The organism is Arthrobacter rhamnosi, assembly GCF_054510975.1.
The window spans coordinates 1-112,898 of record NZ_JBTNDN010000003.1 but is presented as its reverse complement, the minus strand read 5'-3'; the positions used below and the strand labels follow the sequence as shown (position 1 = coordinate 112,898).

At 68.5% G+C, this 112,898-nt stretch carries 107 protein-coding genes and 1 tRNA gene (1 of these 108 running past the window's edge); 67 read left to right on the top strand and 41 right to left on the bottom strand.

All coding sequences use genetic code 11. The features are described 5' to 3' along the window. Positions 1-531, bottom strand: partial view of a transketolase gene (gene tkt / locus ACX80J_RS08940; RefSeq protein ID WP_459344485.1) — the 5' portion only. The gene continues 1,656 nt to the left of window position 1, outside the view; 531 of the gene's 2,187 nt are visible here — the first part of the coding sequence; it begins with the start codon at positions 529-531; the stop codon falls past the left edge of the window. Positions 532-968: 437 nt separating this feature from the next. Between tkt and ACX80J_RS08935 the strand changes: the two genes are divergently transcribed. Both ACX80J_RS08935 and ACX80J_RS08930 read left to right on the top strand, forming a co-directional pair. Beyond that, positions 969-1,913, top strand: coding sequence for a heme o synthase (locus ACX80J_RS08935; RefSeq protein ID WP_459344484.1), 945 nt, complete (start codon positions 969-971; stop codon positions 1,911-1,913). A gap of 67 nt (positions 1,914-1,980) precedes the next feature. Then, on the top strand, positions 1,981-2,883 hold the full coding sequence (locus ACX80J_RS08930; RefSeq protein WP_459344483.1) for a dihydrodipicolinate synthase family protein: 903 nt from the start codon (positions 1,981-1,983) through the stop codon (positions 2,881-2,883). Positions 2,884-2,934: 51 nt separating this feature from the next. Here the strand turns inward: ACX80J_RS08930 and ACX80J_RS08925 are convergent, their stop codons facing one another. Together ACX80J_RS08925 and ACX80J_RS08920 are read right to left on the bottom strand one after the other, a co-directional pair. Continuing rightward, positions 2,935-3,621 carry an LmeA family phospholipid-binding protein gene (locus tag ACX80J_RS08925; protein WP_459347514.1) on the bottom strand — a complete coding sequence of 229 codons (687 nt, stop codon included), beginning with the start codon at positions 3,619-3,621 and terminating at the stop codon, positions 2,935-2,937. Positions 3,622-3,734: 113 nt separating this feature from the next. After that, the gene (locus tag ACX80J_RS08920; protein ID WP_459347513.1) at positions 3,735-5,189 is read right to left on the bottom strand and encodes a hypothetical protein; all 1,455 of its coding nucleotides are present in this window, start codon (positions 5,187-5,189) and stop codon (positions 3,735-3,737) included. Positions 5,190-5,806: 617 nt separating this feature from the next. Here ACX80J_RS08920 and ACX80J_RS08915 point away from each other — a divergent pair. Beyond that, a complete protein-coding gene (locus tag ACX80J_RS08915) occupies positions 5,807-6,742 on the top strand; it encodes a metallophosphoesterase family protein (protein WP_459347512.1) in 936 nt (311 codons plus the stop codon). 37 nt (positions 6,743-6,779) lie between these two features. Here the strand turns inward: ACX80J_RS08915 and ACX80J_RS08910 are convergent, their stop codons facing one another. After that, entirely contained in the window at positions 6,780-7,220 is a 441-nt protein-coding gene (locus ACX80J_RS08910) for a VOC family protein (RefSeq protein ID WP_459344478.1), read from the bottom strand. Positions 7,221-7,304: 84 nt separating this feature from the next. Between ACX80J_RS08910 and ACX80J_RS08905 the strand changes: the two genes are divergently transcribed. Together ACX80J_RS08905 and ACX80J_RS08900 are read left to right on the top strand one after the other, a co-directional pair. Further along, the gene (locus ACX80J_RS08905) at positions 7,305-7,742 is read left to right on the top strand and encodes a VOC family protein (RefSeq protein WP_459344477.1); all 438 of its coding nucleotides are present in this window, start codon (positions 7,305-7,307) and stop codon (positions 7,740-7,742) included. A gap of 109 nt (positions 7,743-7,851) precedes the next feature. After that, on the top strand, positions 7,852-8,871 hold the full coding sequence (locus ACX80J_RS08900; RefSeq protein ID WP_459347511.1) for a DUF808 domain-containing protein: 1,020 nt from the start codon (positions 7,852-7,854) through the stop codon (positions 8,869-8,871). 46 nt (positions 8,872-8,917) lie between these two features. On the opposite strand, the gene ACX80J_RS08895 is transcribed toward ACX80J_RS08900, so the two are convergent. The 3 genes from ACX80J_RS08895 to ACX80J_RS08885 are packed head-to-tail and all read right to left on the bottom strand — an operon-like array spanning position 8,918 to position 11,638. Continuing rightward, a complete protein-coding gene (locus ACX80J_RS08895; RefSeq protein ID WP_459347510.1) occupies positions 8,918-9,889 on the bottom strand; it encodes a COX15/CtaA family protein in 972 nt (323 codons plus the stop codon). 4 nt (positions 9,890-9,893) lie between these two features. Beyond that, on the bottom strand, positions 9,894-10,691 hold the full coding sequence (locus tag ACX80J_RS08890; RefSeq protein ID WP_459347509.1) for an ABC transporter permease: 798 nt from the start codon (positions 10,689-10,691) through the stop codon (positions 9,894-9,896). Beyond that, complete coding sequence (locus tag ACX80J_RS08885; RefSeq protein ID WP_459347508.1) at positions 10,688-11,638, bottom strand: ABC transporter ATP-binding protein; 951 nt, start codon at positions 11,636-11,638, stop codon at positions 10,688-10,690. Before ACX80J_RS08885 ends, ACX80J_RS08890 begins: the two co-directional genes overlap by 4 nt. A gap of 207 nt (positions 11,639-11,845) precedes the next feature. On the opposite strand from ACX80J_RS08885, the gene ACX80J_RS08880 reads away from it, so the two are divergent. From ACX80J_RS08880 to ACX80J_RS08855, 6 genes are all read left to right on the top strand, one after another. Continuing rightward, on the top strand, positions 11,846-12,667 hold the full coding sequence (locus ACX80J_RS08880; protein ID WP_459347727.1) for a helix-turn-helix transcriptional regulator: 822 nt from the start codon (positions 11,846-11,848) through the stop codon (positions 12,665-12,667). Continuing rightward, on the top strand, positions 12,667-14,139 hold the full coding sequence (sufB, locus tag ACX80J_RS08875; protein WP_087073216.1) for a Fe-S cluster assembly protein SufB: 1,473 nt from the start codon (positions 12,667-12,669) through the stop codon (positions 14,137-14,139). Before ACX80J_RS08880 ends, sufB begins: the two co-directional genes overlap by 1 nt. 2 nt (positions 14,140-14,141) lie before the next feature. After that, positions 14,142-15,476 (top strand): Fe-S cluster assembly protein SufD, encoded by a 1,335-nt coding sequence (sufD, locus tag ACX80J_RS08870; RefSeq protein ID WP_459344472.1) that lies wholly within the window; start codon positions 14,142-14,144, stop codon positions 15,474-15,476. After that, the gene (locus ACX80J_RS08865) at positions 15,476-15,835 is read left to right on the top strand and encodes a non-heme iron oxygenase ferredoxin subunit (RefSeq protein ID WP_459344471.1); all 360 of its coding nucleotides are present in this window, start codon (positions 15,476-15,478) and stop codon (positions 15,833-15,835) included. Before sufD ends, ACX80J_RS08865 begins: the two co-directional genes overlap by 1 nt. Before the next feature lie 54 nt (positions 15,836-15,889). Then, positions 15,890-16,657: a Fe-S cluster assembly ATPase SufC gene (sufC, locus tag ACX80J_RS08860; protein ID WP_301227818.1), complete on the top strand. Its 768-nt coding sequence runs from the start codon at positions 15,890-15,892 to the stop codon at positions 16,655-16,657. 67 nt (positions 16,658-16,724) lie between these two features. After that, positions 16,725-17,054, top strand: a complete 330-nt coding sequence (locus tag ACX80J_RS08855; protein WP_087073208.1) for a metal-sulfur cluster assembly factor — start codon at positions 16,725-16,727, stop codon at positions 17,052-17,054. A 73-nt stretch (positions 17,055-17,127) separates the two neighbouring features. Here ACX80J_RS08855 and ACX80J_RS08850 read toward each other — a convergent pair whose 3' ends face one another. From ACX80J_RS08850 to ACX80J_RS08840, 3 genes are read right to left on the bottom strand one after another with little or no spacing between them, the layout of a single operon-like run. Then, a complete protein-coding gene (locus ACX80J_RS08850; RefSeq protein WP_459344469.1) occupies positions 17,128-17,814 on the bottom strand; it encodes an energy-coupling factor transporter transmembrane component T family protein in 687 nt (228 codons plus the stop codon). Then, positions 17,811-18,515 carry an energy-coupling factor ABC transporter ATP-binding protein gene (locus ACX80J_RS08845; protein ID WP_459344468.1) on the bottom strand — a complete coding sequence of 235 codons (705 nt, stop codon included), beginning with the start codon at positions 18,513-18,515 and terminating at the stop codon, positions 17,811-17,813. The genes ACX80J_RS08850 and ACX80J_RS08845 overlap by 4 nt, the downstream gene beginning before the upstream one ends. Then, positions 18,508-19,149: a biotin transporter BioY gene (locus ACX80J_RS08840; protein WP_459344467.1), complete on the bottom strand. Its 642-nt coding sequence runs from the start codon at positions 19,147-19,149 to the stop codon at positions 18,508-18,510. Before ACX80J_RS08840 ends, ACX80J_RS08845 begins: the two co-directional genes overlap by 8 nt. A 168-nt stretch (positions 19,150-19,317) precedes the next feature. Between ACX80J_RS08840 and ACX80J_RS08835 the strand changes: the two genes are divergently transcribed. Beyond that, positions 19,318-20,916 (top strand): ABC-F family ATP-binding cassette domain-containing protein, encoded by a 1,599-nt coding sequence (locus ACX80J_RS08835; RefSeq protein ID WP_459344466.1) that lies wholly within the window; start codon positions 19,318-19,320, stop codon positions 20,914-20,916. A 438-nt stretch (positions 20,917-21,354) separates the two neighbouring features. Further along, positions 21,355-21,804, top strand: a complete 450-nt coding sequence (locus ACX80J_RS08830; protein WP_459347507.1) for a DoxX family protein — start codon at positions 21,355-21,357, stop codon at positions 21,802-21,804. Positions 21,805-21,947: 143 nt separating this feature from the next. On the opposite strand, the gene ACX80J_RS08825 is transcribed toward ACX80J_RS08830, so the two are convergent. Next, a complete protein-coding gene (locus tag ACX80J_RS08825; RefSeq protein WP_459347506.1) occupies positions 21,948-23,534 on the bottom strand; it encodes a hypothetical protein in 1,587 nt (528 codons plus the stop codon). A gap of 368 nt (positions 23,535-23,902) precedes the next feature. On the opposite strand from ACX80J_RS08825, the gene ACX80J_RS08820 reads away from it, so the two are divergent. After that, the gene (locus ACX80J_RS08820) at positions 23,903-24,265 is read left to right on the top strand and encodes a hypothetical protein (protein WP_459347505.1); all 363 of its coding nucleotides are present in this window, start codon (positions 23,903-23,905) and stop codon (positions 24,263-24,265) included. Between the two features lie 248 nt (positions 24,266-24,513). Next, on the top strand, positions 24,514-25,083 hold the full coding sequence (locus tag ACX80J_RS08815; RefSeq protein WP_459347504.1) for a hypothetical protein: 570 nt from the start codon (positions 24,514-24,516) through the stop codon (positions 25,081-25,083). A 73-nt stretch (positions 25,084-25,156) separates the two neighbouring features. Here the strand turns inward: ACX80J_RS08815 and ACX80J_RS08810 are convergent, their stop codons facing one another. Genes ACX80J_RS08810 through ACX80J_RS08800 form a run of 3 tightly spaced genes read right to left on the bottom strand, consistent with a single transcriptional unit; the run spans position 25,157 to position 26,690 of the window. Further along, a complete protein-coding gene (locus ACX80J_RS08810; protein WP_459347503.1) occupies positions 25,157-25,981 on the bottom strand; it encodes an SURF1 family cytochrome oxidase biogenesis protein in 825 nt (274 codons plus the stop codon). After that, positions 25,982-26,275, bottom strand: coding sequence for a hypothetical protein (locus ACX80J_RS08805; protein WP_459344460.1), 294 nt, complete (start codon positions 26,273-26,275; stop codon positions 25,982-25,984). Continuing rightward, the gene (locus ACX80J_RS08800; RefSeq protein WP_459344459.1) at positions 26,268-26,690 is read right to left on the bottom strand and encodes a DUF3099 domain-containing protein; all 423 of its coding nucleotides are present in this window, start codon (positions 26,688-26,690) and stop codon (positions 26,268-26,270) included. The genes ACX80J_RS08805 and ACX80J_RS08800 overlap by 8 nt, the downstream gene beginning before the upstream one ends. A 223-nt stretch (positions 26,691-26,913) precedes the next feature. Here ACX80J_RS08800 and fabG point away from each other — a divergent pair, with 223 nt between their 5' ends. After that, positions 26,914-27,651 carry a 3-oxoacyl-ACP reductase FabG gene (fabG, locus tag ACX80J_RS08795; RefSeq protein ID WP_459344458.1) on the top strand — a complete coding sequence of 246 codons (738 nt, stop codon included), beginning with the start codon at positions 26,914-26,916 and terminating at the stop codon, positions 27,649-27,651. 70 nt (positions 27,652-27,721) lie between these two features. Next, positions 27,722-28,471 (top strand): SDR family oxidoreductase, encoded by a 750-nt coding sequence (locus tag ACX80J_RS08790; RefSeq protein WP_459344457.1) that lies wholly within the window; start codon positions 27,722-27,724, stop codon positions 28,469-28,471. Between the two features lie 93 nt (positions 28,472-28,564). On the opposite strand, the gene serB is transcribed toward ACX80J_RS08790, so the two are convergent. Then, positions 28,565-29,461, bottom strand: a complete 897-nt coding sequence (gene serB / locus ACX80J_RS08785) for a phosphoserine phosphatase SerB (RefSeq protein WP_459347726.1) — start codon at positions 29,459-29,461, stop codon at positions 28,565-28,567. A gap of 240 nt (positions 29,462-29,701) precedes the next feature. On the opposite strand from serB, the gene ACX80J_RS08780 reads away from it, so the two are divergent. The 4 genes from ACX80J_RS08780 (at position 29,702) to ACX80J_RS08765 (ending at position 32,956) form a co-directional block, all read left to right on the top strand. Further along, positions 29,702-30,487: an ABC transporter ATP-binding protein gene (locus tag ACX80J_RS08780; protein ID WP_301227793.1), complete on the top strand. Its 786-nt coding sequence runs from the start codon at positions 29,702-29,704 to the stop codon at positions 30,485-30,487. 37 nt (positions 30,488-30,524) lie between these two features. Further along, positions 30,525-31,352: a TrmH family RNA methyltransferase gene (locus ACX80J_RS08775; protein WP_459347725.1), complete on the top strand. Its 828-nt coding sequence runs from the start codon at positions 30,525-30,527 to the stop codon at positions 31,350-31,352. A 101-nt stretch (positions 31,353-31,453) separates the two neighbouring features. Further along, positions 31,454-31,711 carry a type B 50S ribosomal protein L31 gene (locus tag ACX80J_RS08770; protein WP_087073176.1) on the top strand — a complete coding sequence of 86 codons (258 nt, stop codon included), beginning with the start codon at positions 31,454-31,456 and terminating at the stop codon, positions 31,709-31,711. Positions 31,712-31,879: 168 nt separating this feature from the next. Continuing rightward, a complete protein-coding gene (locus ACX80J_RS08765) occupies positions 31,880-32,956 on the top strand; it encodes a lipoate--protein ligase family protein (RefSeq protein ID WP_459347502.1) in 1,077 nt (358 codons plus the stop codon). Here ACX80J_RS08765 and pepN read toward each other — a convergent pair. Next, positions 32,941-35,550: an aminopeptidase N gene (gene pepN / locus ACX80J_RS08760; RefSeq protein WP_459347501.1), complete on the bottom strand. Its 2,610-nt coding sequence runs from the start codon at positions 35,548-35,550 to the stop codon at positions 32,941-32,943. The genes ACX80J_RS08765 and pepN overlap by 16 nt on opposite strands. A gap of 99 nt (positions 35,551-35,649) precedes the next feature. Here pepN and ACX80J_RS08755 point away from each other — a divergent pair, with 99 nt between their 5' ends. From ACX80J_RS08755 to ACX80J_RS08745, 3 genes are read left to right on the top strand one after another with little or no spacing between them, the layout of a single operon-like run. Beyond that, the gene (locus tag ACX80J_RS08755) at positions 35,650-37,212 is read left to right on the top strand and encodes a circularly permuted type 2 ATP-grasp protein (RefSeq protein WP_459344454.1); all 1,563 of its coding nucleotides are present in this window, start codon (positions 35,650-35,652) and stop codon (positions 37,210-37,212) included. A 48-nt stretch (positions 37,213-37,260) separates the two neighbouring features. Beyond that, positions 37,261-38,187, top strand: coding sequence for an alpha-E domain-containing protein (locus ACX80J_RS08750; RefSeq protein WP_459344453.1), 927 nt, complete (start codon positions 37,261-37,263; stop codon positions 38,185-38,187). Continuing rightward, positions 38,184-39,035 carry a transglutaminase family protein gene (locus ACX80J_RS08745; RefSeq protein ID WP_459347500.1) on the top strand — a complete coding sequence of 284 codons (852 nt, stop codon included), beginning with the start codon at positions 38,184-38,186 and terminating at the stop codon, positions 39,033-39,035. The genes ACX80J_RS08750 and ACX80J_RS08745 overlap by 4 nt, the downstream gene beginning before the upstream one ends. Positions 39,036-39,098: 63 nt before the next feature. Here the strand turns inward: ACX80J_RS08745 and glgC are convergent, their stop codons facing one another. Beyond that, complete coding sequence (gene glgC, locus ACX80J_RS08740) at positions 39,099-40,358, bottom strand: glucose-1-phosphate adenylyltransferase (RefSeq protein WP_459347724.1); 1,260 nt, start codon at positions 40,356-40,358, stop codon at positions 39,099-39,101. Positions 40,359-40,487: 129 nt separating this feature from the next. On the opposite strand from glgC, the gene glgA reads away from it, so the two are divergent. Then, complete coding sequence (glgA, locus tag ACX80J_RS08735; RefSeq protein WP_459347499.1) at positions 40,488-41,681, top strand: glycogen synthase; 1,194 nt, start codon at positions 40,488-40,490, stop codon at positions 41,679-41,681. Between the two features lie 136 nt (positions 41,682-41,817). On the opposite strand, the gene ACX80J_RS08730 is transcribed toward glgA, so the two are convergent. Both ACX80J_RS08730 and ACX80J_RS08725 read right to left on the bottom strand, forming a co-directional pair. Beyond that, the gene (locus ACX80J_RS08730; RefSeq protein WP_459347498.1) at positions 41,818-43,938 is read right to left on the bottom strand and encodes an acyl-CoA dehydrogenase family protein; all 2,121 of its coding nucleotides are present in this window, start codon (positions 43,936-43,938) and stop codon (positions 41,818-41,820) included. Beyond that, entirely contained in the window at positions 43,935-44,753 is an 819-nt protein-coding gene (locus tag ACX80J_RS08725; RefSeq protein ID WP_459347497.1) for a TetR/AcrR family transcriptional regulator, read from the bottom strand. Before ACX80J_RS08725 ends, ACX80J_RS08730 begins: the two co-directional genes overlap by 4 nt. Before the next feature lie 62 nt (positions 44,754-44,815). Here ACX80J_RS08725 and ACX80J_RS08720 point away from each other — a divergent pair, with 62 nt between their 5' ends. The 5 genes from ACX80J_RS08720 to ACX80J_RS08700 all read left to right on the top strand — a co-directional run bounded on the left by ACX80J_RS08720 (position 44,816) and on the right by ACX80J_RS08700 (position 50,489). After that, on the top strand, positions 44,816-46,132 hold the full coding sequence (locus ACX80J_RS08720) for an acetyl-CoA C-acetyltransferase (protein WP_459347496.1): 1,317 nt from the start codon (positions 44,816-44,818) through the stop codon (positions 46,130-46,132). After that, positions 46,132-47,508 carry a 3-oxoacyl-ACP reductase gene (locus ACX80J_RS08715; RefSeq protein WP_459347495.1) on the top strand — a complete coding sequence of 459 codons (1,377 nt, stop codon included), beginning with the start codon at positions 46,132-46,134 and terminating at the stop codon, positions 47,506-47,508. The genes ACX80J_RS08720 and ACX80J_RS08715 overlap by 1 nt, the downstream gene beginning before the upstream one ends. 5 nt (positions 47,509-47,513) lie before the next feature. Continuing rightward, positions 47,514-48,407, top strand: a complete 894-nt coding sequence (locus ACX80J_RS08710) for a MaoC/PaaZ C-terminal domain-containing protein (protein ID WP_459347723.1) — start codon at positions 47,514-47,516, stop codon at positions 48,405-48,407. A gap of 79 nt (positions 48,408-48,486) precedes the next feature. Next, positions 48,487-49,737 carry a kynureninase gene (locus ACX80J_RS08705; protein WP_459347494.1) on the top strand — a complete coding sequence of 417 codons (1,251 nt, stop codon included), beginning with the start codon at positions 48,487-48,489 and terminating at the stop codon, positions 49,735-49,737. After that, positions 49,737-50,489 (top strand): M50 family metallopeptidase, encoded by a 753-nt coding sequence (locus tag ACX80J_RS08700; protein ID WP_459344444.1) that lies wholly within the window; start codon positions 49,737-49,739, stop codon positions 50,487-50,489. Before ACX80J_RS08705 ends, ACX80J_RS08700 begins: the two co-directional genes overlap by 1 nt. 14 nt (positions 50,490-50,503) lie before the next feature. Here ACX80J_RS08700 and ACX80J_RS08695 read toward each other — a convergent pair whose 3' ends face one another. Next, positions 50,504-50,779 (bottom strand): hypothetical protein, encoded by a 276-nt coding sequence (locus ACX80J_RS08695; protein ID WP_459344443.1) that lies wholly within the window; start codon positions 50,777-50,779, stop codon positions 50,504-50,506. Positions 50,780-51,027: 248 nt separating this feature from the next. Here ACX80J_RS08695 and ACX80J_RS08690 point away from each other — a divergent pair. After that, positions 51,028-51,111: transfer RNA gene (locus ACX80J_RS08690), tRNA-Leu, on the top strand. Positions 51,112-51,326: 215 nt separating this feature from the next. Here ACX80J_RS08690 and ACX80J_RS08685 read toward each other — a convergent pair. The 4 genes from ACX80J_RS08685 to ACX80J_RS08670 form a co-directional block, all read right to left on the bottom strand. After that, positions 51,327-51,524 carry a hypothetical protein gene (locus ACX80J_RS08685; RefSeq protein WP_459347493.1) on the bottom strand — a complete coding sequence of 66 codons (198 nt, stop codon included), beginning with the start codon at positions 51,522-51,524 and terminating at the stop codon, positions 51,327-51,329. A gap of 170 nt (positions 51,525-51,694) precedes the next feature. After that, a complete protein-coding gene (locus ACX80J_RS08680; RefSeq protein WP_459347492.1) occupies positions 51,695-52,630 on the bottom strand; it encodes an NADPH:quinone reductase in 936 nt (311 codons plus the stop codon). A gap of 196 nt (positions 52,631-52,826) precedes the next feature. Further along, positions 52,827-53,714, bottom strand: a complete 888-nt coding sequence (locus ACX80J_RS08675; protein ID WP_459344440.1) for a GAF domain-containing protein — start codon at positions 53,712-53,714, stop codon at positions 52,827-52,829. A 124-nt stretch (positions 53,715-53,838) separates the two neighbouring features. Continuing rightward, positions 53,839-54,165, bottom strand: a complete 327-nt coding sequence (locus ACX80J_RS08670) for an ANTAR domain-containing protein (RefSeq protein ID WP_459344439.1) — start codon at positions 54,163-54,165, stop codon at positions 53,839-53,841. A gap of 311 nt (positions 54,166-54,476) precedes the next feature. On the opposite strand from ACX80J_RS08670, the gene ACX80J_RS08665 reads away from it, so the two are divergent. Continuing rightward, positions 54,477-54,770: a hypothetical protein gene (locus ACX80J_RS08665; RefSeq protein ID WP_459347491.1), complete on the top strand. Its 294-nt coding sequence runs from the start codon at positions 54,477-54,479 to the stop codon at positions 54,768-54,770. Positions 54,771-55,065: 295 nt separating this feature from the next. Here ACX80J_RS08665 and ACX80J_RS08660 read toward each other — a convergent pair whose 3' ends face one another. Further along, on the bottom strand, positions 55,066-55,389 hold the full coding sequence (locus tag ACX80J_RS08660; RefSeq protein WP_459347490.1) for a PAS domain-containing protein: 324 nt from the start codon (positions 55,387-55,389) through the stop codon (positions 55,066-55,068). Positions 55,390-55,789: 400 nt separating this feature from the next. On the opposite strand from ACX80J_RS08660, the gene arr reads away from it, so the two are divergent. Then, positions 55,790-56,200 carry an NAD(+)--rifampin ADP-ribosyltransferase gene (gene arr / locus ACX80J_RS08655; RefSeq protein ID WP_459347489.1) on the top strand — a complete coding sequence of 137 codons (411 nt, stop codon included), beginning with the start codon at positions 55,790-55,792 and terminating at the stop codon, positions 56,198-56,200. A gap of 238 nt (positions 56,201-56,438) precedes the next feature. Next, a complete protein-coding gene (locus ACX80J_RS08650; RefSeq protein ID WP_459347488.1) occupies positions 56,439-56,939 on the top strand; it encodes a GNAT family N-acetyltransferase in 501 nt (166 codons plus the stop codon). Positions 56,940-57,057: 118 nt separating this feature from the next. Here ACX80J_RS08650 and ACX80J_RS08645 read toward each other — a convergent pair whose 3' ends face one another. Beyond that, entirely contained in the window at positions 57,058-57,510 is a 453-nt protein-coding gene (locus ACX80J_RS08645; RefSeq protein WP_459347487.1) for a pyridoxamine 5'-phosphate oxidase family protein, read from the bottom strand. A 138-nt stretch (positions 57,511-57,648) separates the two neighbouring features. Between ACX80J_RS08645 and ACX80J_RS08640 the strand changes: the two genes are divergently transcribed. Then, a complete protein-coding gene (locus ACX80J_RS08640; RefSeq protein WP_459347486.1) occupies positions 57,649-59,331 on the top strand; it encodes a GAF domain-containing sensor histidine kinase in 1,683 nt (560 codons plus the stop codon). Here ACX80J_RS08640 and ACX80J_RS08635 read toward each other — a convergent pair. Then, positions 59,297-59,968: a response regulator gene (locus ACX80J_RS08635; protein ID WP_459347485.1), complete on the bottom strand. Its 672-nt coding sequence runs from the start codon at positions 59,966-59,968 to the stop codon at positions 59,297-59,299. The genes ACX80J_RS08640 and ACX80J_RS08635 overlap by 35 nt on opposite strands. Positions 59,969-60,229: 261 nt before the next feature. On the opposite strand from ACX80J_RS08635, the gene ACX80J_RS08630 reads away from it, so the two are divergent. Further along, positions 60,230-60,949 (top strand): VIT1/CCC1 transporter family protein, encoded by a 720-nt coding sequence (locus tag ACX80J_RS08630; RefSeq protein ID WP_459347484.1) that lies wholly within the window; start codon positions 60,230-60,232, stop codon positions 60,947-60,949. A gap of 26 nt (positions 60,950-60,975) precedes the next feature. On the opposite strand, the gene ACX80J_RS08625 is transcribed toward ACX80J_RS08630, so the two are convergent. From ACX80J_RS08625 to ACX80J_RS08615, 3 genes are all read right to left on the bottom strand, one after another. Next, entirely contained in the window at positions 60,976-61,887 is a 912-nt protein-coding gene (locus ACX80J_RS08625) for a vacuolar protein sorting-associated family 26 protein (RefSeq protein ID WP_459347483.1), read from the bottom strand. Positions 61,888-62,038: 151 nt separating this feature from the next. Continuing rightward, a complete protein-coding gene (locus ACX80J_RS08620) occupies positions 62,039-62,488 on the bottom strand; it encodes a universal stress protein (protein ID WP_459347482.1) in 450 nt (149 codons plus the stop codon). A gap of 211 nt (positions 62,489-62,699) precedes the next feature. Continuing rightward, on the bottom strand, positions 62,700-64,904 hold the full coding sequence (locus tag ACX80J_RS08615; RefSeq protein WP_459347481.1) for an alpha-galactosidase: 2,205 nt from the start codon (positions 64,902-64,904) through the stop codon (positions 62,700-62,702). A gap of 149 nt (positions 64,905-65,053) precedes the next feature. On the opposite strand from ACX80J_RS08615, the gene ACX80J_RS08610 reads away from it, so the two are divergent. Next, on the top strand, positions 65,054-66,355 hold the full coding sequence (locus tag ACX80J_RS08610) for a M20/M25/M40 family metallo-hydrolase (protein ID WP_459347480.1): 1,302 nt from the start codon (positions 65,054-65,056) through the stop codon (positions 66,353-66,355). A 73-nt stretch (positions 66,356-66,428) separates the two neighbouring features. Next, positions 66,429-67,592, top strand: a complete 1,164-nt coding sequence (locus tag ACX80J_RS08605; protein ID WP_459344739.1) for an acyl-CoA dehydrogenase family protein — start codon at positions 66,429-66,431, stop codon at positions 67,590-67,592. Positions 67,593-67,662: 70 nt separating this feature from the next. Here ACX80J_RS08605 and ACX80J_RS08600 read toward each other — a convergent pair whose 3' ends face one another. Further along, positions 67,663-67,896 carry a DUF5703 family protein gene (locus ACX80J_RS08600; protein WP_301227710.1) on the bottom strand — a complete coding sequence of 78 codons (234 nt, stop codon included), beginning with the start codon at positions 67,894-67,896 and terminating at the stop codon, positions 67,663-67,665. A gap of 41 nt (positions 67,897-67,937) precedes the next feature. Here ACX80J_RS08600 and ACX80J_RS08595 point away from each other — a divergent pair, with 41 nt between their 5' ends. After that, positions 67,938-68,219, top strand: a complete 282-nt coding sequence (locus ACX80J_RS08595; protein ID WP_459347479.1) for a hypothetical protein — start codon at positions 67,938-67,940, stop codon at positions 68,217-68,219. A gap of 57 nt (positions 68,220-68,276) precedes the next feature. Here the strand turns inward: ACX80J_RS08595 and ACX80J_RS08590 are convergent, their stop codons facing one another. Continuing rightward, positions 68,277-69,212, bottom strand: a complete 936-nt coding sequence (locus ACX80J_RS08590; protein ID WP_459344421.1) for an aldo/keto reductase — start codon at positions 69,210-69,212, stop codon at positions 68,277-68,279. A gap of 49 nt (positions 69,213-69,261) precedes the next feature. On the opposite strand from ACX80J_RS08590, the gene ACX80J_RS08585 reads away from it, so the two are divergent. Beyond that, on the top strand, positions 69,262-70,086 hold the full coding sequence (locus ACX80J_RS08585; RefSeq protein WP_459344420.1) for an undecaprenyl-diphosphate phosphatase: 825 nt from the start codon (positions 69,262-69,264) through the stop codon (positions 70,084-70,086). A 23-nt stretch (positions 70,087-70,109) separates the two neighbouring features. Continuing rightward, complete coding sequence (gene mshC, locus ACX80J_RS08580; protein WP_459347478.1) at positions 70,110-71,384, top strand: cysteine--1-D-myo-inosityl 2-amino-2-deoxy-alpha-D-glucopyranoside ligase; 1,275 nt, start codon at positions 70,110-70,112, stop codon at positions 71,382-71,384. Positions 71,385-71,509: 125 nt separating this feature from the next. On the opposite strand, the gene ACX80J_RS08575 is transcribed toward mshC, so the two are convergent. Then, on the bottom strand, positions 71,510-72,400 hold the full coding sequence (locus ACX80J_RS08575; RefSeq protein ID WP_459344418.1) for a PAC2 family protein: 891 nt from the start codon (positions 72,398-72,400) through the stop codon (positions 71,510-71,512). Positions 72,401-72,506: 106 nt separating this feature from the next. On the opposite strand from ACX80J_RS08575, the gene ACX80J_RS08570 reads away from it, so the two are divergent. From ACX80J_RS08570 to ACX80J_RS08485, 18 genes are all read left to right on the top strand, one after another. Continuing rightward, positions 72,507-73,274 (top strand): HAD family hydrolase, encoded by a 768-nt coding sequence (locus ACX80J_RS08570; RefSeq protein WP_459344417.1) that lies wholly within the window; start codon positions 72,507-72,509, stop codon positions 73,272-73,274. Beyond that, positions 73,267-74,421: a site-2 protease family protein gene (locus tag ACX80J_RS08565; protein WP_459344416.1), complete on the top strand. Its 1,155-nt coding sequence runs from the start codon at positions 73,267-73,269 to the stop codon at positions 74,419-74,421. The genes ACX80J_RS08570 and ACX80J_RS08565 overlap by 8 nt, the downstream gene beginning before the upstream one ends. A gap of 118 nt (positions 74,422-74,539) precedes the next feature. Continuing rightward, a complete protein-coding gene (locus tag ACX80J_RS08560) occupies positions 74,540-75,613 on the top strand; it encodes a tRNA (adenine-N1)-methyltransferase (RefSeq protein WP_459344415.1) in 1,074 nt (357 codons plus the stop codon). 123 nt (positions 75,614-75,736) lie between these two features. Continuing rightward, complete coding sequence (gene arc, locus ACX80J_RS08555; RefSeq protein ID WP_459344414.1) at positions 75,737-77,491, top strand: proteasome ATPase; 1,755 nt, start codon at positions 75,737-75,739, stop codon at positions 77,489-77,491. Between the two features lie 77 nt (positions 77,492-77,568). After that, complete coding sequence (gene dop, locus ACX80J_RS08550) at positions 77,569-79,134, top strand: depupylase/deamidase Dop (RefSeq protein ID WP_459344413.1); 1,566 nt, start codon at positions 77,569-77,571, stop codon at positions 79,132-79,134. Between the two features lie 45 nt (positions 79,135-79,179). Next, positions 79,180-79,383: a ubiquitin-like protein Pup gene (locus ACX80J_RS08545; RefSeq protein WP_459347722.1), complete on the top strand. Its 204-nt coding sequence runs from the start codon at positions 79,180-79,182 to the stop codon at positions 79,381-79,383. A gap of 3 nt (positions 79,384-79,386) precedes the next feature. Continuing rightward, positions 79,387-80,214 carry a proteasome subunit beta gene (gene prcB / locus ACX80J_RS08540; RefSeq protein ID WP_459344411.1) on the top strand — a complete coding sequence of 276 codons (828 nt, stop codon included), beginning with the start codon at positions 79,387-79,389 and terminating at the stop codon, positions 80,212-80,214. Between the two features lie 3 nt (positions 80,215-80,217). After that, positions 80,218-80,958 carry a proteasome subunit alpha gene (gene prcA, locus ACX80J_RS08535; protein WP_459347477.1) on the top strand — a complete coding sequence of 247 codons (741 nt, stop codon included), beginning with the start codon at positions 80,218-80,220 and terminating at the stop codon, positions 80,956-80,958. Beyond that, on the top strand, positions 80,958-82,319 hold the full coding sequence (gene pafA / locus ACX80J_RS08530) for a Pup--protein ligase (RefSeq protein WP_459347476.1): 1,362 nt from the start codon (positions 80,958-80,960) through the stop codon (positions 82,317-82,319). Before prcA ends, pafA begins: the two co-directional genes overlap by 1 nt. Before the next feature lie 143 nt (positions 82,320-82,462). Then, a complete protein-coding gene (locus tag ACX80J_RS08525; RefSeq protein WP_459347475.1) occupies positions 82,463-83,398 on the top strand; it encodes an FKBP-type peptidyl-prolyl cis-trans isomerase in 936 nt (311 codons plus the stop codon). 44 nt (positions 83,399-83,442) lie between these two features. Next, entirely contained in the window at positions 83,443-83,838 is a 396-nt protein-coding gene (locus tag ACX80J_RS08520) for an FKBP-type peptidyl-prolyl cis-trans isomerase (protein ID WP_459347474.1), read from the top strand. 126 nt (positions 83,839-83,964) lie between these two features. After that, on the top strand, positions 83,965-85,950 hold the full coding sequence (locus ACX80J_RS08515; RefSeq protein ID WP_459347473.1) for a helix-turn-helix transcriptional regulator: 1,986 nt from the start codon (positions 83,965-83,967) through the stop codon (positions 85,948-85,950). 9 nt (positions 85,951-85,959) lie between these two features. After that, positions 85,960-86,310 carry a hypothetical protein gene (locus tag ACX80J_RS08510; protein ID WP_459347472.1) on the top strand — a complete coding sequence of 117 codons (351 nt, stop codon included), beginning with the start codon at positions 85,960-85,962 and terminating at the stop codon, positions 86,308-86,310. A 36-nt stretch (positions 86,311-86,346) separates the two neighbouring features. Further along, complete coding sequence (gene tatA / locus ACX80J_RS08505) at positions 86,347-86,733, top strand: Sec-independent protein translocase subunit TatA (protein ID WP_459347471.1); 387 nt, start codon at positions 86,347-86,349, stop codon at positions 86,731-86,733. 65 nt (positions 86,734-86,798) lie between these two features. Next, complete coding sequence (tatC, locus tag ACX80J_RS08500) at positions 86,799-87,584, top strand: twin-arginine translocase subunit TatC (protein ID WP_459344404.1); 786 nt, start codon at positions 86,799-86,801, stop codon at positions 87,582-87,584. A gap of 165 nt (positions 87,585-87,749) precedes the next feature. After that, a complete protein-coding gene (locus ACX80J_RS08495; protein ID WP_459344403.1) occupies positions 87,750-90,575 on the top strand; it encodes a DEAD/DEAH box helicase in 2,826 nt (941 codons plus the stop codon). 46 nt (positions 90,576-90,621) lie between these two features. Then, the gene (locus ACX80J_RS08490; RefSeq protein WP_459344402.1) at positions 90,622-92,262 is read left to right on the top strand and encodes an amidohydrolase; all 1,641 of its coding nucleotides are present in this window, start codon (positions 90,622-90,624) and stop codon (positions 92,260-92,262) included. A gap of 525 nt (positions 92,263-92,787) precedes the next feature. After that, the gene (locus ACX80J_RS08485; protein ID WP_459344401.1) at positions 92,788-93,513 is read left to right on the top strand and encodes a polyprenol monophosphomannose synthase; all 726 of its coding nucleotides are present in this window, start codon (positions 92,788-92,790) and stop codon (positions 93,511-93,513) included. 77 nt (positions 93,514-93,590) lie between these two features. Here ACX80J_RS08485 and ACX80J_RS08480 read toward each other — a convergent pair whose 3' ends face one another. The 4 genes from ACX80J_RS08480 to ACX80J_RS08465 all read right to left on the bottom strand — a co-directional run bounded on the left by ACX80J_RS08480 (position 93,591) and on the right by ACX80J_RS08465 (position 96,732). Then, positions 93,591-93,938, bottom strand: a complete 348-nt coding sequence (locus tag ACX80J_RS08480) for an RNA polymerase-binding protein RbpA (protein ID WP_104051092.1) — start codon at positions 93,936-93,938, stop codon at positions 93,591-93,593. Positions 93,939-94,257: 319 nt separating this feature from the next. Then, positions 94,258-95,190 (bottom strand): SPFH domain-containing protein, encoded by a 933-nt coding sequence (locus ACX80J_RS08475; protein WP_459344400.1) that lies wholly within the window; start codon positions 95,188-95,190, stop codon positions 94,258-94,260. Between the two features lie 74 nt (positions 95,191-95,264). Next, positions 95,265-95,738 (bottom strand): NfeD family protein, encoded by a 474-nt coding sequence (locus ACX80J_RS08470; protein WP_459347470.1) that lies wholly within the window; start codon positions 95,736-95,738, stop codon positions 95,265-95,267. Positions 95,739-95,841: 103 nt separating this feature from the next. Continuing rightward, the gene (locus ACX80J_RS08465; RefSeq protein WP_459344398.1) at positions 95,842-96,732 is read right to left on the bottom strand and encodes a putative RNA methyltransferase; all 891 of its coding nucleotides are present in this window, start codon (positions 96,730-96,732) and stop codon (positions 95,842-95,844) included. A gap of 69 nt (positions 96,733-96,801) precedes the next feature. On the opposite strand from ACX80J_RS08465, the gene ACX80J_RS08460 reads away from it, so the two are divergent. Continuing rightward, positions 96,802-98,844 carry a S9 family peptidase gene (locus tag ACX80J_RS08460; protein ID WP_459347469.1) on the top strand — a complete coding sequence of 681 codons (2,043 nt, stop codon included), beginning with the start codon at positions 96,802-96,804 and terminating at the stop codon, positions 98,842-98,844. Between the two features lie 19 nt (positions 98,845-98,863). On the opposite strand, the gene ACX80J_RS08455 is transcribed toward ACX80J_RS08460, so the two are convergent. After that, positions 98,864-99,520: a peptide deformylase gene (locus ACX80J_RS08455; protein WP_459347468.1), complete on the bottom strand. Its 657-nt coding sequence runs from the start codon at positions 99,518-99,520 to the stop codon at positions 98,864-98,866. 156 nt (positions 99,521-99,676) lie between these two features. On the opposite strand from ACX80J_RS08455, the gene ACX80J_RS08450 reads away from it, so the two are divergent. From ACX80J_RS08450 to ACX80J_RS08435, 4 genes are all read left to right on the top strand, one after another. Next, entirely contained in the window at positions 99,677-102,073 is a 2,397-nt protein-coding gene (locus tag ACX80J_RS08450) for an ATP-binding cassette domain-containing protein (protein WP_459347467.1), read from the top strand. 107 nt (positions 102,074-102,180) lie between these two features. Continuing rightward, positions 102,181-103,011: an oxidoreductase gene (locus ACX80J_RS08445; protein WP_459347466.1), complete on the top strand. Its 831-nt coding sequence runs from the start codon at positions 102,181-102,183 to the stop codon at positions 103,009-103,011. A gap of 118 nt (positions 103,012-103,129) precedes the next feature. Beyond that, positions 103,130-104,014 (top strand): NAD-dependent epimerase/dehydratase family protein, encoded by an 885-nt coding sequence (locus ACX80J_RS08440; protein WP_459344393.1) that lies wholly within the window; start codon positions 103,130-103,132, stop codon positions 104,012-104,014. Between the two features lie 107 nt (positions 104,015-104,121). Further along, complete coding sequence (locus tag ACX80J_RS08435) at positions 104,122-104,352, top strand: hypothetical protein (protein ID WP_459347465.1); 231 nt, start codon at positions 104,122-104,124, stop codon at positions 104,350-104,352. A gap of 12 nt (positions 104,353-104,364) precedes the next feature. Here ACX80J_RS08435 and ACX80J_RS08430 read toward each other — a convergent pair whose 3' ends face one another. From ACX80J_RS08430 to ACX80J_RS08420, 3 genes are all read right to left on the bottom strand, one after another. After that, the gene (locus ACX80J_RS08430) at positions 104,365-105,837 is read right to left on the bottom strand and encodes a sensor histidine kinase (protein ID WP_459347464.1); all 1,473 of its coding nucleotides are present in this window, start codon (positions 105,835-105,837) and stop codon (positions 104,365-104,367) included. Positions 105,838-105,852: 15 nt separating this feature from the next. Then, positions 105,853-107,220 carry a BTAD domain-containing putative transcriptional regulator gene (locus ACX80J_RS08425; RefSeq protein ID WP_459347463.1) on the bottom strand — a complete coding sequence of 456 codons (1,368 nt, stop codon included), beginning with the start codon at positions 107,218-107,220 and terminating at the stop codon, positions 105,853-105,855. Between the two features lie 217 nt (positions 107,221-107,437). Then, the gene (locus ACX80J_RS08420) at positions 107,438-109,384 is read right to left on the bottom strand and encodes a fibronectin type III domain-containing protein (protein WP_459347462.1); all 1,947 of its coding nucleotides are present in this window, start codon (positions 109,382-109,384) and stop codon (positions 107,438-107,440) included. Between the two features lie 688 nt (positions 109,385-110,072). Between ACX80J_RS08420 and ACX80J_RS08415 the strand changes: the two genes are divergently transcribed. The 3 genes from ACX80J_RS08415 (at position 110,073) to lepB (ending at position 112,589) form a co-directional block, all read left to right on the top strand. After that, a complete protein-coding gene (locus ACX80J_RS08415; RefSeq protein ID WP_459347461.1) occupies positions 110,073-110,300 on the top strand; it encodes a hypothetical protein in 228 nt (75 codons plus the stop codon). 250 nt (positions 110,301-110,550) lie between these two features. Further along, on the top strand, positions 110,551-112,038 hold the full coding sequence (locus tag ACX80J_RS08410) for a multicopper oxidase family protein (RefSeq protein ID WP_459347460.1): 1,488 nt from the start codon (positions 110,551-110,553) through the stop codon (positions 112,036-112,038). A gap of 95 nt (positions 112,039-112,133) precedes the next feature. Then, positions 112,134-112,589, top strand: coding sequence for a signal peptidase I (gene lepB / locus ACX80J_RS08405; RefSeq protein ID WP_459347459.1), 456 nt, complete (start codon positions 112,134-112,136; stop codon positions 112,587-112,589). The last annotated feature ends 309 nt before the right edge of the window (positions 112,590-112,898 follow it).

Genomic DNA, 112,898 nt, shown 5'->3' with positions numbered 1-112,898 from the left:
CGTCACGCCTTCCTGGAGGTCACCGTCGGAGGCGATGACCCAGATGGTGTGGTCGAAGGGGCTGGTCCCGGCGGGAGCGTCGGCGTCGAACATGCCGCGCTGGCGGCGCTGGCCGTACGCGAAGCCGACCGACGACGCCAGGCCCTGGCCCAGCGGGCCCGTGGTGATCTCGACGCCCTTGGTGTGCCGGTACTCGGGGTGGCCCGGGGTGAGCGAACCCCAGGTGCGCAGCGCCTGCAGGTCATCGAGCTCCAGGCCGTAGCCGGCCAGGTAGAGCTGGATGTAGAGGGTGAGCGAGGTGTGCCCGGGGGAGAGGACGAAACGGTCCCGGCCCGTCCACTCCGGATCCGACGGATCGTGCCGCATCAGCTTCTGGAACAGCAGGTACGCCGCCGGCGCCAGACTCATCGCCGTTCCAGGGTGGCCGTTGCCCACCTTCTCCACCGCGTCCGCGGCCAGGATGCGGACCGTGTCGACCGCCTTCTGGTCGAGTTCCGTCCAGGTCAATTCCTGCTGTTGCGTCTGTGGCACGTTTCCGGGCCCCTCTCTGTGCGGAACGGCGGCTGACGGGTGCGTGCGTCGAGGCATGCGGTCAGGCCGGCCGTTCACCATTGAATCCTGCAAAGTTCGGCGCCGAGCGAGACAGCAATCAGCCCGGACACTTCGTTCCGGGCATGCTTCCGCAGCGGGCTTTCAAAGCCACACTATCCCTTCCGGCTTCTGTTCGGCCGTGGGAGTCGAAGAATGTCATAACTCACATTTCCGTGTTGCGCGCGGCCGATCAGGACCGGCCCGTGGCGTACGCCGACGGGCCCCCGGCCCCGGCGGCTCCGCCGGGCGCCGCCGTCGTGCCGGGGAGGAACGGCGGAGCGGGGATCCTGCAGCAGATTCCTCTCCGATTTCTACACGGTGTAAAAGGGTATGATGGGCATTGTCTTTTCCTCCGGAAGAATCGAAAGTGTTGCCTTGTGAAGACCCAGCAGGTTCCTGCTCCGGCACGTTCCCCGCAGGCCCGTCAGGGCGTCGGCCGCAAAGCGAAGGCCTACCTCGCTCTGACGAAGCCTCGCGTGATCGAACTTCTCCTGGTGACCACCCTTCCCACGATGATCTTCGCGCAGGGCGGGTTCCCGCCCCTCGGGCTGATCCTGGCGACCATGGTCGGGGGAGCACTGGCCGCCGGTAGCGCGGGTGCCTTCAACTGCTACATAGACCGCGACATCGACAAGCTGATGCACCGGACGGAGAACCGTCCACTCGTCACGGGTGAGGTGACTCCGCGGGAGGCCCTCGTCTTCTCCTGGATCCTCGGCATCGTCGCCATCGCCGTCCTGTGGTTCGGGGCGAATCCGTTGACGGGGATGCTCGGCGTCGCGGCGATCTTCCTCTACGTCGTGGTCTACACCCTCGTGCTGAAGCGCCGTACGTCGCAGAACATCGTGTGGGGAGGCGCCGCGGGCTGCATGCCCGTCCTCATCGCCTGGGCCGCTGTCACGAACTCGGTCGAGTGGCCCGCCGTCGTCCTGTTCCTGATCATCTTCCTGTGGACGCCCCCGCACTACTGGCCGCTGTCCATGAAGTACAGCGACGACTACAACGCCGCCAGCGTTCCCATGCTCGGCGCGATCGCCGGCGCCCGCGTGGTGTCCATCCAGGTCGTCCTCTACGCCTGGGCGATGGTGGCCTGCTCCCTCCTGCTGGTCCCGGCCGGTGCGGGTTGGGTGTACACGGTGGCAGCGCTCCTCGGCGGCGCCTGGTTCCTCCGCGAGTCGCATCGGCTGTACTCGCTGGCCCAGCAGGGCGAGCTGAACAACAGGGCCGCGATGAAGGTCTTCCACGGCTCCATCAGCTACCTGACCGTGCTCTTCCTCGCCCTCGCGATCGATCCTTTCGTGGGATCGGCCATCCTGCCCTGATCGCGTTCTGACCGCACCCTGGTCCTCGGCGCACGGGTCGCGTCCGGGAACGCCTAGGCTGGCTGTCATGGATTTCACCGGTCTCATCGCCTATCCCGTCACACCGTTCGACGCCGAGGGCAGGGTCAGCCACGAGGACCTGCGGGGATTCGTCGCCACTCTTGCGTCCTCGGGCGTGGATGCGATCACCGTGCTGGGCTCATCGGGCAGCTTCGCGTACCTCGACCGGGCGGAGCGCTCCAGCGTCGCGCGGACCGCCATCGAGGCGGTGGACGGGCGGCTCCCGGTCGCCGTGGGCATCAGCTCGGTGGGTACGCGCGAAGTGCTCGACGCCGCGGTGGACGCACAGGCGGCCGGCGCGGCCGGGCTCGTCCTCTCTCCGGTGTCCTACGTTCCCCTTACCGATGACGAGGTCCTGGCCCAGGTCCGGGCGGTGTGCGCGGCCACGGATCTCCCCGTCTGCCTCTACAACAACCCGGGCACCACGCAGTTCGACTACTCGCTGCGGGTCGTCGCCGAACTGTCCGCGCTGCCGGAGGTGGTGGCGTTCAAGGACACGGCCCCCGATGCCGCCACCTTCAATGCGCGCCATGCCGAACTGGCGGCCCTCGTTGCGGGGAGTGCCTTCAGCCACGGGGTGAGCGGGGACGTCCTGATGATGTCGGGGGAGATCGCGGCGGATGCGTGGCACAGCGGCCCCGCGGCACTGCTGCCAGCCTATTACGGCCGGCTGAGGGCCGCCGTGGTGGCCGGCGACCGGGCCGAGATCGACCGCGTCCGGCACGTCCTCGCCCCCCTCGTGGATCACGTCGCAGGGCTCCGGAAGATCAGCGGGCTGCATCTGCTGGCCCGCGCCTGCGGCATCGCGGCCGGGGATCCGCGCCCGCCGCTGTTGCCGAGTCCCGGGTCCGAACTGCGCGAACTGGGACGGCTGCTCGACGTCCTCGAGGCGGAGTTCGGCGACCGCTGACGGTCCGCCGGGCCGGCCCTGGCCGGGCTCGGGCGGACAGGTCCGGGAGCGCTACGGGACGAGCGTGACGTCCTCACCGAGGAGCGTGGCACGGAACCCGTCGCTCTGGACGGTGACGTCCTGGAGCACGAGCCCCTCGGGCAGGCCCTCGACGTCGTGCTCGATGGTCACGACCCTGCGCACGGCCGCAGCGGCGGCATCCGAGAGGAAGTCCGGTCCGCCGACATCGATCGACCGGGGCTCGACCACGATCCTGCCGGCCCGGACCTCGACCGTGCCGGTGGCGACCACGCGCAGTTCGCGACCCAGGGCCTCCACGGTGCGGACCACCGTGGCCTGGCCATTGTCGGCGGCACGGACCACGGTACCCTCACCGAGATCGTCGGCAACGACCGCGAACGGCACGGTCGCGTCCACAGCCAGCCGTGCAGCAACCAGCCCGTCAGGCCCAGTGACCACGTCCTGCCCGACGGCCCGGACGTTCCGGAGCGTCGAGTCTCCGGTGACCACCGTCCCGGCATCCAGTGCAAGGTCGGTGAGCCACACCTCGTCCTCGCGCAGGTCGGTGGGAGGTCCGCTGCCCGGCGGGGGGTCCGTCGTCGGCGACGCCTCGGGCGCTGCCTGGCCTTCGCCGACGGGGTCGCTCGCCTCCCACCAGAGGATTCCGAGCGCGATCACCAGGACGAGGACCATCCCGAGAGCACCTATCAGCCAGTCCTTCGCGCGCGTCCACTCCATGAGGACAGTCTGACGGCTCGCCGCTCATGACGCGGAATGCGAGCCCGTCACGCTCGACGGACCGGTACCGCTCGAGCCTCTGGCCTCCGACAGACCTGGTACGCCACCCGGCGTCACCGCCACGCCGGTTGCGCCGGCGCGGGCGCCGTCGGATCCGTCGTGTCGCCACCGCTGCTCGGGTCGAAGTAATTCCAGTACCGGCTGGTGGCGTTCACATCGGCGAGCATCAGCAGACCACTTCCGGCAGTGCCCTGCGCCGCGCTGTTGAGGTTCTGCTTCGTCGACGTGACGTTGTGGACGTACTGGTCGGCGTCGATGATGCGAGGAACTCTCGTGGCGGTGCTGAAATCGATATCGTCCAGCGGTGTGGATTTCTCGTAGATCGCACCCCCCGTGGTGGAGCAGACGCCGGCGTTCGCCGTGCCGCTGGGCTTCGGGTAGGTCGCGAAGGTCCGCAGCATCTGGGTGCTCTCGTCGATCATGACGACCATCCGATTCGGGCACTCCGCCACGGTCGCGATCGTGTGCGCGGACCAGGTGGTACCGTTCAGTGCCAGCAGCTGGATCTGCGGCTGGGACCCGGACGTGTAAGACGTCTTGATGGCGGCGAAGACCCTGCCGCCCGAGGAGCCCAGCCGCTTCAGGTTGATGTGGTCATCACCGCTGTTCTGCCCCAGCACCGCCGCCACGGGATCGGTCCAGTCGGTGTCCGGCGCACCATCGACGTGGTAGCTCCAGTACCTGCCGTCGGTGGCATCGCCGACCTGCCGGCTCCACATCACACCCATCTTGTCCCCGTCGAAGGCGATCACGGCCGACGTGTCGTCCACGGACACCTTACTCAAGGACGCGGGGAGCGCGAACGGCGTCCCCCAATACCTGCCATCCGTGCCGGTGACGTTCAGGTAGATCCGGCTGCCCTGCTGCCACGTGGCCCACACCCGACCGGTGGAGTCCTTGTCGATGGTCAGCGCCTCGACGCGCTCGTTGTTGATCCGGGTGGAACTGAGCAGCGTGTACGTCTTCGTGCTCCAGTTGTAGCTGTAGCGGCGCATCGTCGTCGGGAAGCCCGGTTCGGCCGGCAGGCCGTCGTTGACGAACCGGTAGCTGGCCACGTTCAGCGTGGTCCCGTCCCACAGGACGTCATGGTGTGTGCTGGCCCGCGGGTCAGTCGCCACACCGGTATCGACCCACGAGCTCGTCGCGGTGTCGAACCGGAAGATATGAAAATCGGAGCTGGCGGTGTCCCACAGGTTCCCCCACCAGGACCCGTCGTTGAACCACAACGCACTCGTGGCCCGTTTTGTACCGATCGGTGACGGCGTCCCGGCATGCGACGCGCTCTCGACTCCGGCATCGCCCGACTCCGGCGCGCTCGTCGCCGGTGGCGAGGCTGAGCCGGCCGATGGAGTCGAGGGGTCGGTTGCTGATGTCGTCGGTGCCGTCGGTGTGATCCGGGTGTCGAAGCCGGTGCTGGCGTTGTCCAGGGTCGAACAACCCGTGAGGAGCAAGACAGCGACCGCCACAGACACCAGGCGTCTGCGGCGGTCGCTGAATGAGCTGATCATGAGGTCTTCTCGTGGTCCGATCAGTATGTGCTGTCAGGTTCTCCCAGAACGAGGCCGCTCCGAGAGCGAGGATGCCGGTGGTGGAGCGGTGTCGCGGTGTCATCGGGTGCCATCATCGGTTCTGCTCCTGGCCTGAGCGAACGAATCATCGTCGATCCCCTTCCCGGCCAGACACTACGGGCCAACCGACACCACCAGCATGAGTGATACCTACCCGACTTCACTGTGATGCTACGCGGTCCACTACCTAGTCCGCCTGGTTGAACACTTACTGGTGGTATCCGCGCTGGAAGGGGAAGCGACGTCCTGACACCGGTATCCGGTACCTGTGACAACCACCCGTTCGTTCCTCCTCTGCTACTCGAACCTTTCAGAACCGCTCCGATGGTGTTGCCGCATCCTGGTCAGCGACCCTACGGTTGAGGATCATCGCAGCGGATGCACGGAGCACCGCGGGACCTGCTTCACCGATCCTTCGGCCGTGGCCCATCAGCGCAACCGCCGCTGAGCCGGTTCCGCACCACCAGAGGTCACCGCTCCTTCACGGCGAGCGGTGACCCTGTCTCCAGGGGGTATGGATGCAGCCAGCACGTCCTCGTCCCGGATCCTTCCGGACAGTGGCCGCAACCGTCGCGGCGCTCCTGGCGGTCTCCGTCGGCGGTTGCGTCTTCCCTCCGGGCGATGTTCGGATTGCTGCTGTCGGTGACATGAACGGCGCCAGGACCGATGATCCTGACAGCCCGTCGGGCCGGAACGGTGCGGCGATCACCCGGCTCGTGGAGAACGACGAGATCGACGCCTTCCTGGGGCTCGGGGACTTCCAGTACGACACGGCGTACTGCGCCGACTACGTAGACTACTGGAAGCGGCTGTGGGGCGGCACGATGCCCAAGTTGTACTGGGTGTCCGCCCCCAACCACGACTGGCAGCCCGGCCGCAACGAGGACCTCGACAACTTCATGAACGGCCAATGCCCGGGGTCCACGGCGAAGGCCGCCATCAACGAGCAGCGTGGGTTCATCGGCAACGGGAAACCGTATTCGAAGGACTTCGGGAACTGGCACTTCGCGTTCCTGTCATCCGCGCACTGGGAGTACGATTCTTCGAAAGCCCGGGAGTCGACCGAGTGGCTGGACAACGACCTCGCTGCTGCTCGGGCGGCAGGAAAGCACCTGGCAGTCGTCTACCACGAACCGTACTTCACCTCGAACACCGACCAGCATGAGCGGGCCGCTGACCACAAGCCGTGGATCGACGTGATGTGGAAGCACAGGGTCCGCCTGACCCTGTCAGGGTCGCAGCACAACTACGAACGCTCATGTCCGGTGGACAATGCCGACCGGTGCGTCAGTGACGGGATGACAGCCTTCCAGGTCTCCACGGGAGGTATCAACCTCCGCTCCTTCACCAGCCGTCCGTCGTACATCGAGGAACGGTTCAGCGACACCCACGGGTACCTTCGACTGACGCTTCGGGGCGACGGGTCCTTCGACTGGGAGTTCGTCCCGACATCGGGGTCGAGCACGGACTCAGGGACGCGCTCGGCCCCGTGACGGAAGCCAGGACCGGCATTCCGGGGCAGGTGGCTGGTCAGGCCGCCGCCCGGCGGCTGTCGGAGGGCTCATGATCCGGCTGGTCCGGCTCGTATCCGATGAGCCAGTGCAGGCCGTGGCGATCGATCACCTGGCCATCGGATGCACCCCACGGTTTCGGGGCCAGAGGGTCGACCACGGTTCCCTGGGCGGCCAGCCTGTCGAACCACTGGTGCAGCACCGACGGTTCGGCAGTACCGAGCAGTGAGAGCATCAGTCCCTCACACCGGACCGTCTCCTCTCCCGGTGGTGCGTCTGCTCCGGCGAGGGCGACGGCGCCGTCGAGCACGCCATGGGCCACCGCCCCCGGGGGTCCGTCCGTCCTGGCGAAGTCCTGGTAGGTGAACAGGGACACCTCCCCGCCGAAGACTTCCGCGTAGAACTCCAGCGCTTCACGCGCTGTCCCTGGGAAGCTGATGTAGATCTGTGGTGACGCCATCCTGCACCGCTCCTCCTGCCACGTGGTGGCCTCGCCCCGACCCTGCGATCGCCTGCTGTGCCGCTCCTTGGTAGCGTGTGCCGCATGCCCATCACACTCGAGAATATAGGCATCGCCGTCCGCGACCTCGAAGCGGCGATCGCCTTCTTCACCGACCTCGGGCTCACCGTCCTCGGTCGCGACACCGTCAGCGGAGAATGGGCGGACACCGCCGTCGGCCTCGATGGCAACCATGCCCGCATAGCCCTGCTCCAGACACCGGACGGCAAGGGTCGACTCGAGCTCTTCGAGTACCTCCACCCCGCAGCGATCGAGACGGAACCCACCCGGCCCAACGAGATCGGCATGCACCGCGTCGCCTTCTCCGTCGATGATATCGACGAGGCCCTCGTGATCGCGGCGAGACACGGCTGTCACCCGCTGCGCGGCGTGGCGACCTACGGGGACGTCTACAAGCTCACCTATGTCCGCGGTCCGAGCGGCATCATCGTCATGCTCGCCGAGGAGCTGACCAGGACCTGACCGCACCGTGGACGGGCTCCCTGCCCCCGTATAATCCGAACATGCCGATCATGCTCCCTCACCGCGGTCCCCGTCCCCAGCAGTGCGCCCTCGGGCAGGGGGGCGGACTGTGAGCGGCGGTCTCGTCGCCCTGCTCGACGACGTCGCGGCCCTGGCCCGCATAGCGGCCGCCTCCATGGACGACGTCGCTGCCGGGGCCGCGAAAGCGGGGACCAAGGCCGCCGGCGTGGTGATCGACGACGCCGCTGTGACACCGCAGTACGTGTCCGGTGCGGACCCGTCCCGCGAACTGCCGATGATCAAGCGCATCTTCTGGGGATCGCTCCGGAACAAGCTGATCTTCATCCTGCCGGCGCTGCTGCTCATCAGCGCTTTCATCCCGGGGGTCATCCCGTTCATCCTCATGCTGGGCGGGACGTACCTCTGCTACGAGGGGGCGGAGAAGGTCTGGCACAAGCTCCGCGGTCACTCGGAGGCCGAGAAGGCGCCGGCAGTCGAGCGGGGCCCGGAGGCGGAGGCCAAGGTCACCAAGGGCGCCATCACCACCGACTTCATCCTGTCCTGCGAGATCATGGTCATCTCGATGACCGAGGTTGCCGACGAGTCCCTGTGGGCCCGAGCGCTCATCCTGATCGTCGTGGCGTTCGCGATCACGGTGATCGTCTACGGCGCCGTGGCACTCATCGTCAAGATGGACGACATCGGCCTGCACCTGACCACCAAGGACTCCGCGGGCTCCAAGCGACTCGGCGGGCTGCTCGTGAAGGGGATGCCCGCCGTGCTGACGGTGATCACTCTCGTCGGGACCGTTGCCATGCTGTGGGTCGGTGGTCACATCATGCTGCAGGGGGCCTACGACCTGGGGTGGCACGCGCCCTATGACCTGGTTCATGTCCTGGAGCACCCCTTCGCGGGAATCCCCGTGGCGGGCGGCTTCCTGGCCTGGCTCGTCAACACCCTGTGCTCGGCCGTCCTCGGACTCGCCTGGGGCCTTCTCGTTCTGGCCGTCGTGCACCCGCTGATGACAGCGCTGCCGTTCGGGAAGAAGGGTGGGCATGAGGAGGGCGACCTCCGTGCCGCAGCTGCCGGCCACCATGCATCGGGACGCAAGGACGGCCCCGCCGCCTGACCGGCCCGCCCTTCGCTCACCGGTGGCCCTTCAGGCACCCGGAATACTAGGAGACGGCCTGCGGCACCCTAGATCCCGTCGTCGTGCCCGGCAGCGGCTTCCGCGTGGTCCCGGTGTAGAGGGCGTGGATCGCGGCAGCCATCAGCAGGGACGCCCCGAGCATGTGCAGCGCCACGAGGGCGACGGGCAGGTGCAGGAAGTGCTGCGTGTACCCGATGGCGCCCTGCGCCAGAACGACGGCGGCGAGGATGACGAGCGCCCTGCGCAGCTTCTCGTGGACCTGCGAACGGTACGCGAGGAGGACGGCGAGAGCCACCGTGGCGACGAGCAGGTACACCGGCAGGGCGTGCAGGCGCGTCACGATGTAGGAATCGAGCCCGTTCCGGGCAGCCCCGTGGTCGCCGGCGTGGGGACCGGAACCGGTGACGACGACGCCCAGGACGACGGCGATCGAGGTCAGCACCGTCGCCGTGACGAGCAGCTGGCGCAGGAGGGGCGGTGCTGCCGGATCCCTCCGGCCGCGGTACTGGTCCAAGGTGAGGCGCGCGCGATTGACCAGCACGGTCGCCAGGGCGACGAGGACCATGGACACGAGGAAGTGGAGGCCGACGACCCACGGGTTCAGGCCGGTCCAGACGGTGATGCCGCCGATGACGGCCTGCGCCGGGATGCCGAGGAAGAGCCCGATGGAGAGCCGGAACAGATCCCTGCGCTCCCGCCGCATCCCGAGCACGGAGACGATCATGGCGACGGCGATGAGAACCAGCACGAAGGTCAGGAGTCTGTTCCCGAACTCGATCACGCCGTGGAGACCCATTTCCGGCGTGGTGACGATCGAGTCCGGCGTGCAGCGCGGCCACTCCGGGCAGCCGAGGCCCGACGCGGTGAGGCGGACCGCGCCTCCGGTCACGACGATGGCGATCTGCGAGACGAGCGAGGCGATCGCCAGGCGCCGTACGAGGGGCGTCGTGGTCCGCGGAAGGGCGTCCGTGAGGCGGGAGATCGAGGGGAGGGTCATGGCGTCAGCTCCATTTGAACCAGCGGATGGCCGCCAGGCTAGCGAGCGCGGCCCAGGCGAGGAGGACGAGGCACGCGACGGGGTCGAGGGTGCCGTCCACCAGGGCGCTGCGCAGTCCGTCGCCGAGGGCGGCGGACGGCAGCACGGAGACGAACGGCTCGGCGGCAACGGGCAGGCTCGTTGCCGGGATGATCACGCCGCCGGCAGCGGCCAGCAGGATCCACACGAGGTTGGTGACGGCCAGGGTGGCTTCCGGACGGAGCGTGCCCGCCACGAGGAGCCCCAGGGCCGTGAAGGCAGCTGAGCCGACCAGCAGGAGGACGGCGGCGGAAAGGATGCCCTCGGCCCTCGGGGACCAGCCCAGGAGCGCGGCGGCACCGCCGATCACGACGAGCTGGACGGCGAGCACGACGGCGACCGCGACCGCCTTGCCGAGGATCAGCCCGGAACGGCCGAGCGGCGTGGTCGAGAGGAAGCGGAGCACCCCGTACCGGCGGTCGAAGCCGGTGGCGATGCCCTGTCCCGTGAAGGCGGTGGACATGGTGCAGAGGGCGAGGACCCCCGGCGCGGCGATGTCGATGCGGCTGGAACCGTAGGCATCGAGCAGCGGAGTGATCACGAGGGCCGTGAGTGCCAGCAGGGGCAGGACGATCGCCAGGACGAGCTGCTCTCCGTTGCGGAGCATCGCCAGGGCCTCGTACCCGCCATGGCGCAGGACGCGGGCCGGCAGGGAGGCGGCTGTGCCCCGGGCCGAGGCGGTGCCCGGCAGGCCCTGTGGCGGAGTTGCTGTGCCCGGTGTCATCGGATGCTCCGTCCGGAGATGTCGAGGAAGACGTCCTCCAGCGAGCGGGGGGCCATCGTGATGGCGGTGGGCATCACGCCGGCGGCGTGCCACCACTCGGCCAGGCGCGCGACGTCGCCCGCCGTCAGCGGCCCGCGGAGGACATAGTGCCCCGGGTCGGGCTCGCGCTGGTGCAGGTGGGGGAGGAGGTCGGACGGAAGCGTCAGGCCCGGAACGGTCTCGAAGTGCAGCTCGCGCATCCCTTCGGCATCCTTGTCGGCCGTGAGGTCCGCGACGGTGCCTTCGGCGACGGTGCTGCCGCCCTCGATGATGTACACGTAGTCGGCGAGCTTCTGCGCGTCGTCGAGCAGGTGGGTGGTGAGGATGACCGCGAGGCCGTCCGCGCGGAGTTCCCGGATGAGGTCGAACACGATCGAGCGGGACTGCGGGTCCAGGCCCGCGCTCGGCTCGTCGAGGAAGACGACCTCGGGCCGTCCGACCAGCGCGCAGGCCAGCGCCAGGCGCTGCTTCTGGCCTCCCGACAGCCGGCGGATGGAGACGGCACCGAACTCGTCGAGGCCGAGGCGCTCGGCCAGCGCGTCCACGGGCAGGGGAGCACTGTACATGGAGGCGACATGGCGCAGCAGCGCCAGCGGCCGGACCGACGGCGGGAGCCCGCCGTCCTGCAGCATCACGCCGACCCGGGCACGCAGCTGAGGTGTGGCCCGGTAGGGGTCCTGGCCGAGGAGGCGGACCACACCGCCATTGGCGCGCTGCAGCCCCTGGGCGCACTCGAGCGTCGTCGTCTTGCCTGCTCCATTGGCGCCGAGCAGCACGGTCACCGCGCCGTGGGCTGCACTCAGGCTGACGCCGTCGAGCACGCGCACCATCCGGCCGTCGAGGGAGCCGACAGGACCGAAATCCTTGATCAGGCCCTCGATCTCGAGGGCGGGGGAAGTTGTCGGCACCCCAATATTCTACGTCAGGTAGTAGGAGGCTGGAGGGCCGCAGGTGGGTAGCCTCGCCTAAGTGGTGGTGCGGAATACATTAGGTCATGCTTGTGTTGTGTATTTTGTCGCCGACGGGAGGAATGGACTGTGACCGCATCGCCCCGCGCCGCCGTTCCGGCGGACGACAGCCTCGCCCCCGATGTCCCTGCCGGCCGTGCCGACCGGATGGCCCAGATCGTCTCCCCGGACCCTGATGAGCGCACCCGCGACCGGGTGCTGTCGGCCGTGCTCGAGCGCGGACCGGTGAGCGCCGCGGAACTCGGGAACAGTCTCGGCTTCACGCCTGCCGCCATGCGCCGGCATCTCGACGCCCTCTCCTCCGACGGCCTCATCGAGGTCAAGCGCGTCCGCAGTTCCGCCACGGGTGCCGGCCGCCCCGCCCGCCGCTACGTCCTGAGCCGGCGCGGCCAGAGCAAGATGGGCAACGATTACCTCGACATTGCCACCGCCGCACTGACGCAGCTCGGTGAGGCCGCGGGTCCCCAAGCCATCGAGGACTTCGCACGCACCCGCTTCTCCGGCATGGAAGAGCGCTACCGCCCCATCGTCGAGGCCGCCGGCCCCGACCTCGAGGCGCGTGCCCAGGCCCTGGCGGGTGCCCTGACGGCTGACGGATTCGTCGGATCGACCAAGACCGTCGGGATGCCGCAGGCACGCGGCGTCCGTACCTCCTCGACCCCGTCGAACCGCCCGGCGATGCTCAGCGTCCAGCTCTGCCAGGGGCACTGCCCCATCCAGGGCCTGGCCTCGGCCTTCCCGGCGTTCTGCGACCAGGAGACCGGCGTCTTCGCCCGCCTGCTCGGCGTCGACGTGCGCCGGCTCTCGACGCTGGCCGGCGGCGGCCACGTCTGCACCACCCACATACCCCTGGGAAGGGCGACGGCGGCTCCGGCAGCGTCCGGAGCCACCGCCGTCCCCGCGGCCGCGGAATCCGCGTCCCCCAGCAATCCAGCAACGTTATCCATCCATCAGCAAGGAAGGCCATGATGACGGATCAAGTAGACCGCAAGCCAGCTGCGTCGGCAGTCCCGGAGTCGGTGATCAGCGACATCCTGGAGAAGAACCCGGAACTCGAGGGCATCGGCACCTACCAGTACGGCTGGGCCGACAAGAACGAGGCGAGCGACAACGCGCGCCGCGGCCTGAGCGAGGAAGTCGTCCGCGACATCTCCGCGAAGAAGAACGAGCCCGAGTGGATGCTCGATCTCCGCCTGAAGGGCCTCAAGTACTTCGACCGCAAGCCTATGCCCGCCTGGGGTGCAGACCTCTCCGGCATCGACTTCGACAACATCAAGTACTTCGTGCGCTCCACGGAGAAGCAGGCGAACACGTGGGAGGACCTCCCCGAGGACATCCGCAACACGTACGAGAAGCTCGGCATCCCGGAGGCGGAGCGTGCGCGCCTCGTGTCCGGCGTCGCCGCCCAGTACGAGTCCGAGGTGGTCTACCACCAGCTCCGCGAGGACCTCGAGCGCCAGGGCGTCATCTTCCTCGACACGGACACCGCCCTGCGTGAGCACCCGGAGATCTTCAAGGAGTACTTCGGCACGATCATCCCCGTCGGCGACAACAAGTTCGCGTCGCTCAACACGGCCGTCTGGTCGGGCGGATCGTTCGTCTACGTGCCCAAGGGCGTCCACGTCGAGATCCCCCTGCAGGCCTACTTCCGCATCAACACGGAGAACATGGGCCAGTTCGAGCGCACGCTGATCATCGCGGACGAGGACTCCTACGTGCACTACATCGAGGGCTGCACCGCCCCGATCTACACGTCGGACTCCCTGCACTCCGCCGTCGTCGAGATCGTGGTGAAGAAGGGCGCGCGCGTCCGCTACACCACCATCCAGAACTGGTCGAACAACGTGTACAACCTCGTCACCAAGCGCGCCATCGCGCACGAGGGCGCCACCATGGAGTGGATCGACGGCAACATCGGCTCGAAGGTCACCATGAAGTACCCGGCCGTGTACCTGGTCGGCGAACACGCGAAGGGCGAGACGCTCTCCATCGCCTTCGCGGGCGAGGGCCAGCACCAGGACACCGGCTCGAAGATGGTGCACATCGCGCCGAACACGAAGTCCTCGATCATCTCCAAGTCCGTGGCGCGCGGCGGCGGGCGTGCGGCCTACCGCGGGCTCGTCCAGGTCCGTGAGGGGGCGAAGCACTCGGCGAACACCGTGCGCTGCGACGCGCTGCTGGTCGACACCATCTCGCGCTCGGACACGTATCCGTACGTCGACATCCGCGAGGACGACGTCACCATGGGCCACGAGGCCACCGTGTCGCGCGTCAGCGAGGAGCAGCTCTTCTACCTGATGTCCCGCGGGCTCCCCGAGGACGAGGCCATGGCCATGATCGTGCGCGGCTTCATCGAGCCGATCGCCCGTGAGCTGCCCATGGAGTACGCGCTCGAGCTGAACCGGCTGATCGAACTGCAGATGGAAGGGGCCGTAGGCTAGCAATGGCTGAGACCACCCACACGGAAATTTCGCCCAACACCGCGCCCGAGGGAGAGGTCACCGACCTCGGCGACCTCGACGAGAAGGCCCGCCTGGGCGCCCCCTCGGGCGCCTCGGCCGCCATCGACGGTTTCACGGAGGAGGGCGAGCGGCTTTCGGCGCGCAACGCGGGCACCGAGCAGCTCGGGCTCAAGAAGCACAGCCACGGCAACGCCCCCGTCGTCCCCGAGGCGTCCCGCGGGGAGCGCCGGAGGTCCTTCGACGTCGCCGACTTCCCGGCCCTGACGGGCCTCGAGGAGGACTGGCGCTTCACGCCGCTCAAGCGCCTGCGCGGACTGCACACCGACGCACCGACGGGCGCGGCTCCGGCCGTCGAGGTGACCGGTGCCGGCAACGTCACCGTCGAGACGGTCGGGCGCGGCGACGCGCGCCTGGGCACCGCGGCGACGCCGGAGGACCGTGTGTCCGCGGCAGCCTGGAACGCCTTCACCGAAGCGACCGTCATCACCATCCCGAAGGAGACGGTGGCCGACGGTGAGGTCATGGTCAGCGTCACCGGCTCGGCGTCCGCGGCAGCCGCTCAGCACCTCCTGATCCGCGCGGAGGCCTTCTCGAAGGCCGTCGTCGTGCTGGACCACTCCGGCTCTGTCACGCTCGCACAGAACGTCGAGATCGTCGTCGGTGACGGCGCGGAACTCACGGTCGTCAGCGTCCAGGAATGGGACGACGACGCCGTGCACGTCTCCTCGCAGCAGGCGAAGGTAGGACGCGACGCGCGCTACAAGCACGTCGTCGTCAGCCTCGGCGGCGACCTCGTGCGCCTCACGCCGTCCTCGATCTTCACCGCCCCCGGCGCAGAGGTCGAGATGTACGGCCTGTACTTCGCCGACGCCGGCCAGCACCTCGAGCAGCGACTGCTGGTCGACCACGCCGTGCCCAACTGCAAGTCCCGCGTCACCTACAAGGGTGCCCTGCAGGGCAAGGACGCGCACACCGTGTGGGTCGGTGACGTGCTGATCCGCAAGGCGGCCGAGGGGACGGACACCTACGAGACCAACCGCAACCTCATCCTCACGGACGGCGCGCGGTCCGACTCGGTCCCCAACCTCGAGATCGAGACGGGCCTCATCGAGGGCGCGGGCCACGCCAGCGCCACCGGCCGGTTCGACGACGAGCACCTCTTCTACCTGATGGCCCGCGGCATCCCCGAGAAGGATGCGCGCCGCCTCGTGGTCCGCGGCTTCCTCACCGAGGTCATCCAGCAGATCAAGGTACCCGCGCTCGAGGAGCGGCTCTCCGAGTCGGTCGAGCGTGAACTCGCGGCAGGCAACCTCTGATGGCCGATGGCCCCAGCGGCGAGCTGATCTGCAGCGTCGACGACATCCAGGTGAAGCAGGCGCTGCGCGTGCTCATCGACGACTATCCCGTCGTCATCGTCCGTGACTCGGACGGTGAGATCCACGCCCTCGGCGACACCTGCTCCCACGCGGACGTCTCCCTGTCCGAGGGCGATGTCGAGGGCTGCACCATCGAGTGCTGGGGCCACGGCTCCCAGTTCGACCTGCGCAGCGGTGCCCCGCTGCAGCTCCCCGCCTACGAACCGGTCCCGGTGTTCGCTCTCGAGATCCACGACGGCGACGTCTACGTCGATATCACGACGGTCACCAACGGAGCCCCCGCCCCGCAGTTCGGCTAGCGCGGCCGTCCACGCACACACTTCCTGCACAGCAGGCGAAGGAGAAAGAATACGATGTCCACACTTGAAATCAAGGACCTGCACGTCAGCATCGACACCGAGCAGGGCAACATCCCCATCCTCAAGGGCGTCACGCTGACGATCAACACCGGCGAGACCCACGCGATCATGGGCCCCAACGGTTCCGGCAAGTCGACCCTGGCGTCGACGATCGCCGGGCACCCCCGCTACAAGGTCGACAGCGGCTCCATCACGCTCGACGGCGAGGACGTCCTGTCCATGAGCGTCGACGAGCGTGCCCGCGCCGGCCTCTTCCTGGCCATGCAGTACCCCGTCGAGGTACCCGGCGTCACGATGACCAACTTCCTGCGCACGGCCAAGACCGCCCTCGACGGCGAAGCCCCGAGCCTGCGGCACTGGACCAAGGACGTCAAGGCTGCCATGTCGCAGCTGCGCATCGACGCGGACTTCGCCCAGCGCAACGTCAACGAGGGCTTCTCCGGCGGCGAGAAGAAGCGCGTCGAGATCCTCCAGCTCGAGCTCTTCCGCCCGAAGTTCGCGATCCTCGACGAGACCGACTCCGGACTCGACGTCGACGCCCTGAAGGTCGTCTCCGAGGGAGTCAACCGCGAGCACTCGAAGGGCGAGATGGGCACGCTGCTCATCACCCACTACACGCGGATCCTGCGCTACATCAAGCCGGACTTCGTGCACGTGTTCGTGGCCGGCCGCATCGCCGAAGAGGGCGGTCCGGAACTCGCCGACCGCCTCGAGGAAGAGGGCTACGATCGATTCACGGCCCAGTCCGCGGTCGAGGCCTAGGACCACCAGGATCCCCGGCACGTCCGCGTGCCGGACCACCTGACTACTGTTCGGAAGGAAGAGTGCGATGAGTGATGTGCAGCAGGCGCAGACCGCGCTGGATGACATCGAGGAAGCGCTGCGGGACGTCATCGACCCGGAGCTCGGCGTGAACGTCGTCGACCTCGGGCTCCTCTACGGCCTGAAGTACGCCGAGGACGGCGCCCTCCTGATCGACATGACGCTCACCACGGCCGCGTGCCCGCTGACCGATGTGCTCGAGGAGCAGGTCGGCCAGGCGCTGGACGGCGTCGTCGATGAGTGGCGGTTGAACTGGGTGTGGATGCCGCCGTGGGGTCCCGAGAAGATCACCGAGGACGGCCGCGACCAGATGCGGGCTCTCGGCTTCAACATCTGAGTTTCCCCGGCGATCAGCCGGAGGGCGGCACCAGCATGCGCTGGGGCCGCCCTCTTCGTCGTTCCGGGGGAACTCAGCCGTCCGTCGGGTTCCGACGACGGCCGGCTGCCCCGGGGTCTCCGTCCTCGTCGTCCCCGTCCTCGTGGTCGCCGAGGCCCCTCGCTGCAAGCGCCTCGCCCGTCCGGTGGGCATACGCCACCGCGCCGACGACCAGCGGCGTCACGGCGACGCGCGGGCTCCGGTCCAGTCCCCGCGCACGGGCTGCCTCGCGGACGTCGACGAACAGGCCCGCGAGGTATGGGATGCTCCGCAGCATGATCGAGAGGGCGAGGGCGAAGCGTTCCGGATCGGCGCCGAGCCGGCGGAAGGGCCGCACCAGCCGCACCACCCCGTCGAGGAGCTCCTGCGTCGGCGTCGTGAGGGTCACCGCCCGCGCCGCCTGCAGGCAGGCCACGATGCCGCCCACGACCACGAACGCGCGCAGCCACCCCTGGGCCACGCCCTGGTAGAGCGCGAGGATTCCGAGGACGGGCGCCGCCGGCAGGAGCATGCGCAGCACGCGCGCGGGGGAGAGTCGTGCTCCGGCCAGGAGCGCACCGGCCGTCACGGCCAGTGCTGCGGCCGTGGTCACCGGCGATCGCCATGCCACGACGGCGACGGCGCATACGAGGGAGGCCGCCGCCTTGAGCGGGAGCGGCAGCCGGTACAGGAAGCCCCGGCCGTGCTCGTACAGGCCGAGGGTACTGCCGAAGCCCCTCACGGCCGGCCGTCCGGCACCGCTGCCGCCAGCCCGCGGTAGAGCGCCACGGCGTCCGCAGGCGCACCGTCGAAGACGACCCTGCCGTCGTCGACCACGAGTGTCCGGTCGCTCTCGAGGGCGAAGTCGAGGTTGTGGGTGGTGAAGACGACCTGCTGGTCGAGGCCCGCGATGAGCGCGCGGACCCGGGCGTCGTTGCGGAGGTCGAGCAGCGTGGTCGGCTCGTCCGCCACGAGGATCCGTGGCTCCACCGCGAGGACGACGGCGAGGGCGAGGATCTGGCGCTCACCGCCGGACAGGTCGTAGATGCTGCGGTCCGCGAGGTGCGCCACGCCGAACCGCCGCAGGACGTCCTCACCCCGCCGGCGGCGCTCTGCGGCAGGAAGCTTCTGGGCCCGGAGAGACAGCTCGACGTCCTCGCGCCCCGTCGGCATGACGAGCTGCGACAGGGGATCGGTGAAGACGAACCCGACGGCGCGGCGCACGGCCCGCCCCGCGGTCCGGGTGTCCTGTCCGAAGACCGCCACCGATCCCTCGGACGGGGCCAGCAGGCCGTTGATCAGGCGCAGCAGGGTCGACTTCCCGGAGCCGTTGGCCCCGATCACCGACACCCGCCGTTCCGCCAGGGTGAGCGTGAGGGGGTGGATGAGCGTTCGGGCCTCGCCGTCGTCCGTCCGGACGGCGGCGCCCCTGAACTCAATCACGGGGTGCGCGCCTCCGGGTGGAGAGCAGTCGGGGGAAGGCGCGGTGGACCGACACGGCGATGAGGGCGGCCAGGACGTTCTTGACCACGTCGCCGGGGAGGTACGCGGCGTCAATGAGGACCGCCTCGCGCAGGGGGAGGCCGGCGTTCACCATGAGTCCCGCCACGCCCAGCGGGTGGATGGTCAGGAGACTGGCCGCCAGGCAGGCGAGGAAGAGGAGGCCCGCGCGGAACCGGCGCGCCCTGCGCAGCACGACGACGGCCAGCAGGCCCGCGACGAGTGCTGCGAGGGGGAACGCGAGGAGGTATCCGGCCGACGGTCCGCCGAGGACGCCGAAGCCGCCGTTGAAGCCGCTGAAGACCGGCAGGCCGATCAGCCCGGCGACCAGGTAGAGCAGGACGGCGGCCGCTCCGCGTCCCGGTCCGAGCACGATGCCGGCGAGCATGACACCGAGGGTCTGCAGCGTGATGGGCACGCCGAGCGGGCCGACCGGTATACCGGGTAAGATTGCAAGGGCGGCGATGAGGGCGGCAAAGACCGCAACCAGCGAGAGATCGGTGGTATCCCACCGCTTCCGGGACGACCGCCGGCTCCCGCCGGCCGGTCCGGTGACGGTTTGCTCCGCTGGCTGCATGGCGCACGCTCCTTCAGCAGGCCGGAGTCGCACCGGCTCTTCCGGTGATTTGTCGAATTCCTCCAGCCGTAACTGCTTCTGTACCGAGACTAGCGCCGGTCATTCGGGGATCCCTTGTGGGATTCCTACAAGAAAACGCCGTCTCCGGCACCATCGAAAGGCCTCACCGTGATCAACGTATCGAACTTGGAGCTCCGGGCTGGTGCCCGCCTGCTCATGGACGAGGTGTCCTTCCGTGTGGACAAGGGCGACAAGATCGGGCTCGTCGGGCGCAACGGCGCCGGCAAGACCACCCTCACCAAGGTGCTCGCCGGGGAATCCCTCCCCGCAGGTGGCACGGTGACCCGTTCCGGTGAGATCGGCTACCTGCCGCAGGACCCCCGCACGCCGAACATGGAGCAGCTGGCCCGTGACCGGATCCTCTCGGCGCGCAACCTCGATGCCGTCGTCGGCGAACTCCGCCAGGCCCATGAGGACATGGCCAGCGAGAAGACGTCGGTGCGCAACAAGGCGATGGCCCGCTACGACCGCATCGAAGCCGCATTCCTCGCCGGTGGCGGGTACGCCGCTGAGGCCGAAGCGGCGTCCATCTCCTCGAACCTCGCCCTGCCCGAGCGCATCCTCAACCAGCCGCTGAAGACCCTGTCCGGCGGCCAGCGCCGGCGCGTCGAGCTCGCCCGCATCCTGTTCTCGAGTGCGGAGACGATGCTCCTCGACGAGCCCACGAACCACCTCGACGCCGACTCCATCGCCTGGCTGCGTGACTTCCTGAAGAACCACCAGGGCGGGCTCATCGTGATCAGCCACGACGTCGAGCTCCTCGAGGCGACCGTCAACAAGGTGTTCCAGCTGGACGCCAACCGCGCGACCATCGACGTCTACAACATGGGCTGGAAGCGTTACCAGCTCCAGCGCGAGACGGACGAGCGGGCCCGGAAGCGCGAGCGCGCCAACGCCGAGAAGAAGGCCCAGGTCCTCATGGACCAGGCGAACAAGATGCGGGCGAAGGCCTCGAAGGCCGTGGCCGCGCAGAACATGGCCAAGCGCGCCGAACGCCTCCTCGGTGGCCTCGACGCGGTGCGGGCCTCGGACCGCGTCGCGGCCCTCCGCTTCCCCGAGCCGTCCCCCTGTGGCAAGACGCCCATGACGGCCGAGGGGCTCAGCAAGTCCTACGGTTCGCTCGAGATCTTCACCGACGTGGACCTCGCGATCGACCGCGGGTCGAAGGTGGTCATCCTCGGACTCAACGGTGCCGGGAAGACCACCCTGCTGCGCATGCTCGCGGGTGTGGACAAGCCCGATACGGGGCAGGTCATCGCGGGCCACGGGCTCAAGGTCGGGTACTACGCCCAGGAGCACGAGACGCTGGACACCCAGCGGACGGTCCTCGAGAACATGAAGTCCTCGGCCCCGGACATGCAGGACGCGGAAGTGCGCGGCATCCTCGGTTCGTTCCTCTTCTCGGGCGACGACGTCGACAAGCCCGCCGGGGTGCTCTCCGGCGGCGAGAAGACACGCCTGGCCCTGGCGACCATCGTCGCGTCCTCGGCGAACGTGCTGCTCCTCGACGAGCCGACCAACAACCTGGACCCCGCGAGCCGCGCAGAGATCCTTGGGGCCCTCAAGAACTACAGCGGGGCCGTGGTCATGGTCAGCCACGACGAGGGTGCAGTCGACGCACTCGATCCCGAGCGGGTCGTCCTGCTGCCGGACGGCGTCGAGGACCTGTGGAACTCCGACTACCTGGAGCTCGTCACCCTCGCCTAGGTCCGCCTCACGGACACAATAGGGAAAGCCCCTCGCGAGGGGCTTTCGGGGGATTGGACAGTCGATGATCGGTAGTGGTCAGCGGTGACGTGCTCCTCCTCCCAGCGCCGGTGGCGCTCCTCGACGGCTTGATCGCAACGAGGCTAGTTGCTGCCCGGAGGACGATGCAACATCAATAAGTGGTTGCGTTCCGGCCTGAAATCTTTTTCAATTCTCCCCTCCTCCTACTTCCGGGCCTGCCGACGCCAGGAAGTAGCAGGAGGGTCCAGGTGGGGCGTCTATGGGTAGGCGACCGGCGCGGTCCCGGGCAGGCGATCTCGACCACCAAAGCTTGATTCTTCAAGTAATCATCCGTAGGCTTTAGTTGAAGCTACAACTAATTCGTACGGCGCTTTCCTCGCGCCCTCGCCCACTCCGCTGATCGAAAGGCACGATCGAATGTCCTCCAAGACCTCCGCCTCCACGACGTCCACCCTTGCCCGCACAGTCCTGCGCGTCGCCCTGGGCGTCATCTTCCTCGCCCACGGCTGGCAGAAGATCTTCGACTACACCATCCCCGGTACACAGGCAGCCTTCGCCCAGATGGGGGTTCCGGCAGCCGAGTTGATCGGACCGGCCGTCGGCTTCCTCGAACTCGTCGGCGGGGCTGCCCTCATTCTCGGCGTACTGGTCCGACCAGTCGCCGCCCTCCTGGCCCTAGACATGCTCGGTGCCCTCTTCCTGGTCCACGCCCCCGCCGGCATCTTCGCCGACAAGGGCGGATACGAACTCGTGCTCGTCCTCGCGGCCGGTGCAGCCGCTCTCGCCCTGGTCGGCGCCGGTCGCTTCTCCGTCGACGCCCTGACCTTCGGGCGCAGCCAGAACCGCGCGATCGCAGCCCTGGCCTGAGGGCGTCTGTCCTGCTGGCCGTCCGCCAGGACGCTCAGCACGGGCGTGGCGGCAGGCGCCGCTGGGATCCTGCCGGCTTCCTCCGGCTACTCGGCGGCCCGCCGAGTGGCCCACGGGAGTGGCAGAGGGTCCTGGTGAGGCGACTACTGGTAGGTGACCAGCCAGGGCTTCGGATCGACGAGTGTGTAGGTCTGCTCCGGTGTCAGCATCGGCTGGTCCTCGTCGTAGAAGTTCTTCCAGGAGGGCCAGATCCCCTGGGGAGGGACGGACTGCAGAGCGAACCAGGTATCCAGTTTCTGGGCAGGAGTCCCATGACCGTCTGCGTGCAGGGTCACCGCCAGCTCCGTCCTCGACACGTCCAGGCCCTCGCGATCGGTGATCATGTCGATGCGGAACTGGTGGATCATCAGGAGTTTCTGCGGCAGGGCGCGGTCCCGGGTCAGATCGGCGAGCCAGGTGGTGGCCGCGTTGATTTCGGCGGTGTCCACGGTGCCGATCTGCTGAAGCGGCTGTTGGCCCGGGAGAAGCCTCCACTCCGGGTCCAGGGCGAGGCCGACGGACGGCCGGGCAAGAAGCTCTTCGTAGAGCTTGGCCTGGGACAGGAAGTCGGAGCGCCCCGACTGCAGGTCCAGCACCACGTACACACCCTGTTCCTCGGCGGCGTCGATCCAGGGTGTGAGCTCTTCGATCGAGGTTTCGCTGGAGTAGTCGCCGTCGGTACCGGGGTCGGCGCTGGCGACGGTGGCGATCAGATCGAGAGCTGGGACGACGGGCTCGTCGCTGAACGGCTGGTACTGGGCGGCGAGATCCTTCACCCGAGCGAGTGTCGCCTCGATGCCCTGTTCGCCCAGCGCTCCCAGGAAGGGGCCGCTGGGGTGCCCGTAGAGGGCCACCATGCGGCGGCCGGGAAAGACGGTCTGGCCGCCGCCGGGCAGCTGTGCAGCCGTCGTCGCGACCTGGACCCGCTCGGCGAAGATCTCCTGGGATCCGAACGCGTCACCCACGGCGAGGATCGCCCGATCGGCGGAGGACCGTACGACATCCACCGTTCGACTGGTGGCTCGCGGGTCCGGCTCCGTCACCAGTTCGACCTCGGCTCCGGCGGCCCGTGCTGTCGCCAGAGGTGCCAGCGCGGAGGAGCGCGTGGCCAGCACCAGTGCCCGGACGGGCTGGGCCGCCGGCGTGAAGTCAGGTACCTTCCCTGCAGTAGCGAGGGCTGCGAGCCCATTACCCGTGGACTGGGCTCCGGTTGCCGAGGCACCAGGCGATGGCTCAGGTGCCGGCGGTGTCGCGGCCGGTACCAGCGTGAGCAGGCGGGGGTCGGGTCCGCCCAGTTCACGCACCGAGGCGACGACGTCGTCCTCCACGGGGACGGGAGTAACAGCCAGCCCCAGAACGTTTTCGAACTCTGCCGCCGACGTAGGACCAGCCACGAGGGCGCGCTGCGCGGCGAGAGCTTCCCAGTCGGCCGCCGGATCTCCGTACCCGATGACGGTCTCGACCTCCAGCCGTTCGAGCTCGGCCGTGACTTCCGCCGCAGCGGATCCACCCGGGCTCACCACCAGGAGGGGGACATGGAGGCCCGCCGCAGCACTCGATGCTGCGGTGAGATCGGCGTCGAGGGGGGCCGATCCCCCCTCGATCCGGCGGGCGACGACCACCGCCGCCGGGCTGCGGTCGAACACCATGCTGCTCATGTGGATCGACGTCTGGGTATCGGTGCCTGCCACCACCTGGCGCTTCTCGGCACCAGGATGTGCGAGAACGACGGACGCCGCAGGCGCCGCAGACTCAGCGGCATCCGGCGGCTCGCTCGAGACGCAACCGGTCACCAGAAGTAGTGCGGTGAGGGTGAGAAGGGCGCGGGAACGGGGGGCACGACGGGAAGTGATAGGGGTCAACTTTCGGTGAAGGGGCTCTGACGACTCTATGCCCGTGATTGCTCCGGAGTCGACGGGCAGCCATATCGCGACCGGTCCATGCCACCCACCCGAGGCGCGCATCGGGCGCGAGAATTCCCGGATCCCGAGGGGCGGAGCCCGGGGATGAAAAGGCCGAGCGGAGTAGAATAGTACTCCCAGCATGAAACAGGTGTGTGATGAGAATTCACCGGAACCCGACAAAGCAGCATCAGCACCTCTTCGATCGGCGCCTCTTCGGTCGTCCCACCTCCGAACCCGCAGGGGTCGGGGATACGCCGCACCCCGCCGAGCAGCCCACAGCACCACTGGTCGTGACGAAGAGGAAGACCCATCCGTCGTTCTTCCAAGGGCTCGATACGGCCGCCGCCGTGTTCCTCGGGCCGGCAGATCGAACCGATGGCGACACTCCCGTGGTCCACGCCCATGATGCGGCGGAGGACACCTCGGATGAGACACTCCGTTCCGTGGACATCTACACGGACTCATTCGGGCACCACTACGCGCAGCGCAAGCCGCGAGTGGAACGACGGGCCCAGTAAGGGCCACCGGCAGTACGCAGCTACGACCGCAGGTGAGGTCGCGAGCGCCCGGAGGTCAACGGGCGCCCCATATACGAGGTGCTCAGCCTCGAACAAGGCAGGAATAAGGTATCCGACCCACAGGAGTAGTCGTGAAACGCTTGCTGAGTGGACTCGCTGTTGCGGGATTAGTGGGGCTAGGGGCTGCACCGGCGGAAGCCGCTCCCAGCATCTACCATACGATCCGGTCGAGCCATGCCGATGCGGACGTGGTGACCACTGTCGGCTGCGAGCAGACTGAAATATTCGTGTCCTCGAGCGTCGCCATGTATGCGAATCAGCCCGGCCCCGTCAACAAGCAGGGCCTCACCGCCGTGTTCGTGCTCGTCACCGACACCTGTGCCGCGGCGTCCGGCCCGGTCAGCGCTGCCGCGGGAGGGGGCGGGGGCGCAGTACTGTTCCAGGCGGAGGGCCGGAACATGGCGCCCCTGGTGGTTGATCCCCGGCTGACCACCGCCTCCATCGACACCCAGCTGGCGGGCTCCGACGGCAACGGAGACCCGGTTACCATCGCACTCTCGGCGTCCTGGACGGCCACCGGCCCCCTCCAGCACGACACGGCCCATAACCACGAACACTTCCCCGGCGAGGGCAACGTGAACGCGACGGACAATAATCTGATGCGCCCAGCCACCGCGGAAGTGTCCGTGACGGTCGGGGACTTCACGGCCACGGGCACGGATACCACTGCGGTCCTGGAACAGGTTAAGTCACGCTGCATCGAAATTGCCCGACCCGGTGTGGAGGAGTTCTACCCCTGCTTCGGATTCCCCGGGTGACAGGGCCGACGGTAGCGCGACCCTTGCGGCCCGGCCCCATCCGGGGGCCGCGGCCAGCGGGTGGCCTTCGGACCTAGCGGATGCCCTGCGCGTCGAGGATGGCGTCCTCCTCCTCTTCGGAGGAAGGACGGCGCCGGCGTGCCGGGCGCTCGGGAGCCGTCCCGTCCTGCTCCTCGTCGCTGCGGCGCTGCTGGCGCGCGGCGTAGCCGAGGCCCACGAAGGCCAGGACTCCGAAGGCGAACCACTGCATCGAGTACGACAGGTGCGGGCCCTCGTCGATGGATGGCTTCGGTGCGGCAACCGGTGTCTGCGCCGCGGCCGGCCGTTCGACGGCCAGGAGGCCGTACGCCGCCTCCTGCAGCGGATAGTCGAGCCTGTCCGCGAGCGCGGAGAGGTCGATCGATGCGACCTGGCCTTCGGGGGCCCCACGGTTGACCGCCGGCTCTCCGGGCTTCGTCCTGGCCGTGACCTCGACCTCGCCGGCAGGGGGAGCGGGGATCTCGTCGGGACGCCCCGCCTCGACGTTGCCGATGGGCAGCCACCCGCGATCGATGATGACGGCCGTTCCGTCGTCGAGCTTCAGGGGCGTGAGCACCTCGTAGCCCGGTTGTCCGTTCAGCGGCCGGTTGCGGACGACGACCTGGTTCGCGACGTCGTAGATCCCGGTGAACGTGACGGGAGCCCACTCGCGGTCCGGGTCGTAGCTGTCGAAGCCGTTCTCGCCCGGCAGGTAGCGCTCAGGGGCGGCGTCGTAGTTCGCCTCGATGCGCTGGATGTTCTCCACGACCGCTTCACGACGGTCGAGTTGCCAGCGTCCGAGGCCCACGCATCCGGCGGCCAGCACCGTGACCATGGCGAGCCAGCCGAGCCAGCGGGCGGAGAAGAGGAAGCGGTACACCTAGCGGGTCTCCATCGGTTGATCGGCTGTCAGGGGGAGCGTCTCCTTCCAGAGTCCGCGATCCCGGAGGTATTCCTCGAACCACTCGACGTGGCCCGGGCAGGATGCCCACGCCTTGCGGCGATCGGGCGTATGGATGCGCGGGTTGTTCCAGAGCAGCTGCCACTCGGCGGCATTCCTGCAGCCCTTGCGCGAGCAGACGGGTCCGCCGCTGTCCGCGGCCCGCGGTGCCCCGAACAGGCCAAGGCCCGCGGTCGAGGCAACCGCGGGTCGGCCCGCAGGGATCTCAGGCATCTGCACCGGTGGTGCCGTTGCGCGCGGCAGAGGAGCCATGCGCGCGCTGGTGCGTGTCATCGATGATCTCGCCGCTGAGGACCTCGTCCTCGTCCGCCGGACCCGCGTCGACCACCCGAGCCTCGATCTCACGGACCGGGGCGCGATCGATCAGCGCATCGCTGTGCCGGATGTTGCTGGTATCGCTTCCGCCGTTCGCGATGATCACTGCGAAGTACGGCAGGAAGACGGCACCGGCGATCATCACCCACTGCAGCCACACATAGGGGACGACGAAGACCAGGACGAAGCAGATGAGGCGGAGCCCCATCGACACCGAGTACCTGATCATTCGTGACCGCATCTCGTCGCTGTGTGATTCACGGGCATCGGAGATGGTGTGGACGTCTGGGTTGTGCTTCGTTTGTTTACTCATCACACTCCAAGGAGAATCCCTCAATTATCTCACTCCGGGTCCCGTTCCCGAAGTCGAGGGATGCCCCGCTAGGATCGTCGGGATAGTTTGGCCGCACGGCAGGCCTGAAAGGGTCGGCACGCTGCGGCGGGTCCCTGGCGGGACCGTCGGCAGCGAACAACACGGCGAACAACACAGTGAACAACGTGGACCCCTTCCGGCCCGCAGATAGAGGAGTTTCCCCTTGGCATCTGATGCAGACAGCAAGACGACGGCCTCCGGACGCAGCGTCCTCATCACCGGAGGAAACCGGGGGATCGGCCTTGCCATCGCCAAGGTATTCGTAGCCAACGGCGACAAGGTTGCCATCACCTACCGAAGTGGCGAGGTGCCCGAGGGAATGCTCGGCGTCAAGGCCGACGTCACGAGCGAGGAGCAGATCGATGCGGCCTTCACGCAGGTGGAGGCCGAGCACGGTCCGGTCGAGGTGCTCGTCGCCAATGCGGGCATCACCCGGGACACGTTGCTCCTGCGCATGACCGAGAGCGATTTCACCGACGTCATCGACACGAACCTCACGGGAGCGTTCCGGGTCGTCAAGCGCGCGTCGCGCGGCATGATCCGGCTGCGGCGCGGACGCGTCATCCTGATCTCCAGCGTCACAGGTCTCTACGGGGCGCCCGGCCAGATCAACTACTCGGCGTCGAAGGCAGGACTCATCGGCATCGCGCGCTCGCTGACGAGGGAGCTGGGGTCCCGCGGGATCACGGCGAACGTCGTCGCACCCGGGTTCATCGACACCGACATGACGGCGGAGCTCCCCGAGGACACCCGCAAGAGCTACCTGGCCACCATCCCGGCCGGGCGCTTCGCATCCCCCGACGAGGTGGCCGGCGTCGTGTCCTGGCTCGCCGGCGACGCGGCCGGTTACATCTCCGGCGCCGTCATCCCCGTCGACGGCGGCCTCGGCATGGGCCACTGACCCCCACTGATTCCCGCGGAGCCTCCGCTCCGTGCCCGCACCATCCCCGGATTCCAGCAGAAGGAGCACCATGGCCACCCTCGAGGGCACCACAGCAATCGTCACCGGATCGTCCCGCGGCATCGGAGCCGACGTCGCGCAGCAACTCGCCGCGCAGGGCGCGGCCGTCGTCGTCAACTACCGCCAGAAGGCGCCGCGCGCCAACAAGGTCGTCGCGGGGATCGAGGCGGCGGGCGGCAAGGCCGTCGCCGTCGGAGCGGACCTGACCACGCCGGAGGGACCGGCCGCGCTGGTCGATGCCGCAGTGTCGACCTTCGGCGGGCTCAACCTGCTCGTGCTCAACGCCTCCGGCGGCATGGAGACGGGCATGGGGGAGGACTACGCGCTCAAGCTCAACCGCGATGCGCAGGTCAACATGCTCACCGCGGCTGCCGAGGTGATGCCCGCGGGATCGCGCGTGGTCTTCATCACGAGCCACCAGGCGCACTTCATCGAGAAGGTGGAGACGATGGACGCCTACGAGCCCGTCGCCCGCAGCAAGCGGGCCGGCGAGGACGCACTGCGCGCACTCATCCCGCAGCTGGACGAGAAGGGCATCTCCCTCGTGGTCGTGTCCGGTGACATGATCGAGGGCACGGTCACTGCGACCCTCCTCGACCGGGCGACGCCGGGCGCCATCGAGGCACGGCGCCAGGAGGCAGGCCGCCTGTATTCGGTGTCGGAGTTCGCCACCGAGATCGTCCGGATGGTCACGGCCGACGTGCCCACCGGCCACACGGAATACGTGGGCGGCGCCGAGGACTTCCTCGCCAAGAGCTGACCCCGGCAGGTCGGCCGGGGCGCGCCGCGTTCCGGCCGCACGGCCGCCCCGCAGGGACGAGGCGCTGCCCGGGAGAACCTGAAGGGCTGGAGCCTAGAGGCCGGCCAGGTGGCGGACGACGTCGAGGTCGGGCAGGTCCAGGGCCGCGTCGGCTGCCGCGCGGACCGCGGGTTTGGCATTGAACGCGATGCCGAGGCCCGCAGCCGCCAGCATGTCGAGGTCGTTCGCACCGTCGCCCACGGCCACGGTCGCCGCCAGGGGGACTCCGGCACGGGCCGCCTCGGTGCGCAGCATGCGCGCCTTCTCCCGGCGGTCGACGACGGCGCCGCGAACGTGCCCTGTCAGCACACCGCCGGCGATGTCGAGGTCGTTCGCCTTGGCGAAGGAGAGGCCGAGGCGCTCGGCGAGGGGTGCCAGGACCTGCGAGAAGCCTCCCGAGACGACACCGACGCGGTGGCCGGCCCCGAGATACGCAGCCACGAGCTCCTCGGCGCCATCGCTCAGTTCGATCCTGCCGGCCACCTCGTCGATCACGGACGCGGGCAGGCCTTCCAGCGCGCGCACGCGGTGGTGGAGGGACTGTTCGAAGTCGAGCTCTCCGCGCATCGCCGCCTCGGTCACGGCGGCCACCTCCGCCTCACGTCCGGCGTGCGCGGCGAGCAGTTCGATGACCTCCTGCTTGATCAGCGTCGAGTCGACGTCCATGATCAGCAGCTTCGGGCCGGGTGCGTAGACCGGCGCCGGGACGAGGGCCGCTCCGATGCCGGTCCTGCCGGTCCACTCCGACAGTCCGGTGCGGAGTGCGCTGAGCCGCGCGGACCGGTCCGCAGGCAGGACGACGTCGACCGTCAGGACGGCGTACGTCGCGGCCCCGGCCACGGATACTTCCGTGACCTGGGCGCCGAGGTCACGCAGGACGGATACCAGGTCCTCGTGCTGCCTGTCCTCGAGCCGGCGTGCATAAGCGACGACCCTCGCGCTGTCCGCCATGCTCTCAGCCGTGCTGTCCGGGATACTGACCGGGATGTTCTCCGGCATGCTGTCCGCTCCTGTCCGTGCCGCTGGCGGCGTCGTCGTGTACGTCCCGTCCTGCCCGGGGACGCCGGGCAGGACGGGGTCCCTACCCGGCACCGCCGGGAGGACCCCGACGGCGTCTGCCGGAAGGTGCATGATCCTCGGGAGGCTCCCGGTTTCGCCACGGAGCCGCTCCTTAGCCTAGTGTCTAGGACCATGAGCGACGTTCTGGAACTGGCGGGAGTGAGCCTCGTCAGGGGCGGCAAGACCCTTCTCGATGACATCGACTGGCAGGTCAGCGAGGGTGAGCGCTGGGTGGTCATGGGCCCCAACGGAGCGGGCAAGACCACGCTGCTGCAGCTCGCGGGGGCACGCCTGCATCCGACGCGCGGCGTGGTGGGCATCCTCGACGAGGTGATGGGCGCGGTCGACGTGTTCGAGCTCCGCCCGCGCATCGGACTGGCGTCCGCGGCCCTCGCCTCACAGGTCCCGGACGACGAGACGGTCCTGAACGTCGTCGTGACGGCCTCCTACGGTGTCACCGGCCGGTGGCGGGAGCAGTACGAGCGCCTCGACGAACGGCGCGCCTTCCGCCTCCTCGACACGTGGGGCATGTCCCGCTTCATGAACCGTCGCTTCGGCTCCCTCAGCGAGGGCGAGCGGAAGCGCGTGCAGATCGCCCGGGCCCTCATGGCCGATCCGGAGCTGCTCCTCCTCGACGAACCCGCTGCGGGTCTCGACCTCGCCGGCCGCGAGGACCTCGTGCAGCGCCTGACGGAGCTTGCGCGGGACGAGGAAGCGCCCGCCATGGTGCTGGTGACGCACCACCTCGAGGAAGTCCCGCCGGGCTTCACCCACGCGCTGCTGCTCCGCGACGGGAGGGTCGTCGCCGCCGGCCCGCTCTCCGGCGTCCTGACCGAGGAGAACCTGAGCGAAGCGTTCGACGTCGCCCTCAAGGTCACCGAGGAGAACGGCCGCTACAGTGCGGTCGCCCGGGCGTGACGGCGCCGGCCGCTCCGGTGACGGGTACGGGAACCTGATGGCGCTCGTCGAGCTCCACGACGTCGACGATCCGCGCCTCTCGGACTACCGGAACCTCACCGACGTCCAGCTCCGCCTCGCGAAGGAACCGGCAGAGGGTCTCTACATCGCGGAGAGCTCCAAGGTGCTGCGGCGAGCGATCGACGCGGGCCATGTGCCCCGATCCTTCCTGTTGGCCCCCAAGTGGCTGCCCGACCTGGCGGACGTGCTCTCGCGGTTCCCGTCCGTCCCCGCCTTCGTGGCACCGGAAGCCACACTGGAGGCGATCACGGGCTTCCACCTCCACCGCGGCGCCCTGGCCGCCATGCACCGTCCCGAGCCACTCCCGCTCGCCGAGGTCCTCGCGTCCGCGCACCGCGTCGCCATCATCGAGGACATGGTGGACCACACCAACCTCGGCGCCGTGTTCCGCTCCGCGGCGGCCCTCGGCATCGATGCCGTCCTGGTGAGCCCCCGCAGTGCCGACCCGCTCTACCGGCGGGCGGTACGCGTGAGCATGGGCAGCGTCTTCCAGGTGCCCTGGGTCCGGCTCGAGGTATGGCCGGATGCCCTGGCCGCCGTCCGGGATGCGGGCTTCACGGTCGCAGCCCTCGCCCTGGTGCCCGGGGCCGTACCGCTCGGGGAGTTCGCCGCCGGGACGCACGAGCGCCTCGCCCTCCTGCTGGGTACCGAGGGCGACGGACTGAGCGACGGTGCACTCGCCGAGGCCGACGTCGCCCTGACCATCCCGATGCACGGGGGAGTGGATTCGCTCAACGTGGCCGCGGCGGCCGCCGTCGCCTTCTGGGAATGCCGGTACGACGCCCGCGGTGCGCACGCGCTTTAGCGTCGGGGCGACTCCTGCGCTAGTATGAATAGCTGGCCCTGTTGCCAACCTTTCATTTTCCCGTGCCTGGCAAAATCCAGGCAACCAGAGAAGGTAGTCCCGTGAAGTCTGAAATCCACCCCCAGTACCAGTCGGTCGTCTTCCGCGACCTGGCCTCCGACAAGGCGTTCCTGACCAAGTCCACGGTCGGTTCGTCCAAGACCATCGAGTGGGAAGACGGCAACACCTACCCCCTCATCGAGGTCGAGATCTCCTCGGAGTCGCACCCGTTCTACACGGGCAAGCAGCGCATCATGGACTCCGCCGGTCGTGTCGAGCGCTTCAACGCCCGCTTCAAGGGCTTCGGCGGCAAGAAGTAGCCTTCCGCAGTACACCGGACCGAGGCCACGCGCCTACGTCCACGAGGAAAAGCCATGCCGCTACGGCGTGGCTTTTCCTCGCTTAACGCCGCGTTCACCCGAGCACAGTCACCCATTCCGCAGCACCAGCACCGCGCCCGCAGCGGGCCGGCACCCAGGAGGTCCACCATGGCACCAGCATCGGACGACGGCCGCCTGCACGGCGAGTACAAGACGCCGGGCGGCAAGCTCACCGCCGTGGACCTCTTGGTCCGGGACGGGCACCTCACCGGCGTCTCCGTCAACGGTGACTTCTTCCTCGAGCCGGACGAGGCCCTCCTCGACATCAACGCCGCGCTCGAGGGCCTCCCTGCGGACACGTCGCCCGGGGAACTCGCGAGCGCCGTCACGGCACGCCTCGATCCTTCCGCCGTCCTGTTCGGGTTCTCGCCCTCCGCCATCGCCACGGCCGTCCGGCGCGCCCTCGGCCGGGCCACCGGCTTCGCCGACCACCAGTGGGAGATCATCCCGCCCACCCCGCTGTCCACGGCGATGCACGTCGCCATGGACGAGGTCCTGACGCACGATGTCGGTTCCGGCGCCCGCAACCCGACCCTGCGCTTCTGGGAGTGGCAGTCGCCGTCCGTGGTGATCGGCAGTTTCCAGTCCATGCGCAACGAGGTGGACCCCGAGGGCGCCGCCCGGCACGGTGTGAGCGTGGTGCGCAGGATCAGCGGCGGTGGCGCCATGTTCATGGAGCACGGCAACGCGATCACGTACTCCCTCTACGTGCCGCAGTCGCTCGTGGACGGCCTCAGCTTCGCGGACTCGTACCCCTTCCTCGACGCGTGGGTCATGGAGGCCCTCGAGAAGCTCGGCATCCGGGCCTGGTACCAGCCCCTGAACGACATCGCCACGGAGATCGGCAAGATCGGCGGTGCGGCGCAGAAACGACTCGCCAACGGCGGCATGCTGCACCACGTGACCATGAGCTACGACATCGACGCCGACAAGATGCTCGAGGTGCTCCGCATCGGCAAGGAGAAGATGTCCGACAAGGGCACGAAGAGCGCCAAGAAGCGGGTGGATCCGCTGCGCCGCCAGACGGGCGTGACCCGCGAGGAGATCATCGACGTGATGATCTCCACCTTCCGGCAGCGCTACGGCGCCGTGGACGCGACGCTGTCCGAGGACGAGCTGCAGCGCGCCGGAGAGCTCGTGGAGCGCAAGTTCGGCACCGAGGAGTGGCTCTACCGCGTGCCCTGAGCCTGCGCGCCGAGGGAGCGCAGCAGGTGGTCCCGCTCCTCGAGGACGATGCGGCGCAGTGCCGCCGGAGCGTCGGCATTGTCGTCCAGCCAGGCATCCGTCCGCACGACCACGGGGTGCTCCTCCGGCGCCCCGTCGAGGTCCTGACGGCCCGGGTACAGGCCACGAACGATCCTGCTCGCCATCTCGATGCCACGCGAGGCCCAGACCTCGCGGAGCGCCCCGAAGTAGGGTTCCTCGTAGCGGCCGAGCAGTTCGCGCGGGCCCAGCACGAACCCCTCGATCGCCGCGCTGAGCAGCTCGTTGGACAAGCGGTCTCCGTGCACGGCCTCCTCCCACGTCGCCTTCTTGATCCCCGCGTCCGGGATCGCGGCGGAGGCCAGGGTGAACCCGACCCTTCCCGACGCTGTCTCGTCCGAGGCCCGCTCGGCCTCCAGCTCGCCGGGGAGCACGCGCTGCTGTGCCGCCAGTCCCTGCAGGAAGAGCCAGCGCAGCTCGGGGTCGAGGGGCAGCCCTGCGATCCTCTCGTCGCCGTCGAGCACGGCGCGGACGACGTCGGCCGCCCGGGTAGTGGTCCTGGCGGCGGAGGCCAGTGCCCGCGCCCAGGCGAGCTGCAGGTCGGATCCCGGGGCGGCCGTCCGCAGCCCCTCCTCCAGGAAGCCGCTCACGCGGTCGCGGAGGCCGGCACGCCGGTCTGTCGGAGCAAAACGCTCGACCGCGGTTCCGGTATTGGCCAGCAGGACCTGCAGCACGCCCACGCCGGTCTCGGCCGGCGCGGCGAGCAGAACGGCGTCGAGGTAGGAGTCCACCGGCAGGCGGGCGTCGCTCGTGCTGGACCAGAGGGCCGTCAGGCACGTGGCCCGGGCCAGTGGGTCGCGCAGGCGGTGGATCGAGGACAGCAGGGTCGAGAGCGAATGCCCGTCGAAGGAGAGCTTGGCGTAGGTCAGGTCGTCGTCATTGACCAGCAGGAGGTCGGGCTGCGCGGTCCCGGCGAGCGCAGGGACCGGCGTCCGGCCGCCCTCGACGGTCACCGCCTCGGCGCCCGTCCGCACGAGCCAGCCCTCGGCGTCGAAGGAGTACAGGCCCACCCGAATCCGGTGGGGACGGGGCTCCTCCACGCCCGTGACCGGGTCGACCGCGTCCTGCACGATCGTGACCTGTCGGAGCACGCCGCCGTCGGCGGCGACCTCCGCTCCAAGGGACGGCACGCCGGACGTCTGCAGCCAGGACCGCGACCAGGCGCCGAGGTCCCGTCCCGTGGCGGTGGCGAGCACGTCGAGGAGATCGGCGAGCGTCGTGTTCCCGTACTCGTGTTTCCGGAAGTACCGGCGCGCAGCATCGGTGAAGGCCTCCCGCCCGACGAAGGCCACGAGCTGCTTCAGCACCGAGGCGCCCTTGGCGTAGGTGATGCCGTCGAAGTTCTGCTTCGCGGCCTCGAGGTCGGGGATGTCGGCGACGATCGGGTGCGTCGTCGGGAGCTGGTCCTGCACGTAGGCCCACGACTTGCGGCGGTTCGCGAAACTCACCCAGGACGTGGTCCACCGCGTGGCCTCCGCCACCGCCAGCGCTCCCATGTAGTCGGCGAAGGACTCCTTGAGCCACAGGTCGTCCCACCAGGACATGGTCACGAGATCCCCGAACCACATGTGCGCCATCTCGTGCAGGATCGTGTTGGCCCGCGCCTCGCGCTGCGCCTCGGTGGCCGCCGACCGGAACACGTAGTTCTCCGTGAAGGTCACCAGCCCGGGATTCTCCATGGCACCGAGGTTGTACTCGGGCACGAACGCCTGGTCGTACTTGCCGAAGGGGTACGGGTAGTCGAACAGGTCGTGGAAGAAGTCGAGCCCGCGCCGGGTGGTATCGAAAATCTCCGGTGCGTCGAAGGACGGCGCGAGGGAGCGGCGGCAGAACAGTGCAAGCGGCACCTCGAGGCCTTCCCCGGCCGTCCCGGGGGCACCGGTCCACGAGTCGGTCTCGCAGTGGTACGGGCCGGCAAGGATGGTGGTGATGTAGGTCGAGATCCGCCGGGTCGGCTCGAAGGTCCACCGCACGGCCGAGCCGGCTACGTCGTCGAGCGGTTCGACCGCTGCCTCCGCACCGTTCGAGGCCACGGTCCAGCCGGCGGGTGCGATCACGCGGAAGGAGAAGGAGGCCTTGAGGTCCGGCTGCTCGAAGTTCGCGAAGACGCGGCGCGCGTCGGCCGGCTCGTACTGGGTGTAGAGGTAGGTCTCCCCGTCGGCGGGATCCACGAACCGGTGGAGTCCCTCGCCGCTCGCGCTGTAGGCCGCGCGTCCTTCCACCGTCACCGTGTTCGAGGCCGCGAGGTCGTCGAGGAGGACCCTGGCGCCATCGCTCACGGCCGTCGGGTCCAGCACCCGTCCGTTCAGTTCCACGGCGGTGACCTCGCCGATGAAGTCGATGAACGTCGAGCTGCCGGGCTCGCGGCACGAGAACACCGCGGTGGTGGTGCTCCGGTACGTCCCCTCCCCGGTATTCCGGGCGTCCGAGAGATCGAGCTCGACGGCGTAGCTCCCGGTCTCCAGCAGGGCCGACCGCGCGGCCGCCTCGTCGCGGCGCAGGTTCTCGTTCTCCATCCGGCCATTCAATCACGCAGCCTCTCCGCTTCGTTTCGGGCATGTTAACGGCGCGTGTGGCGGTGCGTATCGGCGCTTCATCCATGGCACTGTTGGGTTATGTCCGAGCTCTTTGCTGACTATCCAGCCGCCGCCCGCAAGACGACCGCCTTCGATGAGATGTTCGATGCCGGGTACCGTCCGCGCACCGAATACGGCCAGGTCGCGGCCGCCCTGGACGCTCTCAACCTCGCCGATGTCACAGCCCGCGCCGACTCGATGGCGCGCACCTTCCTCGACCGCGGCGTCACCTTCGACTTCGCGGGTGAGGAGCGTCCCTTCCCGCTCGATATCGTGCCGCGCGTGATCGCGGGCAGCGACTGGGAGGTCCTCGAACGCGGCGTCGCGCAGCGCGTGAAGGCGCTCGAGGCGTTCCTCAGCGACGTCTACGACAAGATGACGGTGGTATCCGACGGGGTGATACCGCGGCGGCTGATCACCTCCAGCGCCCATTTCCACCGGGAGGTCGCCGGGTTCGCTCCGGCGGGCGGCGTGCGCGTCCACATCTCGGGGATCGACGTCGTGCGGGACCAGCAGGGCACCTTCCGTGTCCTCGAGGACAACGTCCGCGTGCCCAGCGGTGTCAGCTACGTGCTGGAGAACCGGCGGGCCATGGCCAAAGGGCTCCCGGAGGCCTTCGGGCAGCAGCACATCCGGCCGGTCGAGGAATACCCGCGCCGCCTCCTCGCCGCCCTGCGCAAGACGGCGCCTCCCGGCGTCGAGGAACCGACCGTCGTGGTGCTGACGCCCGGCGTCTTCAACTCCGCTTATTTCGAGCACACCCTGCTCGCCGGGCTCATGGGCGTCGAGCTCGTGGAGGGACGCGACCTGATCTGTCGTGGCAACCGCGTGTACATGCGGACGACGGCGGGGGAGCAGCGCGTGGACGTCATCTACAAGCGCATCGACGACGAGTTCCTCGACCCCCTGCAGTTCCGCGCGGACTCGGTGCTCGGGTGTCCCGGCATCGTCAATGCTGCCCGCGCCGGCATGGTGACCATCGCGAACGCCGTCGGCAACGGCGTGGCCGACGACAAGCTCGTGTACACCTATGTCCCCGACCTCATCCGGTACTACCTGGGCGAGGAGCCCATCATCGCCAACGTGGACACGTACCGGCTCGAGGATGCCCCGGCACGTGAGGAAGTGCTCGACCGGCTCGATGAACTCGTCGTGAAGCCCGTGGACGGCTCCGGCGGCAAGGGACTCGTCATCGGCCCGGACGCCACGAAGGCCGAACTCGACACCCTCCGCGCCAAGGTCCTCGAGGACCCGCGCGGCTGGATCGCCCAGCCGGTCCTCCAGCTCTCCACCGTGCCGACCATGTCAGGGGGCCAGTTCAGCCCCCGCCACGTGGACCTGCGGCCCTTCGCCGTCAACGACGGCGAGGAGGTCTGGGTGCTTCCCGGCGGACTGACGCGTGTGGCCATGAAGGAGGGTTCCCTGATCGTGAACTCGAGCCAGGGCGGAGGCTCCAAGGACACCTGGGTGGTGGACGGCGGGGTGCGCAGTCCGGCGGACGTGCCGCAGGAACGCCCGGCGGTGACCGTCCGCGAACGCACCAGCGTCTGGCCGATCGAAACCAACTGGCAGGACAAGCAATCGGAGCAGCAGCAGCAATGATCGTCGCGACTTCCCCGACTTCCCCGACTTCCATGGAAGGCAGGCCCCATGCTCAGCCGCATCGCTGAATCCCTCTTCTGGATCGGCCGCTACGTCGAACGCGCCGACGGGACGGCGCGCATCCTCGACGTCCACCTCGAACGGCTCAACCAGATGCCGCTCGCCCAGCAGCGGGAGACCTCCCGGCACCTGCTCGGCGTCATGGGCAGCCGCCCCGAGAAGGACGACATCGACCTCTCGGACCTGCTCCAGGCCCTCGCCTACAACCGGACGAGCGCGACCTCCATCGCCGGCGCCCTGGGAGCCGCACGTGAGAATGCGCGGCGGGCCCGCGAGACCGTCTCGAGCAGCGTCTGGGAGAGCCTGAACACCACCTGGTACGGCCTGACCCAGCACCGCAAGGACGTCGTCGGGACCTACCGCTTCTGCCACTGGGTGGTGGAGCGGACGGCGATGATACGGGGACTGTCGGACACCACCATGAGCCACGACGAGTCCTGGCAGTTCCTGGTCCTCGGGCGCAGCCTCGAACGCGCCGACATGACGGCCCGGATGCTCTCCACGCACGACGTCCACGCTGCGGGTCTGTCCTGGGTCAACATGCTGCGGTGCGCAGGCGCGTACGAATCCTTCCTCCGGACCCGGCGGGCCTCCTTCGGCGACCAGCAGGCCGCCGAGTTCCTGCTCCTGGACCGCCTGTTCCCGCGGTCCATCGTGTACGCGCTGAGCGACGCCGAGAAGTGCCTCACCCAGCTGAATCCCGCGTACCAGCGCGTCGGATTCATCAACGACGCCACCCGGATCGTCGGGCAGGCCAGGACCTTCCTCGAGTTCCACCAGACACGGGACCTCATGTCCGAACTGCCCGAGCACATGGACCGTATCCAGAAGGCCTGCGCGCGGGCCTCCGACGCCGTGTCCCGCACGTACTTTTCCCAGGCGGACGAGCTGTCCTGGGTTGGAGAGGTCTCATGACACGCCTGCTGATCGAGCACCGCACCGGCTACGACTACCGCGGCCGGGTCTCGCTGTCCTACAACGAGGCCCGCATGACCCCCCTCACCGACCCGCAGCAGGTGGTCCTCGAATCCACCCTGAAGGTCAGTCCGTCGAGCGCCACCGTGTCCACCTACCGGGACTACTGGGGCACCCGCGTGACGTCGTTCGACGTCCATGTGCCGCACGAGCACCTCGAGGTCACAGCCCTCTCCACCGTCGAGGTCAGCCGCGTCGAGCGGGTGCCCGGCGAGGCGGAGATCCTGTCCTGGGAGGACCTCGCCGCCCCGTCCCTCACCGACGAGTTCGCCGACTGGCTGGCCCAGACGAATCTCAGCGAGCCGGGTGAGGAGGTGCGCGCGCTGGTCGCCCCCCTCGCACACGACCGCAACCCCCATGAGACGGCCCGGGCCGTCTTCGACTGGCTGCGGCAGCAGATGGACTACGTCCAGGGCGCCACCGGCGTGCAGACCAGCGCCCGCGATGCCTGGGCGGAACGCGCGGGCGTCTGCCAGGACCTCGCGCACGTCGCGATCGGAGCCCTGCGCGGCCTCGGCATCCCCGCGCGGTACATCTCCGGCTACCTGCACCCCCGCCGCAGCGCGGGTATCGGCGAGACGGTCGCCGGACAGTCGCACGCCTGGGTGGAGTGGTACGACGGCGAGTGGCGCGGCTGGGATCCGACCAACAGCGGCCCGGTGAGCGACTTCCACGTCTCCGTGGCCCGCGGCCGCGACTACCGGGACGTCTCCCCGCTCAAGGGGATCCTGTCCGGCGGTGGGGGATCGACGCTCAACGTGACGGTCGCCATCACCAGGGTCGCCTGACCCCGCCCGGACCCGAACGCACAGAGGCCCCCGGCGCGTGCCGGGGGCCTCTGTGCGTTCGGCTCAGACCACCGGGTAGGCCGGCTCGACGACCTGGTTCTTGCTGACGATCGTCAGTCCTGAGTCCGTGACGGCGAAGCCGCGGCTTCGGTCCAGTTCGAAGTCGACGCCGATCTGTGCACCAGGGGGGATGCGGACGTTCTTGTCGATGATGGCCCGCCGGACCACCGCACCCGCACCGACGGTGACCTTGTCCAGGAGGACGCAGCCCGTCACTTCGGCGGCCTCGTCGATGAACACGTCGGTCGCCAGGATGGAGGTGTTCACGGCACCACCGGAGACGACGACGCCGGCCGAGACGATCGAGTCGTGCGCCTCGCCGGACCGGCCCGATGCGCTCCGGACGAACTTCGCCGGTGGCGAGACGCTCTGCCGCGTGTAGATCGGCCACTGCAGGTTGTAGAGGTTGAAGAGCGGCAGGGGCGAGATGAGGTCCATATTGGCCTCGTAGTACGAGTCCATGGTGCCGACATCGCGCCAGTACTGGCGGTCCCGGTCGGTGGCGCCCGGGATGTCGTTGGTGGTGAAGTCGTACACCGCGGCGTCGTTGCGCTCCACGAAGTAGGGGATGATGTCCCCGCCCATGTCGTGGTTGGTGTCGAGCCGTGCGGCGTCGTCCTCGAGGGCCTTGACGAGCGCATCGGTGGTGAAGACGTAGTTGCCCATGGAGGCGAGGAAGCTGTTGGGGTCGTCCGGCAGGCCCGGCGTCGTCTTCGGCTTCTCGACGAACGCCGCGATGCGCCCGGGGTCGTTCTGGTCGACCTCGATGACGCCGAACTGGTCGACGAGGTTCATCGGCTGCCGGACGGCCGCGACGCTCACGGAGGCACCGCTCTTGACATGGGCGTCGACCATCTGCTGGAAGTCCATGCGGTACACATGGTCTGCGCCGATGACGACGACGATGTCGGGCTGAGCGTCGTGGATGAGGTTCAGGGACTGGTAGATGGCATTCGCGCTGCCGAGGAACCAGCTCTTGCCGCGGCGCTGCTGCGCCGGGACGGATGCGATGTAGTTCTGCAGCTGCGTGGACATCCGCCAGGTCTCGGAGATGTGCCGGTCCAGGCTGTGGGACTTGTACTGCGTGAGCACCACGATCTGGAGGTATCCCGAATTGACGAGGTTCGACAGGGCGAAGTCGATGAGCCGGTAACTGCCCGCGAACGGCACGGCCGGCTTGGCCCTGTCCGCGGTCAGCGGCATCAGCCGCTTGCCTTCTCCGCCTGCCAACACCACGGCAAGTACTTTCTTCGGTGCCACTATCGACCCCCCGCTCTTCCTTGAGTGTTCTGCGTTCTCGACCGGTGGCCGATGAGGCGTAGGTCACACACCCGGAACCCTTCCGGTCACTTCACACTAGAGGACTCCGGCGCACTGCACTACGTTGGGGGAGTGCGAGTAGACATTGTGACCAAGGAATTCCCCCCCGAGATCTATGGTGGCGCGGGGGTGCACGTCGCCGAACTGAGCAGGGTCCTTGCGCCACAGGTCGACCTCCGGGTCCACGCGTTCGGTGCAGCCCGGCCGGAGGACTACCACGGCGCCTCGGTGCGTTCGTACGGCGTCCCGGAGGGGCTCGCCGGAGCGAACGCCGCCGTGCAGACCCTCGGTACCGACCTCCAGATGCTGGACGCCATCAAAGGCGCCGACCTCGTGCACTCGCACACCTGGTATGCCAATATGGCCGGCCACCTCGCGTCCCTGCTGCATGGCATCCCGCACGTCCTGAGCGCGCACAGCCTCGAGCCTCTGCGCCCCTGGAAGGCCGAGCAGCTCGGTGGCGGCTACGCCCTCTCGTCCTGGGTGGAGAAGACCTCCTACGAGGCGGCCGCGGCCGTCATCGCCGTCTCCGCCGGCATGCGGGCCGACATCCTCCGCAGCTACCCCGACGTCGACCCCGGCAAGGTGCACGTGGTCCACAACGGCATCGACGTGGCGCAGTGGTCGCGCGACGAGGACGACGACGCCCTCCGCGCCCACGGCATCGACCCGGACCGCCCGAGCGTGGTCTTCGTGGGCCGCAACACGCGGCAGAAGGGCGTGCCGTACCTCCTCCGAGCCGCCGCCCACCTGCCCGCCGACGTGCAGCTCGTCCTCTGCCTCGGCGCCGCCGACACACCGGAGCTGGCGGCCGAGACCGAGGTGCTCATCTCGGACCTGCGCGAGCGGCGCGGCTCCGTGGTGCTGATCGAGAAGATGCTGCCGCGGCGCGAGGTCATCCACATCCTCAGCCACGCCACCGTGTTCGCCTGCCCGTCCATCTACGAACCCCTCGGCATCGTCAACCTCGAAGCGATGGCCTGCGGCGCCGCCGTGGTCGCCTCGGCCACGGGAGGCATCCCGGAGGTGATCGACGACGGCGTGACCGGCACCCTGGTGCCCCTCGAACAGGTCCAGGACGGCACGGGGACGCCCCTGGACCCGGAGAAGTTCGTGGCAGACTTCGCCGCGGCGCTCAACGCTCTCGTCGAGGACCCCGCGAAAGCCACCGCCATGGGCGCGGCGGGGCGCGAGCGGGCGGAGCGGCACTTCGACTGGGGCTCGATCGCCGAGACGACGCTCGGGGTGTACCGCAGCGTCCTCTGACGCCGGAAGCTTCGACGACCGCTCCGGGCGCCCGTGTCCGGGCGGCACCGACGGCGCCCGCTCCCGACAGGAGCTCCGCACGGAGAAAGGCCCGGGAACGGATTCCCGGGCCTTTCGCGTGTGCTTCGTCCCGGCGTCAGCGCCTCGCGCGTGCCCGTCCGGCCTTGCGGACCTTCTTCTCCCTGGCTTCACGGGCCAGGAGTGTCTTCTCGTCGATCGGGGCGTCCCCGCTCGCGCGGCGGCGGCGAGCGTACTCGGCGGCTTCCTCCTGGCGCTGCTGCTCTGCGCCGCCGGCGATGGCGGAGCGCACGTGCTCCGGCCCGTATCCGAAGGCTTCGACGAGGTCGAGGGCATGCGGACGGATCTTCGCCAGCAGGCGGTTGATGTAGCCGTCGAGTGTCCGCGCGCGCTGGGAGGACAGCCGTCCGTTCATGAGGAACCAGGCCAGGTCTTTCTCGATCAGGCACAGGCCGAACAGGTCGCGCAGGCGCGTGAGGATCTCCCGCGTGCCCGGGTCCTTGATCTGCTGGAGGCCCCGCGTGAACGCCTCCCACTGCAGCAGCTCGGCGTGGGCGTGGGCCACCTCGATGAGCTCGTTCTGGTGCTCGTTGAACAGGGCCGCCGACTCCTCCTGCGATCTGCCCTTCGCGCCGCGCAGTGCGGCGGCGAGTTCCGCCACGCGGGACTGCACCCGGTCCGTCAGGAGTTCGTGCTGCGTGTCCTCGTCACGCAGTGCGATGGCCGACTTCTTCCCGGACCCGGAATCCGCGACGGTCTGCGCGACGCGGCGGAGGCCCGATCGGTGGAGGGTCCTGCCTGCTGCCTGGGACACCGCGTACCGGGCCAGGACGCCGAAGTCGACGCCCTTGAACTCCTTCGCGTAGTCGGTCAGCAGGCGCTTGGCCACGAGCTGCAGCAGGACGTTGTTGTCGCCCTCGAACGTGACGTAGACGTCCAGGTCCGCGCGCAGTGACGCGAACCGGTTCTCGATGAGGAAGCCTTGGCCGCCCGTCGCCTCGCGGCACTCCTGCAGCGTGTCGAGCGCCAGCCAGGTGCTGAGCGGCTTGAAGGCGGCGGCCAGCGTCTCGAGGTCCTGGCGGTCCTCGTCGGTGTCGTGGTCGCCGGAGAACACGTCGTCGAGCTTCTCGAGGAGTTCCTCGTGGGCGAAGGCCGCCGCGTAGGTCGCCGCGAGGCGCGGCAGGAGCCGGCGCTGGTGCCTCTGGTAGTCCATCAGCACCTCTTCCCTGAGGTCCGATGACGCGTTGAACTGGCGGCGCTGGGTGGAGTAGGTGATGGCCGCGGTCAGCGCGAGCTTGCTCGCGGCGACGGCGGCGCCGTCGAGCGAGACGCGGCCCTGCACGAGGGTGCCGAGCATGGTGAAGAAGCGGCGGCCCGGGGACGCGATGGGCGAGGAGTAGGAGCCGTCCGCTGCGACGTCGCCGTAGCGGTTCAGCAGGTTGGTGCGCGGCACCCGGACGTCCGTGAAGTGCAGCCGGCCGTTGTCGATGCCGTTGAGGCCGCCCTTGATCCCGTCGTCCTCGCCGCCCACTCCGGGCTTGAAGGTGCCGTTCTCGTTGCGCAGCTCCACGTAGAGGCCGTGCACGCCGTGGTTGACGCCGTTGGTGATGAGCTGTGCGAAGACGACGGCGGCGCGACCGTCGATGGCCCCGTTGCCGATGTAGTCCTTCCAGGCAGCCCGGAAGGGCGTGTCGATCACGAACTCGTCGGTCGCCGGGTCGAAGGTGGCCGTGGTCGCGATGCTCGCGACGTCGCTGCCATGGCCCGTCTCGGTCATCGCGAAGCAGCCCGGGATCTCCATGCTCATGATGCCGGGCAGCCAGGCCTCGTGGTGCTTCTCGGTGCCGAGGTGCATGACGGCCGAGCCGAAGAGCCCCCACTGCACGCCCGCCTTGATCTGGAGCGAGGGGTCGGCGACGACGAGTTCCTCGAACCCTGCGACGTTGCCGCCGTGGTCGCCGTCACCGCCGAAGGCTGCCGGGAACGCGCGGTGGACCGCCTTCTGCTCGACCAGGTAGTGGAGCTGGTCGAGGCACCGCCGCCGGTGGTCGTGATGGGTGAGGCCCTCGATCTTGTGCAGCTCGGGGCGGCCGGCGAGTTCCCGCGCAACCCGCCGCACGTGCGCCCACCTGCCGAGGAGCAGTTCGCCGAGCTCCACCGTGTCCACGGTGGCCTGTTCGTCGTCCCTGATGTCGACCGTGGCGGGAATCTGCTGGGGGCCGGAGATGGTCTGGGTCATGGCGTGTCCTTCGCGGATCGGAGGGTTTCAGGGGACGACGGGGAACGTCGGGGAGCCGGGGGCACGAGGGCCTCGTACCGGCTGATGCCATCGAAGAGCCAGCCGGTGATGTGGCGCGCCATCTGCTCCTCCGTGGGCTTGTCCGGGCCGTCGGGCGAGCAGAGCCAGTGCTCGCCGGCCGCCCGGACCATCCCGATCGCCGCTGCCGGCCAGTACGAGGGGACGGCGTCATCGGGTCCAACGGACCGGTCGGGGCGCAGCACGGCGCGCATCGGCCGCGAGAGCATCTCGGTGACCGCCGCGAGGAAGTGGGCGAGGGTGTCCTGGGCGCCGTCGTCGGCAGCCGTGGACTCGGCGATCCCCACCCGGGTGACGAAGGCGTAGACGTTGGGGGAAGTCCGGGCCATCTGGAGGTACGCCAGCACCATCGAGTACAGGCCTTCCCGCGGCGTCGGCGCGGCCTTCGCGGCGTCGAGCACCTTCTGCTGCATCTGGGCGATGACCACCTCGGCCATCGCCCGCTGCAGTCCGGTCTTGTCACCGAAGTAGCGGTAGTAGACCGACTTGGACGTGTCGGCGGCGGCGGCGATGTCCTCCATGGACGCCCCGGGTCCGAGGGTGCTGATCGCCCGCCTCGCCGTCTTGATGAGCTGCCGCCGCCGTTCGGCGCGGTGCTCCTCCCAGCGGCTGGAGCGGCCGTCCGTCACCGTCCGCGTGCTGTTCGCCGCGTGATTGGTGAAGGCCTCGGGTGCCCCCTCCGGAACGGCGGAGGGACTCTCCTTGGAGGTGCCCAGCAGGGTCGGCGCAAACTTCATGATACCCAGCGTATCAGGTACGCTAGGTATCGGTAATCACCCTTCGTACCAGGAGCACTCCCATGGCAGATCAGGCCGGCGCGCAGAACACCGCCCCGTCACCCCGCACGGCAGTCGTCATCGGCGGCAACCGCATCCCGTTCGCCCGCTCCGGCGGCGCCTACGCCTACTCGTCCAACAAGGACATGCTCATCGCCGCGCTGGACGGCCTGGTGGCCCGCTTCGGCCTGCAGGGCGAGCGCATCGGCGAAGTGGCCGCCGGCGCGGTCCTCAAGCACTCCCGCGACTTCAACCTCACCCGCGAAGCGGTCCTCGGCTCCGCCCTCTCGCCCGAGACCCCCGCCTACGACCTCCAGCAGGCCTGCGCCACCGGATTGGAGACCGTGGTGGGTCTGTCCAACAAGATCAAGCTCGGCCAGATCGAGTCCGGCATCGCCGGCGGGGTCGATTCCGCCTCGGATGCTCCGATCGTGGTGAGCGAAGGCCTGCGACGGGTGCTGCTCGATCTCTCCCGCGCCCGGACGACGCAGCAGAAGCTCAAGGCGCTCAGTGCTCTCCGCCCGAAGGACCTCTCACCGAACGCGCCCACCACGAGCGAACCGCGCACCGGCCTGTCCATGGGTGAGCACCAGGCCCTCACCACGGCTGCCTGGGGCATCACACGGGAGGCTCAGGACGAGCTCGCCTACCGCAGCCATCAGAACCTCGCGGCGGCCTACGAGCGCGGCTTCTTCACCGACCTCATGACGCCCTACCGCGGCCTGACCCGGGATGCGAATCTCCGCGCCGACACCTCCCTGGAGAAGCTCGCCGGCCTCAAGCCCGTCTTCGGCAAGGGACTCGATACCCCGGCGACGATGACTGCCGGCAACTCGACGCCCCTGACCGACGGTGCGGCCCTCGTCCTGCTCGGCAGCGAGGACTACGCTCTGGCCAACAACCTGCCGATGCTCGCGAACATCGTCGACGCCGAAGCGGCGGCGGTCGACTTCGTCCACGGTGAGGAGGGACTGCTCATGGGAGGCGTCCACGCCGTGCCCCGCCTGCTGGTGCGCAACGGGCTCACCTTCGAGGACTTCGACTTCTTCGAGATCCACGAGGCCTTCGCGGCGACCGTGCTCAGTGCCCTGGCCGCCTGGGAGGACCCGGACTACTGCAAGCGCGTCCTCGGGCTCGACGGAGCGCTCGGCAGCATCGACCGCTCGAAGCTCAACGTCAACGGCTCCTCGCTCGCGGCCGGGCACCCCTTCGCCGCCACCGGCGGGAGGATCGTGGCTTCGCTCGCCAAGACGCTGTCCGAGAAGGGCGGACGAGGACTCATCTCCATCTGCGCCGCAGGCGGGCAGGGTGTCGTCGCGATCCTCGAGGCGAGGAACTGATGGCGGACACCTACCTGGACCTCGTCAACACGCCGCTGCCCGGCAGGATCGCCAAGGCCCTCGGGTTGCCGCGGCCCTCGGTCCTCAGGCGCTACACCCCGGGTGAGTCCCTGGCTCCGCTGCCGGTGCTCGTCACCGGGTCGGGCGCCGGCGCGGATGCGCTCGCCGGCCAGCTGCTCGGCTGGGACATCGAGGTGCGCCGCCACGTCCTGCCGGGCGAGAAGCTCAGTGCCGCCGTCGTGGTCCTCGATGAGGCCGCGTCACCGGAGGACCTCGCCGCCCCGATGCTCGAACTCGGGCAGGCGGTGAAGCTCCTGGTCCCCGGTGGGCGCGTGGTCGGCATCTTCCGGTCCCCGGCCGAGACGGCCGACCCCGCCGAGGCCGCGGCACGGCAGGGCGTCGACGGCGCCCTGCGATCCGTGGCCCACGAACTGCGCGGCGGAGCCACCGCCAACGGCATCATTCTGCGCGGCGCCGCAACGACCACGGACCCGACCACCCTCGGGGCACTCCGATTCTTCCTGTCCGGGAGGAGCGCCTACGTGGACGGGCAGTTCCTCGACGTGGCGACCGCCCCGGCGGAGAGTGCTCACGAGCTCGCTGCAGCCACCACGGCGGAGGGCGAAGGTGTCCCCGACCGGCCGCTGGCAGGCAGGACGGCCGTGGTCACCGGTGCGGCGCGCGGTATCGGCGCGAAGATCGCCGAGGTCCTCGCCCGCGACGGCGCCCGCGTGGTCGCCGTCGACGTACCGGCTGCAGGGGAGCAGCTCGCCCAGGTCGCCAACCGGGTCGGCGGCACCGCCCTGCAGGTCGACATCACCGACCCCGGGGCCGCGGCCCGCATCCTGGAGCATGTGGGGCAGCGCTACGGGGACCTGGACATCGTCGTGCACAACGCCGGCATCACCCGGGACAAGCTGCTGGCCAACATGGACGCGGCACGGTGGGATTCCGTGATCGCGGTGAACATCGCCTCCCAGTTGCGGATGAACGAGCAGATCCTCGCCTCACCCGTCTTCTCCGCGACCGGGCGCATCATCAGCCTCGCCTCGACGAGCGGCATCGCCGGCAACCGCGGGCAGAGCAACTACGCGGCGTCGAAGGCCGGAGTGATCGGCATGGTCCGTGCACAGGGTGCCGCCTTCGACGGAAGTGGCCGCACCATCAATGCGGTGGCGCCGGGATTCATCGAGACGGACATGACGGCGAAGATCCCGCCGCTCCGGCGGCAGGTCGCCCGCCGGCTGAGCAGCCTGCAGCAGGGCGGCCTTCCCGTGGACGTCGCCGAGACCATCGCCTTCCTGGCCTCCGACGCGGCGGCCGGCATCAACGGGCAGGTGGTCCGCGTCTGCGGGCAGAACCTGGTGGGCGCGTGAGCGGGATGCCGGGTGACACGGTCCTGCCCGCGCTGCCGGGGCTTCCCGCCCTCTACCGGCGTGCCGTCACGCTGGCCGCGCAGCGCTCGCTGGGGCGCGCCGCCGCGCCGCCCGTGCTCCCTGCCGTCCGGCACCGCGTCGACGGTGTCCGGAGCGACCTCGCGGCGCTCACCCGGTTCCAGCGGCTGATTGGGTCGGCGGGCCGGGACCAGCTTCCGTCGGCCTACCTCCACACCCTCGCCTTCCCGGTGGCCATGAGCGTCCTCGCACGCTCCGACTTCCCCCTGCCCCTGCTGGGCATGGTGCACCTCAGCAACGAAGTGCACCAGAATCGGCAGGTCAGCGCTTTCGAGCCGCTCGGCGTCGTGGCCTACGCCGAGAACCTGCGCCCCCATGCCGCCGGCACCCAGCTGGACGTCGTCACGGAGGTCGCAGCAGGGGACGAATGCGTCTGGACGGGCCGCTCCGTCTACCTTGCCCGCGGAGTCCGACTGGCTGACGCGGCTCCGGAGCAGCGGCGCGAGGACCGCCCGCCCTTCGCAGCGCCTGCCCCCACCGGCGTGTGGGCCCTCGATCGGGGTATCGGCCGCCGCTACGCCGCCGTGTCGGGGGACTGGAACCCGATCCACCTCAGCGGGCCGACGGCGAAGGCGTTCGGCAGGACGACGGCGATCGCCCACGGCATGTACCTGGCCGCGCGAATGGTGGACCAGGCCGTGGCCGCTCCCTCGGGTGGCCTGAAGTGGCGCATCGACTTCGCCGCGCCCGTGCCGCTGCCCGGAGTCGTCACGACGTCGTTCTCGCGGACGCCCGGCGACGCGGGAGGGCGGATCGACGCGATCGGCTGGTCGGCGAAGCGTCGGCGGCCGCACTTCACGGGATGGGTGCGCACGGACTAGCGCGACGCGACTCCACAGTGCCTGACGGACCGCGCCGTACCAGGGATTCCGGCTCCACCGGCCGCCCTAGACTTGGGCCATGACCGGCTCCTTCCTGACGGACCGCGCGGCTGAGCTCGACGCCGCCGATCCGCTCGCACACCACCGAACCCTCTTCCTCGGCACCGACGGCGACGCCGTGCGCTCCTACCTCGACGGCAACTCGCTCGGGCGCCCGCTGGCGACGACCGCGGACAGCCTCGCCTCGTTCGTCACGGACCAGTGGGGCGGCCGCCTCATCAGGGGCTGGGACGAGGGGTGGCTGGTCCTGCCGGAGCAGATCGGCGACCAGTTGGGCCGGGTGGCGCTGGGTGCTGCCGCCGGACAGTGCATCGTGGCGGACTCGACGAGTGTCCTGCTGTACAAGCTCGCCCGGGCCGCGGTGGCGGAGCGCCCGGAGCGGACGGAGATCGTCGTCGACCGTGACAACTTCCCCACGGACCGCTTCCTCGTCCAGAGCATCGCACGCGAGCGCGGGCTCACGCTCCGCTGGATCGAGGTCGCGTCCGACGGCGGCGCGACACCCGCCGACGTCGCCGCCGTCGTCGGCCCCCGGACGGCCCTCGTCCTGCTCAGCCACGTCGCCTACCGCTCCGGCTTCATCGCCGACGTCCCGGCCATCACCCGGATCGCCCACGACGCCGGCGCCCTCGTGCTCTGGGACCTGAGCCACTCCGTCGGATCCGTCCCGGCCGAACTGGACGCGTGGGACGTCGACTACGCGGCGGGCTGCAGCTACAAGTACCTGAACGGCGGGCCGGGCGCCCCCGCCTGGGCCTACGTGGCGAAGCGGCACCTGGCCACGCTCGACCAGCCGATCCTCGGCTGGCTCGGCAGCGCCGACCCCTTCGCGATGGGGTCGTCATACCGTCCGGCGGACGGGATCCGCCGCCTGGTCTCGGGTACGCCGCCCATCGTCGGCATGCTGGCGATGCGCGACATGATCACCTTGATCGACGAGGTCGGCATGGCGGCGGTGCGCAGGAAGTCCGAGCTCCTGACAGCCTTCGCCGTCGAAGCGGTCGACGAGCTCCTGGCGTCCCACGGGGTGATCATCGCCTCGCCGCGTGCCGCCTCGGAGCGAGGAAGCCACATCACCATCGATCACCCGGCCTTTGCCGGGATGGTGCCGGAGCTGTGGCAGGAAGGGATCGTCCCCGACTACCGGAACCCGAACGGGATCCGGCTGGGACTCTCGCCCCTGTCGACGTCGTACGGTGAAGTGATGGTTGCCATCGGCGCCATCGCCGATCGTCTCGCCCCGCCCCGGGAACGGGCAGCGGGGGAGTAGTGGGAGTTCTCGACGCCCTCCTTCGGATGGAGGAGCGCATCGTCGACGGCCTGGCCAGGGCTGCACCGCCCGACGTCGGCACTACCGGACTGATCGCCATCGTGCTGGTTGCGATCGCGCTGTCGGTGCCACACCGCACCTGGCGGTACTTCGGCCTGTTCGTCACGGTCGTCCATGAACTCGGCCACGCGGCCGCAGCTCTCCTGACGCTGCAGCGAGTCGCCGGGGTCACCCTCCGCCTCGACCATTCGGGCACAACCACCAGCATCGGGCCGCGCGGCTGGCGCACCGCCTTCACGACGTTCTGGGGGTACCCGGTGCCCGCCGTCGCCGGCGCTGTCCTCGTCTCCTGTGCTGCCTACGGATGGGCGTCGGCAGCGCTGTCCGTGGGAGCGCTGATCCTGGTGGCCGCTCTCGTCCTCATCCGGAACCTGCAGGGCGTCCTCATCCTGGGCGGCTGCGCGGGAGCTGCCCTGGCGGTCGTCTGGTTCGGTGGAGGGGCGCGGGCCGGCTACGCCTGCCTCGCCCTTGGTCTCGCCCTGCTCGTGGGCTCGTGCCGCGACTGGGCGAAGGTCGTGAGGGTGCACGCCCGACGGCGGGACCTCCGGTCATCGGACGCCTACCTGCTCCAGCGCGCCACTCGCGTCCCGTCTCCGCTCTGGCTCGGGATGTTCGCGCTCGTCATCGGGATGGCCCTGCTGTCGGCGCTGCAACCGCTCGCGCGGATCGCGGACCTCGCAGCCCTCGGGTGAGGAGCTTCGGCCCTTCAGCTCCTCGTGTGGCGGTTGCGGCCCGAACTGTAGGGAGCGCCCTCCTGCCGGCACAGGTCGTCGAACAATTCGTTGACGGCCTGGGAGACGCAGTCGCGTTCGTGCTCGGGCAGGTCGATCAGGCCGTGGAGATAGGCGTTGACCTCGTACTCGTCCACTCCGCCGCCCATGCTGAAGTAGTGGAGCCAGAGCTCGCCCGGCGATATGTTCGCTCGCTGCATCGCGTTGTACGTCAGGGCGTACTGCTCCCGGTCGGGATCCGTCTCGTCCACGTCATCCACTCCATGCGCTGGTCCATCGGCCGTTGTACGGCCGGTGGGACCAGCATAAGCACGCGGATGCCGCCCGGAGGGAAGCAGGAGTGATTGCAGGCGGCGCCCACCAGGTGTAGGACGCCGTGCGCTTGAAGAACGACGGGCGTCTTCCCGGCCGCGGGCGTCGGCCGATTCAACGTCTCGGCCAAACCCGTGGTAGTGTTTCTCTCGTTGCTTTCGACGGTTTGAACCGGAGAAAACCACCCGCGCGGGTGGCGGAATGGCAGACGCGCTAGCTTGAGGTGCTAGTCCTCTTATTGAGGGTGGGGGTTCAAGTCCCCCTCCGCGCACAAAGAAAACCCCGGTTCGCCGGGGTTTTTTTGTGCCCTCGACCAGGCGGAGCGCTTCTCGACCACGAGGGCCGCGCGATCTGCCAGTTTGCCCGAGTGCCACGGCGGCGGCGAGTGCCATGGAGAGACGATGCGCCGGCTCCTTCCCTCCCACCGAAACGCGGACGCCACTGTTCGCGTCTGCCGTGCCCTCCCGCCGCACCTACGGAACCGCTCTAGGCAGCCTCCGCTTCGAGGACCGGCCTGAGGACGGACAGCTGAATGACGTGAACAGTCCGTCTCGCGCGAAGTTCGATCTGGATCGGCAAAGGTGGCATCAGCCGGCCCTGCTCGATGAGCTCGATGGTCTGCCGCGATTGCGGGATAGGGATGTCGGAGATGGCGTCGTGGTATTCGCCGGGGTAGGTGATCATGGCTCGGTCTTCTTGCTGGTGATGAATCCGTCCACAGGATATTCGTCGCCGGTGACAGTCGGGCGGGGTGCCATCGCAGTGAGCATCACCACGGCGGCGATCACCGGCCTCCGGTGGCCGGAATCGGGGTCTTCGAGGAGATCCCAGAACTCACGTCGCGAGGCGGTTGGTCAGGGATGAAGGATGATCCGGCCGGGAGGATGTGCTCCCGCGATTGCTCGATGAGCTGCGGCGGCATCTTCGAGGGCGAACTGTTCTCCGACGACCGGCCGGATCACTCCGTGCCGAAGAAACGCGTCGATGGCGGTGTACGCGCCGTGGAGGTCTGCCGGCGTCATGTTCCACAGTGCTGTCCCGCGTACGTCCGCCTCGTTGACCATCAGTGCCCGAGGGCTCACCTCCACGGGCCCGCGGCTTCCGACAATCACGATCCTGCCGTACCGGGCGAGAACCGCGGTGTCGTGTGACAGGTTCCTGTCTGCCGCCATCTCGATGATCAGATCGACCCCGCGTCCGCCGGTCAGGGCGCGTGCTTCCGTGAGATAGTCCCGTGCGGAGTGATCCAGCGCGTGCTCGGCACCCAGCTGCAGTGCCAGCTCCCGGCCCCCTGGTGTACTCGCCGTGCCGATGACGGTCAGTCCCAGGGCGTGTGCGAGTTGCACTGTGGCGGTGCCGACCCCACCGCTGGCGCCGTGAACGAGGACCGTTTCGCCGGCCTCGGCCCGCCCCCGCTGGACGAGCGCCCGGTACGCGGTCGTGTAGGAGACCCCCACCGCCGCTCCCTCGTCGAACGACAGGTGGTCCGGCAGGGCATGAACGATGCTCGGGGTGCACCGTATCTGCCGAGCGTACGTGCCGGCCGCTCGTGCGGGGATCGTGGAGACCCACACCCGGCCACCGCCGACGAAGCCCGAGACCGAATCCCCGGTCGCACTGATGATTCCTGCCGCGTCGTAGCCCGGGGTGAAGGGTAGCGGGGGTGTCAGGAACTCGTAGTTCCCGGCCCGAAGGTACGTATCGACAGGATTGACGCCGATCGCGCGTATATCGATGGTCACCGAATCGTCGGCATCGAGCGTACTGCCCGGGTGAGCAGGGACCTCCACCGGCGCGTCCCCCTGACATATGCAAGCACTTCTTCGGGCCCGTGCTGCGAGATTTCTATCCGCGTCAAGGGCGGCTACCTTCGATAGCGCCGCACGCGGAGCCGATTCGCTGCGCGAGGCGATCGGGAGGGCATCCGAGAACGAATGAGGCCTGATTGCAGTTGCGCTACGCGATCCGGATCTGGGTTCCTCCGGCTCAGATCCATATCTGGACCTGCACCTGGGCGGCGAGGCGCCGGAGGACCTGTACATCCTCCTGGGTGAAGGTTCGCGGCCGGTCGTCCATCAAGCAGAGGGTGCCGATACGCCAGCCGGCGGCTGTGCAGATGGGGTGCCCGGCGTAGAAGCGGACCTCGGGCCCACCGGCAACGAGGGGGTGATCACGCCATTCGGGGTCGGCGGTGGCGTCAGGGATGACGAGGGTGCGATCGTGTTTGATCGTCGTCGCGCACAGGGACAGGTGGCGCGGGAGGTCCTGACCCAGGGGCCCGATGACGGATTTGATGACCTGTGCGTCCTGAGTGATCAGAGCGATGGATGCTGAGCTGACACCGAAGTGGTCCCGGGCCTGCCGGGTGATCCGATCGAAGCGTTCCTCCGACCCGGTCTCGAGCAACCCCGACTCGTGCAGAGCGTGAAGGCGCCGGAACTCGGTCTCATCCAGACCGGCATTGTCCACCTCTTCGCCTCCGGCACCTGTGGCAGTAGCGGCCTCCAGCGGAGTTTCGGCGCCGGTCATGCTGTGATCCCCGACAGGCGGGGCGGCAAAGTCGTAGCCGTCAGGGGAGAGGGACAGCTGACGGAGGTAATCGCTGTAGCCGGAGGACGACGCCGTGTCCTGATCGCTGTAGTGCGCACCATCAACCATGGAACCAGTGCTGTCCAGCAGTTCATTGATGACCTGGGCGAGCAGGTCCCGCTGCGGCGCCGGGAGCATCACCAAACCGGTCAGATACCCCTGGACCTCGAGTGCGTCCCCTTCGCAGGTGAGCTCGAAGTACGCCGTGAGGATCTCGTCGAGGCGTAGGCCTGCTGCTCGCACCGTCTGAATCGCGCTCCACTGCTGCACATACTCATTCAGCACGCTGATCCCTCCACCAACTCTTCCGTGTAGCACTAATCGGCAATCCGACAGGATTGCTGCCAACCAACTTTAGGCTTTCGCTCGCTCCACGTCGCCCACTGCCCGTGCGGTTGTGCGGTCGCGATCAGGGGACCGGCGGGTCCTCACAGCGGAACGTGTCCATGCTGGCGATGATGCCGGCAGCAATCGCCCCGATCGGACGTCGTCGTCGATCAGCGGCGCTCTTCAGTAGCGCGCGTGCCTGGTGTTGGGAACAGTCCTGGGTTCCCATGATGATCCCGGTGGCCACGTTCATGGGGCTGGTGACTTCCAGGAAGGCCCGCAGATAGGACGGCACACCCATCAGGTCCTGGTCTGGTTCACCGGCGACCTCAGCATCGGCCCGACCGGCATTCCTGTCGGGTGGGGCGGGGTGGATCGAGGAATTGTCTGGCATGTCAGGGTCGGTCATGCGGCACTGCCCCTCACCGGGGATTGTGCTCCGCCGAACGATGCAAGCGCTACCGGACACCATCAAGAAGAATCATTTGGTCAGCAGCCTTACTTTCAACTGCTGATCCTCACACTACGCGCACGGCGCCTCCGGTGCTCTTCGCACGGCCGGCAATGCGCTTCGTCGGGTCGAAGTCGCCGTCCCGCCACACGCGCGGACTGTCCTTCCTCACGAACTCAGGGGTAACTAGAACCTCTAGCTTTACAGTGGGTGAGCTTTGCTCTATGGTCTGTGAGCCGGTCCAGTAGCGGGCCTGCAGGAATCTTTTCGTGAAGGGCACATCCGCCATGTCAGGTACCCCGCTCTTTCCCGCGACGGTTCCCACAGCCGACCCCACTGCCGGCCCCGCCAGAGCCGCCGATTTCGATCTGCTGACCGGCTGGGCGGCCTCCGACCCGCTGATTCCCGGGGACCTGTCCGTGGTGTCGATGCGCAAGCTCAGAGTGTTGTGCAACCAGCTCTACAGCGCCCTGGAGGGGGACTTCCCGCCCTATGGTGCCCCGGGCGCATATGCCGCTGTGGCGAAGGAACTCGAGCGGCGAGCAACGCGCCCCCGGCAGTAGTCTCGCCGGTCCTCTCCGCAGTGGAAACACCACCGTCCGCTTGCCGAGCGGATGCATGAGACCTGGTCGCGGGCCGCGGTAGCGAGGGGCCGACCTGCGCCTGGAGCTGCTTGACCTCGTGTACCCGCTGGGGGTCGGCTGTATGTCTCGCGATCCTCGCGGGCCCTTCTAGGGTGCCGGGAAGAGGTCGAGCAGGGCTCGAGCACGGGATTGCGGCTGGTCCTGCTGATTGAGCTGGTGGATGCGATCGATGATGTCCTGGGAGATGGCGATCACCTTCCGGTTCGTCAGCTGGCTACGCTGTCTGGGACAGGTACGCGGAACGCGGACCACCCTTGCTCAGCAGGTTCTCCCACAGGGACCGGGCCGCGTTCCGATCAGCTGGTGCGAAGTGGGAGATACCGAGGTCGAGGGTGGGCACGATCTCGCCGCGCTCGTACCCGTGGATTCGATACAGCTCATCGGACCAATGCAGGGCCGGTGAGTCGAAGTAGTGTTCCACGATGCCGGTCGGACAGTTGACGAAGTACTCGACGGTCTCTGCAGGATGGGCTTCGACACGAGAGGTGTGAGCTGAGAATGTCGGGGTTTCCGGGGACGAGGAAGCAGTGGTGGTCACTGGTGGAGGATCCTTCGACGCGACAAAAGAACCGGCCAGCTTCTTGACCGGTTTGATGAGGATGGTGGACCGACGTCATCCCTGCTCGTCCATGTTCAGTTCCCCTCCACAGCCCGGCTGCTTGACCTATGAAGGAGATCCCACGTTCGTGCACGAGGCTCGTCGGTGTGGCCGGCTGAGCCCCGCGAGCGGACCGCGGAACATCTTTCAGGCGTATACCCAGTATGCGTAGCCCAGTTTCAACATCACCCGTGCCCAGTCTCAAGCTTCACCCTGCAAAGCGCCCTTGTCGTCGTGGATCGGGTACCAGGGAGAATCCCGGAGGACGGTCGAGTAACGAGGGGCTTCCGTCAGATGGGGCTCGGCGCTGCTGCCTCGTGCCGTCCTCTAAGATATCGCCGTGGGCCAGGCATTCGACGAGGGGCCGTTCTATCACGGCACGAAAGCCGATCTCCGGATCGGTGATTCCCTCTGCGCGGGCTTCCGGTCGAACTATCGTCCCGACGTCGTGATGAATCACGTCTACTTCACGGCGCTTCCCGACGGTGCCGGCCTCGCTGCTGAGCTTGCGGCCGGTGACAGGGTACCGCGCGTCTACGTCGTCGAACCGACCGGGGAGTTCGAGGACGACCCGAACGTGACCGATAAAAAATTTCCAGGGAATCCGACCCGGTCGTATCGCAGCCGTGCCCCGCTCCGGATTGTCGGGGAAGTCACCGACTGGACGCGGCAAACGCCCGAGGCACTACAGAGCTGGAAGGACCGCCTGGCCGCGCTGGCTTCGGACGAGCGGGGCGAAATCATCAATTAGGGCGTACGACGAGGGTTCCGGACCACGTCACCGGCGCAGGATGGGCGTAGCGACTTGACGCGACAGCTGGTACGACGCCGAGCAGCCGTGATCGCCGGGTCACGCGCGGCGTTAGAGGCTGGTGGTGGCCATGGGGAGGGCGATCGCTTTCTGGAGACCGTCGAATCGCATCTGCCGGTCCTGTCGAACCCGCTGTAGCGTGGCCGATATGTCGACCGCGCATCGTCCGCCCACTCGAATGGCGATCATCAGACCCGAGCGGCCTGGAGACGCCGAAGCTATCCACGCACTGACGCAGGAAGCGTTCAAGGGGAAGCCGTTCAGTTCCGGGACGGAGGCGACCATTGTCCGTTCGCTCCGCGCTTCCGGCAATCTGGCGCTGTCCCCGGTCGCGGACTCCTCCGGCACCATCATCGGTCATGTTGCTTTCTCTCCCGTGGGCGTTACTGGGTCCTCCGGGGAATGGTTCGGCCTGGGGCCGATCTCGGTCAGTCCGGAGCACCAGCGCAGTGGGATCGGGCGCAGACTCGTGCGCCGAGGGCTCGAGCTCCTGCAGCAGCAGGGCGCTGAAGGCTGTGCGCTCGTCGGGGACCCTGAGATCTACGGCAGATTCGGGTTCAGGTCCGGTGGCCTCCTGTATCAGGGAATCGATGAGGCCCTGGTCCAGTACGTCGTACTCAACGGCGCGCCTTCCCCTGCAGGGACGCTTACCTTCCTGCCAGTCTTCGATGACGAGTAGGGAGCGGCGGGCTTCCGTCAGTGGGTAGGCATCACGCCTTCACCTGGACCGCGCTGGCCCACGATTCATCAGCCGCACGATATGCGCCGTCCTCCGACCACGTCAGCCCGACGAGCCATCAGACGGGTGATTCGGAGCCGGAGCCGCGTGCCGGTGCGACGGCGCCCGCGACAGGCGTGAACGCCCGTCCGCCGATCGTCTCCGGAACCAGGCGCATGAACCGGTCCTTCCGGCCCATCTCCCACGGGTGCAAGGGCAACTGCACCGTGGCCAGCAACTCCGGCGTCTGGCTGATCGTCGCCGCGTGCCCCTTGACGACGACACTCCACATGAGGGTGTCATCGAGGAGGCCGTCGGCCTCGAAGGCGACGGCAGCCCTCTCGGAGAAACGGGACTTCGTCCCCTCGGAGGTTCGAAAGACGATCGAACCGTGATCGACGACGAAGTTGATGGGAAAGATCTCCGGATTCCCCTGCACGCACAGGGCCAGGCGCCCGAACGGAGCGTCCCGGAGTAATCTCCAGCATTCGTGGGCTGCAAGGATTTTCGTAGGTGTAGTCTCGGCTTCCATAGGTCGACAGTACGAGGCGACCGGCGCGCCGACCAGGGCCCTCTGACCCTGTCTCCGTCAACGACGAGGACTCGTCATGACCGACGAAGCGTGACTCCCGTGGGGGCGGGCAAGCGCGGTGACAGTACGGGGGGCGCGATGACCACATATTCAGGGGAATCACCGACGGGGGCGACTGCGCAGCCGGTGGCGCTGGCGGGGGTGGAGAACCTTCTGGCCGCCTTCGCTGCCATCGCGGACAACCTGGGGCTCGACACCGTCCTGGAACGGGTCATCGCCGCGGCGTGCCAGCTCGTCGATGCCCGTTTCGGCGCCCTGGGGGTCGTCGGCCCGGATCATCGGCTCAGCCACTTCATCACCGTCGGCCTCAAGGATGATGAGATCCGGCGTATCGGCCCGTTACCGACAGGGCACGGGGTGCTGGGACTGCTGATCACCGAGCCGACGCCCCTGCGGCTCTCCGACCTGCGTGAGCATCCCCTCGCCTACGGTTTCCCGGCCAATCATCCTCAGATGACGTCGTTCCTGGGCGTTCCGATCCGCATCCACGAACGCATCTTCGGGAACCTCTACCTGACGGAGAAGAACGGGGGAGTGGACTTCTCGGATGCCGACGAGCAGCTCGTTGTCTCGCTGGCCTCCGCGGCGGGCGTCGCGATCGAGAACTCGCGGCTCTTCGACGAATCGAACCGGCGGACCCGGTGGCTGGAGGGCGGTCTGAACGCGGTGAAGGAACTGCTCGGCGAGCATGACGGGATACGCAACGACCTGGAGATCCTCGCCACTCATGCCCTCGACGCCTCGCACAGTATTCTCGCCGCCGTCCTGCGGGATTTCGGCAACCAGCGTGAACTGATCTGTGAAGCGGCGGACGGCGTCGAAGTCGAGGCCCTCCTGGGACGACAGACGCGCGACACCAGGTCGGTGGACAGGCTGCCGGGCACCCTGTCGCCGGTTCTGCTGAACGCCGATGAGGTCGCGGAGGTGCTTCCCGGAGCCCCGGCAGGCACGATCGGGACGGCGTTGTGCTGCAGGCTGCCCGACGAGGGCGACAGGCGTTTCCTCGTCATCGGCCGCGCGCCCGGCGCATCCCCTTTCACGGAGGGCGATCACGAGATGATGCGCGCCTTCGCCTCCTACGTGTCCCTGGCCCTTGAACTGCTGCGGGTGCATCGTCAGCGGGAACAGGAAGCCGTCTTCGGCGACCGCGACCGGATCGCACGGGATCTGCATGACGTGGTCATCCAGCGGCTCTTCGCCGCCGGACTCAGCATTCAGAGCCTGCGCAAGTACACCGCCGATGCGGAGGCCCTGAATCGTATCTCTGCCGTGACGACGGAACTGGACTCGACCATCCGGGAACTGCGCGACACCATCTACTCGCTGCGCTCGGTCCCCCAGGTCACCCCGACCTTCACCTCCACCGTCTTCTCCCTCGTCGCCGAGGCCTTCGACGGCCACGACCTCGACCCCGTCCTCCAACTCTCCGGCCCGCTGGATGCCGCCGTGGATGACGAGCGAGCCGATCATGTGCGGGCCGTGCTGCTCGAAGGGCTGTCCAACGCACTGCGTCACGCCGATGCGCATGCCATCACCGTGATGCTGCGTGCGAGGGACGAGCACCTGGAACTGAGGATCACCGACGACGGCCGCGGATTCGAAACTCCCAGCCGCAGCAGCGGACTGGCCAACATGAAACGCCGCGCCGAGTTGTGCGACGGTACGCTGTCCATCACCAGCACGCCCGGCGGAGGAACCGACATCAGACTCGAGATCCCCCTGGCTGCTAACGAGAAGACGACCCCGCCGGCCTCGAGATGAAGACCGCCGCCTGGGTCCTGCGCTGGAAGCCCAGCTTCGACAGCAGCGACGACACATAGTTCTTCACCGTCTTCTCGGCCAGGAACAGTTCGGTGGCGATCTCCCTGTTGGTCAGCCCGGCACCGATGAGTGCCAGGACCTTCTTCTCCTGGCTTGTCAGCCCCGCCAGTCGTGGATCCTCGGCCGGGGCATCACGGAGTCCGGCGACGATCCGTTCCTTCATGCCGGCCTCGAAGAGGGATTCGCCCGACGCCGCGCGGCGGACCTTGTCGACCAGGTCAGAGCCCAGGATCTCCTTCAGGATGTAACCGGACGCGCCCGCCAGGACGGCACCTCGCAACGCCTGGTCGTCGTCATAGCTGGTCAGGATCACGCACGACTGGAAGGGGTCGATGGAGCGCACATCACGGCACACCTCGATCCCTGTGCCGTCAGGCAGCCTCGCGTCCAGGATGGCCACGTCCGGGGACAGGGCGGGGATCCTCCGGGTAGCCTCCTCGGCGGAGCCCGATTCCCCGACGACGACGAAGCCCTTTCCCTCGAGCAGCTCCCGCAGGCCCCGCCGGACGAGTTCGTGATCGTCGAGGAGGAACACCGTGATCTCCTCGGGCTGCGTGCCGCCTTCGGCGTTGTCCATGTCCTGCCTCCGGCTTCGTCGACGGAGGGGCTGCACCCCTGCCGAGCGCATCCTGCGCCAGCATCATCATCACCTGCCGGCGCGCCGCTCCGTCAGGGTCGAAGGGCCCGGAAGTCCGGGTGGCCCGTCGGACCTGACCAGTCCTGCGACGTATCCCGCCCGGCGGAGGGCCCTCCCCTCACAGTCCTGAGGAGACGCACCCACGATCGGTGCGGGGGACCTCGATAGCCCGGCGCGAAGGGGTGATGCTTTACTGCTCCCATGACGGATGACTCGGGTAAGGGCAGTGAGCCGCACAACGGCAGCGTTGTGGCCCGGTCGAACTGGCTGCGTGCCGGCGTGCTGGGCGCGAATGATGGGATCGTCTCGACCGCCGCCACGGTGGTGGGTGTCGCCGGGGTGACGAACACCCTGGCGCCGATCCTGGTCGCGGGTACGGCGGCCGTCGTCGGTGGTTCCGTGTCCATGGCGCTCGGTGAGTACGTGTCGGTCAGCAGCCAGAAGGACAGCCAGGAGGCCCTGATCGAGAAGGAGCGCCAGGAGTTGCTCGATGACCCCGAGGGGGAACTGGTCGAGCTTGCCGGCCTGTACGAACAGAAGGGCCTGGCTCCCGCCACAGCCCGCCAGGTCGCGGTCGAACTGACAGGACACAATGCCCTTGCCGCTCACCTGTCGGCGGAGCTGAACATCGATGAACTCGAGGTGGTGAACCCGTGGCACGCGGCGTTCGCTTCGGCGGCGTCCTTCACGGCCGGAGCGGTCCTGCCCTTGCTGGCGATTCTCCTGCTGCCGGCAAGCATACGTATTCCCCTCACCTTCGTGGCAGTCCTCGTCGCGTTGGCCATCACGGGAACCATCAGCGCCCACGTGGGTGGTAGTTCACGACGGCGAGCGACGGCCCGCCTCGTGCTGGGCGGAGCGCTGGCAATGGCCTTCACTCTCCTGGTGGGCACTCTCCTGGGAACCACCGGTATCGCCTGACCGCTGCACGATTCGGGTCCGGACTCTCAGGTGCGGACCTTCCGGCTGTCTGCCGCTGTCCGACTGTCCGGCACTGTGCTCGCCACCAGGGGCACGAGCACCGTGGGGTCGCGCCGGAACGGCACGTCGAGTACTGCCCGGAGAAGCCAGCGAACCTCCAGGAGGGGTGATTTCACGGTCGGGGCAGGAACAGCAGGCACGGCCAGGGTGAAGGGTATGGCTGAATCGCCGGATGCGGTCAGGGGTATGCGTATGCCACTCAGCACCGTTTCCTCAACGAGGACTTCTTCTGCGGAGCTGTGCGACTGCGGGCGTTGCGCCGCCCAGGACATCACTTCTTCCTGCATGACGATGCTGAGGGTCAGGGCGCGTGCCTTGGCTCCGCTCACTTCTGCGACGCCGGAGATTTCCCCTCCCGGATACAGGGAGTGTGTCGAGAGCTGCGCCAACCGCAGGGACGGCTCGAAGTGCTCGACCCCGGGCTCGGCACCGCCGGCAGTACCACCGGAGTGAACGGTCAGTGGGTGGTGACGTACGAGATCCTCATTGCCCTCGCTGGACACCCTCACACGCACGGACCAGGTAGAGGTGATGAGTTTCCCGTGAAGTGTGGGTATCGCGTCGGCGGGCACGATCAGCTGACTCGCCTCGCAGCAGGATTCTCCTGCGCGCAAGGTGGTGTCGGTTTCGAGCTGGGTGCTTCCGATGTCACGGGAGGTACGCTCAGCGGCGCGGAAGGTGCCGCCGTACGGGTTCCCATGTGTCCGGGTGAGGCTCAACGAGTGCACGAGCGTGAACTGCACTGAAGTCATCCGCACCCGGTGACTCGCACGGATCTCGACGGTGACAGGGGTGCTGTGGCCCAGAGCCGCGGTGCCCTCGGTGCCACGCTGCAGGAGGGAAATATCCAGAGCCTGGGGCGAGCGGGTGAGTAACATCGGAGGCCTCCCTGCGTCGATGAGCATCCATCCTCTCAGTTGATCGGCTGGAGGACATGGGTCTAAAGTCACGAGTTCGCCGTGAAGCGGTACCAGGGACTCCTGGTCCTTGATGACCGACGGGCGGGCCAGGACCGGGCAGTCCTGAAGGTCAGGCGTCCTTCTGGTCGGCGGCCTCGCGGATGACGAGGACGGGGCAGTGTGCGTGGGATACGCAGGCGCTGCTGACGGAACCAAGGAGAAGTCCGCGGAAGGTGCCATGGCCCCGCCGGCCGACGATGAGCAAGACGGCATTCTCCGAGGCCTTGACGAGGGCTTTTGCCGGGTGGTTGAACACCACCGTGCTCTGGAGCCCAGCGGGTCGGTCCTCCCCGTAGGCGGCGGCGAGAGCCTTGTCCAGGTGTTCACGCGCGGCTTCCGAGAATTCGCTGCTGCCCAGGGGCATGAATCCCGGGTCGGCTGCGGGGTAGTCCCACGCTGCGACGGCGAAAATTGTCGCGTCGAAGGTAGGGGCGAGCTTCTGGGCGTACCGCAGTGCTTCGATGGATTGCTCGGATCCATCGACCCCGACAACGATCTGAGGAACGGCTGGTGTGCTCACGGCGCTTCTCCTTCTGAGATCTCACGAACAGCAACCTTGCTCCCTGAACAGTGCATCTCATCGGGGCTCCCCTCCTAGGGCCTTTCGTCCCGCTTTGAAGGGCTCATGCCAGACGCGACGGACGATGCGTCCCGCCTGGCGGCCGATGGGGGAGAGGTCGGCCGGGCCGTCTGGTCCGGCCGGCGGCGCGTCAGGATGGCATCGGTGCCGATCAGGTGCGGTTCCTCGAGCCGTCAGACTGGGCCTCGGTCGCGTGGAGTTCGATCAGGATGGACTGCTCCGGGAACAGGACAGGTGCCTGGATGCCGACGTGGGCGAGGGTGGTTCCGGTCAGTACCAGGGGAGCGCCGGTGAGTGATGCTTCCGCCCAACCCAGGGGCGACTGACCGTTACCGGGGAGCGAGGTGTAGGGGCTGGAGAGTCGAACCGCGTAGGAGCGGTGCGGGTCGAGGCCCGGGAAGGTGAGTTTCCCCGGTGGGTAGGACGCGCTGGAGGCGGTGAGGGAGTAGGCGAAGAGGGCCGCGGACTTGTCCGATGCGACGGTTCCGCGCAGGTCCATCGCCGGGTCGGGCAGGTCCGCGTGGACGACGTGTCCGCTGTGGAGGGTGTCCCGCCACTGGAGGTGGAGGTTGATCCACTCCTTCAGGTGCTCGGTCTCGGTGGCGGTGAGCTTCGAGATGTCCCATTCGATGCCGTAATGGCCGAAGATCGCTGTCGCTGCCCGGAAGGGGAGGGCGTGGGTCCGACCGGTGGAGTGGGATGTCGGACCGCTGATGTGCATGCCCATGAGTTCGGGGGGCACGAGGAGACCGGTGTACTTCTGGATGGTCAACCGCTCGAGCGGATCGATGCAGTCACTGGTCCAGATGCGGTCCGTGTGGTCGAGGACTCCGAGGTCCACCCGGGCTCCGCCTGAGGCGCAGCTTTCGATCTCCAGACCGGGATGGCGGTCCTTGAGTGTGCGCATCAACCGGTACACGGCTTCGACGTTCCTGTGGACGACGGCGCGGCCGGTAACGGCGGCGGCGGCGTCGAGCAGGTCCCGGTTGTGGTCCCACTTGATGTAGGCGATGTCGTGGGTGCTCAGAATGGTATCGATGCAGTCGAGGATGTAGCTGTACGCGTCCGGGTTGGCGAGATTCAGGACCTGCTGCTGCCTGCCGGATACGGGTAGCCTGCCTTCGGCCTGGATGATCCAGTCGGGGTGATCGGCTGCGAGTCTGGAGTCGAGGTTGATCATCTCGGGTTCGAACCAGAGCCCGAATTCCATGCCGAGGGCGCGGACGTGATCGACGAGCGGTGTGAGGCCGTCGGGCCAGACCCCGGGGTCGATGAACCAGTCGCCCAGGCTGGAGGTGTCATCGCGACGGCCCTCGAACCAGCCGTCATCGAGGACGAACCTATCCACGCCCAGGGCGGCGGCCGTGTCCGCGAGGCGGGTGAGACGGTCGAGGTCGTGGTCGAAGTACACGGCCTCCCAGGTGTTGAGCGTGACCGGCCGGGGAGATGAGGGGTGGACAGGACGGGACCGCACGTGGTCGTGGAAGCGGGCGGAGAGCTCATTGAGGCCGTGACCCCAGGACGCGAGCATCTCCGGGGCGGTGTAGGTCTCTCCCGGGGCGAGGACAATCTCTTCGGGCAGGAGCAGTTCCCCGGCGCTCAGAAATGCCTGACCGGCCGGGGTCTTCTCGGCGGTGAGTTGATGATTGCCGCTCCAGGCCAGGTGTATGGCGTGGACCAGACCTGTCTCGAATCCGAAGGACGGGGTGCCGGCGGCCAGGACCACGGTGGCGTCGGCGCCGGGGCGGCCGCGTCGACTCTCCCTCCGGTAGGTTCCCTGGGTGAGCAGATGGCGCTGGGGGCTCCGTTCGCGCAGGTGCCGACCGGTGGTGTCCAGGACCTCGACAGCCGAATCCGGCAACGGCACGGCAGCCAGCAGCGAGCGCACTTCGTAGTCGGAATCACCGGTGTTCGTCACCGACAGCCGTTGGTGCAGAACTCCCGCAGCGCTGAGGCGGATCCACCCGGTAGCGCGAAGACGGGCGGCCTCGTCATCCGCCGTGAACGACACTTCCCGGCCGCCGTCGTCGACCTCTGCCTGCCCGATCGAGGTGAGCTGGAAGGCGGGAGAGATGTTCGTTCCCTGTCGGTGGCCTGTGAAGCCCGGGGTGCCCTGCCAGCCGAACGCTTCCTGCGGGATGACCGACAAACGAGCGGGGACATCGAGGCCGCCAGACACACGCTGGGGCACCAGCGATGCCACGAGTCCTGAGAGTTGCTCCGAGTTGAGAGGTCCCAGGGATGGCCCCCAGTGCACGATCGCCGGGACGCCGGGTCCGGAGGCGTCGACCACTACGCTCGTGTCGGCTACTGACAGGTGGATGGTCGTCGTCGAACCAGGGGTGGTGGACAGCATGAACAATTTCTACAGCAAAACCGAGGCGGATCCCGACAGTGCGCAGGCCGACCCCACCTGCCCGTGGCTCTTCCCGTCCCTCGAGCCTGTCCCCGTTGGAACCGCGTCCTCGGTAGGCTGGATCCGCAACCGCTACCCAGGAGGACCACGTGGGCATTTCACCCGAAGATGAAGTCGTCAGGATCTGCCAGGACCTGATCCGCATCGATACCTCGAACTTCGGGGACAACGTGGGCCCGGGGGAGCGGAAGGCCGCCGAATACACTGCAGGCCTCATCGAGGACGTCGGACTGTCCACGCAGCTGATCGAAGCCGCCCCCGGCCGCACCTCCGTCGTCGCCCGCATGGAGGGGTCGGATCCGTCCCTGCCCGCGCTCGTGGTCCACGGACACCTCGACGTCGTGCCCGCGCAGAAGGAGGACTGGACCGTCGATCCCTTCGGCGGTGAGGAGAAGGACGGCCTGATCTGGGGCCGCGGCGCCGTGGACATGAAGGACATGGACGCCATGATCCTGTCCGTCCTCCGCTCCCTGCAGCGCGACGGGGTCAAGCCCAAGCGGGACCTCATCTTCGGGTTCTTCGCGGACGAGGAAGCGGGAGGGGCCTACGGAGCCTCCTGGCTGGTCGACAACAAGCCGGAGATCTTCGAAGGTGCCACGGAGGCCATCTCCGAGGTGGGCGGCTTCTCCGCGACCATCGGGGGACAGCGCACCTACCTCCTGCAGACGGCAGAGAAGGGCATCTCCTGGCTGCGGCTCGTTGCGCACGGCCGCGCCGGCCACGGATCGCAGATCAATACCGACAACGCCGTGACAGCCCTGGCCCGTGCCGTCACGCGCATCGGCGAGTACTCCTGGCCCATCGAGCTCACCCCGACCACGCGGCAGTTCCTCGACGGTGTCACCGAACTGACCGGCATCGAGTTCGACGCCGACAACCCCGACATCCTCCTGAAGGAACTCGGCACCGTGGCGCGCTTCGTCGGCGCGACACTGCAGAACACCGCCAATCCGACGGTCCTCAAGGGCGGCTACAAGCACAACGTCATCCCGGGCACCGCCGAGGCGCTGATCGACGTCCGGACACTGCCGGGCCAGCAGGACCAGGTCCTCGAGATCATCCGCGGGCTCGCCGGCGACGGCGTGGACGTGACCTACGAGCACAAGGACACCTCGCTCGAGGTGCCGTTCGCCGGGAACCTCGTCGACTCCATGATCGACGCCCTGCACTCCGAGGATCCGGGAGCCAGGGTCCTGCCGTACACGCTCTCGGGCGGCACCGACAACAAGTCGCTCAGCAGGCTCGGCATCACGGGCTACGGCTTCGCGCCCCTGCAGCTGCCCGACGAGCTCGACTTCACAGGCATGTTCCACGGCGTCGACGAGCGCGTCCCCACGGACTCGCTCCGCTTCGGCGCCCGGGTGCTCGCCCGCCTGCTCACCACCTACTGAGAAACCCCCTCCTGAGAATCCACCTCCTGCGAATCCACCTACCGAGCACCGAACGGGACGACACGTGGCGACGATGACGGAAAGTACTCCCGCGCAGCTCCTGCCCGCGGAGATGCTCGACCGCTTCCGGGAGAGGGCGGGACGCTACGACGCGGCCAATGCCTTCTTCACGGAGGATTTCGAGGAGCTCGCCGCGTCCGGCTATCTCCGGATCCTGGCGGAGGTACCCGCCGGCGACGGCGGGGGCATGGGCCGGGCCGCCGCTGCGCAGCGAGAACTCGCGGCCGCCGCACCCGCGACCGCCCTGGGCGTGAACATGCACCTGGTCTGGACAGCGGTGGCGGGCCTGCTGGCGGATCGCGGTGACGCGTCGCTGCAGTTCGTCCTCGATGAGGCCGCGCGGGGCGAGGTGTTCGCGTTCGGCGTCTCGGAACCGGGCAACGACGCCGTCCTGTTCGATTCGCTGACGCTTGTGGACCGTCTGCCGGACGGCGGCTTCAGCTACACCGGCACCAAGGTGTTCACGAGCCTGTCCCCGGTGTGGACCCGGCTCGGGATCTTCGGCAAGCTCGAGGGTCGGGACGGCGACGACGACGCCATCCTGCACGCGTTCGTCCCGCGTGGCACCCCTGGGGTGGAGACCGTGGAGGACTGGAACCCGCTGGGGATGCGCGCCACGCAGTCCAACACCACGCGCCTGTCCGACGTCCGTGTCCCGGCCGACGCGGTGTTCCGGCGTGTGCCGGTCGGACCGAATGCTGACCTCCTGGTCTTCGGGATCTTCGCGGCCTTCGAGACCCTCATCGCCTCGGTATACCTGGGTATCGCGGATCGGGCCCTCGACCTGGCCTCGCAGTCCCTGTCCCGGCGCCGCAGCCATGTCGCGGACCGCCCTCTGTCCGACGATCCCGTGCTCCGGAACCTCCTGGCCGGAGCTGCGATGCAGCGGACCGGAGCGGAAGCCGAACTGCGCAGTGTCACCCAGGACCTGGATGGGCAGGCAGAGGTCGGAGCCCTGTGGTTCGCACGCCTCGTGACGCTCAAGACCCATGCCGTCGAGGCGGCGGTTGCAGCGACCGCCACCGCGCTCCATGTCGGAGGGGGATCCGGATTCGCGGCGTCCTCGGAAGCGGTGCGGCTCCACCGCGACGCGCTGGCCGGACAGTTCCATCCGTCGACGGAGGAATCCGCGCGGGCGACGGTCGCAACGTCCCTGCTCGGCCCGCCGTCGGTCTAGCCTGTTCCTGGAGGACGAGGAACGGGCCGCCCTTGCAGGGCGGCCGCACCGGACCTGTACCCGCGGGAGCTTACGCCGTGCGCTCGACCCGCAGGACCTTCCGCCGCAACCAGTAGCGCCTGCTGCCCCCCAGATAGATGCAGCTGCGCTCGAGTTCCCACTTGCCGTACTCGGCGTGTTCCGTGAGGAGTTTTCGGGCCGCGGGCAAGGACTCGCCGGCATTCACGGTCAGGACCAGGTACTCGTACTGCCGCCCGTAGTCGCGCTTCCGGACGGCCGTTGCGTTCAGAAAATGTTCTCGCATATCCCTCCAATTTTGATCACTTTACCGATAACGTCTAGTGCATGAGCATAGATCCGCGTGTCGCGCTCCAGTCCCTCGTGACGGCCCTTGAAGAGCATCTTGCAGCCTCGGCGTCACGACGGCGGGAAGATGACCCGGCGGTGGAAGCGGCGTACCTCAGCATCGCCGATGCCTTCGAGGTCTACGAGGAAGCACTGTATGACGCCTTCGGTGAAGTGACCCCGCTCGAGATCTATGAGGAGCCGGACGACGACGACAGCGAGGACGAGGCCGACTACGCGCCGGACCTGATCGAGGCCGAGGCGGCACCCGACCGGAGCTGACGCAGGGCGCTGGGGAAGACCCGCAGGAGCCACTGCGCTGACACGACTGAAGCCTCGTCAGGTCGCGAGCGCGGAAACCTCGTCGAGGACCTCGGCGATGGGCGCTGCGACGGGCGCATCGCCGGTCTGGAGAATCTCCTTGAGCTGCTGGGCCGTCCGCGCACCCACGATCGCCGAGGCCACCCCGGGCCGGTGCAGGAGCCAGCGCAGCGCGAGTTCGTGGGGCTGGAGATCGAGCCCGCGTGAGGCCGTGCACAGTGCCTCGGTGATCCGCTGCGGCTTCCCCGAGAGGTAGGGCTCCACGTAAGGGGACCACAGGTCGGACGCCCCGCGTGATTCGGAGGGAATCCTGCCCCGGTACTTCCCGGTCAGTACGCCCCGGCCCAGCGAACCCCACGCGAGGATCGCCGCACCGAAGGCTTCGGCCGCTGGAAGGACCTCCCGCTCGGCGCCGCGGCTCACCAGCGAGTACTCGACGTCGTTGACGAGGAGCGGGAACGACGCCGTCGCCGCCGCGCGCGCGAATTCCCACCCCGAGTAGTTGGACACGCCGACGTAGCGCGCGCGTCCCGTCCCATACGCGACCTCGAGCGCGCTCAGGGTCTCCTGCAGGGGGACGGACGGATCGGGGGAGGGGGCGAGCCACACGTCCACGTGATCGGTCCCGAGCAGCGACAGCGAGGCATCGAGGGAATCGAGCAGGCCCCGGCGTGAGCCGTCCAGCCTCCTGCTCCCGGAGCGGGTCGTGCCGCCCTGCACCACCAGCACCAGCTCGGAGCGCGCCACGGTGTCACCCATGAAGCCGCCCAGCATCGCTTCCGCCTGGCCTTCCCCGTAGCGTGCCGCGGTCTCGACCAGCGTGCCGCCGGCCTCGGCGAAGATACGGAGCTGCTCGCGGGCGGCTTCCTCGTTGACCTCCCGGCCCCAGTTCATGGTGCCGAGTCCCAGCGCCGAGACGGCCAGGCCGCTCGCTCCCACGTTTCGCCGTTGCATGGAGCAAGCCTAAAGCCTGTCGCCGGCCGCATGGCTTAGGGTCGTAAGAGTGAATTGGATAGAAGCAGTCATCCTGGGGTTCGTCCAGGGCCTTACCGAGTTCCTACCCATTTCATCGAGCGCACACCTGCGCATCGTGGGAGAACTCCTGCCGAACGCGCAGGATCCGGGAGCGGCCTTCACCGCCATCACGCAGCTCGGCACGGAGACCGCCGTCGTCGTGTTCTTCTGGCGGGACATCGTGCGGATCGTCAGGGCCTGGTTCGGCGCCCTGCGCGGCACGGTGCCGCGGAACGACCCGGATGCCCGGATGGGCTGGCTGGTCATTCTCGGCAGCGTGCCGATCGTCCTGCTCGGGCTGCTGTTCCAGGACCAGATCGAGAGCACGTTCCGGAGTCTGTGGATCGTGGCCACCATGCTGATCGTCTTCGGCCTCGTCCTCGCCGTCGCCGATCACGTGGGCCGGCAGGAACGCGAGCTCTCGAGCCTGACCTACCCGCACGGCATCCTGTACGGACTCGCCCAGGCACTGGCACTGATCCCGGGCGTGTCGCGGTCCGGCGGCACCATCACCGCGGGCCTGCTCATGGGATACACCCGCGAGGCGGCGGCGCGCTATTCGTTCCTGCTCGCCATTCCCGCGGTCTTCGGCAGCGGCGTGTTCCAGCTCGCCAAGAGCTACGACGAGACCGGCCCCTACGCCCTGCCCGAGACGGCACTGGCCACGCTGGTCGCCTTCGTGGTCGGGTTCGCGATCATCGGGTGGTTCCTCAAGTACGTCACCACCCGCGGGTACGGCCTCTTCGTCTGGTACCGCATCCTGCTCGGTCTGGCCCTCTACCTCCTGCTCGGCTTCGGCGTCATCAGCGCCTGACGCCGGGCCGTAAGGTAGAACGTGTGATTGCGTGGAATTCGACTCCTGTCCCAGAACTCGACGGCACCCAGTCGGGTATCAGCCTGTTCGACACCGCCCTCCAGCAGCTGGCGCCACTCGGGCAGCACCCTGAGCACAGCCTCTATGTCTGCGGCATCACCCCCTACGACGCGACCCACCTTGGTCACGCGGCCACCTACGTCGCCTTCGACCTCCTCAACCGCACCTGGCGTGACGCCGGAGCAGTGGTGTCCTACGTCCAGAACGTGACGGACGTCGACGATCCCCTGCTCGAGCGCGCCACGGCCACCGGCGTCGACTGGCAGGATCTCGCCGCCGGCCAGATCGCCCTGTTCCGTGAGGACATGGAGGCGCTGAACGTCCTGCCCCCGGACCACTACGTCGGCGCCGTCGAGGCGATCGACTGGATCGTCCCGGCGGTCGAGGAGCTGGTGGGCCGCGGGCTCGCCTACGCCGTGCCGGGGGAGGACGGCGAGCCCGACGGCGACGTCTACTTCTCCCTCGATTCCGCAGCCTCGCTCGATGAGCACGACCCTGCCCGCTGGTTCCTCGGCCAGGTCTCGCACCTCGACGCCGGGACGATGCTCGAGCTGTCGGCGGAACGCGGCGGGGACCCGCAGCGCCCGCACAAGCGCAACGCGCTCGATCCGCTCCTCTGGCGCACGGCACGCGCGGGGGAGCCGAGCTGGCCCGGAGGCGCTTTGGGCGACGGACGACCCGGCTGGCACATCGAATGCGCGATCATCGCCCAGCGGTTCCTGCCGGCCCCCTTCACCGTGCAGGGCGGCGGCTCGGACCTCGTGTTTCCCCACCACGAGATGAGCGCGTCCCACGCCTGGGCGGCCAGCGGCACCCCGCTGGCCCGGCACTACGCGCACGCCGGGATGGTCGGGTACGACGGCGGGAAGATGAGCAAGTCCCGGGGAAACCTGGTCCTCGTGTCGAAGCTGCGCCAGGCCGGCGTGGATCCCGCAGCCATCCGCCTGGCCATCCTCGCGCACCACTATCGCTCGGACTGGTCCTGGACGGACTCCGTGCTGGACGAGGGCATCGCCCGCCTCGCCGCCTGGCGTGCAGCCGCGGACGGCGCGGGGGAGGCCGACGTCGCCGCAGTGCGCGAAGCCATCCGCGGGCACCTGGCGAACGACCTCGACGCGCCGTCCGCCCTTGCCGCGGTGGACGCATGGGCAACGGGATCACGCGCACGAGCGGGGGGCGGAACGCACCGGCAGGACCTTGCCGACGTCCTCGACGCCCTGCTCGGCGTCCGCCTCTAGCGACGGGGCGGCATAGCCCTCCGCCGCCGCCGGCCCCGTGGATGCACCCGTCACGGCCACGGCCGGCCCCGTGGATGCACCCGTCACGGCCACGGCCGGGTCAGACGTCCCGCACCCCGTCCGGCCTACTGTTCGCGGCGGCGCTTCTTCAGGTAGCGCTCGAACTCACGGGCGATCGATTCGCCGCTCGCCTCCGGGAGGTCCACGGTGTCCTTGGCCTCCTCGAGCTGGCGCACGTAGGCCGCGACCTCGGGGTCCTCGGTGGCGAGCTCGTCCACTCCCCGTTCCCAGGCCTCCGATTCCTCCGTCAGCACGTGGGTGTCCACCGTGATCTGCAGGATCTCCTCGAGCTTGTTCAGGAGGGCCAGCTGGGCCTTCGGCGACGGCGACTGGCCCACGTAGTGGGGGACGGCAGCCCAGAGGGACATGGTGGGGATATCGGCGAGCAGGCCCATCTCGGCCAGCACGCCGACGATGCCGATCGGGCCCTCGTACGTCGACGGCTCGACGTCCAGGCTCTCCCGGACGAGGTCGTCGTCGGAGGTGACCGTGACGGGGATGGGGCGCGAATGCGGGACGTCGGCCAGCAGTGCTCCGACCAGGACGATGCAGTCGACGCTGAGCTCCTTCGCCAGGGCGACGAGCTCGGCGGTGTAGGCGCGCCACTTGTAGGAGGGCTCCACCCCGTTGACGAGGATCAGGTCGACGTTGGACTTCGAGACGACCGCCTTGCTGATGCGCGTGTTGGGCCACTTGATGCGCCGCTGGCCCGAGGAGTTCCGCTTGATCATGGGGCGGGTGAACTGGAAGTCGTAGAACTCGTCGGCGTCGATGGTCGAGATGCGCTCACTGCCGAAGTACCGGCCCATGTACTTCAGGGCGTCGCTGGCCGCTTCCCCGGCGTCGTTCCAGCCCTCGAAGGCCGCGAGCATGACGGTGATCCGGCGCTCTGGCTCGCCGGCATCCTGGAAAAGGTCCTGTACGCCGGTCGGCTGGTTCTCTTCGAAGCTGTCCACCGTCTCACCCTAAACCCCTGCGCGCGGCCATGTCAGGCGGGGGTTCCGCGGCTACGCGGAGAGCTGACGCACGGGTCCGTCAAGGGGCCACCGTAGACTTGAAGGCATGGCCAACCACCTCACCGGCAGTGTCCGAACCCGTCCGACCGAGATCCACCGGACCGTCTCCGGACGGTCGGGAAACGATCGGGGACTGCAGGGCGTGCTGTGGGACATGGACGGGACGATCGTCGACACGGAGCCGTACTGGATCCGGGCGGAGAAGGAACTGGTCGAGTCCCACGGCGGAACCTGGACCACCGAGCAGGCGACCGCCCTCGTGGGCCAGGCCCTCGAGTACTCCGCCGGCGTGCTCCAGCAGGCCGGCGTCGCTCTGGACGTCCGCAGCATCATCGAGCATCTGACGGACCGCGTGGCCGCGGACGTGCGGGCCGCCGTGCCCTGGCGTCCCGGAGCGCGAGAGCTGCTCTCGGCCCTGCGTGCGGAAGGCGTCCCGTGCGCCATGGTCACGATGTCCGAGAGCCTCCTCGCCGGCGAGATCGCCGCGCAGCTGCCGGAAGGCACCTTCTCCCACCTCGTCACCGGTGACCGTGTGACCGCAGGAAAGCCGGATCCGGAGGCCTACCAGCTGGGCTTCGACCTGCTGGCAGCGGATCACCCGGGGCTCCGCAAGGACCGGGTCGTCGCGATCGAGGACTCCCTGCCGGGTGTCACCTCGGCGCTCGCCGCCGGACTCGTGACGCTCGCCGTTCCCCACTTCGTCCCCCTGCCGCCCGACGGGCGCCGCACCGACTGGGACACCCTGGCGGGCCGGACGCCCGCCGATCTCGCCGCGCTCCTGCCGGAGGAGACGGGCAAGGACCGGCATGAGTAGCGGGCGGCAACCGGTCCGGACGCAGGGGAGCCCCGGGCTGTCGCTCGGCCGCCTCGCCGGCATCCCCGTCGTCCTCGCCTGGTCATGGTTCGTCATCACGGCCTTCATCGTGCTCGTCTTCGGGCCGCGCGTCTCGGCGGCGTTCCCGGGCATCGGTGCCGGCGCCTACGCCGTCGCTCTCGGTTACGCCCTGCTCCTCGCCGCGTCCGTCCTCATCCATGAACTGGCCCATGCCCTCACCGCGCGTGCCTTCGGCTGGCCGACCACCCGAATCGTCCTGAACCTGTGGGGCGGCCACACGCAGTTCGCAAGCTTCAATGCCTCGCCGGGCAGATCACTCGCCGTCGCCCTCGCCGGGCCCGCGGCGAACTTCGTGCTCGCGGGCCTCGGGTGGGTGATCCTGCAGGTCCTCGTGCCCGGGTCGGTGTCCTATCTGCTCGCCACGATCCTGGTCTGGGCCAACCTCCTCGTCGCCCTGTTCAACGTGCTGCCGGGCCTGCCGCTGGACGGCGGGCGCCTCGTCGAGAGCGTGGTCTGGAAGGCGACCGGCAGCCAGGAGAAGGGCACGGTGGCGGCCGGCTGGGCCGGACGCATCATCGTCCTCCTCCTGTTCGCTTCGGTGGTGGGCGTCCAGCTGGTGCAGGGGCGCGGCCCTGACCTGCTGGTCATCGTTCTCACCGTCGTCATGGGCGCATCCCTGTGGATGGGCGCCACGGCCGCCATCGAGAACGCGCGCATGCGCCTGCGCCTTCCCGCCATCAGCGCCGGCCGGCTGCAGCAGCGCGCCGTCGGGGTCCCCGCGGGCACAACGGTCCTCGCTGCGCACCGGCTCCTGCGGGACAACCCCGGAGCGGCGGTCGTCCTGACCGGCCCCTCGGGCGAGCCCGAGGCCGTCGTCGACGAGGCCGCGCTCCTCGCCGTCCCCGACGACGTGGCCGCGACGACGGCCGTCAACGCCGCCGCACGCCGGCTGGCGGCCGGCGCGTACGTGCCGGAGTCGGCCGAGGGCCAGGAGCTCCTGCAGTTCCTCGCCCGGCTCGAGGGGAACGAGTACGCCGTCATCAACCGCCTCGGTGCCGTGACGGGCGTGCTGCACCAGCGGACGGTCGTCCAGGCCATCACCGGCAAGGCCACGCCCGGTCCCTAGTGCCCCCCCTGCCGGTGGTGTGACGTCCGCCTGCCCTCATGCCCCGTTCCCTGACAGTTCCCCCCGAAGATCCAACTTCCACCACGAGGCCGGTCCGCCGGCCGCCGAAGGACGAACCATGAGTACCACCCAGACCACCCCCGAAGCGCCCGCCGGCCCCCACGGCGCGGCTGCCCGCCGCGGACCGTTCCGCGCCGGCGAGCGCGTCCAGCTGACCGACGAGAAGGGGCGGATGAACACCATCACCCTCACGCCCGGCGGTGCCTTCCACACGCACAAGGGCTTCCTGCAGCACGACGCCCTCATCGGTGCCACCGAGGGGACCATCCTCGAGAACACCACCGGCCAGCTGTACCAGGCGCTGCGGCCGCTGCTGTCGGACTTCGTGCTCTCGATGCCCCGCGGCGCGGCCGTCGTGTACCCGAAGGACGCCGGCCAGATCGTGACGATGGCCGACATCTATCCGGGAGCGCGCGTCGTCGAGGCAGGCGTCGGTTCGGGGGCGCTCTCCATCTCGCTCCTGCGCGCGGTCGGTGATTCCGGCTACCTCCACTCGTTCGAGCGCCGCGAGGAATTCGCCGACATCGCCCGGGGGAACGTCGAGACGATCTTCGGCGGGCCCCACCCGGCCTGGCAGATCACGCTCGGCGACTTCCAGGAGCAGGTCGTGGAGCACGAGGAACCGGGCTCGGTGGACCGGGTCGTCCTCGACATGCTCGCACCCTGGGAGTGCCTCGACGCCGTCGCCACCGTGCTCGCCGCAGGCGGCGTCTGGATCAGCTACGTCGCCACGGTGACGCAGCTGTCGCGCACCGCCGAGGCGATCCGGGCCGACGGGCGTTTCACGGAACCCGAGGGCTGGGAGTCGATGGTGCGCGGCTGGCACCTCGAGGGACTCGCCGTCCGCCCCGACCATCGCATGGTCGCCCACACCGGCTTCCTCCTCACCACCCGCAGGCTGGCCGAGGGCGCCACGGGTTTCACCCCGAAGCGCAGGCCGTCGAAGACGGGGTTCAGCGAGGAGGACCTCAATGCCTGGACGCCGCAGGCCGTCGGTGAGCGCGACGTCTCCGACAAGCGGTTGCGCAGGGTGGCGCGGGACGCAGCGTCGACGATCCAGCGGGGATCCCTGCCACCGGAGGAAGCGCAGGCACGTCGCGACGCCATTGCCGACGGGGGAACGGTCGAGTAGACGGGGGCCCGGCAGGAGTGTGCGGATAGTTACCGTGCACTTGTTAACAGGACTCACCGGGGACCTGCGTCTGCGCTAAGGTCGAAAGACAGCTGAAGGTCGAACCGAAAGTGGCGAACCGATATGCCGAACTCCGAAGACAACGCTCCTGCCGCTGAGCCGCGGGGCGCAACCCCTCCCGTCGACACTTCGGTCACCCAGCGCCAACTCAACGTCCTCCGGGACAAGCTGCGCCATATCGACCGCCAGCTCGCTTCGGCGACGCAGAACAACGGGAAGCTCGTCGCCGCCCTGGAGGCGGCGCGGACGGAGATCGTCCGGCTGAAGGCCGCCCTCGAGAAGGAGGGCGCGGCGCCGTTCAGTTTCGCCACCGTGATGCAGGTGAACCCGAGGCGTCCTGCCGAGCCGGGAACCACCACCGAGGCGACCGTCCAGGACACGGCCGACATCCTGCAGTCGGGCAGGAAGCTCCGGGTGACGGTCAGCCCCCTCATCAGCGTGCGGCAGCTCACCCCCGGGCAGGAGGTCCTGCTGAACGAATCACTGACCATCGTGGCGGCGCTCGGCTTCGAGCGGGCCGGGGAGATCGTCACCGTCAAGGAACTGCTGGGCGCGGACCGTGCGCTCGTCGTCGGCCGGACGGACGACGAGCGCGTCATCCGGCTCAGCGGTCCGCTGCAGGCGGAGAAGATCCGCGTGGGCGACGCACTCGCCGTCGACACCAAGTCGGGGTACGGCCTCGAGAAGGTACCGCGGAGCGAGGTCGAGAACCTCGTGCTGGAGGAGGTCCCGGACATCGCCTACGGTGACATCGGCGGTCTCGGTCCGCAGATCGAGCAGATCCGCGATGCCGTCGAGCTGCCGTTCCTGCACCCGGACCTCTACCGGGAGCACGGCCTCAAGCCACCCAAGGGCATCCTCCTGTACGGTCCGCCCGGGTGCGGCAAGACCCTGATCGCGAAGGCCGTGGCCAACAGCCTCGCCGCCAGGGCTGCGGAAAGGGCCGGCCTCGAGCAGATCCGCAGCTACTTCCTGAACATCAAGGGCCCGGAGCTGCTGGACAAGTACGTGGGCGAGACGGAGCGCCACATCCGCCTCATCTTCGCCCGCGCCCGCGAGAAGGCCTCCGACGGCAGCCCCGTCGTCGTGTTCTTCGACGAGATGGATTCGCTGTTCCGCACCCGCGGTACCGGCGTCTCCTCCGACGTCGAGACCACCATCGTGCCCCAGCTGCTGAGCGAGATCGACGGCGTCGAGAAGCTCGAGAACGTGATCGTCATCGGTGCCTCGAACCGTGAGGACATGATCGACCCTGCCATCCTCCGACCCGGCCGGCTGGACGTGAAGATCAAGATCCAGAGGCCCGACGCCGAGGGCGCTGCCGAGATCTTCGCCAAGTACATCACCGCCGACCTGCCGCTGCACGCGGACGACCTCGCGGAGAACGGCAACGATCCGCAGACCACGATCTCGGAGATGATCCGCCGCACCGTCGAGCAGATGTACTCCACGGACAAGCGGAACGAGTACCTGGAGGTGACCTACGCCAACGGGGACACCGAGATGCTGTACTTCAAGGACTTCAACTCCGGCGCGGTGATCCAGAACGTCGTGGACCGCGCGAAGAAGTACGCCATCAAGGACCTCCTCCTCGACGGCAGCAAGGGCCTGCGCATCGAGCACCTGATGCGGGCCGTGGTGGACGAGTTCCGCGAGCACGAGGACATGCCGAACACCACCAACCCCGACGACTGGGCACGCATCTCCGGCAAGAAGGGCGAGCGCATCACGTACATCCGGACGATCGTCCAGGGCAAGGCGGGCCAGGAGCCGGGCAAGTCGATCGAGACGACGGCGAATACGGGCCAGTATCTGTGATTGAAACGGGGGGACGACGGGCCGGTCGGCGCGGTGCATCGCCGGCGGTGGGCGAGGGGATCTCGGTCCATCGGGTGATGGGGACGGAGACGGAGTACGGCATCATCGCGCCCGCCCTGCCGTCGGCCAACCCGACGCTGCTGTCCTCCCAGGTGGTCAACGCCTACGCGGCCACCCTGCGGGAAGGGCTCGGCAACCTCGCCGGAACCCGCTGGGACTATACGGACGAGACCCCGCTGACGGACGCCCGCGGGTTCCGGATGGACCGGGGCAGTGCGCATCCGAGCCAGCTGACCGACGAGCCGCCCGAACTCACCGCCGAACAGATCGCCCTCGAACGCGGCGAGGCCGCCGAGGCGGCCGTGCTGATGAACCTCGTCCTCAACAACGGGGCGCGGCTGTACGTCGACCACGCCCACCCCGAGTATTCATCGCCGGAGGTGACGAATCCGCTCGACGCCGTCCTCTGGGACCGGGCAGGGGACCACGTCGCCGTCGCTGCAATGGAGCGGATCGCAACCACGCCGGGCTTCTCGCCCGTGATCCTGTACAAGAACAACACGGACAACAAGAGCGTCTCCTACGGGTCGCACGAGAACTACCTCGTGCCCCGGAGCGTCCCGTTCTCGAAGCTCGCCGAGGCCCTGATTCCCTTCTTCGTCTCCCGCCAGGTGATCTGCGGCGCGGGACGCGTCGGCAAGGGCCCGCTCAACCAGGAGCCCGGCTTCCAGGTCAGCCAGCGGGCGGACTTCTTCGAGAACGAGATCGGCCTGGAGACGACGGTCCGCAGGCCCATCATCAACACGCGGGACGAGCCGCACGCGGTGGCGGAGAAATACCGGCGGCTGCACGTGATCATCGGAGACGCCAACCTGAACGAGGTGTCCAACTACCTGAAGCTGGGGACGACGTCCCTTGTCCTCGCGCTGGTCGAGCAGGGCCTCGCGCCGGCTCCCACGCTGGAGGACCCGGTCCAGGCGCTGCGGACGATCAGCCACGACCCGACGCTGAAGGCGGCCGTCCGGCTGGCGGACGGCCGCAGCATCACCGGGCTCGAGCTGCAGGAACTGTACTGCGAGGCGGTGATGGACGCCGTCCCTGCCGGCGCCGACGAGCAGACGCGGGACGTCGTCGACCGGTGGCGGGCGCTGCTGGAGACACTGCGGCGGGAGCCGATGGAGGCGGCCCGCCACGTGGACTGGATCGCCAAGCTGAAGGTGCTCGAAGCGTACCGGGCGCGGGACGGTCTCGCCTGGACGGACCCGCGGCTGGCCCTCGTGGACCTGCAGTACGCCGACCTCCGGCCCGAGAAGGGCATCTACCAGCGACTGGCCCGCCGCGGCGACGTCGAACTGCTCGTGCATCCCGAGGAGGTCGCCCGCGCCGCCGTCCAGCCGCCGCGCGACACCAGGGCGTACTTCCGCGGCCGCTGCATCTCCGAGTACCCGGCCGAGGTCGTCGGGGCGAGCTGGGACTCCCTGATCTTCGAGCTGGCGGGGGAACGGCGGCTGCAGCGCGTGCAGACGCGCGAGCCACTCAGGGGCACGGCGATGCTCACCGAGGAGTTGTTCGACGTGGCAGCCGATGCCGAGGATTTCCTCGCCCGATTGTTGAGCGACCCGGATCGGCGCGTGGCACCATAGGACCAGATCACTGAAGTGATCACGAACACGGAGAGGGTGGCCATCATGGCGACACAGGACCGCATCAATACCGGCGGATCGTCCATCGAGGCGGAGGAGGAGATCCCCGAGCCCGCCCCCGCTGCTCCCGCGGCGCAGGACTCCACCCAGACCCAGGGCGTCGACGATCTGCTCGACGAGATCGACGGCGTCCTCGAGTCCAACGCCGAGGAGTTCGTGCGCGGGTTCGTGCAGAAGGGCGGCCAGTAGCGGATGCTCCCGGATGATGCAGCAGCTGCGGTTCCCCGGGCCGCCTCGACATCCTTTGCCGACTTCCTGGGCACCCACCATCCCGGGCTGCTGCCGTCGAACCGGACGCTCGGTCCGGTGACCGCGTCCACCGATGCCTCGCACCTGGCGCCGCATGCCACGACGATCGTCTCGCTGACCTTCCCCGGGGGCGTTCTGATGGCGGGCGACCGCCGGGCGACGATGGGCAACGTGATCGCGAGCCGCCACATCGAGAAGGTGTTCCCTGCCGACCGGTACTCCGTGCTGGGGATCGCCGGCAGCGCCGGGATCGGCCTCGACCTGACGCGACTGTTCCAGGTGGAGCTCGAGCACTACGAGAAGATCGAAGCGACCATGATGAGCCTGGACGGCAAGGCCAACCGCCTCGCCGCCATGGTCCGGCAGAACCTCCCCATGGCGATGCAGGGACTCGCCGTGGTGCCGCTCTTCGCCGGCTTCGACACGGACCGCCACGTCGGGAGGCTGTTCTCGTTCGACGTCACCGGCGGACGCTACGAGGAGCACGAACACCACTCGGTCGGGTCCGGCTCGGTCTTCGCGCGGGGTGCGCTGAAGAAGCTGTGGAATCCGCGCCTGACGGAGGCGTCGGCGGTGCGAGTCGCCGTCGAGTCCCTCTACGACGCGGCCGACGACGACTCCGCGACCGGCGGTCCGGACACCGTCCGTGCCCTCTGGCCCGTCGTCTACGTCGTGGACGGAGCCGGAGCGCGGCGCATCCCGGAGCGCGACCTCGAGTCCGCGGCGCACACCATCATCGAAGCCCGCTCCGCGGCGGGCCGGGAGGCATAGGCCATGACACAGCAGTTCTACGTTTCCCCCGAGCAGCTCATGAAGGACCGCGCGGACTTCGCGCGTAAGGGGATCAGCCGTGGCAGGTCGGTGGTGGTGATGAGTTGCCGCGACGGCATCGCGCTGGTCGCCGAGAACGCCTCACCGTCGCTCCACAAGCTGGGGGAGATCTACGACCGTATCGCCTTCGCCGCGGTCGGGAAGTACAACGAGTTCGAGAGCCTGCGGCAGGCCGGCGTGCGCTACGCCGACGTCCGCGGCTACTCCTACGCGCGCGAGGACGTGACCGCCCGTGGGCTCGCCAGCGTGTACGCGCAGAGCCTGGGTGCCGTGTTCACCGCGGAGAGCAAGCCGTTCGAAGTCGAACTCGTCGTGGCCGAGGTGGGGCACGCGCAGGACAGCGACCACCTCTACCGGCTGACCTTCGACGGCTCCATCGCCGACGAGACCGGCTTCGTGGTCATGGGTGGTGCCGCCGACGCCGTCGTCGACTCCCTCAGCGGCAGCTGGTCCTCCGACCTCAGCCTTCCCGAGGCCGTCGGGGCCGCTGCCCGGGCGCTGCGGAACGCCTCACGCCCGCCGGCCGACGGCGCCCAGCCCGGGATTCTGCCGCTGGATCCCTCCGTCCTCGAGGTTGCGTTCCTGGAACGCGACCCCGACACGCTGCGCGGCAGCCGCCGCGCGTTCCGCAGGGTCAGCGGCCCCGAACTCGAGAACCTCCTCCAGCACGAACAGGACACCTGATGGACCGGCGCATCTTCGGAGTCGAGACCGAATTCGGGATCTCCTACTCAGGGCCCAATTCACGCCCGCTCTCACCCGAGGAAGTCGCACGGTACCTCTTCCGCAAGGTCGTCAGCTGGGGGCGGTCCTCCAACGTCTTCCTCACCAACGGATCGCGCCTGTACCTCGACGTCGGTTCCCACCCCGAGTACGCGACCGCGGAGTGCGACGACCTGGCGCAGCTCATCGCCCACGACCGGGCGGGCGAGCTCATCCTCGAGGACCTGGTCTCGGAGGCCCAGCGCAAGCTCGCGCAGGAGGGCTACGACGGCAAGATCTACCTCTTCAAGAACAACACCGACTCCGCGGGCAACTCCTACGGCAGCCATGAGAACTACCTGATCCCCCGCAAGCTCGAATTCTCGCGCCTCGCGGACATCCTCATCCCGTTCCTGGTGACGCGGCAGCTCCTCGTGGGCGCGGGAAAGGTCCTCAGGACGCAGACCGGTTCCCTCTATGCGTTCTCCCAGCGGGCCGACCACCTGTGGGAAGGCATCTCCTCGGCCACGACCCGCTCCCGCCCCATCATCAACACCCGGGACGAGCCGCACGCCGACGCGGAGCACTACCGCCGGCTGCACGTGATCGCCGGCGATTCCAACATGTCCGAGACCACCATGCTGCTCAAGGTCGGGTCCGTCGACCTGCTGCTGCGGATGGTGGAGGCGGGCGAGATGATGCGGGACTTCCGCCTCGAGAACCCCATCCGGAGCATCCGCGAGATCTCGCACGACCTCACCGGGCAGCAGCTGCTCAAGCTCGCGAACGGCCGGCACATGAGCGCCCTCGAGATGCAGCGCGAGTACCTGGCGCGCGCGACGGCGTTCGTCGGCCAGCACGGAGCGCACAACGTCCACGTCCCGGCCGTCCTGGACCTGTGGGAGCGGGTGCTCGATGCCGTGGAGACCGGCAGTACCGCACGGATCGACACCGAGGTGGACTGGGCCATCAAGAAGAAGCTCATCGACCGGTACCTCGCCCGCTCGGGCGAGGACCTCGACTCGGCGAAGGCTGCGCAGCTCGACCTCACCTACCACGACATCTCCCGTTCCCGAGGCCTGTTCTTCCTGCTCCAGGCCCACGGCGAGGCCGCCCGGGTGGTGGACGACACGGCGGTCAAGGAGGCGGTGGACATCCCGCCGCAGACCACCCGTGCCAAGCTCCGCGGCGAATTCGTCCGACGAGCTAAGGAAGCGAACCGCGACTACACGGTGGACTGGGTGCACCTCAAGCTCAACGACCGCGCCCAGCAGACCATCCTCTGCAAGGATCCCTTCACCTCCGTGGACGAGCGCGTGGAGGCGCTGCTGCAGCAACTTTGACCGATTGAGGCCGCGCGTCGCGCTGTCGACCCCTGTTTGTCAGGGCGTTCCCAGGAGAAACCGCGTGCCCGCAGCCGTTAGGCTTGTCAGGGCCCTTTGTTCTGCGGGCAGCCTGAACTGGACACCAATCTGAAAGTAGTTCTGTGCGAAAGTTACTAGCAATCCTCCTTCCGCTGCTGCTGTTGCTCACGGCATGCGGCGGCACGACGACGGGGAAGTCGGCGGGTCCCGCCGAGGTCTTCGACACGGTGAAGGTGAGCGGGGGATCGGACGAGGAAGCACCCGACGTCGAATTCGAATCGCCCCTCGACGTCACCGGCGTCGCGGCCAAGACGGTCGCCGAGGGCGACGGCGACGAGGTGGAGGCCGGGCAGCAGGTCCACTACCAGCTCGTCGCGCTCAACGCCCAGGACGGCGAAGTCCTCGGCGATACCTACAGCCAGGGCGAGCCCCAGGTCCTGCCGGTCGACGACATGCTCAAGGAGCAGGACGGCGAACTCTACGAGGTCCTCGTGGGCACGAAGGTCGGCTCGCAGGTGGCCTACACCCGCCCCGCCCCGGAGCCCGCCGAGGGCGAGACCGCGAGCCCGGAGCAGCTGATCGTGCTCAAGGTCATCTCGGCCGAACAGCCCCCGCCGGAGCCGGAGGTCCTCTCGCCCGAGGATGTGAAGAAGCTCGACGACGAGGGCCAGCTGCCCACGTTCACCTTCGACGACAAGGGCGTGCCCGAGGTCTCCATCCCCGAGAACGAGCCCTCCGACGACCTCGTGGTCAAGGTGCTCGAAGAGGGCAAGGGCGACGTCGTCGCCGAGACCGACAGCATCACGGCCAAGTACAGCGGCTGGACCTACAGCGACGGCGAGAAGTTCGATTCGAGCTTCGACCGCGGCGAGCCCGCCACCTTCCCCCTGAACCAGGTCATCACGGGCTGGACCAAGGGCCTGGCCGGGCAGAAGGTCGGCTCCAAGGTACTGCTCGTGATCCCCGAGCCGTGGGCCTACCCCAACGCCTCCCAGGGCCAGCCCTCGGGAACGCTCGTGTTCTACGTCGAGATCGTCAGCAAGGAAGCGGCGAAGTAGTCCGCGTCCCTGCACAGCCACCGAACCTCCTACGAAAGGAAACCATGTCCTTCGGACAGCGCAACTTCGACCGGCAGAAGCCGGAGATCGACTTCCCCGTACACGAGGTACCCACCGACCTCGTCATCGAGGACATCATCGAGGGCACCGGCGACGAGGCGAAGCCCGGCAACACCGTGTCCACCCACTACGTGGGCGTGGCCTTCTCCACGGGCGAGGAATTCGACGCCTCCTGGAACCGCGGTGCTCCGCTCGACTTCCGGGTCGGCGTCGGCCAGGTCATCCAGGGCTGGGACCAGGGCCTCCTGGGCATGAAGGTCGGCGGCCGCCGTCGCCTCGAGATCCCCTCCCACCTCGCCTACGGCCCCAGTGGCGCCGGCTCGGCGATCGGCCCCAACGAGGCGCTGATCTTCGTGGTGGACCTGCTCGCCGTTCGCTAGGCAGCCGTCCGGGGCATCCGCCCGGACTCTCGGCCGGGCCAGCCCGGCGCCGTCCAGAAGGGACGCACGTCAACCCCGGTTGGTGTGCGTCCCTTCTGCCGCTTCCGGAAAGGTAGGGTTTCACCCGTGTCTGCAAAACGAACCGAACGGCTCCTCACACTCGTGATCATGCTCCTGTCGAGCCGGCGCGGGTTCACGAAGGAGGAGCTGTTCGAGGAGATCGACCTGTACCGCGAGGCGACCTCGGTGGCGGCGCGGGAGAAGCTCTTCGACCGCGACAAGGCGGCCCTCCGCGAGCAGGGCATCCCCCTTGAGTCCTTCAGCGAGGATGCCCTGTTCGAGCACGACAACACCGTGCAGCGGTACCGGATCAACGCCGAGGACTACCGTCTCGGCGGCGTCACGTTCCAGCCCGAGGAGTACGCCGTCCTCAACCTGGCCGCAGGGGTGTGGGACCAGGGCTCCCTCGACTCAGCGGCGTCCCGTGCCCTCAGGAAGCTCAGTTCGCGGAGCGCGGACGGCACCGTCGAACTCAGCCCCCTCATCCAGCCCCGCATCACCACGGACGCGCCGTACTGGGACATCGTGTGGCAGGCCCTCACCTCGCGCACCCCCCTCCGGTTCCCGTACCGGGCGGCGAGCACCGGCCGCGAGGAGGTCCGCACCGTGCACCCGTGGGGGATGGGAGCCCGGTTCGGCCACTGGTACCTCGTCGGCTTCGACACCACACGCAAGGCCGAACGCTTCTTCCGCCTCTCCCGCATGACCGGGGAGCCCCTGCTGCTGAAGGGCACGTTCGACGTCCCGGCCTCCTTCGACATGAACTCCACCCTCTCCTCCCTGTCCCGCAGTGAACCCGACCGCACCGCGGTCATCGCGGCGCGGCCGGGATCCTGCCAGGTGCTGCGCGTCCGCAAGGACACCGAGGTCCTCCAGACGGGAGAGGAGTGGGACATGCTGCGCGTGCCCTACGCCGCATCCAGCCCGATGGCGGCGACCATCGCGGGTCTCGGGACCAACGCGAGGGTCGAGGATCCCCGGGAGCTCGCGGCGGAGGTCGCCCGGCTGCTGGAGGGAGCCTTCGACGCAGCCGTCGCGGCTCCTGACCGCGTGGAGATCACCGCGGGCGCACGTCCCGTTCCCCGCCGGAAGTCCTCCTCCCAGGACCACCTGCTGCGCCTGCTCGACCTCGTGCCGTACCTCCTGGCGCACCCGGGCGCGGAAGTGGGGGAGACGGCGCGCCGGTTCGACGTGAGCGAGACCCAGCTGACCAAGGACCTCGACCTGCTGTTCGTGAGCGGTCCCCGGCACTACCCGGACGGGCTCATGGACGTGAACATCGAGGACGGCAGGATCTACCTGACCAACGCGCGTGACCTCGCCGAACCCGTGAAACTGAGCATGGACGAGGCCTGCTCCCTCATCGTGGGGCTCCAGGCCCTGCGCGAGCTCCCCGGGATGAGGAACAACGAGGCGATCGTCAGTGCGCAGACCAAGCTGACGGCCGCCGCAGGCGACGCGGCGCGGATCGGCTCCGCCGTCGCCACGAAGCTCACCGAGGACGACATCGACCCGACCCTCGAGGTGCTGCAGGCCGCCCTGCACTCGGGGGTCCGGGTGGCGGTGGACTACTTCGTCCCGACACGCGACGAGATCACGCACCGGCTGCTCGAGCCGATCCGGATCTTCCTCCACCAGGACACGTGGTACCTCGAAGCGTGGTGCGTGGACTCCGACGGACTGCGCAATTTCCGCCTGGACCGCATCCAGAGCGCCACGCTGACGGACGAGCCGGCCACGGCCACGGCGGGCGAAGCGTCCGCGGCGCGGGACCGGGAGTCGGCGCCCTACCGTTCCGGCGAGGCCGACCATGCCGTCACGCTCGTGCTGGAACCGCGGGCACGGTGGATCGCCGCCCAGTACAACGCCGATGCCGTGCAGGAGCTCGGGCAGGACCGGCTCGCCGCGCGCCTCAAGGTGGCCTCAACCTCGTGGATCCCCGGCCTGGTGGCGAGCCTGGGCGGATCCGCCGCCGTCGTCGCCCCCGAGCAGCTGCGCGAGGAGACGCTGCGCTGGCTGGAGGAAGCCCGGGCGCACCAGGCGCTGGCCTAGACTGGACGCATGCTCTGGTGGATGTGGATCGTGCTGTGGGTTGCGCTGGTGGCCGTCAGCGTGATCTTCCTCGTCGTCGTCGGCTTCCGCGTCTTCCGCCGGGGAGTGCGAACTCTCGGTGAATTCGGGGAAGCGATGGACCGCCTCGCGGTGAACACCCCGGTCGGCGACGACGGCCCGGCACCCTCCGCCGGCGTCCCCGGAATCCCCATACCCGCGGTGTTCTCCGCGCCGGAGGACGTCCGTGCGGCGCGGGAGGCCGCCCGGACCCGACGCATCGACGACCGCCGCAGCAGGCGCGTCCGCAAGCGCGCCGGCCGCGGGCAGCCCCAACTCCTGCAGGACATGCCCCACCTGTGAACTAAACTGGAGCGGGATCAACGAGAGGAATTCGGCATGAGGCTCGAAGGCTGGCACATCGTCATCATCATCGTTCTTGCGATCGTCCTGTTCGGCGCGCCGAAGCTTCCCGGCCTCGCACGGAGCCTCGGGCAGTCGCTGCGGATCTTCAAGTCCGAGGTGAAGCAGATGAAGGACGAGAACAACACCCCCGACGCCGGGACGGACCCGGTGGAGGGCCGGGTGGTCGACACCGGCCGGCCGCAGAGCTACACGCCCGCCTACGAGACACCCGTCCAGCACCCGGCGCCCGTCCAGCACCCGGGCCAGCAGGCGCCGCACTACCAGGACGGTGCCGCCGGCAGCGGCCCCGTGGGCGGCCCCGGTGGGACCCAGCAGGCGGGACCGCCGCAGCACGGCGGTACCTCGCACACTCCCTCCTAGGTCAGGTACCGGTGTCACCCGCGAAGGCCCGGAAGCGCGGCAGGAAAGCCAATCCGGAAGGGCGCATGGCCCTGAAGGAACACCTGCGCGAAGCACGCAACCGGCTGTTCAAATCCGCGGTGGCGGTCATCCTGGCGACCGTGGCCGGGTTCTTCGTCTACGACCCCGTGCTGCGCGCGCTGGCGGCTCCGATCATCGCGATCAACGCGCAGGAGGGCCGGACGGCGTCCCTGAACTTCGACAGTGCCGCGTCCCCGTTCGACCTGCTCATCCAGGTCTCGGTGTTCCTGGGCTTGGTGATCTCGAGTCCCGTGTGGCTGTACCAGCTGTGGGCGTTCATCACGCCCGGGCTCAAGACGAAGGAGCGGCGCATCGCGCTGGCGTTCATCGCCGTCGCGTTCCCCCTGTTCCTGGCCGGTATCGCCCTGGCCTGGTCCATCCTGCCCAACGCCGTGCGGGTCCTGACGGAGTTCACGCCTGAGGACTTCTCCAACTACATCAGCGTCTCCGTGTACTTCACCTTCGTGCTGCGGCTCATGCTGGCCTTCGGCATCGCGTTCCTGCTCCCGGTGGTCCTCGTGGGCCTGAACCTGGTGGGCCTGGTCTCGGGCCGGCAGATCCTCAGGGCATGGCGCATCACCGTGTTCCTCGTCTGCCTCTTCGCGGCGATGGCCGCCCCGGGCGGGGACGCGCTGAGCATGTTCTACCTCGCAGTGCCCCTGCTGCTGCTGTTCTTCGTGGCGATCGGGCTGTGCCTGCTCAACGACAAGCGCAGGGCCCGGCGTAACGCCGCCCGCGAAGCCGCCGTCGAAGCCACCGCCGACACCGCCTCGCCCCTGGACGCCCTCTAGGACGACGGGCGCACGACCGCAACCAGGACGACGGCGCAGCCGCGACCGGGACGACGGCGGCGCATGACGGCACGTCCCGGGCCTGTCCCGCAAGCACGACCAGGGCAGGACCACCGATCGGGTGCCCTGCGTGCCCGGCTCCTGCCGAGCGTCTAGGGTGGAAAGATGAGCACCCCCGCAGAGAGATATGCAGCTGCAAAGGCCCGCACTCAGCACTCCCGGACGCAGTTGTTCCATTTCGAGCAGACGCTGGATTTCGACCTCGATCCGTTCCAGCGGGAGGCGTGCACAGCCCTCGAGGCGGGCAGGGGAGTGCTGGTCGCGGCGCCCACCGGAGCAGGCAAGACGGTGGTCGGCGAGTTCGCCGTCTTCATGGCCCTGCAGCACGGTCTCAAGGCGTTCTACACCACGCCCATCAAGGCGCTCAGCAACCAGAAGTACTCGGAACTCGCCGCCGTGCACGGCAGCGACCGGGTGGGACTGCTGACCGGGGACACGAGCATCAACGCCGACGCCGACGTCATCGTGATGACCACCGAGGTGCTCCGCAACATGCTCTACGCCAACTCGGAGGCCCTCAACAACCTCGGTTACGTCGTGATGGACGAGGTGCACTACCTCGCGGACCGCTTCCGGGGGGCGGTCTGGGAGGAGGTCATCATCCACCTGCCCACCGAGGTCAAGGTGGTCTCCCTCAGTGCGACCGTGTCCAACGCGGAGGAGTTCGGTGCCTGGCTGGACACCGTCCGCGGCGACACGGACGTCGTCGTCTCCGAACACCGCCCTGTGCCGCTCTGGCAGCACGTCATGGTCGGGCAGAACCTCATCGACCTGTTCGCCGGGGACATCGCCTTCGACGAGGCAGCGCCGGCCGGCGCGGAAGCCGGAGCGCGGGACCAGTACGACGTCAACCCCGAGCTGCTCGAACTGGCCAGTAACGAGATCCGGCTGAACCAGCGGGCCAACTGGGGTGCCGGCGGCGGCCGCCGCGGCAGGGCGAGGAGCGGCCGCGGCGAACCCGCGCAGATGTCGGCGGTGCGTCGTGCGACGCGCCCGCAGGTCATCACCGCGCTGGACCGCGCCGATCTGCTCCCGGCCATCACCTTCATCTTCTCGAGGGCCGGCTGCGAGGCCGCCGTCACGCAATGCCTCCATGCCGGGCTGTGGCTGACTACCGAGGACGAACGCGACGAGATCAGCGAGACCATCGACGGCGCAACCATGGACATCCCGCGGGACGATCTCGAGATCCTCGGCTTCTGGACCTGGCGCGAAGGGCTGATCCGCGGCTTCACGGCGCACCATGCCGGCATGCTGCCCACGTTCAAGGAGATCGTCGAGCGGCTGTTCGCGGCAGGGCTCGTCAAGGCGGTCTTCGCGACCGAGACGCTCGCCCTGGGCGTCAACATGCCTGCGCGGACGGTCGTGCTGGAGAAGCTCGACAAGTTCAACGGCGAGGCGCACGTGAACGTGACGGCGGGGGAGTACACCCAGCTCACGGGCCGGGCGGGCCGGCGCGGGATCGACGTCGAGGGACACGCCGTCGTCCTCTGGCAGCCCGGGACCGACCCGGGAGCCGTCGCGGGGCTCGCGTCCCGCCGCACCTACCCGCTGAACTCGAGCTTCCGGCCGACCTACAACATGAGCATCAACCTCATGGCGCAGTTCGGGCAGGAGCGGTCCCGGGAGATCCTCGAGACGTCCTTCGCCCAGTTCCAGGCGGACCGCTCCGTGGTCGGCCTGGCGAAGCAGGTCCGCAGCCGCGAGGAGTCGCTCAAGGGCTACGAGAAGTCGATGACCTGCCACCTCGGCGACTTCCGCGAGTACGCGAACCTCCGGCGGGAGCTGTCCGACCTCGAGTCGAGGGCCACCCGGGACAAGTCGCGATCGCTGCGGTCGGCCGCGGAGTCCTCCCTGGAATCGCTGCGGCCGGGAGACGTGATCGACGTCCCCGGCGGTCGGAGCCAGGGGTACGCCGTCGTCCTGGACAGCGACACCTCGCGGGAACCGCGGCCCACCGTGCTCACGCTCGAGACGCAGATCCGCCGCGTGGGTGTGCAGGACCTCGACGGGCCCGTCGAGGTCCTCTCCCGCATCCGGATTCCCAAGCACTTCAGCGCACGCAGCCCGAAGGACCGCCGCGACCTGACGTCGTCGCTGCGCAACGCGCTGGAGCAGCAGCGGCCGCCGCGCAAGGGCGCCGACCGCGTCTCCGCCGGGTACTCGGCGTCGGCGGCAGCCGAGGAACGGGCCATCACCGAACTCCGTCGCCGGCTCCGGGCACACCCCTGCCACGGCTGCAGCGAGCGCGAGCAGCACGCGCGCTGGGCCGAGCGGTGGTGGAAGCTGCGCCGGGAGACCGACAAGCTCGCAGGCCAGATCCGCGGCCGCACCAACACGATCGCGAAGATCTTCGACCGCGTCTCCGAGGTCCTCGGGCACTACGGTTACCTGGAGTACACCGAGGACGGTGTGACCGTGAGCGCGTCCGGCCAGAAGCTACGCCGGATCTACGGGGAGAAGGACCTCCTGATCGCCCTCTGCATCGAGGAGGGCGCCTTCGACGACCTCGACGCCGCCGAACTCGCGGCCGTCACGACGGTGCTGGTGTACCAGGCCAAGCGCGAGGAACGCGGTGTGCGGCCGGTGATGCCGAGCGTATCGCTGGAGGGTTCCGTGGAGACGATCATCCGGCAGTGGTCGCAGCTGAACGACGTCGAGGAGCAGCACCGCCTGCCCGTGACCGGAGAACCGGAGCTCTCGCTCGTCTGGCCCATGTTCAAGTGGGCCCAGGGCAGGTCCCTGCAGGCCGCCCTGAGCGGGACCGAGCTTGCGGCCGGCGACTTCGTCCGCTGGTCGAAGCAGGTCATCGACCTGCTGGACCAGCTGGCCAAGGTGCCGGACCTCCCCTCCGGTCTGCAGCAGACGTGCGTGCGGGCGATCCGGCTGGTCCGCCGCGGCGTGGTGGCATACTCGAACATCAGTGAGTAGTCCCGCCGCGGGACCTGCCGACCACAGAAAGCCTCCCAGCACCCCCATGCCGAATTCGAAGCGCACCTCGACCGTCCTCTACCGCAACGGGTCCGTGTACAGTCCTGCCGACCCCTTCGCCACGGCGATGCTCGTGGACGGAGGGACGGTGGCCTGGGTGGGGTCCGAGCACGCCGCCGCGAACCTCACGGGACCGGACGTGCGCACCGTCGACCTCGACGGCGCCCTGATCACTCCCGGTTTCGTCGACGCCCACACCCATACGACGGAGACGGGCATCGCCCTCGGGTCGATCGATCTGACCTCCTGCCGCTCGCTCGCGGAACTCCTCGACTCGGTGTCGGCGGCGGCGTCGTCCGGATCCACCACGATCCTCGGCTTCGGCTGGGACGAGTCCCGGTGGCCGGAACGGCGCGTCCCGACGGCGGCGGAGCTGGACCGCGCAGGGGGCGGTGCCCTGGTCTACCTCGTGCGGGCCGACATCCACTCGGCCGTCGTATCGGGGGCCCTGGCGGACGCACTCGGCCTCGCCGGCCTGGACGGCTGGGACGACGGGTTCGTGGTGCGCGCCGCGCACGAGGCCGCACGGCAGGCCACCCGCAGGCTCACACCGGACCAGCGCTGCAGCTACCAGCAGGCGGCCCTCCTCCACGCCGCGGCCCGGGGGTACATCGCGGTCACCGAGATGGCTGCGCCGCACATCGCGCCCCGCGAGGACCTCGAGATGCTCCTCTCGATCGATGGGCCGGCGCACGAGGTGCCACTGCCCGAGGTCATCCCGTACTGGGCCCAGCTGACCTCGTCGAGGGACGAGGTGCGCGACCTGATGCAGGGCTTCGGGGGCCGGCTCGCCGGACTCGCGGGCGACCTCAACGTGGACGGTTCGATCGGTTCACGCACCGCCGCCCTCCGGGAGCCCTACAGCGATGATCCCGGGAACCGGGGCACGCTCTACCTGGGCGAGGACGAGGTCGCCGCCCACCTGCTCGCGACGACCGCCGAGACCGTCCAGACTGGTTTCCACGTCATCGGTGATGCCGGGCTCGACGTCGTCCTGCGCGGGCTCGAGGCGACGGCCCGCGAACTGGGCGTGGAGGAGGTGCGCCGATCACGCCACCGCCTCGAACACGTGGAGCTCGCCGACGACGACGCCATCGCGGCACTGGTGCACTACGGCGTCGCCGTCAGCGGCCAGCCCGTGTTCGACGCCCTCTGGGGCCGGGAGGGCGGCCTCTACGACCAGCGGCTGGGGCAGCGCCGTTCCGGGATGAACCGTTTCGCCTCGCTTCTGTCCGCGGGCGTCCTCGTGGCGCTCGGGTCGGACAGCCCGGTGACGCCGCTCGACCCGTGGGCATCCGTGCGCGCCTGTCTCCAGCACAGCAGCGCGGCGGAGAACATCTCGGCGCGCGCCGCCTTCATCGCCCACACACGGGCCGGCTGGCGGCTCTCCGGGCGCAGCCCGATGATGGGACAGCTGGCCCCGGGTACTCCCGCATCCTTCGCCGTCTGGAAGGTCGACGAGCTGATGGTGCAGACGCCGGACAACCGCGTCCAGTCCTGGAGCACCGACCCGCGCGCAGGGACGCCGCTGCTGCCGGCGCTCGATACCGAGAACGCCCCGCTCTGCCTCGAGACCGTGCATGACGGACGCCGTCTGTACGTCGCCGAGGGCTTCGCGGCGAGCTAGGCGGTAGCACCGCCGACGGAATTCCCGCAGTGCTGCAGGGAGTGTCGCGGGCAGCGTCCGGACAGTGTTCAGGCAGCATTGCAGCAGGAACTTCGGCACTATCCCCAGCAGGCCGAGGAGTGCCGCCTGACCTGCGCGGAAGTACGTCCGCGCAGGTCAGAAGGCTGTTGACACGCACTCCACAGCACGTAAGCTTTTGGCCTACGGGTAGAGGAACTCCTGCGGGAGGGAACCTGGCCGGCCCCCACGAGCGCAGCGCATCGGCCTGATCACTGGCGCGTGCTGCCCACCCGGATGGAGCCGGCACTCATAGCGGCAGGTCCACGCGTCCTTAGAGAACGGTGTCCGCCCGCGTGCGGCTACCGGTACGAAGCTGCGTGGACCTGCCCGAGTGCCGGCCCGATCCGGACGATCACCCCGGTGTTTCCGAGGGGCTCGGCGACCGTCGCCTATACTTGCAGATCGGCTCCCCGTCCGGGGCCGGTCCCTGCGCCCTGCGCACCCCCGATGGAAAGGCCCACCTGCGTGCGAGTCGTCACGATCATCCCCACCTACAACGAGATTGAGTCGCTTCCGCTGACCCTCGCCCGCCTGCGCGCGGCAGTGCCAGCCTCGGACGTCCTCGTCGTGGACGACAACAGCCCCGACGGCACCGGGGATCTCGCCGACCGGGCTGCTGCGGCTGACGACCAGGTGCACGTACTGCACCGGACCGGCAAGGAAGGCCTGGGGGCCGCCTACATCGCCGGCTTCCGCTGGGCGCTGGCGCGCGACTACGACGTGCTCGTGGAGATGGACGCCGACGGGTCGCACAAGCCCGAACAGCTGCAGGGCCTGCTCGACGCGGTGGACCGCGCGGACCTGGTGATCGGCAGCCGCTGGGTTCCCGGCGGCAGCGTGGTGAACTGGCCCGCCCACCGCAAGCTCCTCTCGCGCGGGGGCAGCACCTATTCGCGCCTTCTGCTCGGGCTGGGGGTCCGTGACATCACCGCCGGTTTCCGGGCGTTCCGCCGCTCCACCCTGGAAGCACTCGACCTCTCGGCCGTGGACTCCGTGGGCTACGGCTTCCAGGTGGACATGACGTTCCGGGTCGCCCGCCTCGGCCTCACCATCGTGGAGGTACCCATCACGTTCGTGGAGCGGGAACTCGGAGCGTCGAAGATGAGCGGGAACATCGTGTTCGAGGCGATCGCCAACGTCACGCGCTGGGGACTCAGCGCCCGGTGGAAGACCCTGACCGGTCGCCACTGATTCTCCCGCGGCAGCAAAAAGGCACCCGCCGCGGCGGGTGCCTTTTTCAGCTGCAGGGATTCGTCTGCAGGGACGAACTATGCGGAGCGGCGCTCGCCCCGGCGCTCGCGCAGGATCGTGAGGCGGTCCTGGAGGATCTGCTCGAGCTCCTCCACGGAGCGGCGCTCGAGGAGCATGTCCCAGTGGGTACGGACCGGCTTGTCGTTGGAGGTGTCGGGCTTCTCGCCGTCGACGAGGAGGGCTTCCTTGCCGGTCTTCGAGACCCATGTCGCCGGGATCTCCGCTTCGGACGAGAAGGTCACGAAGACCCGCTCGCCGTCCTCGCAGCGGTACTCGACCCGCTGGCGGGGAGCAGGTTCGACGCCGGATTCCGTTTCCATCGACTGCGCTCCGAGGCGCATGCCGCGCAGGCTGCGATCGCTCATGATTTTCTCCTAGTCACCGTGGCCCCCGTGTGCCGGAGAGCCGTTGCCGCTGTTCTTCACCGAAGTCGTCCACCGGACCTGCCGCTGACATGCCCGGCACCCGCTGTCGCCCGGAGGCGACAGGGAAGCTGTCTGTATAACACCCTCGGCCGCGCGAATGTTCCTGCGCGGACGGGTAAACACCTAAGTATACAGGCCGCCCGGCGTCCCCTCGGGAGTGTCCGGGGCGTTCTGCCGGAGCCTGTGCCGCGCACGCGCGGCGATGATGGCCGCCACCATGCATGGGCGACGGCCAGCAGGGCGACAGGGGCAGAGGTCCTCAGGGGCGCGGCATCAGTTCCGGGCCGTCCGACGGGGAGTCCGGTGTGGCGGTACCGAGGACGGTGCCGATGCCCTTCAGCGCCTCACCGACCTCGCTGGGGATGATCCAGAGCTTGTTCGCCGAGCCTTCGGCGAGCTTGGGAAGTGTCTGGAGGTACTGGTAGGCGAGCAGCTTCTGCGTCGGGTTGCCCTTGTGGATGGCGTCGAACACCTTGTGGATCGCCTGGGCCTCGCCGTCGGCCCGCAGGATCGCGGCCTTCGCGTCACCCTCGGCGGCGAGGATGGCGGCCTGGCGCTGGCCCTCCGCCGTGAGGATCTGGGACTGCTTGGTGCCCTCGGCGGTCAGGATCGCGGCGCGGCGGTCACGCTCGGCGCGCATCTGCTTCTCCATGGAGTCCTGGATGGAGTGGGGCGGATCGATCGCCTTGAGCTCCACGCGGCCGACGCGGATCCCCCATCGGCCCGTCGCCTCGTCGAGGACGCCGCGGAGCTGGCCGTTGATCTGGTCGCGGGAGGTCAGTGCCTCCTCGAGGTTGAGTCCGCCGACCACGTTCCTCAGAGTCGTCGTGGTGAGCTGTTCGACGGCCTGGATGTAGTTGGCGATCTCATACGTCGCCGCCCGGGGGTCGGTCACCTGGAAATAGACGACGGTGTCGATGGACACCACGAGGTTGTCCTCGGTGATGACGGGCTGCGGCGGGAAGGACACGACCTGCTCCCGCAGGTCGAGCAGCGGCAGCAGCCGGTCGACGAACGGAATGAGGATGGTCAGTCCCGGGTTCAGCGTCCGCTGGTACTTGCCGAGCCGCTCGACGACGCCTGCGCGAGCCTGCGGGATGATCCGGACCGACTTCACGAGTACGACCAGGACGAAAAGAATGAGGACGATCAGGACCAGAGTGAGCCCGATCGTCCCGGCGTTGCCGTTCATGGATCCCCTTTGTTGGAGTGGTGCGTCCCGAGGCCGGGAGACGGCCGGAGAGCGCAGGAAGCGGGTGGGCAGCTCTAGGCGTCGGGAACGGGAGGAGCGGGGCGGTCGACGGGTTCGACGACGGCGGTGGCGCCGTCGATCCTCGTCACGGACAGGCGCGTACCGGCGGGAAGCGGGGCTCCGTCGGCGGAGCGGGCCGTCCAGGTGTCACCGCCGATCTTCACCGTCCCGGAATGGGCCGTCACGGGCTCCAGGGCGAGGGCTGCAGCACCGACGAGGCGGTCGATGTTGTTCAGCTGGTCCGCCGGGCCCCTCTGGAGGTGCCGCACGGCCACCGGTCGGACGAGCAGGATCATGAGGAGGGACACGACGGCGAAGATCACGATCTGCAGGACCAGTCCTGCGCCCGCGAGGGTCGCGGCGAGGGCGGCCAGTGCGCCGACCGACAGCATGATGAAGAACAGGTCGAGCGTGAGGGTCTCCACGGCGGCGAGCCCCAGGAACAGGACGAGCCACAGGACCCACCCGTTGGCGAGCAACCAGTCCATCGGGTAACCCCCTCGTGTCGACGCCGCGCAGAGCGGCCCTGGCCATCATCATGGCAAACGGGTGCTCCATAACCTAGGGCACACAGACCTGCATCCGCAGTTGTTACCCTTCCGTGCCGTTCGGGCGCTCCGCCGGCCCCGGTCGTGCAGTCCTGGCCAGCACCTGGACCGTGAAGCGGGCGGCGACCTCGAGGACCCCGGACGGCTCGTCCCGCACGCCGTCCGTCGTGCTGTCCCCGGTCGTGCTGCCCCTCCCGTGGTGCGCCGCCGGTCCCATCACCAGCGCGGACCGCGCGAGGTCCTGCGGCAGCTGCATCGCGTAGTCCAGGTCCTCGCGCGAGGTCTCGACCAGCGCGCCGTCGAAGGCCGCCCGGACGTCGTCGGCCTTCTGTGCGGGGACGGACAGCAGCGGTCCCACCGACTCGAGCCCCCCGAGGTGTCCCGGCCGGGGAGTCACGACGACCAGGCAGCCCCCCGGGGCGAGCACGCGCACGAACTCGTCGGGGTTCCTCGGCGCGAACACGTTCAGGAGGACGTCCACCGAGCCGTCCGCCAGGGGGAGCGGGCGCCAGACGTCCCAGACGACGCTCAGCCCGCCGGGGAGCCTGCGCGCCGCGCGCCGCAGGGCGACCTTCGAGATGTCGAGTGCTACGGGGAACAGGCCCGGCACCGCGTCGGCCAGTCCCTCGAGGTAGTAGCCGGTGCCCGCCCCGGCATCGAGCGCGACGGCAGGCGCCGGGAACTGCCGGAGGGCGGCAGCAACCACGGCGCGGCGAAGCGGCGCATAGTGACCGGACCCGAGGAACTGCTCCCGCGCATCGACCATCTCGGCAGTGTCGCCCTCGAACGGCGATCCCTTGCCCGTCAGCAGGTTGAAGTAGCCCTGCCGGGCGGCGTCGAACCGGTGCCCGCCCTCACAGGCCAGGGTCCGTGCGGCTCGGACCAGCGGTTCTCCGCAGACAGGGCAGAGCAGGAGGTGGCGAAGGTCGGGCATCGTCCCATCCTAGGGAAAAGGACCGCCTCACCGTTGACTCAGGCCACTATTTCGGGTTCAGTCGGGAGGGTGAAACCAGACCAGCTAAAACTCCTGACCACCACGGGCACCCCGGCCCTCCACCCGGACGGTTCCCGTCTGGTGGTCGCCGCGACCCGCCCGGACTTCCGCGCCGACGCCTACGTTGGCCAACTGTGGGAGCTGACGCTCTCGGGAGGGCGGCGTCGGCTGACGCGGGGCTTCCGCGACACCGCGCCGCGCTACTCTCCGGACGGGGAGGTGCTCGTGTTCCTCCGGGCGGCGCCGGGCGGCAAGCCCCAGCTGTTCGCCGTCCGTGCCTCCGGTGGGGAACCCGTCCAGGTGACGGACCAGCCGCTCGGTGTCACCGCCTTCGACATTTCACCGGACTCGCGGACCATCGTCTTCGCCGCACGGGTGCCGGAGCAGGGACGCTACGGGACGCTCGACGGCGTGGGCCCGGGCCTCGAGGACGCGCGCCTCATCACCCGCTACCAGTACCGGATGAACGGGCTCGGCTACACGACGGACAAGCGCTCGCAGCTGTTCACCGTCACGCTGCCCGACCTCGACGCGGAGCCGTTCATCGCTGCCGTCGGGCGGCTCAAGCAGCAGACCGCCGACGGTCCGGGTGCCCTCGAGGAGCAGGGCGCCGTGCCTCCCGCCACCCAGGTGACCACTGCCGACGCGGATCACCTCGATCCTGCCGTCACGGCGGACGGCCGCCGCATCCTTTTCACGGCCGCGCTGGGACCGGACGCGGACTCGACCCTCGTCTCCGACATCCACTCGATCGCCCTCGACGGCAGCGACCGGCAGCAGCTGACGAACCAGGGCGGGGACACCCTGCTCGGCTGCAGCGCGCCCCGATCCAGCACCGACGGCGCGTGGGTGTTCTTCCTGGCGTCGGACCTGTCGCCCTCGGGCCTGGACTTCGTGGCGCGGAACACCGCCCTCTACGTGATGCCGGCAGACGACCCGCGGGACGTCCGGCGCCTCAGCGATCCGGAGACCGTGGACTTCGGCGACGTCCAGGAGATCGTGGCCGACGGCCCGCATTCCGTCCTGGTGTTCAACCGTTCCCGCGGGGCGGGTGAACTGCTGCGCGTCTCGGCGACGGGGGAGTCGGCCACCCTGGTCACCGGCCCCACCGTGGTCACCGGAGCCGCATCCACCGGAAGCACCGTCGTGGTGTCCTATACGGATCCGACGACGTCGGGCGAGGTCGCCGTCGTCGACGGGACCTCCCTGCGTCCGCTGTCCGACTTCTCCGCCGCACTGCGCACGGACACGCGCGTGGGAGACCTGCAGGAACGCACCTATGCGGCTCCCGATGGAACCCCGGTGCACGGGTGGGTCGTCCTGCCCGAGGGCGACGGACCGCACCCGGTGCTGCTCGTCATCCATGGCGGACCCTTCGCGCAGTACGGCTGGGGCTACTTCGACGAGGCCCAGGTGTACGCCGCGGCGGGATACGCGGTACTGCTGTGCAACCCGCGCGGTGCCGCCGGGTACGGACAGGCCCACGGGAGGGTGATCAAGGAGGCGATGGGCACCGTGGACCTCGACGACGTCCTCGCATACCTCGACGGCGCGCTCGCCGAGTACGATGCGCTCGACGGCGAGCGCCTCGGCGTCATGGGCGGGTCCTACGGCGGCTACCTGACCGCCTGGACCATCGCCCACGACCACCGCTTCCGGGCCGCGATCGTCGAACGCGGCTACCTCGATCCGCCGTCGTTCGTGGGGTCGTCCGACATCGGCTGGTTCTTCTCCGAGCAATACACCGGCACGGACCCGGCACAGGTCGAGGCGCAGAACCCGTTCGCCAAGATCGGCGACGTGAGGACTCCTGCCTTCGTGATCCACTCCGAGGAGGACCTGAGGTGCCCGATCGAGCAGGCGCAGCGGTACTACACGGCGCTGAAGAAGCAGGGCGTCGAGACCGAACTGCTCGTCTTCCCCGGCGAGACGCACGAGCTGTCGAGGTCGGGCTCGCCGTGGCACCGGAGGCAGCGCTTCGAGCACATCCTGCGGTGGTGGGCGAGGTACCTGCCCACCGGAACGAACCTCTCCGACCCTGCGGGCGGGTGACGGGGGGGGGCGGCGGGGGCTAGAAGCCGAGACCCCGCCGCGCGTCGTCGACCGTAGGTTGCGCCCACCGGGTGTGCTCTGTGTCGGCCGTGAGGGAGCGGAGGATCGCCCGGTCGAGGTACAGCTGCCCGTTGAGGTGGTCCGTCTCGTGCTGCACGATGCGGGCCGGCCAGCCCTCGAAGCCGGTCGTCACGCTTGTGCCGTCCCGCTGCGTGTAGGTGGCCGCGATGCGGTGCGGGCGCTCGACGACGGCCTGGTAGCCGGGTACGGAGAGGCAGCCCTCGTAGAACGCGGCCACGGCGTCGCCCGCCGCCTCGTAGCTCGGATTGATGAGGACGGTGAACGGCAGGGGAGTGCGGGACCGCGCCTCGGCGACCGCCGGGTCCCGGACTCCCTGGTCCTCGAGAACGGCGATCCGCAGGGGGATCCCGATCTGGGGTGCGGCGAGGCCCACTCCCGGTGCCTCGTGCATCACGCGCCGCATCGTCGCGATGAGCCGGCCCAGGGTGTCGTCGTCGAGCTGCCCGTCGAAGTCCTGGGCGGGCCGGCGCAGGACCGGATGGCCGGCCGCCACAATCTCCGGCAGGTCCGCCGCGAGGACGGCCTCGACGAGCTCGACGACCGCACCGGCCGGGAGCACGGGACGGACATGGTTGCTTGAAGCATCTGCACTCATGCCTACAGGAAAGCACATTTGCGGACAGGGACGGGTCGAGGCGCATTGCCGGTTCGAACGTGACGACGGACAATCAGACGTGCTGCCTTCGGCGGCGGCCCACCGCACGAGTACGGGGTCGGCCGCGCTCGCGGCCACCCGACGGATGGAGACACCATGAGCACAGCCACGACGGACCTCCAGCAGGGAGCGTCCCACCCGGCCGACAGCCACGACCTGATCCGGGTGCAGGGCGCCCGTGAGAACAACTTGAAGGACATCACGATCGAGATCCCGAAGCGTCGGCTGTCGGTATTCACGGGAGTCTCGGGCTCGGGCAAGAGCTCGCTGGTCTTCGACACCATCGCCGCCGAGTCGCAGCGCATGATCAACGAGACGTACAGCGCATTCCTGCAGGGCTTCATGCCCACCCTCGCGCGGCCCGAGGTGGATGTCCTCGAGGGACTGACGACGGCGATCATCGTCGACCAGGAACGCATGGGCGCCAACCCGCGGTCCACGGTCGGCACCGCCACCGACGTCAATGCGATGCTGCGCATCGTCTTCTCGCGCCTCGGGCAGCCACAGATCGGCTCGCCGCAGGTCTATTCCTTCAACGTCGCGTCCATCAGCGGGGCGGGCGCCGTCACGATCGAGCGCGGCGGCACCACGGTCAAGGAACGCCGCAGCTTCACCGTCACTGGCGGCATGTGCCCGCGCTGCGAGGGCATGGGCTCCGTGACGGACATCGACCTCACGCAGCTGTACGACGAGACGCGGTCCCTCAACGGCGGAGCACTGACCATCCCCGGGTACAGCATGGACGGCTGGTACGGCCGGATCTTCACCGGGAGCGGATTCTTCGACCCGGACAAGCCCATCCGCGATTTCACGCAGCGGGAGCTCCACGACCTGCTGTACAAGGAGCCGACCAAGATCAAGGTCGACACCATCAACCTGACCTATGAGGGCCTGGTCCCGAAGATCCAGAAGTCGATGCTGTCGAAGGACCGTGAGGCGATGCAGCCGCACATCCGTGCCTTCGTCGACCGCGCCATCACGTTCACGACATGTCCCGACTGCGGCGGGACCCGACTCAGCGACGCCGCACGGTCCTCGAAGATCCGGGGCATCAGTATCGCCGACGCATGTGCCCTGCAGATCAGCGACCTCGCCGCCTGGGTCCGGGAACTCGATGAGCCGTCGGTGGCGCCGTTGCTGGCGGCGCTGGGGGAGACCCTCGACTCGTTCGTGGAGATCGGGCTCGGCTACCTCAGCCTCGACCGGCCCTCCGGCACGCTGTCCGGCGGGGAATCGCAGCGGACGAAGATGATCCGCCATCTCGGGTCGTCGCTGACCGACGTGACCTACGTCTTCGACGAGCCGACGATCGGCCTGCACCCGCACGACATCCAGCGCATGAACGACCTGCTGCTGCGCCTGCGGGACAAGGGCAACACCGTCCTCGTCGTCGAGCACAAGCCCGAGATGATCGCCATCGCGGACCATGTCGTCGACCTCGGCCCGGGCGCCGGGACGGCGGGCGGTTCGGTCTGCTTCGAAGGCACCGTCGACGGCCTGCGCCGCAGCGGGACGCTCACCGGACGGCACCTCGACGACCGCGCGGCGCTCAAGGACACCGTGCGCCGGTCGCCGCGGGCGCTGGAGATCAGGGGAGCCTCCTCCCACAACGTGCAGAACGTCGACGTCGACATCCCGCTCGGCGTGCTCTGTGTGATCACCGGCGTCGCGGGGTCCGGTAAGAGTTCGCTCATCCACAGCTCGGTGTCCGGCAGGGACGGCGTCGTCGCCGTCGACCAGACGGCGATCAGGGGCTCCCGCCGCAGCAACCCCGCGACGTACACGGGGATGCTCGAACCCATCCGTAAGGCCTTCGCCAAGGCCAACGGTGTCAAGCCGGCCCTCTTCAGCGCGAATTCCGAAGGTGCCTGCCCCACGTGCAACGGGGCCGGGGTCGTCTTCATGGATCTCGCGATGATGGCCGGTGTGGCGACCACCTGTGAGGTGTGCGGCGGCAAGCGGTTCCAGGCCGAAGTGCTCGAGTACAAGCTCGGGGGCAAAGATATCAGCGAGGTCCTGTCGCTGCCCGTCGCGGACGCGGCCGAATTCTTCCGCGCGGGCGACGCGAAGGTCCCCGCCGCGCACGCGATCCTGACCCGGCTCTCCGACGTCGGGCTCGGCTACCTCACCATCGGTCAGGCCCTGTCGACGTTGTCCGGCGGAGAGCGGCAGCGCCTGAAGCTCGCGACGCACATGGGTGAGAAGGGCGACATCTACGTCCTCGACGAGCCGACCGCCGGACTGCACCTCGCCGACGTCGAGAACCTGCTCGGCCTGCTGGACCGGCTGGTCGACGCGGGCAAGTCCGTTCTGGTCATCGAACACCACCAGGCGGTCATGGCGCACGCCGACTGGATCATCGACATCGGGCCGGGAGCCGGCCATGACGGCGGAACCATCGTCTTCGAGGGGACGCCTGCGGATCTGGTCGCGTCCCGGTCGACGCTGACCGGACGGCACCTCGCGGAGTACGTCGGGGCATCACCGGTCTGATCACCGGACCGGTTATTTCGCCGCTGTGCCGCGCTGCGCTTGAAATGCGCGGAGATAGCGTCGACTATTCGTAAGGCCGGTAGAGCACCGGCAGTGGAGGAGACATCATGACCACGTGGCTGATCACCGGCTGCTCGACGGGCCTGGGGCGCGCCCTGGCGGAAGCCGTCCTTTCGCGGGGAGACAGGGCCGTCGTCACGGCCCGCGACGCATCGACGGTCGAAGACCTCGCGTCCGACTACCCCGACACCGCACTTGCCCTCCCGCTCGACGTGACCGACGCCGGCCAGGTGCGGACGGCGATCGAGCGTGGGACCGCGGTGTTCGGCGGCATCGATGTGCTGGTCAACAATGCCGGCTACGGATACCGGGCCGCCGTGGAGGAAGGAGATGACGACGACGTCCGCACGCTCTTCGACACGCACTTCTTCGGATCGGTCGACATGATCAAGGCAGTCCTCCCTCAGATGCGGGCCCGCCGCTCCGGCACCATCGTGAACCTGTCGTCGATCGGCGCGAAGATCACCCCTGCCGGGTCCGGCTACTACGCGGCCGTCAAAGCCGCCATCGAAGGACTCACCGGATCCCTGCGCAAGGAAGTGGAGCCCCTGGGGATCACGGCGATGGTCGTCGAGCCCGGCGGATTCCGGACCGACTTCTCGGGCCGGTCGCTGCAGCAGTCCGTCGACGCCATCGACGACTACTCCGAGACCGCCGGGAAGCGGCGGAAGGAGAACGACGCCACCCACGGCACGCAGCCCGGCGACCCGGCCAAGGCCGCCGCCGCGATCATCACCGCGGTGGAATCCGCGAACACGCCCGAGGTGCTCGTCCTCGGGTCCGACGCGATCAGCGCCCATACCGGCGTTCTCCAGGCACAGCTGGACTCATTGGAGGCCTGGCGACCCCTCGGTGAGAGCACGGGCGTCGACGCGTAGACGCACTGCCCGCGGGCTCCCCTCCAGTTCCCGGCAATGCCCCCCCTGCCCTACCCGATCTGTTCGATCCCACGTTGCCCGGGAACCCGGCCGACGCTCATTCCTCGAAGGAGACACCATGAAGGTCCTGATCACCGGAGCCCACGGCAAGGTCGGCCGCGCAGCGACGCAGGCGATGAAGGAAGCCGGTCACGACGTGGTCACCACCGACCTCACCCGTCCCGGCTTCGAGCGCAAGCCCGAGGGCACACTCAAGTACACGATGGCCGACCTCACGGACGCCGGCCAGGCCTACGCCGTCGTGCGGGACGTGGACGCCGTCGTCCATGTCGCAGCCATCCCCGAGCCGACCGGCAACCCGCCCCACGTGGTGTTCCAGACCAACCTCATGGCTACGTTCAACGTCCTCGAGGCGGCCATCCGCTTCGGCGTGAAACGCTTCGTCAACATCTCCAGCGAGACCGTCCCCGGATTCTTCTTCCCCGAGCGGGACTTCCTCCCCGACTACGCACCCGTGGACGAGAACCACCCGATCCATCCGCAGGACCCGTATGCGCTCTCCAAGCACTTCGGCGAGCAGCTCATGGACGCCGCGATCGCCCGGTCCGACATCCGGTGCATCAGCATCCGCCCCAGCTGGGTCCAGTTCGAGGGGAACTATGAACAGAATCTCGGACCGCAGGTCCGTGACGCGTCGGTCCTGAGCCCGAACCTGTGGAGCTACATCGACGTCTACGACCTCGCCGATGCCATCGTGCTGGCCACGGAGTCGGAGCTGCCCGGGCATGAAGTCTTCTACATCGCGTCCCCCGACAACGTCGGTGGCCACGACTTCGCCGAGATCCTGACGAAGTACTACGGCGACACGATCGAACTGCGCGGCCTGGACCGCACCGATGCATCAGGCATCACCAGCGCGAAGGCCCAGAGAATGCTCGGCTGGACGCCGAAGCGTTCCTGGCGCGACTACCTCGACTCCGATGGGCACGCGCTGAGGAGATGATCCCGCCGGCGTCGGGTTCGAGGACGCCTCCATCACGGCGGCGATCTACCGGTCGCCGCTCGTGAGGAGTCCTGATCAACCTCGAAGGTTTCTTCCTGTGGGGCATCATGGCCGGGGACGAATGGGTGTTCGAGAACCGGTTCGCGCCCGCCCGACTCAGTGACGACGAGATCGCGATCGCGGAATGCCTCGTGCGGATGAGTGAGCGCGTCGGGGGCGGTCCGGACCTGTACAGCTTCGCCGGGGCGAGCCAGGACCAGTATCTGTCCCTGCTCATGAAGCAAGCGGCGCTCACGGGGGAAGCGGTCCGCTCCCGGCGGCAGGTCTGGTCCCGGTGAGGCCAGTGAGGCTTACCGAGCCGAGCGGAACCGTCGTTGGGGCTTCTGCGACCAGGGTGCTGCCGGCCGTGCACTTCGCCTGCTCCGTGGATCGGAGTCGATGGCCGAGGAGCGCGAGAAACCCTTCCCGGTCCGGGTTGCCGCAGGAGCGGCGACGTTGAAGGTCGCGGTGACCGACGTGCCGGCACCCGGCGCGGAGCGGATCGCGAGGGACCCTCCGGCTTGTCGGATGGTGTCGCCGAGGATCCTCAGGTCGAAGTGGCCTTCCGGACGGGGCTCGTCCGGGTCGAAGCCGACGCCGTCATCCGACACCGTGATCTGGGTCTGTCGGCTGGTCTGGCGGATCCGGATCGCCACCGAGTGCGCCGAGGAATGCTTGGTGGCATTGACCAGTGCCTCGCGCGCCGCACGGTAGGCCAGGACCGTGTGGTCCCGGTCCAGCACCAGCTTGTCCGGGATATCGACCGTGAAGGCGATTCCGCGCTCCACCAGTGGTGCCTCCAGTCTCATGAGGGAGGCCTCCAGCCCGAGCTCGTCGAGATCGGGGGGGTAGAGCTCGCTGGTCATGGCGCGCAGGATACGGACGTCGTTCTGCAGCATCGTCCGGGCGTTCGAGAAGACGGGGCCCAGCGACGGCGGGCCGCGGCGTTCTTCCGATTCCAGGGCGTACGCCAGCCCGGACAGGTCCTGGATGACCTCGTCGTGGAGTTCGCTCGCGATGTGCCGGCGCTCCTGGTCCGATGCTTCGATCGCGTTGCGCAACAACGCCGTGCGCATCGCCTGATGGTCCTGGATCCTGCGTGCCAGGCGGACCGCTGGAATCAGTTGCGCCACCTGCAGGACCGCCAGTGACAGCAGGGTCGGTGGGATCATGCCCACGAGGACCGCTTGCTGTTCGCGGCGCACGCCCTCCCCCGACGAATAGGTTTCGAAGATCATGGGAGCGCCGGTCTGGGAAGTGGAAAGGACGTAGACCTCCACCAGCTCGCCCGAACCGGCCTCGTACTCGTTCTCTTCCGCGGTCTGGGATTCGAGTGTGGCCGTCGCCGGCCCTCCTGCCAGGAGCAGGCGGGCCCATTCCTCCTGCTCGAATTCCTGACCGATGAGTGACTTCACATCTGAATAGACCACCCGGCCGTGCTCGTCCCACACCTTGATCCTCATCACGTGGCCGTTGGCCAGCCACGGGGCCAGCCTTTGATCGAGGGACTCCAGTGCGGCGGGATCCTGGGCAAGGAGTTGGCTCGTGATCAACGGTCCGACCACGTTATTGGCCATGCGCTGGGTCATGTCCCGTGCATTGGCCAGGGCGTGCTGTTCCGCTTCTGCCCAGATCCAGAAAGCAACGGGGGTGGCCACCAGCACGAGGGCCAGGAAGCCGACCGTGAGAAAGCGTGCGATGGCTGCCCGGACTTCACGTCGTTCGGTGACCTCCGGGGCAGCCGTGGTGTCCTCGTTGGTTCTTCCTGCATGAAGTCCCCGCATGATCGGTGTGCCTGGCTATTTTCCCGCAGGATCGGGCGGGGACCCGATAGTGTTGCCGAGTCTTGCTACCAGCGACGGATGCACGATCATATTTCCCGGGCGGGCATGCCGGAGGGTGTCCAGCATGACTCCCAGGGCGCCGTCTTTCGGTAGAAACCCGCAGATCCCCATGCGAGCGGCTTCCCGCAGCGCTTCCTGGGACGGATTGCCGGTCAGCATGACGATCCGGGCTTCCGGTGCTTCGGCAAGGATCCGCTCAGCGGCATTGAGCCCGGACCCGCCGGCGAGATACAGGTCCATGACGACGACGTCGGGACGCAGTTCCTCGTACATCGTCGCGGCCGACTCCACCGATGTCGCAGCTCCGACACTGGTGAAGTCGGGTTCCCGGTCCAGTGCGCCGGCCAGCAGATCTGAGAACGTGGTGTGATCGTCGACGATCAGGACCCGCAGACGTTCCGTCGCCGTCGCCGTCGCTGTCTCGGGCGTGGGCAGCGGTGGCACCGTGGGGCGACTCTGGGTCACTCCCCGCATCGGTGCTCGGGACGTTGTCGGACCGTTCGTCGTCCCGGTGATCGTCAGTAGCCGGGCATGGGCCTCCTTGAGGACCTCACTCGGCGCGCAGCCCAGTTCCTCGTCCATGACCCTGCGGCAGCGGTCGAAGACCCTCAGCGCTTCTGTGTTCTCACCGTGCTGCTCGAGTCCCAGAACAAGAGTGGTCCACGCTCTCTCATTCAGAGGATCCTCCCGGGCTGCCTCACTGGCCCATGCGATCGCCTTGCCTACTTCTCCTGTGATAAGCGCGGTTTCCGCCGCAATGACACGGGCATGACCAACCCGCTGCGCATGCAGGGCGCGCTCCTCCTCGGCCCAGGCCGGCAGCAGTTCGTCCCCGAGCAGCGGAGCGGAAGCGAGGTCGAGTGCTTCCGTGAGCAGCGCCAGGGCGGCGGGAGGCGCTGCGATGCTGGCCTGTCGGGTGAGGGTTTCGAAGCGGTTCAGATCGAGTTGCACGAGTGACGGCTCTATGACGTAGCCGCCCGTGACCGTGCGCAGGGGACCCGTCCGACCGGATCCCGGCTGCAGTCTGCGTCGGAGGACGCTGACATAGCTTTCAAGGGTCGGAAGTGCCACGGCCGGAGGGTTGCCGTTCCACAGGAGATCGATGATTCTGGTCTTGGATACTGCCAGACCGAAGCTGAGGAGAAGGATCTCGAGCACCTGGCGGGGTTTGGGCCCACCCAGGTCGTTGGCGGAGAGGGTTGTGTCGCCAAGCCGGATCGATAGTGGACCCAGAACCGAAATCTGAAGTGGCGGCGATGCGCGGAACGCTTCGGAAGAATCCGGCGGATTAGTTGCTTTCTTGACTAATTCCAAGTCAATCACAACGTCGAGTCCGTCGTAATGTCCGAGCGTGCATTGTCATATTAGATGCGGTTGCATAAGGAGTGCACACGAGTAATTGATACCTAGTTCTTGCGGGGCGGTTACTCAGTATTCTGAGTGGCGGCCGACATCGCCTTCAGCCGTGTCCGCCGGCACCGGGCACACCGAAAGGCGGGCTCCAAAGAGGAGTCCGCCTTCCGGGGGTGGTGCTGGGTGACTAACTGCCCAGCGTGAACGGAGCGCTGACTCCCAGCTCCTTGCCACTGCCGTCGAACAGCTTGGCGACGATCTGGCCGGGGTTGGTGGTGCCGGTCAGAGCGGTGGTGCGGAACCGACCGTCGAAGGTCGAGCCCGTGGCGGGAGCCACCGCGGCGACCAGCGCGGTCGCGCTGCCGTACTGGGTGCTATAGGTGCCGTCGGCCGACTTGCGGTAGAACCGGATGACGCTGGAGGTCAGGGCCGGCTGGTCGGTCGTGCCCTGAATCCGGGTGTCGGCGTTCTTCCACCGGCCGCTGGTGATGGTCACCTTGGCCGAAGCCACCGGAGTGGTCGCCGTCGCGGCACCCGAGGGGTCGCTCGACGAGGTACCGTAGAGCGCCTTGACGGTGAACGAGTGTTTCGTGTTCGGCGCGAGCCCCGTGACGACCTGGTTGGTGTCGGTGGTGGCGGCGGGCTGCGTGGGCAGCACGGTCGTCGTGCCGTCGGCGTTCACGGTCGAGGCCTCGACCTGGTAGCCGGTGACTGCGGTGCTGCTACCACTCGGCGCGACCCACTTGAGCGACACCTGCCCGACGCCCGGGGTGGCGGCGAGACCCGTCGGGGCGTTGAACACCTGAGCACCGGCTGGCTTGTAGAAGCCGATGGCCTGCGTGGAGATGTTGCCGGCGCGGTCGATGGCCACGGCGTGGATCTCGGTCAGCGCGGAGATGGCGATCGGGGACTTGTAGAGCTGGGCGGTGTCGCCGGGCAGGTCGCCCAGGACAGCCTCGCTGCCGTCGATGGTGAAGTACACGTCGGCCGCACTCTCGGAGCCGAGGGTGACGCTGGAGGCCTCGACGGCGGTCTCTGCCGTGTTGCCCGACGCTGCCGGGTTGATGGTCAGGTTGGGCGCGGTCTGGTCCGTGGGGAGCTCGCCGGTGCCCGTGGTCGGAGCCTGCTCGAAGGGGTCACCCATCTTCGCACCCGCCATGGAGCGGACCTCGACGTCGTAGCTCGCCACCGACGGGTCGACCGTCAGGGTCGCGCCGGTGGCGGTCGCGCCAACCCGCGCGCCGACGAGCGTGCCGTCGGCCTTGAGGGCCTCGACGTTGTAGTTCGTGACGGCGGGCGTACCCGCGACGGTGTCAGCCGGTGTCCACTTGACGGCGAGCTTGGTCTTGTCCGCCGAGCGGGTCACGCTGTAGCTGGACTTCGGCGGGGCCACGTCACCAGGGCCGGCCGGGCAGCCGCCCATGCCGGGGCCGCCGAGTTCGCCGAACTCGGAGATGGTCAGGCCCTGACGGTTGGCGTCGCCGTCCTCGACCTGCCAGGACATGAACCGCTCGACCTGCGTCGCGGCGGCGATCTGTGCCGCCTTGAGCTCGGTGAACTCGAAGGTGGCGGTGAACTTGCCGTCAGCCATCTCCAGGTTGGAGGAGTAGCCCCCCTTGGGCGCGGGCGTCAGGCCCCCGGTGACGGCACGCACGTCGCGGCGGCCGACCTCAGCAGTGAGGTCGGGGTTCACGATCCGGACCTCGGCCTGGCCGGCGATGACGTCGGCACCGTAGGTGCCTGTGACCGTCACGGTGTTGCCGTTGAGCACCGCGTGCGCAGTGGCAGTGCCGGTGCTGGTGGTGGTGTCGCCGCTCGCGCCGTCGGCGAACTTGATCGAGACCTTGTCGCCCTTCTGGATGTCCGGCGTGACGTTGAGGCCGGTACCGGCACCCCAGCAGACCCCACCCGGGTGGTTGATCTCGAAGGCGACGTCCCCCTCGGCCACGGTTCCCACCGCGGAGCCGACAACCTGGGTGCCGCGGGTCACGGTGACCGTGGCCGTCTCGCCGATGTGGTCCTGGTAGCCCTCGATGGTGACGAAGTCGCGGTCCGGGAAGACCACGACGTTGTCCGGGAATGCTGGTACGGCCGCAGTGACGGCTGGGATGGCCAGGAGGGACGTGGCGCCCAAGACGGCGGAGACTGTCGCGACAATCGCGGTCCGTCCATAACTCTGGACACGGGGCTTCGGCTGTCCCGGTTCCTGTATCGCAGTTTTCATGATGACCTCACAGATCGTCGTTGCGTGAGTAAGGGGTTCACTCGTGATCACAAGCTAGGATGACCACCTTGTGGAAATGCTGGCCGCGGATTCGTCGGGCATTGAGATGGGGTTGGAAGACAGCATCACCGGGCCCTTCTGATGATCGGCGTGTCGACGGTTCCTAGGAGTCCCTAGGGTTTCCCTAGGAGTCGGCTGGAGACTCGCTGGCATGTCATCCACAGCTTCGCCCAGCACAACGTCAGTTCGTAGTTCCTCGGGATTGCCGGTTTCGACGTCGCCGTCGTGTTCCGCTTCACCGCCGGGTTCCTCAAGTTCGGCTGGCTCCAGGTCATGGCGAGGGCGCATCAGGTTTCTCATCCCGGTCATCCTGCTGGTCCTCGTGGGAACCGTGCTCGCCAGTGTCCTGATGGCTGCTCCTCGGACGCCTCCTGCCCTATTGGGCGCTTCGGCCAGTGTCGATGGTGGACTTGCGCGTATTCAGGGGGTAATTCCGACCGAGGTCGATGGGTGGGTACCCCCATCACCGTCGGCTGCGCTTTCTGATCCGGCCGGGGCTGGTGTTCACCGTGTTCGGATACTGCTGGAACTGACCGCGATGGAGGAGGACGGTCTGCCCTTCGACCCGTCGGTCTACGCCGTTGCGGCTCTGGGCGACGGGACCTGGGAACCCGTCTGGTTCTCTCCTGCTCCTGGAAGGGCTCGCCAGGGGCAGACAGTCGACGCGACCCTCGTGTTCGAACTCCCGGATCGGGCGATCGATTTGACCCTGGAACTGCCCGGAGGACCCGGCCTGTCCCTCGGCGAGGGACACCACCGAGGCTGACAGCCGTTGTCTTCTTGGGGTTTGCAGGGCTGTTTCTAGGGGTTGTCCAAGGACGAGCGGGATCGGGCGCAGGGAATCTCCAACCTGGGTGCGGGATGGTCGGGGTATCAACCAAGGGAGACCAGCAATGTCAACTTCACGCCGTCAGGTTCTGCTTCTGGGGGGACTCGGAGTCCTCGGCGCAGGTGCTGCAACGCTACCGATGAGGTCGGTGGAGGCATCGTCGGCGAGCCGACTCGATTCGAGTCAGATGCCGCGGCCTTTCCAGGTACCTTTCGTCCAGGCCCCGATCCTCGCGCCGTATGCCACTGGAATCGATGCGGCGGACGGATTGCCCGTCAACTACTACAAGCTGACGGAGAAGGCGGCCACCGCCCAGATCCTGCCGCGACTGACGACCCCCATCCTCGGCTACAACGGGTTGTTCCCGGGCCCGACCATCAGTTTGGACCAGGGCACGAAAGCCGTCCTGAGGATCCGCAACCAGCTCCCGGCCCAGCATCCGCTGGACGGACATGCCCTGTCCACGTCCACCCACCTGCACGGGTCCGCCTCCCTGCCGCAGTACGACGGGTATGCCAGCGACATCACGAATCCCGGCTTCTACAAGGATTATCGCTACCCGAATTTCCAGCCGGCCCGCACCCTCTGGTACCACGACCACGGCGTCCACTTCACCGCTCAGAACGCCTATTCCGGCCTGGCCGCGCAGTACCACATGCACGATCCCCTCGAACGGCAGCTGTTGCCGCAGGGCCGCTACGACGTCGCCCTGACCATCAGTGATGCGATGTTCGCCGAGAACGGATCGTTGGGCTACGACGACAACACGCACTCGGGTCTGTGGGGGGACGTAATCCTGGTGAACGGGAAACCCTGGCCCGTGATGAAGGTGCAGAAGCGCGTGTATCGCTTCCGGATCCTGAACTGCTCCATCTCCCGCTCCCTGCGGCCGACGCTCAGCACCGGGGCGCCCCTGGTGGTGGTCGGTACCGACGGCGGTCTGATGCCGTCTGCGCAGAGCGTGGCGAACTACCGACACGCCGGCGCGGAGCGGTACGAGGTCCTGATCGATTTCCGGAAGTACGCCACGGGGCAGCGGATCGAACTGCGGAACCTGTCCAACAAGAACAACGTGGACTACGACTTCACCAACAAGATCATGGCGTTCGATGTGACGGACGAGCCGGTGGACACCACCGACCCGACGTGGAACCGGATTCCCACGACGCTGGTCGGGAGCGAAGCCATGTCGCTGAAAACCGCGCAGTCCGTGCAGACCCGGAGATTCCGGGTCAAGCGCAATGACAGCACCAATATGTGGACCATCAACGACGACAGCTGGCAGGACGTCATAGCGAGCGGGTACAAGAAGATCATCGCCAACCCCGCCCACAACTCGGTGGAGATCTGGGAGATCGAGAACAGTTCCGGCGGCTGGTTCCACCCGCTGCACATCCATCTGGTCGATTTCCAGATCCTCAGCCGCAACGGGAGTGCACCCTTCGCCCATGAACGCGGCCCGAAGGACGTGGTGTACGTAGGCGAAGGCGAGACCGTCCGGCTCCTCATGAAGTTCACCCCCCAACAGGGCCTGTACATGATGCATTGCCACAACCTGCCCCATGAGGACCACGACATGATGGCCCAGTTCCGGGTGGGCCGGGTAGAAGGCGATCTGGACCCCAATGATCCGATGACAGCAGCTCGGGCCATCTGGGACGACGAGGTCGGTTGAGGACCGCCCCCTCAGGCGGCGGCTGGCGGCGGCGTCCGCGCCCCGTACAGTCGCCGCCGGCGCTCGCAGATGCACGACCCCGGCGCCGCCTCCTGGTGGTTGTGCTACTTCCCCTGCTGGTCGTTCTCGCCCTTCGCGCGTGGGTGGTTGAACCGTTCACCGTCGCATCGGACAGCATGGAACCGACCATCCCCACCGGGGCCGTCGTCCTCCTCTACAAACCGTCTGCCGCCGCGGGCTCGATCCGGAACGGTGCAGTGATTGCTTTCACCAACCCCATGGACGGTCGGACCGCGATCAAGCGGGTCATCGCAGGGGAGGGGCAGAGCGTCGCCATCCGCGATGCGGAACTGTACGTCGACGACGTCCTCGTGCCGGAACCGTTCGTCGACCATAGCCGCATCGATGCGACCTACTTCGGACCCGTGGAGGTGCCGGCCGGAAGCGTCTTCGTGCTGGGGGACAACCGGGGCGTGTCGATTGATTCCCGGGACTTCGGAGCCGTACCCCTGACAGCGATCCGAGGCACCCTGCTCACGGGCCAGAGATAGGTCCTAGAGCACCATCGGAGAGACCAGATTCCTACCTTGTAGGAATCTTGGAGCTGGAGCCCGCTTCAGCCGTCCGCACAGCCGGGGGATAGGCACACGGAACCCGCCGCGCTCCGGGCCGTCAATGTCACCGGGCCGTCAGTGTCTCCGGGCCGTCAGTGTCTCCGGGCCGTCAGTGTCTCCGGGCCGTCAGTGTCACCGGGCCGTCAGTGTCACCGGGCCGTCAGTGTCACCGGGCCGTCAGTGTCACCGGGCCGTCAGTGTCACCGGGCCGTCAGTGTCACCGGGCCGTCAGTGTCACCGGGCCGT

Bases quoted from the DNA above. Each gene is read 5' to 3' on its own strand.
- ACX80J_RS08855 (WP_087073208.1), top strand. From the start codon at position 16,725: ATGAGTGATGTGCAGCAGGCGCAGACCGCGCTGGATGACATCGAGGAA.
- ACX80J_RS08910 (WP_459344478.1), bottom strand. From the start codon at position 7,220: ATGGCGTCACCACAGATCTACATCAGCTTCCCAGGGACAGCGCGTGAA.
- ACX80J_RS08625 (WP_459347483.1), bottom strand. From the start codon at position 61,887: ATGTTACTCACCCGCTCGCCCCAGGCTCTGGATATTTCCCTCCTGCAG.
- ACX80J_RS08820 (WP_459347505.1), top strand. From the start codon at position 23,903: ATGAGAATTCACCGGAACCCGACAAAGCAGCATCAGCACCTCTTCGAT.
- ACX80J_RS08805 (WP_459344460.1), bottom strand. From the start codon at position 26,275: ATGCCTGAGATCCCTGCGGGCCGACCCGCGGTTGCCTCGACCGCGGGC.
- ACX80J_RS08800 (WP_459344459.1), bottom strand. From the start codon at position 26,690: ATGAGTAAACAAACGAAGCACAACCCAGACGTCCACACCATCTCCGAT.
- ACX80J_RS08920 (WP_459347513.1), bottom strand. From the start codon at position 5,189: ATGATCAGCTCATTCAGCGACCGCCGCAGACGCCTGGTGTCTGTGGCG.
- ACX80J_RS08510 (WP_459347472.1), top strand. From the start codon at position 85,960: ATGCTCTGGTGGATGTGGATCGTGCTGTGGGTTGCGCTGGTGGCCGTC.
- ACX80J_RS08705 (WP_459347494.1), top strand. From the start codon at position 48,487: ATGACCGGCTCCTTCCTGACGGACCGCGCGGCTGAGCTCGACGCCGCC.
- ACX80J_RS08450 (WP_459347467.1), top strand. From the start codon at position 99,677: ATGAGCACAGCCACGACGGACCTCCAGCAGGGAGCGTCCCACCCGGCC.
- ACX80J_RS08440 (WP_459344393.1), top strand. From the start codon at position 103,130: ATGAAGGTCCTGATCACCGGAGCCCACGGCAAGGTCGGCCGCGCAGCG.
- ACX80J_RS08725 (WP_459347497.1), bottom strand. From the start codon at position 44,753: ATGAAGTTTGCGCCGACCCTGCTGGGCACCTCCAAGGAGAGTCCCTCC.
- ACX80J_RS08560 (WP_459344415.1), top strand. From the start codon at position 74,540: ATGAGTACCACCCAGACCACCCCCGAAGCGCCCGCCGGCCCCCACGGC.
- serB (WP_459347726.1), bottom strand. From the start codon at position 29,461: ATGGCGGACAGCGCGAGGGTCGTCGCTTATGCACGCCGGCTCGAGGAC.
- pepN (WP_459347501.1), bottom strand. From the start codon at position 35,550: ATGGAGAACGAGAACCTGCGCCGCGACGAGGCGGCCGCGCGGTCGGCC.
- ACX80J_RS08650 (WP_459347488.1), top strand. From the start codon at position 56,439: ATGGCGATCATCAGACCCGAGCGGCCTGGAGACGCCGAAGCTATCCAC.
- tatC (WP_459344404.1), top strand. From the start codon at position 86,799: ATGGCCCTGAAGGAACACCTGCGCGAAGCACGCAACCGGCTGTTCAAA.
- ACX80J_RS08545 (WP_459347722.1), top strand. From the start codon at position 79,180: ATGGCGACACAGGACCGCATCAATACCGGCGGATCGTCCATCGAGGCG.
- ACX80J_RS08470 (WP_459347470.1), bottom strand. From the start codon at position 95,738: ATGGACTGGTTGCTCGCCAACGGGTGGGTCCTGTGGCTCGTCCTGTTC.
- prcA (WP_459347477.1), top strand. From the start codon at position 80,218: ATGACACAGCAGTTCTACGTTTCCCCCGAGCAGCTCATGAAGGACCGC.
- prcB (WP_459344411.1), top strand. From the start codon at position 79,387: ATGCTCCCGGATGATGCAGCAGCTGCGGTTCCCCGGGCCGCCTCGACA.
- ACX80J_RS08730 (WP_459347498.1), bottom strand. From the start codon at position 43,938: ATGACCCAGACCATCTCCGGCCCCCAGCAGATTCCCGCCACGGTCGAC.
- ACX80J_RS08590 (WP_459344421.1), bottom strand. From the start codon at position 69,212: ATGCAACGGCGAAACGTGGGAGCGAGCGGCCTGGCCGTCTCGGCGCTG.
- ACX80J_RS08615 (WP_459347481.1), bottom strand. From the start codon at position 64,904: ATGCTGTCCACCACCCCTGGTTCGACGACGACCATCCACCTGTCAGTA.
- ACX80J_RS08880 (WP_459347727.1), top strand. From the start codon at position 11,846: ATGGCCCAGATCGTCTCCCCGGACCCTGATGAGCGCACCCGCGACCGG.
- ACX80J_RS08635 (WP_459347485.1), bottom strand. From the start codon at position 59,968: ATGGACAACGCCGAAGGCGGCACGCAGCCCGAGGAGATCACGGTGTTC.
- ACX80J_RS08865 (WP_459344471.1), top strand. From the start codon at position 15,476: ATGGCCGATGGCCCCAGCGGCGAGCTGATCTGCAGCGTCGACGACATC.
- tatA (WP_459347471.1), top strand. From the start codon at position 86,347: ATGAGGCTCGAAGGCTGGCACATCGTCATCATCATCGTTCTTGCGATC.
- sufB (WP_087073216.1), top strand. From the start codon at position 12,667: ATGACGGATCAAGTAGACCGCAAGCCAGCTGCGTCGGCAGTCCCGGAG.
- ACX80J_RS08480 (WP_104051092.1), bottom strand. From the start codon at position 93,938: ATGAGCGATCGCAGCCTGCGCGGCATGCGCCTCGGAGCGCAGTCGATG.
- ACX80J_RS08720 (WP_459347496.1), top strand. From the start codon at position 44,816: ATGGCAGATCAGGCCGGCGCGCAGAACACCGCCCCGTCACCCCGCACG.
- ACX80J_RS08495 (WP_459344403.1), top strand. From the start codon at position 87,750: ATGAGCACCCCCGCAGAGAGATATGCAGCTGCAAAGGCCCGCACTCAG.
- ACX80J_RS08465 (WP_459344398.1), bottom strand. From the start codon at position 96,732: ATGCCCGACCTTCGCCACCTCCTGCTCTGCCCTGTCTGCGGAGAACCG.
- ACX80J_RS08630 (WP_459347484.1), top strand. From the start codon at position 60,230: ATGACGGATGACTCGGGTAAGGGCAGTGAGCCGCACAACGGCAGCGTT.
- ACX80J_RS08670 (WP_459344439.1), bottom strand. From the start codon at position 54,165: ATGACCGACCCTGACATGCCAGACAATTCCTCGATCCACCCCGCCCCA.
- ACX80J_RS08930 (WP_459344483.1), top strand. From the start codon at position 1,981: ATGGATTTCACCGGTCTCATCGCCTATCCCGTCACACCGTTCGACGCC.
- ACX80J_RS08430 (WP_459347464.1), bottom strand. From the start codon at position 105,837: ATGCGGGGACTTCATGCAGGAAGAACCAACGAGGACACCACGGCTGCC.
- ACX80J_RS08570 (WP_459344417.1), top strand. From the start codon at position 72,507: ATGGCCAACCACCTCACCGGCAGTGTCCGAACCCGTCCGACCGAGATC.
- ACX80J_RS08435 (WP_459347465.1), top strand. From the start codon at position 104,122: ATGGCCGGGGACGAATGGGTGTTCGAGAACCGGTTCGCGCCCGCCCGA.
- ACX80J_RS08640 (WP_459347486.1), top strand. From the start codon at position 57,649: ATGACCACATATTCAGGGGAATCACCGACGGGGGCGACTGCGCAGCCG.
- sufD (WP_459344472.1), top strand. From the start codon at position 14,142: ATGGCTGAGACCACCCACACGGAAATTTCGCCCAACACCGCGCCCGAG.
- sufC (WP_301227818.1), top strand. From the start codon at position 15,890: ATGTCCACACTTGAAATCAAGGACCTGCACGTCAGCATCGACACCGAG.
- ACX80J_RS08605 (WP_459344739.1), top strand. From the start codon at position 66,429: ATGACGGAAAGTACTCCCGCGCAGCTCCTGCCCGCGGAGATGCTCGAC.
- ACX80J_RS08755 (WP_459344454.1), top strand. From the start codon at position 35,650: ATGTCCGAGCTCTTTGCTGACTATCCAGCCGCCGCCCGCAAGACGACC.
- ACX80J_RS08750 (WP_459344453.1), top strand. From the start codon at position 37,261: ATGCTCAGCCGCATCGCTGAATCCCTCTTCTGGATCGGCCGCTACGTC.
- ACX80J_RS08600 (WP_301227710.1), bottom strand. From the start codon at position 67,896: ATGCGAGAACATTTTCTGAACGCAACGGCCGTCCGGAAGCGCGACTAC.
- ACX80J_RS08925 (WP_459347514.1), bottom strand. From the start codon at position 3,621: ATGGAGTGGACGCGCGCGAAGGACTGGCTGATAGGTGCTCTCGGGATG.
- ACX80J_RS08410 (WP_459347460.1), top strand. From the start codon at position 110,551: ATGCCGCGGCCTTTCCAGGTACCTTTCGTCCAGGCCCCGATCCTCGCG.
- ACX80J_RS08520 (WP_459347474.1), top strand. From the start codon at position 83,443: ATGTCCTTCGGACAGCGCAACTTCGACCGGCAGAAGCCGGAGATCGAC.
- ACX80J_RS08710 (WP_459347723.1), top strand. From the start codon at position 47,514: ATGCCGGGTGACACGGTCCTGCCCGCGCTGCCGGGGCTTCCCGCCCTC.
- ACX80J_RS08840 (WP_459344467.1), bottom strand. From the start codon at position 19,149: ATGCAGCCAGCGGAGCAAACCGTCACCGGACCGGCCGGCGGGAGCCGG.
- ACX80J_RS08790 (WP_459344457.1), top strand. From the start codon at position 27,722: ATGGCCACCCTCGAGGGCACCACAGCAATCGTCACCGGATCGTCCCGC.
- ACX80J_RS08685 (WP_459347493.1), bottom strand. From the start codon at position 51,524: ATGATCACCTACCCCGGCGAATACCACGACGCCATCTCCGACATCCCT.
- ACX80J_RS08715 (WP_459347495.1), top strand. From the start codon at position 46,132: ATGGCGGACACCTACCTGGACCTCGTCAACACGCCGCTGCCCGGCAGG.
- arc (WP_459344414.1), top strand. From the start codon at position 75,737: ATGCCGAACTCCGAAGACAACGCTCCTGCCGCTGAGCCGCGGGGCGCA.
- ACX80J_RS08890 (WP_459347509.1), bottom strand. From the start codon at position 10,691: ATGACACCGGGCACAGCAACTCCGCCACAGGGCCTGCCGGGCACCGCC.
- ACX80J_RS08645 (WP_459347487.1), bottom strand. From the start codon at position 57,510: ATGGAAGCCGAGACTACACCTACGAAAATCCTTGCAGCCCACGAATGC.
- ACX80J_RS08895 (WP_459347510.1), bottom strand. From the start codon at position 9,889: ATGACCCTCCCCTCGATCTCCCGCCTCACGGACGCCCTTCCGCGGACC.
- ACX80J_RS08415 (WP_459347461.1), top strand. From the start codon at position 110,073: ATGGAGGAGGACGGTCTGCCCTTCGACCCGTCGGTCTACGCCGTTGCG.
- ACX80J_RS08595 (WP_459347479.1), top strand. From the start codon at position 67,938: ATGAGCATAGATCCGCGTGTCGCGCTCCAGTCCCTCGTGACGGCCCTT.
- ACX80J_RS08565 (WP_459344416.1), top strand. From the start codon at position 73,267: ATGAGTAGCGGGCGGCAACCGGTCCGGACGCAGGGGAGCCCCGGGCTG.
- ACX80J_RS08475 (WP_459344400.1), bottom strand. From the start codon at position 95,190: ATGAACGGCAACGCCGGGACGATCGGGCTCACTCTGGTCCTGATCGTC.
- ACX80J_RS08830 (WP_459347507.1), top strand. From the start codon at position 21,355: ATGTCCTCCAAGACCTCCGCCTCCACGACGTCCACCCTTGCCCGCACA.
- ACX80J_RS08765 (WP_459347502.1), top strand. From the start codon at position 31,880: ATGGCACCAGCATCGGACGACGGCCGCCTGCACGGCGAGTACAAGACG.
- pafA (WP_459347476.1), top strand. From the start codon at position 80,958: ATGGACCGGCGCATCTTCGGAGTCGAGACCGAATTCGGGATCTCCTAC.
- ACX80J_RS08445 (WP_459347466.1), top strand. From the start codon at position 102,181: ATGACCACGTGGCTGATCACCGGCTGCTCGACGGGCCTGGGGCGCGCC.
- ACX80J_RS08455 (WP_459347468.1), bottom strand. From the start codon at position 99,520: ATGAGTGCAGATGCTTCAAGCAACCATGTCCGTCCCGTGCTCCCGGCC.
- ACX80J_RS08775 (WP_459347725.1), top strand. From the start codon at position 30,525: ATGGCGCTCGTCGAGCTCCACGACGTCGACGATCCGCGCCTCTCGGAC.
- dop (WP_459344413.1), top strand. From the start codon at position 77,569: ATGGGGACGGAGACGGAGTACGGCATCATCGCGCCCGCCCTGCCGTCG.
- ACX80J_RS08490 (WP_459344402.1), top strand. From the start codon at position 90,622: ATGCCGAATTCGAAGCGCACCTCGACCGTCCTCTACCGCAACGGGTCC.
- ACX80J_RS08745 (WP_459347500.1), top strand. From the start codon at position 38,184: ATGACACGCCTGCTGATCGAGCACCGCACCGGCTACGACTACCGCGGC.
- ACX80J_RS08905 (WP_459344477.1), top strand. From the start codon at position 7,305: ATGCCCATCACACTCGAGAATATAGGCATCGCCGTCCGCGACCTCGAA.
- ACX80J_RS08780 (WP_301227793.1), top strand. From the start codon at position 29,702: ATGAGCGACGTTCTGGAACTGGCGGGAGTGAGCCTCGTCAGGGGCGGC.